Source organism: Streptomyces sp. NBC_00631 (genome assembly GCF_045206895.1).
Lineage (GTDB): Bacteria > Actinomycetota > Actinomycetes > Streptomycetales > Streptomycetaceae > Streptomyces.
The window spans coordinates 113,159-225,606 of sequence record NZ_CP107734.1 but is presented as its reverse complement, the minus strand read 5'-3'; the positions used below and the strand labels follow the sequence as shown (position 1 = coordinate 225,606).

Below are 112,448 nucleotides of genomic sequence, written 5' to 3'. Positions count from 1 at the left end.
CGATGACGACCTTGCCGCGGACGTGTCGGGCCGCCTGGAGCTCGACGGCCGCGCGGACATCTTCGACTGGGTAGGTCGCTGCGATGGGTACAGACAGACGGCCGGCCGCGACAAGGCGCGCGATGTTCTCGAGCGCGTCGGGCGCGGCGTTGGCGCCGTTGGCGGCGGGAACGCCGTCGACCTGGCCCGCAATTGTGCAGATGCGGTCGTCCGGAACTTCCAGCTCGCGAGCGACGTGCACCGTGTCCGTCCCGTGCAGGTCCAGCGCAGCGGTGACAGAGCCCGCACCGAGGTTCCGGACCCTGTCGGCCAGGCCCTCTCCGTAGGCGACCGGTTCTGCGCCGAGGCTGCGCAGATACTCCGCCGATGACGGCGAGCCGGTCCCGATGACGCGCGCACCCGCGATCCGCGCCAGCTGGACTGCGAACACGCCGACCCCGCCGCCCGCGCCGCCGACCAGCACCGTGTCGTCCGGGCCGAGGCCAAGGACGTCGAGAGCGGCGGACGCGGTGCTGCCCGCGATCGAGAGCGTGGCGGCCGTGCGGTCGTCGACGCCATCCGGAGTGTGGTGGGCGATGCCGCTCGCGATGTTCCCGTTCGCGTCGAGGACAACGTAGTCGGCGACCGCCCGGGACAGGGCCGCCCCGAACACGCGGTCGCCGACCGTGTAGCCGCTCGCGCCGGCGCCGACCTGGTCGACGACTCCGGCGTAGTCGGTCCCGAACCCGCAGGGCAGGCTCAGGCCGAACCGCGCCGCGGTCTCGGCGTCGGAGGTCATGAACCAGTCCATCGGGTTAAGGCCGGCTGCCGACACGCGGACGCGGAGCTGCCCATCGCCCGCCTGAGGTTCAGGCACCTCCTTGAGGGCCATGACCTCCGGGCCGCCGAACGAATCGAGCAGGACAGCCCTGCTCGCACCGTCTCGGAGTGCGTCACCGTGTTGCTGCATGTCTTGCTCGCTTCCTCGTGATTCCTGGAGTCACCTAAAACGGACTATGCTCCGCTTATGGAATCCAGCATAACCGGAGCGTGATCCGTTTGACGAGTTCAAAGCCGCGGGCGACGCGGGCCGACGCCGCCCGCAACCGCGAACAGCTGCTTGAAGTCGCCACGCGCGTGCTCGCCTCGCCTGACGCCGAGACGTCCATGCGTGCTATCGCCCGCGAGGCCAGCGTCGGCATCGCAACGCTCTACCGTCACTTCCCGACCCGCGAGTCCCTCGTGGAGGCCGTCTACCGCGACCAGGTCATCCGCCTGACGAGCGGCGCGCGGGACTTGCTCGCCGACGTGGCCCCGGCCGTTGCGATGCGACGCTGGATGGACCTCTTCGGCAACTGGATCGCGACGAAGAACGGCATGCTCGACACCCTCCCGACCCTGATCGAGTCCGGCGCGGTCGGCCACGCCCAAACCAGGGACGGGCTTCTGAACGCGATATCAACGATCCTCGACGCAGGCCGCACTGCGGGGGATCTCCGGCCCGACGTCACCGCCGAAGAGGTTGCAGCCTGCCTGATCGGGATCTTCACCGTCGCGCACCAGTCTGGCCACGCGGTCACAACCGATCGGCTCCTGGACATCCTCCTCGACGGCCTTAGACCTCAGAAGCAAACGTGAGGACCAGCCGAGAGAAGCGGATCACGTCGAGGGATGGCGGCAGAGGCTTCTCCGTCGTGTGCCGAGACGACGCACGGTTCATTGAGCGGTGTGCATCGTGAAGTCGCAGGTCACGGGTCTGGTGTGAAGGGCGGGTTGGTACTCGTGCCGGTCGGCGGCCGATGACCATGGCCCAGATCATCGGACAGGTCCGCTCCGGCGGGATGCCGGGTTCGGCTGCGCCCACGACCGGCGCCTACGATCCGTCAGCAGGTCGGCACTGCGTGAGAGCGCGGGAGGGTGCGGGGTATGCAGGAGCGGCAGTGGATCGCCGCCCGTCGGAGCGAACTGGATGCTCTCGCGGAGGAGTTGGCCAAGCAGCTCCAGGAGGTCCAGGCCGAGCGGGATGAACTGGCGATCGCGGAGCGGGTGTTGAACCGCCTGGCTGAGCAGGTCCGGGCCGATGCCGGGGCTGTCGCTCCGGTATCCGTGAAGGTGGCCGGGCGGGCAGTCCTGCTCATCCCGCACCGCAGCGACGCGGCCGACGAGGGCACGCTTCCCGGCGACTACCGCAAGATCCTGGCGATCGTGCGGGAGGCCGACGGCCCGGTGCAGGTCAGGGCGGTCGGCGAGCGGCCGAGAAAGCGGCGACCTGCGCCGGCTTCCTGCAGCGGGCCACCACCTGGTTCGCCGCCCACGGCATCGTCGTCGAACGCGTACTGACCGACAACGCCTGTGTCTACACCAAGAACACCTGGCGCGACACCTGCCACCAGTTGGGCATCGGCCCCCGCTGGACCCGGCCCTGGCGGCCGCAGACCAACGGCAAGGTCGAACGCTTCCACCGCACCCTGCTCGAGGAATGGGCCTACCACCGGCCCTACACCTCGGACGCCGAACGCCAAGCAGCGTTTGACGACTGGCTGGACTGGTACAACTACCACCGACCCCACGCCGGAATCAGCGGCAAAACCCCAGCCAGCCGCGTCACCAACGTGCCAGAACAGCACACCTAGTCCCAGGGCTCGACCAAGTTGTTGCGATAGGCGTAGCCGACGGCCTGGGCACGGTCGGCTGCGCCGATCTTGGTGAAGATGCGGTTGATGTGCGTCTTCACTGTGGCCGGGCTGACGACGAGCCGGGCACAGATCTCCGCGTTGGACAGGCCCCGGGCGATGAGGGTGAGTACCTGGGTCTCGCGCGGGGTCAGAACGTCGGAAGGTGCGGGAGTTTGCGGCGTGCGGGCCTGTTGTCGCTGCGCGGCGGGCGGTGCGACCTCGCTGGTCTGCACGGCCGCGACCAGGCGGGCCTGTACCTCAGGATCGAGCCAGATACGGCCTTCGTGGACGCTGCGGATGGCGTCCTCGATCGCGTCGTCGTCGGCGTCCTTGGTGAGATAGCCCCGCGCTCCCGCCTGCAGTGCCGGGAAGACAGAGTCGTCGTCGGCGTAGGTGGTCAGCACGAGTACCTTGCAGCCGGGTACCTGCTCACGCAGTGTCGCAGTGGCCGCGACACCGCTGAGGACCGGCATGTTCAGGTCCATCAGTACTACGTCCGGGGCCTGTTGTCCGGCGAGCAGCACCGCTTCCGCACCGTCACGGGCTGCGCCGACCACCTCGATGCCGTCCAGCATGTCGATCAGCAGGACCAGGCCCTTGCGTACGATCTGCTGATCGTCCGCGACCAGTACTTTGATCTTCTCGCCGTCAGATGCCGTTTCGCCGGGCGCCGTCACGCGGGTATCTCCATCCGTACTTCCCATCCGTGCGCTGTCGGCCCCGCGTGCAGGGTGCCGCCGACCCCGGTCACGCGTTCGCGCATGCCGGTCAGCCCCAGGCCGGAGCCTTCGACCAGTGCCGCCCGGACCGGTCCCGGCCCGGTCCGGCGGTCTTCGACGGTCAGGATCGTGGCACTGGGCTCATAGACGAGCGTCACCGTGGCCTGCGCGTCACGTGCGTAGCGGACCGTATTGGTCAACGCCTCCTGCACACCGCGGTACAGGGCTTCACCAACGTCGGGCTGCAGCTCCCGGTGCGGCCCCATCACGGACAGCGTCACGTCGAGCTCCAGGTCCACCCGATAGCGTTCGACCAGTTCGGGCAGCCGCTCGAGAGAGGGCACACGCTCGCCGCGCAGCGCCCGCACAGCCCGGCGCGCATCGGCCACACCCTCCTTGACCAGCCCACCGGCCCGGTCCAGCAGCCCCCGCAGATCCCCGCTCGCCTGGTCGCGCCGGGCCATCCGCCGGGCGGCCTGTATCTGCACGGCCAGTCCGGACAGGGTATGGGCGAGCACGTCGTGGAGATCCTGGGCGATACGGGTGCGTTCGGCCAGCGCCGCCGCCTCGGTCTCCGCCTCCTGGGCGTCCTCGAGCTGGGCCAGCAGCACGGTGACGGCCACCTCGTTGATGATCGACTGCCGCACCACGATGCCCACGACGGCGAGGAGGACGCCGAACAGGACCTGATGCAGGAAGTTGTCGGTACCGCCGTCCAACCCGGCGGCCGCCGCGCCGGTCAGACAGCCCATGACGACGACCGTGAGCACGGTGGCCGCCCGTCGCTCCAGGATGAGGAAGGCCATCAGGACCACGACGGACGGTGGCAGGGTGGACATCGAGCCGGGCTGCAGGATGCCCAGAGCAAACCCGAAGCCGCCCACCAGCACGCAGAACACCAGGCAGCGGGCAGGGCGACCGGTGAGGGGCCACAGGTTCGACGCGGCCGCGGCCATGGGCAGCAGACAGCCGACGAGCACCAGGGTGACTGCCAGGTGCCTGCCTCTGACGCCGGGGGAGGGGGAAGCGTGCAGGGACTGGACGGCGATGGCGGCCGTGACCCCCCACAACACGGGCTGCATACGCCGGCCCCTGCCTTCGCGTCGCTCCCGGGCACTGGCAAGAGCCAGGGCCAGCCGTGGACTGACCTGGCCCGTCGGCTGAAGTGTGTCTGTCACTTCTGAAGAATAGATGCACGCTGCGCCGCTGATCGCAAAGCCCGGCCCGGGCCCGTGAACGCGGAACCGGGCCAGGGGCGGAGTGTGTTGCGAGCGGCGGTCTGCTGAGTGCCACGCTTCAGGCCACGGCGGGGGCGGCAAGGGGGGAGGTAAGCCGGTAGGCCCGGACGCGCACCACCACCAGGCGGCACACCACCTGAGTGACGGCCATCAGCAGCAGCGCTGCGGTCCAGGCGGCGGTGCCGGTGATCAGGTTGTCGCGGCTGAACCGCGCAATGGTGTGCGCGCCGCTGTGCTCGGCCCAGTACACGAAGGCCGAGCGCGCGCCCATGCCCAGCACCCACAGAAGGGCGGCCAGCCACCCGGCTTTGGAGTACGCGGCGCCGTCCTCGGTCAGGCTGACGCGGGTGGCCAGTCCACTGGCCAGTCCGAGCACTATGCCCATCGTGACGCCGAAGAGGTCCAGCTGGACGTCGTGGCCCTCGGTCGGGAAGGAATGAAGGTAGTGCGCGGCCGCGGCGCTGACGGACACCAGCGGCAGCAGGAGCGTGCGGGGCGTCAGACGGCCGCCGCGCATCTGCGGAATCACCAGAAGGATCAGGGCGGCGGAGATGAGGTAGTCAGTCGTCGTCATGGGGAAGAGCTTGTCGCCTGCGGCGCCGCACGGCCTCGGCCCGTGGGTTGACTCCTGGTTTGATACCTGGCATCAACCCACGGGTTGACGCACGAGACCGCCCGGGTTACGTCAGCCCGTGGCCGAGCGGGGCAGAGCTCGCGGGCCGGGTCGCCCGCCCGCGGCACCGGCACCGGCACGGGAGCCGTCCCCGCGGCCGTACCGTCCCCTCGATCACCCGTACGGAGGCGCGCAGTTCGGCCTCTGGACCACGAATAGGCGGCCAGGCCCGGTGGAGGCGAGGTGGGCGGCGTCGTAGGGGTTGCGGACTGCCACCGCGACCACCGGCCGGCCCGTCACTGCCGGCCGGTCCGCCAGGGCGCGCTGCGCACTCGCCGCGGTGACGTTGCACGTCGTCAGCACCACCGCGTCCGCCTCCCCGGCCGCCGCCACCGCCCGGGCCGCCGGGCTGTTCGGGACCGTGTCAGGCGAGTTCGCCTGCGGCATCGACGGGCCGGAAGGCGTCTTTGTACTGCCAGGTGACTCTGTTGCTCAATCCCCTGCGAGGGATGCGGTGTTGACGGCATGATCGCTTCCGCGGCTGGTAGCCCGTCGAGTGGCCGCGGGGTGGAATCGATGTCTCTGCAGTCCAAGGGCCTGCCCGCGGTGCGCCGGAGCAGACCGTGGCCGTGGCGCGTGCGGCGTTCCCGAAGGGCAGTCTGCCGATCCGGGTGCGTGATCGACTCGCGGAGGTGTTCGCCGACGAGCCGTTCGTCGATGCCTTCGGCGTGCGCGGAGCCCCGGGGATGTCGCCCGCGCTGTTGTCGCTGGTCACGGTTCTGCAGTTCACGGAGAATCTGACGGACCGGCAGGCCGCGGCGATGACGGTGCGGGCCATCGACTGGAAGTACGCGATCGGGGCGGAGCTGACGGATACCGGCTTCGACCACACGGTGCTGACCAGGTTCCGCACCCGTCTGGTCGACCACGGCTTGGAGCGGGCGGTGTTCGACCGGCTGGTCGCCCACTGTCGCGACGCCGGCCTGATCGGGGCAGGTGGCAAGCAGCGCACCGACGCCACCCACGTCATCAGCGCCGTGCGGGACCTCAACCGCCTGGATCCGCGGCATCGAAGCCGTGGCCGTCCTGCGCCAGGTCCTGGTGCAGACCTACTACCGACGCACCGACACGCGGGGACGGGAGGTGATCATCAAGCGGGACGCCGACAGCGAGGGCGTCCCGCCCGGCAGATGCCGCCTGGCCTCGCCCTACGACACCGACGCCCGCTGGGCGGCCAAGGGCGAGGACCTGTTCTGGTGCGGATACAAGATCCATCTGACGGAGAGCTGCGACACTTCCCTCGAAGCCGAAGCCGAAGCCGAAGCCGAAGCCGAAGCCGAAGCCGAAGCCGAAGCCGAACGGCACGGCCGCTGGATGCCGAACCTGATCACGGACGTGGCCACCACCGACGCCACCGTGCCGGACGTGAAGGCCACCACCGGTATCCAGCAGCGCCTCGCCGAGCACGGCATCGGCCCCGGCGAGCACTACCGGGACTCCGGCTACCCCTCGGCCGACCTGGTCACCGCCGCCATGGCCGAAGGCATCACCATGGTCACCCCGCTGCTCGCGGACCACTCCCGGCAAGCCAAGGGAGCGGACGGCTTCGACAAGAGCGCCTTCCGCATCGACTGGACAACCCGTCAGGTCCGCTGTCCCCAAGGACACCGCAGCGCCGGCTGGCACCCGGTCAAGCAGCACGGACGTGACGCCATCGTGATCGAATTCGCCAAGGCCGACTGCCGCGCCTGCCCGGCCCGCACCCGCTGCACCGCCGCCGCACGCGGCAACCGCATGCTCACCCTGCGGCCGAAAGAGATCCACGAGAGAGTCGCCGCGGCACGCAAGGAGCAGGATACCGAAGCATGGCGGGCCAAGTACGCCCTGCGCGCCGGGATCGAGGGCACCGTCAACCAGGCCCTGGACATCACCGGGATCCGCCGGGCCCGCTGCCGCGGCCCGGCCAAGGTCAGCCTCCAACACGCCTTCTCCGCCACCGCGATCAACATCATCCGGCTCGACGCCCACTGGACCGACACCCCCGCACGCCCCCGCGCCAGCCGCCTCGAACGCCTGCCCTACCGGCTCACCGCCTGACCGGCCACCAGGAATTGGGCCGCCGACGGAATGCGGTGACGTGCGTTGTTGTCGTGATGAGATTGATCGTTTCCCGGCGCATTGGTGGGTCTTTCCCGGTACAGCGCCCGTCGGCCGTGGCGGGGCGGGGTCTGTCGCTGGTGGCGGGTACGGGCACCGATGAGTAACGGTTTCGGGGGTGGACCCGCACGAGGTCTCGGGAGTGCGCTATCACCGGGTCATGGCTACTGCTACGCCCCCTTCATGGGCGCACTGCGGAAATGGTGCAAGCGCAAGCGATCTCTTCCAGGGGTGCCGCGGGGTCACGGTGACCGGCTCGGGCCGGTGTCTGACTCACGCCGATACCGCGGAGCAGACCGCGTATCTGACGTCCATTTCTCCGGGCGCCAATCTGGACTTACGGGGAACTACCATCACAGAAGTGGTCCTCGCCCAGATCCTTACCCGGGTGACCGACCCTGTCACCGGGGAACCGAGAATAGGCGACGCCACGTTCGACTCGGCCACCTTCACTGGAACCGCGTGGTTCGGCTCGGCCATGTTCACCGGGATTGCCGGATTCAACTCGGTCACCTTCAACCGGGAGGCCAAATTTGGCAGGGCCACTTTCACCAGGGACGCCCGGTTCGAGTCGGCTATTTTCGGCGGGACCGCGTGGTTCGGTTCGGTCACCTTCACCGGAGATGCCAGGTTCGGGAGGGCCACCTTCGGCAAGGACGCGTGGTTCAACTCGGCCACCTTCACAGGGGACGCCCTGTTCGGCTTAGCCACCTTCAGCGGCCCCACCGGTTTCGTCTCGGCCAATTTCAGCGGGACCGCCGCGTTCGACTCCGCCAAATTCACCCAGGACGCCGGGTTCCGTAAGGCTACCTTCGGTGGGGCCGCCGGGTTCGACTCGGCCACCTTCGGCGGGAATGCCGTCTTCGAAGAGGTGGCGTTCGAGCATGCGCCGTATCTGGGACCGTTGGTGTGCGGGAACACGCTGGATCTGACCAACGCATCGTTCAGATCGCCGGTGTCCGTCGACGTGGCCGCGAGGCGGGTGGTGTGCCGGCGCACCCGGTGGGAGCAGGCGGCGAAGGTCTGGCTGCGATATGCCGACGTCGATCTGAACAATGCGGTGTTCGAGTATCCGCTGGCTGTGGCCGGCTGGCCGCGGCCCTTCAGCCCGGACTCGAGTGCGACGGTCGATGAGAGTGCCCTGGCCGGCGTACCGGAGCAGGCCAGGGTGGTGTCGCTGCGGGGCGTGGACGCCGCCCATCTGGTCCTCACCGATCTCGACCTGACCGGCTGCCTGTTCGCCGGCACGATTCACCTGGACCAGCTGCGCCTGGAGGGCGACTGCTCCTTCGCACCGGCCCCGACCGGCGTCCATTGGCGGGGCCGGCTGTGGCCGGCGCGCCACACGCGCCGCAGCACCCTGGCCGAGGAGCAGCACTGGCGCGCCACCAGGCTCGGTACCGCCCCGGGGTGGCTCACGGCCCCGACCGGAACCGACGTGGTCCAGCCAGCGGCGCTGGCGGCGGTCTACCGGGCGCTGCGCAAGGCGTACGAGGACTCCAGCAACGAACCCGGGGCCGCGGACTTCTACTACGGCGAGATGGAGATGCGCCGAGCCAACCCCCGCACCGCCCCCGCCGAGCGTGGGCTGCTGACCGCGTACTGGGCACTGTCCGGCTACGGCCTGCGCGCCGCCCGCGCCCTGGGATGGCTGCTGGCTGCCGTCACCCTCACCATGCTGGTGATGATGCTGTGGGGACTACCCAAGACCGACACGCCCTCCCGCAGCACCGGCACCGTCACCGGCCAGCACATCGCCCTGACCACCGACAATCCTGACCCGGTCAACCCCACGGGCCCGGTCGGCGTGCGGCTGACCACCCGGCGGTTCGAGAAGAGCCTGCGGGTCGTCGTCAACAGCGTCATCTTCCGCTCCTCCGGCCAGGACCTCACCACCACCGGCACCTACACCGAAATGACCTCCCGCCTTACCGAACCGGTCCTCCTCGGCTTGGCCGCCCTCGCCGTCCGCAGCCGCATCAAACGCTGACCACCCCAACCTCGACAGACCCAGCACCCGCCACCGGCCGCTGACGGCCACCGCGGGACCGAAGCAATACCGGCTCCCACTCACAGCACGGCGTCCCGGACACCGCATCCCCGGCCCATACATTTCGTCACCGCCTCCGGCCGCATTCCGTCGGTGCCCCGAATTGAGCAACAGAGTCGAAGCCGAGGCGGGGTGCGTCGTATCCGGCGTCCGCCACGATGAGGATGTCGGGGTCGCCTGTCTGCCACTGTCCCGCTCTGATCAGTCGCTGCAGCAGATCGCGCAGTTGCCGGGCGGTGATGGAGGCGGTGTCATCGCCGGGCTTCAGACGCAGTGCGTCCAGCGGTACGGTCCATGAGCTGCGGCCCGGCTCGAGCGCGCAGATGATCGAGTAGGGCCAGCCGGGGACGGGGATGTGCTGGTCCTTGCCCCGTCCGTAGGTGTGACGGAGGATCCGTTCCGGTGAGGTGTGGGCGTCGGGCCGCAGCCAGCAGGTGACATCGACGGCCAGGACCAGCCGGCCGTCGGCAGCCCGCGGCAGTGGCACTTCGGTCAGTGCCCGTCGCAGCCGGCCGGCATCGATGCGTCCACGGGCCACCGCGGCGTAGAGCCCTCCGTGGCCGCGGCGGTGTTCACCCACCAGCGACAATTCGGCCAGCGCCCTCACCGGCCCGTCGGCGCACAGAACAGCATCAGCCAGCTCGAACAACGCGTCCGAACGAGCGGTCAGACAGGCGTAGAACTCGCCCCGGAAGCATGACAGTTGCGCCAACGGCTCTCGCCGGGCCTCGTGATGCAGCAGACTCATCCTCACGGCCTTCGTGCTGAACGTGAGTGTTCCTTGGTCGGAGCACATGTTCAGACGAAGGCCGCCTCCGTGTACGGCAGTTACCGAACCGGGTGATCAAGTTCGACGGACCATTCGACGCCGGACGTTAAAGATCAAGTTAGTGCTGGTCGACGAGCTCCACAACATCTCACTCACCAGCCGCCACGTCGCCGAAGTCGCCGACACCCTCAAGTATTTCCGAGCACCTGGCCGCCACCTTCGTTTATGCCGGCATCGACATCGCCGAATTGGGCCTGCTGTCCGGGACACGCGGCGCCCAGATCGCCGGCCGCTTCACGCTGATCCCCTCCCGCTCCTTCCCCTACAACAGTGAATGGAAGGGCCTGGTTGCCACCATGGAGTACACCTTGCGGCTGCACGACCACGGCTCTGGCACACTCACGGGCCTGGACCGCTTCCTGCACGATCACACCGGCGGCATGATCGGATCCCTCTCTCACGCCATCCGCGGAGCCGCGGGCGATGCGATCCTCACCGGCACCGAGAAGATCACCAGAAAGAGCCTCCAGACCATTCCGCTCGACCACACCGCCCACACCACGGCGTCGATGGCCACGAAGACCGCTACTTCCCGATGAACAGCGAGCTACCCCCCGGGTTTGCGTCACTGCCGGTGCGGCTCCGCCCTTGCCTCGGAGAATCCGCCAACTCCTACATCCGACGCCTGGCTCGCGCGAACCATCTCAAGCCCAGCTTTCTGCACTGCTATCTCTGCGGCCCACCGCAGTGGTTTGGCAAGCCGCTCCTCGAAAACCTCGCTACGGCCGCAGGTCACTCGCCCGAAGCACTCGAACGTGCCCTCGCTGACGCCAACGCCTTGGGCGGCACGAACAGACCACGCCGGCGTCTCTCCAGGAAGAATCCCTTCGCTCGGCATCAGGGCCTGGCCCACCGCATGCCCAAGAGGCCCTCAAAGGCACACAAATACGTACGCTCGCAAAGCGCTACAGCCTCCGCTCCTGGGACATCCGCTTCGCCCTGGAGACCCCACGCCTGACCACCACAGAGACGGGTCCGCTGACCGACCCCGTCACAGGCGAACTCGCCGACCTGGTCGAGAGCATGATCAGCAGAAAGCTCAACGGAAGGCAGATCTGGACAGAACTCATGGACCACCACGACTACTTGGTCACATACGACAGCATCCGCCACTACATGCGATACGCACGATCCCGAACAGCGTCATGGGGCTGCACCCTCCAGTTGGATCTGACCGCGGTTGCGTGATGAGTACGGCAGGGCGTAGACACGCCTTCGGTAGCGAGAACGCATCGGTCTGGTTGTCTTGTCCGGGTCTATCCGGCCAGCACGCCTGAGCTGAGCGGGGGCTGGGTGCACCCACTTACCTGCGCGGCGGCGCCGTGCTGCCCCGGATGACGAGCTGAGTGGACACGACCACGTCACGCTCGGTCTCCTCGCCGCGCAGGATGCTCAGGAGCATGCGTCCGGCGAGCTCCCCCTGCTCCCGGACGGGCTGGCGCACGGTGGTGAGGTCGGTCAGTTCGGCCAGCGGGTGGTCGTCGATGCCGATGACGGAGAGGTCGTCGGGGATGCGCAGGCCGGCGCGGCGCAGAGTGCGGATGGCGCCGAGGGCGACTTCGTCGGAGTGGGCGTAGACGGCGGTGGGCGGCTCGGGCTGGCTGAGGAGCTTGGCCATGGCGTCGGCCCCCTCGGCGCCGCCCCAGTTGACGGTGACGACGAGGCGTTCGTCGAGCGGGATGCCCGCGTCGCGCAGGGCGGCGTAGTAGGCGTGGGAGCGGCCGGAGGGCTGGACCTCCTCGGGCTGGTCGGGGTCGACGGCGGCGATCATGGCGATGCGGCGATGGCCGAGGAAGAGCAGGTGGTCCATGGCCTGACGGCCGGCGGTCTCGTCGTCGATGGACACGTTCGGGTAGGGGGCGTGCTGGCCGCCTGCGGCGATGATGGTGACGCCCATGAGTTCCAGGCGGCGCTGTTCCTCCTCGCCGACCGGGAAGGCCAGGACGACGACGGCATCGACCTTGCGCCGGGCGGGGAGGCGATGGAAGAAGTCGTGCCGGTCCTCGACGCCGTCCACGTGGTAGAGCAGCACGTCGAGGTCGGCGCCGCGCAGGACCGCCTCCAGCCCTTCCAGCAGGGTCGCGAAGAACCAGCGGGAGATGTGCGGCACGACCACCGCGACGCGGCCGGTGGCGCCGCCCGCCAGGCGGGACGCCTCGGGAGAGACCACGTAGGACAGTTCCTCGGCGACCGCGAGAACGCGGCGTCGGGTGGCTTCGGAGACCCCGCTCTCGTTGTTGAGCGCACGTGAGGCGGTGGCCATCGAGACGCCTGCCGCTCGGGCCACGTCCGCCATGTTGATCTTCTGGGAGCTCTGCGCCATGCCGGAAGGCTAACCCACATTCGGAAACGCTTCCATATTCCCTGGAAGGCTTTCCGGGACTGCGACTACAGCTCGACGTCGCCATAGATATCCATCTGATCATGTCGGCATGTCAGCCGCATGTTGCGGTTTCGTTACTTGACAGTCTCGCTGGACACCCTCAGCCTTTCGGCAACGGAAACGCTTCCGAAACGAGCCGCCACCTCCCCGCAGCCAGACCAGGAAGCGCCCGAGACCTCGTCTGCCGACCGTCAACGGCAGCCGCATGGATGCGAGGAGGCATCATGCTCAAGCACCCCACCCCCTCCCCGGCCAGAACAGGCACCTTCGCCGTCGGCAGGCGACTGCGCGCCCCGCTCGCGGCCGTCGCCGCCGGTTCCGCGTTGATCACGCTGGCGGCTTGCAGCGCACCCGGCTCCGGCTCGGACGCCGGCTCGTCGGCCAACGCGACACCGACCGCCGTCAGCACCGCCGTCGGCGACACCCCGGCGACCCTGACCCTGTTCTCCGCGGCCGGCCTCCAGACCTACGAGCAGGGCCTGGCCGACGCCTTCCAGGCCAAGTACCCGAAGATCAAGGTGAAGCTGCGGGTGGAGGCTGACAACAACTACAACACCGTGCTGCCCCGGCTGCTCGCCTCCGACTCGACGCCGGACATCGTGCAGCCCTACGACCTCCTCGGCGGCGTCAAGGACAACCTGCTCACCAACCTCGACGCCTACGACAAGGCGTACGGCTGGAGCGACAAGGTCCCGGCCTCCGCGCTGGCGCCCGGTCGGGTGCTGAGCGGCGTGATCGGCCAGGGGCATCTGTACGAGGCCGGCGGCTCGGCCGGTCCGCTGGTGGGTGTCTTCTACAACAAGGCACTGGCCGCCAAGGTCGGCATGAAGACCCCGCCCACATCGATCGCCGGCCTCGAAGCCGTGCTGGCCAAGGCGAAGAAGCAGGGGATCACCCCGATCGTCGCCTCCAACCAGGACGGCCTGATCGGTCACCTGTACAACCTGCTGCTCGGCGACTACATGGGTGCCGACAAGCTCAGCGCCATCGTGTACCACCAGACCGGCGCCACCCTGGACACCCCGGCCGCGGTCCAGGCCACCGAGACGCTGCAGAAGTGGATCAAGGCAGGGTACTTCGCCTCGGACGTCAACGCACTCAACCAGGAGGCGTCCTACGGGAAGTTCACCGGCGGCAAGGGCCTGCTCTTCTTCCAGGGAAGCTGGATCACCCAGACCCTCGACACGAACTTCAAGGGCAAGTACGGGGTGTTCCCGATGCCGCCCGCCGAAGAGGGCGGCCCCTACGCCGGGATGACCAGCAACACCCTCGCCTTCTCGATCGCCGCCCGGTCCCAGCACAAGGACGCCGCCGCGCTGTTCCTCAATTTCCTCACCACCCCCGAGGCGGCGGACGTCGCGGTCAAGAACGGGTACGCCGCCCTGACGTCCCACGCGAAGAGCGTCGTCAAGCCGTCCCTGTCCGGCACCCTGACCGACCAGATCCAGACCGGCTACGCGGCCATCGCCGCCGACAACGGCTTCGACAGCTGGCTGCAGAACTCCGCCCCCGCCGTGGGCACCAAGCTCACCCAGCAGCTCCAGCTGCTGGTCTCCGGCAAGGTCGAACCCGCCGCGATGGTCAAGACGCTGCAGACCACCTACGCCGACGCCCTCAAGAGCAGCTGAACACCATGCGCCTGACGACCCCCGCTGCCACCGGCCGGAAGGAGTCCACCACCGCCACCCGCAGCCGCGCCCGCCGCGCGCTGCGGGCCCGGCGGTGGGCCGGCTGGCTGTTCGCCCTCCCCGCCCTGGCCTTCTACGGCGTCTTCAACTTCCGCCCCGTGCTGATGTCGATCCAGTACTCCTTCTACGACTGGGACGGCATCGGCGCCTCCACCTGGGTGGGCCTGAAGAACTACACCGCGGTATTCACCGACCAGGAGCAGCTCTCCTCCCTGCTCCACGCCTTCTACCTGATCGTGTTCTTCACCGTCCTGCCGCTCGCCCTGGCCCTGATCACCGCCTCGGTACTGCGCGAGCTCCAGGGCCGCTTCACCGGCGCCCTGGCCCGCACACTGCTGTTCCTGCCGCAGATCATCCCCGGCGCGGCAGCGGGCGTGGCCTGGACGTGGATGTACTCCGACAACGGCGTGGTCAACCAGTTCCTGCGCGCCGTCGGCCTCGGCTCCCTGGCCCGCCCCTGGCTGGGCGACTTCACCTGGGCTCTGACCGCGGTCGGCTTCATCGGCACCTGGCTGTCCACCGGCCTGTGCACGATGCTCCTGCTGGCCGGCATCGGAAAGATCGACGGCAGCCTCTACGAGGCCGCCCGCATCGACGGCGCGGGTCCCCTGCGCCAGTTCCGCGCGGTGACACTCCCCGGGCTGCGCAACGAGATCGGTGTCTGCGTCACCATCACCATCATCGCCGCCCTCGCGAGCTTCGACGTGGTCTACCTCTCCACCCAGGGCGGCCCCGGCACCCAGACGATGGTCCCCGGCGTCGCCGTCTACAACCTGGCCTTCAACGACAACCGCCTCGGCGCCGCCTCCGCCCTCGCCGTCGTCCTCACCCTGATCGTGATCGCCGTCATCGCCCCGCTCCAGCGCCTGTTCCGGGAGAAGTAGCCATGCCCGCAAGGACACTTCGCCGACGCGCCCCCGGGCTGATCCTGATCGCGGCCGCAGCCCTCTATTCGGTCGTACCGCTGCTGAGCATGGTCAGCGCCGCCCTCGCCCCGCAGGGCTCCTTCCCCAGCGGTCTGAGCTGGCCCACGCATCCGCACTGGCACAACTTCGTCGACGCCTGGAACGTCGCCAACATCACCACCCTGCTCAAGTCCAGCACGCTGATCGTGCTCGGCGTCGTCCCGGTGGCGGTCCTGATCTCGACGATGGCCGCGTACGCGATCGCCGTACTGGAGATCCCGCTGGGCCGCGTCTTCTACACGGTGCTGGTGCTGACACTGACCCTGCCGTACGAGATCGTCATCGTGCCGCTGTACGAACAGAGCAAGGCGATGGGACTGCTGGGCAGCCAGTGGGCGCTGATCCTGCCACTGATCGGTCTGAACATGCCCTTCGCGGTCTTCTGGATGCGTGCCCACTTCGCCAACGTTCCAAAGGAGTTGAACGAGGCTGCGGGCATGGACGGCGCCGGCCCCTGGCGGTCCCTGGTCCACATCCACCTGCCGCTGGCCCGCCCGGCGATCGCTTCCCTGGCCCTGCTGATGTTCCTGTCCACCTGGAACCAGTTCCTGCTCGCCCTGGTGCTCATCGACGACCCCAACAAGCGCACCATGGCCGGCGCCCTGCAGGCGTTCACCACCAAATACAGCACCGACCAGGTCCTGCTGAACGCCGGCGCCCTGCTGATCATGGCCCCCACGATCATCGTGTTCCTGTTCCTGCAACGCCACTTCGTCAAGGCGCTGCTCCAGGGCTCGGTCAAGGGCTGACCCCCACCACCCACGCATTCCATCCCCACCGCCCCCACTGGCAGTCAGGACCGAGCAACGTGAGCAAGCCGAACGACTCCTGGTGGCGCTCCGCCGTCATCTACCAGGTCTACATACGCAGCTTCGCCGACGAGAACGGCGACGGAATCGGAGACATCGCCGGCCTCCGCTCCCGCCTGCAGTACCTGGCCTACCTCGGTGTCGACGCCATCTGGATCAACCCCTGGTATCCGTCCCCACTGGCGGACGGCGGCTACGACGTCTCCGACTACCGCAACATCCACCCCGCCCACGGCACTCTGGACGAGGCGAAGGCGCTCATCACCGAGGCCCACGAGCTGGGCCTGCGGGTGATCCTGGACATCGTCCCCAACCACACGTCCGACCAACACGTCTGGTTCCAGGAGGCGTTGGCGGCAGGCCCCGGCTCCCCGGAACGGGACCGCTACATCTTCCGCGAGGGCAGGGGAGAAGACGGCGCGCTCCCGCCCAACGACTGGCACGCGGCCTTCGGCGGCCCCACCTGGACCCGCACCGACGACGGCCAGTGGTACCTCCACCTCTTCGCCCCCGAACAGCCCGACCTCAACTGGGACAACCCCGAGGTCCACGCCGAGTTCGAGTCGATCCTGCGCTTCTGGTTCGACCTGGGCGTCGACGGCTTCCGCGTCGACGTCGCCCACGGCATGGTCAAGGACCCGGCGCTGCCGGACCTCGGCCTGTCCGAGTTCTCCGTCCTGGCACGCGAGGGTCAGGAGAACCACCCCCACTGGGACCGCGACGGCATCCACGACATCTTCCGCGCATGGCGGGCCATCGCGGACGGCTACCCCGACCGGCGCGTCTTCGTCGCCGAGGCCCACGTCCGCCCCGGCCGCCTCGCCGACTACCTCCGCCCGGACGAACTGCACACGGCTTTCAACTTCGACTTCCTCAAGTGCGCCCTGGAGGCCGACAAGCTGCGCGAGGTCATCGACCGCACCATCACCGACCTCGCCACCGTCGGCGCCCCCGCCACCTGGGTCCTGTCCAACCACGACGAAACCCGCCACGTCACCCGCTACGGCCGCGCCTACACCGGCGTCACCACCCCGATGCGCGACCAGGGCCACCCCTCCGACCGCGCCCTCGGCACCCGCCGCGCCCGCGCCGCCGCCTTGCTCATGCTCGCACTCCCCGGCGGCGCCTACATCTACCAGGGCGAGGAACTGGGCCTGTACGAGGTCGAAGACCTCCCGGAGTCTGCCCTCCAAGACCCCACCTGGGAGCGGTCCGGCCACACCCTCCGCGGCCGCGACGGCTGCCGCGTCCCCCTCCCCTGGACCGGCGACACCCCACCCTTCGGCTTCAGCGCGAACGGGACCACCCCGTGGCTCCCACAGCCCGAGGACTGGAGGTCCTACACCGCCGAAGCAGGCCAGGCCGACCCCACCTCGATACTCCAGCTCTACCGCTCAGCCCTACGCCTGCGCCGCACAAACCCAGGTCTGGGCACTGAGGAGTTCCACTGGCTGGACAGCTCCGACGGCACGCTCCTCTTCGAACGCGGCAACGGCCTGCTCTGTGCGATCAACCTCTCCGGCCACCCGATTCCGCTGCCCGACACCTGCGATGCCCTCCTTGCATCAAGACCACTAGACAAGGACGGCCTGCTGCCACCAGACACCACGATCTGGCTGCAGCGGCGGCACTGACGGACCCCGCAGAGACACTTCCGCCGAAGTCGCCTGCGTCTCGGTCCGCCTGAATCCACCAGGGCCTGTCCGGTGTTCCTCCCCGCCGACCGGACAGGCCCTGGTCCAGAAGATCTCTTATGAGGAGACTCAATCGTCTCTGTTGCCAGCCAGCGCACACCGCAAGAGTCACCGCTGCCAGGGATATCCCGACCACGAGAGTCGAGGCGCTCCTGCCGTATTCGCCGAGACCTTTCGCGTACTCAAGCCCGGCAGCCGGATCGGCGCCTACGACCTCATCGCCGACGACATGCTCACCCTCCGAACTGCGGGGCGAACCCGGCGACCACGTCGGCTACATCGCCAGCACGCTCTCGTTCGCCGGACAGTTCTTCCGCCGTCGCGGCGTCGGCGAACCGCTTGACGGTTCGCCAGCTCATCCCGAGCTGACGCTGGACCAAGCGCGCAGACCGTGTCCTGCCCTCAGCAGGGCGTGGACGCCAGCGTGCCGGTCCCGGGTCCGGACGGCGAACCGGTGCCCTCGTGGCCAGGGCGAAATGGACAGGTCCTCGGCCGGGACAGCCTCGGGTTCGGGTTGAGGTGCTGCTGGCGTCAGGACCCGCAGGCGGCGGCGGTGCTGGGCAACGGCCCGCTCAGCGGCCTCGCTCATGTTGTGCCAGAGATGCCACCTGTCCGCGACCTGGACCGACTGCGGCGCTCCGGCGCAGCGCCTTCCGCGAAGAACGGCGCGCGGTCCCGGCAGACGAACTCGATGCCGGGCCGCTGGGCGAGCCATGCGGCCAGGCTGGACGCCTCCCGGTCTGGGAGCAGATCGATCGGACGGTGCGTTTCGACGTCCACCAGGACAGTGCCGTAGTGGCGGCCCTTGCGGGTGGCGTACTCGTCGGCGCCGACCACCCGCGGCGCCGGTACCTCCGGCTCGGGCAGAGCGTTGACCAGACGCAAGACCGTGCTCCGGCTCAGGGCACGCCGAGGACGGCAGCCAGCCGAGCAACCGGCCCGGCCGGCCAGGGCAAGCCCGACTGCGGCCAGGGCCGAACGCAGCCCCTCGCTGCGCTGGCCATACCTGCGAGTCAGGCCAGCAATCTGCTTCACGAAGGTACGGCGTCGGCACATGGTGTTCCGGCACCGGAACCGCCGTACCCGGAGCTGGAGTACGACTTTTCGTCCGGCGCTCGGTACGTCAGCGGGAAACCGCAGGTAGGAGCTGTGAACCCGGGGCGACCACGCCCCGCATGCCGGGCAGACGGCCCCGGCTGCGGTGCAATGTGCGTCAACGCGCACCATCTCGGTATTCACGTCCACCGACAGCACCGCGATGTCCGCGATCGACGGGAACAACAGCTCCTCCAGCCGGACGACTTCTTCCACGGCCCCGAACTGTCAGCCCAGCCTTCGTGACCACGGTTCATTTTCGGGCGACTTCCAGTGCCGCCCGGAGACGCCCAGTGGTCACTCACAGTCGCCGCTGCACGGAAGCTGAGCCAGAACCCGAGTTCCGAGGGCGGGTGTGCGTGACTTCGGGAGGCGCCCCGCCCGGGCTGTGGTCGATGTTCATGAGAACGGGAGCCACCTCCGGGTCTTCCGCCGTCTGATGGAGATCTGTCGTCGGCTGGGCGCGACGCGTCGATGTGAACGCGCCTCGTAGGGTGGTGTGATGTTCGATCGTTTTCAGATCAGGGAGCTGCCACCGGGATCCCGGTTCGCTGCCCAGTTGCGGTTCTGGGTCAACGGCGAGGATGTGGTCGAGGAGGCGGTTGGCGAAGGCGGCCGCGGACCGTACGCGGTTGATGCGCTGCCGGCCGGCCGGCCCAGCCCTCTCCGGGCGACCGGCGATGCACGCCGCCTGGTGCTGGGAGAACCGGACTGTACCGGTGGCTGCTGCGGCTTCCTGACCGTGGTCGTGCAGCGGTTCGGGGAGATCGTGCAGTGGTCGGACTGGGAGGTGCCGTCGCCGACACACACCCCCGTGTTCTGCCCTCCGCCGGAGCTCCACTTCGACGCGATTCAGTATGACGCCGAAGTGACTCGTGCTGAGGCGAACCACTGGTCGCAGGTGCGCCCGTAGCCAGGCAGGGTGCACCCACCTGGCGGCGGCCTCCTATCGGCCCCCCGTCCATGGCCAACGAGGCGACCCCTGGCAGGCCGAGCACGGCTCCGCAGGTCGAAACACTCATGATCCGCCGGGCAGGGCCCTAGCCCGTTCGAGTGAACGCCAAATCGGTGCCTGACCGCGTGCAGTTGTCGACTGGCCATCCCCGTTGCGCGTGCGCGGCAATGCTGTGGATGCGCACGCCCGCCCCGCGTCTGGAGACTCCGATGAACGATCAGTCGGTCCCCGTCGACGGTGCCGTCCGGCATCAGTCGGAGCCCGCGGTCGCTGACGCGGTCCGCGCGTACGTGGCCCAGACCCGCGAGCGGGCCGACCAGTTCGCCGGCGTGCTGGAGGACATCGCCGAGAACGGGCTTCCCGCGGTCGAGGACTGCACCCCTTGGGAAGACCTCATGAGTCCCGCCTCGCTCGGCCCGCCGCGCAGCGGCCGGCCGTCGCCTGATGACGTCGGAACACGGGCCCCCGTGCCCGGATCGCGTTCTCCGTCATCTCCGTCAACCCCGGCGTCGGCGAGCCGATCCCCGGCGACACCGCCGGCCCGCAGCTGCGCCAGTACACCGACGACGTCGAAGCTCTCCGCGTCCTGAACTACGTCACAGGCCTGCGCGCCGTGGTCGTCGTCGCCTGCAGTGATTCCTAATGCCGTTCGTCAAGCCACGGGGCACGCGCGAAGTAGCGGGCCGGGGGTGTCAGAGGTGCCCGGTACGGTCCGTTCATCAGATTGGGGAGGACTCATGGCGACCAAGTGGAGCTTGACGATCGACTGCGCGTACCCGGCCAAGCTGGCCGCGTTCTGGGCGCTGGCATTGGGCTATGCGGAGAAGCCCGCGCCCGCAGGGTTCGGGAGCTGGGAGGACTGGCTCTCGCACCATGGCGTTCCGGAGGATGAGTGGGATGACGGGGCGTATCTCTCGGATCCGGACGGCGTAGGCCCCACTTTGTCCTTCTTGAAGGTGCCGGAGCCGAAGTTGGTGAAGAACCGGTTGCACCTCGACGTGCAGGTCGGTGGTGGCCGTGAAACGCCGTGGGAGGTGCGCTGGCCGCGTGTGGTCGAGGCAGTCGAGCGGTTGATTGCTGCGGGTGCGACTGTGGTCCGCGAGGATGAGTTGCAGGGCAGGCCGGATCACGTGGTGATGGCAGATCCGGAAGGTAACGAGTTCTGCCTGGTCTGACGGAACCCGCCAGATCGACTGGCCGACGCGCAACGAGTCGCGTCCTTTCCTACGCGGCAGCCCTTGCCGACGGAGCTGGCTCGTAGCACCGGCCGTCGTGCAGGAGGGCCCATAGGACGTTGACCCGGCGTCGAGCGAGAGCCAGGACGGCCTGGGTATGGCGCTTGCCCTCGGCGCGTTTGCGGTCGTAGAAGCGACGGGATTCTTCGCAGTGGCGGATGCTGAAGAGCGCGGAGGTGTAGAGGACGCGTTGGAGTCGGCGGTTGTATCGCTGTGGGCGCCGGAGGTTGCCTCTGATTTCGAGGAGCTCGGGCTCGTCGTTGGCGACGCGCCGGGACAGCAGCCGACGGCCGCTCTCGTCGATCGCGACGCAGTGGTGATGGGTCTTGCCTGCGTCGATGCCGGCCCAGATCGCGGCCATGTGGTGCCTCCGTGCGGTGGGTACTGGTGCCTCCCGACGGACGACCTCGCTGTCGATTTCTACGGAGCGATCATTCGCAATTCCTAATTGGCAACCGAGTCGTCGTGGGGCGTCGGGCGGCCAATCAATGGAAGCCACAAGCGGCAGAAGTTTGAAAGCCGCACGACGCCCCTGGGTGGGAGAACCATACGAAGGGCTCACCCTGTCCCGCAGACAACGTAGGGAAGTCCGACCGCTTTGCCCGTCTCCTTGGAGAAAGTTCTTCCTATGAGCTCGTAACACGATCAAGCGACCCAACCCCGGTAGTCGTGGTGGAGCGTGGGAGCGTGGCTCTGGATCGTGGGCGATGACCTGCATGGGGAAGAGGGGCTGAATGAGCGTGGTGTGGGCGGCGACGTCGCCAGAATCGGGACTTTTCCATCCGGTTGAGAGATGTTCAGAGGTGGAGGATCTGTCAGACCGCTTCAACGAACTGCGTTCCCGTGGTCACGGATATGTCGAGGTTCGGGCGCCGAACAGGGAGTTCCCGGTGCTGAGCATGGCCTTCCGAGATGGTCACGCGGTCGTCCATCTGATGAGTAGCACTGAGCGGATGTCTCTGCTGGTCGGAGACGGCACCGTGCCCTCGGGTGCCGAGGTCGAAGTCCCGATCATGGATGACCTCGCCGCGTTCACGGGCGACTTTGTTCTGGACATCGATCGGGCGTGGGACGTGGTGCACAGCTTCACCCAGACGCGGGCGGCCGACCCTCTGGGGGAGTGGTGTGAGTTGTAGCTAGTTGTTGCGGGTCAGGACGTTGGTGACGGCGCATAGTGGTGGGCAAGGTTGGTGGCGAGGTCGCGGAGGTGAGCCCTGGCTTCGGTGGGGCCGTGCACAGTGATGGTGCTCCCGAACGGCAGTAGTGCTCGTACGTCCTCCAGACGCAGGAAGCGGATTGTTACCTTGTGGCCGGTGGCGGATTCTTCATGGTCGTCGCGGACGAGTCGTTGGCCAAAGATCCGTTGCGCTCGCTCGATCTGGGTCTGGTCGATGGTGGCGCTGACCTCTATCGCGTGGTTGTGTTCCCACTGATCAATGAGCTCTGCGGCGACGGTGGCCAGGGTCTGGTTCTCGCGGATCCGTCGTGGCTGGTCGACTTCTTTCCACGTCGTGATCCGTTCGAGTCGGTACATCCGTGGCACTCGGGCACAGTCGGCGACGAGATACCAGATGCCGGCCTTGGCGAGCAGTCCGTAGGGATCCACGACCAGGTCGCGTGGGCATGACTCGCGTGGGCTGTCGTACTCGATCCGTAGTCGGCGACCTCGCCGCACTGGGCCGATCAGCGAAGCCGGAGTCGTGCCGGAAGCTCGTGCCTGGAGCCAGGGACGGCTGTCGACGTGCACCACGTCGGTGAGCGGCAGGAGCTCATGAATTCGACGTGGCTGTGTAGCGCCGATCTTGGAGAGCGCGCGCTGGCTTTCGACCGATGCGTTGAGCTCCGCACGTTGCTTCTCATCCAGCCCGGTGAGCGAGAGATGATCACGCTCGCCCGGTGTGAGTCGCGTGAGGTCGAGCCCGGACCCGGGCAGCATGGTCACGCCTCCGAGGCGGCCCCGGTGTGCGGTCACCGGCAGACCGGCGTCGCGGAGCCAGTTCAGGTCCCGGGTGATGGTTCGAAGGGAAACGCCGAGCGCCGAGGCAAGTTCCTGTGTGGTCACGGCATCCCTCGATTCGAGGAGCAGCATCAGGGAGAAGAAGCGGTCTGGGGTCACACACCAAGTTTTTCAGGAATTGCGACATGATGCGGCGCATATCCCCGTCAGGGTGGTGGATGCGTACCTACGGCCTGCGAGAAGGAACTTCCATGACCACATCCGTCGTGTCCATCGTCTATGTGAACGACGCTCCCGCCGCGGCGCGTTTCTACGGCGACCTCCTCGACATGAGGCCGTCGTTCGAGACTCCGGGATACATCACCTTCGACCTCGGGCCAGGCGCTGACCTCGCTCTGTGGTCTGACCAGTTCGAGGATCTGTCAGCGGACGTCCCACGTACCAGTGAGGTGTGCCTGGCCATCGACGGTGGGCCCGACGAGCTCAACGCGATCTTCAAGCAGTGGCAGTCCAAGGGCGTCACGATCCTGCAGGAGCCAAATGATGCGGGGTTCGGGCTGACCTTCCTCGCAGCCGATCCTGACGGGAACCGTATCCGCGTGGCACCGCGGGACTGAAAGGCCACAACGCGGCAGGCGCGCGGGATAGGTGTCGCGCCTGCCGTCGTCTGACTTCGAGAGGACGACGAGTGCCCCACGCGAATGCGCCCCTGAGCGTCGAGGGCCGTAGACGGCGCGTCATAGTCAAGAGTTGTGGGTGAGCTGAATTCAGCGCTTGCTCTGCTACATCTCGTGGAAGTCGACGATTCTCGCCGGGCGCGTGCTGCGCTCGCACGGTGGCTAGCGGGCGCGGTCGAGGCGCGCTTGCCGCGGCGACAGGGGTCAGCTGGCTGGATCCCGCACCGGGATGAGGCTGATCACGGGGATCTCCCGCGTGGTGGCAGCCTGGTAGAGGTCACCCTGGGGGCTCCCCTCGGCGAACCGCCGGAACAGCTCCTCGCGCCGCGCGCCCGTCTCGACCACCGCCGTGACCTCGCAGATCTCGGTGCCGACCTCGACGGTTGCGCCGGGGGCGGCGGCCAGGTTGTGGTACCAGTCCGGGTGCCGCGGCGCGCCCGCGTTGGCCGCGACGACGACATAGCTGTCGCCGTCGGACATGTAGGCCAGCGGCGTGGTGTGGTGCATCCCGCTGCGTGCCCCGAGGGTGCTCAGCAGAAGCAGCGGCATGTGGGTGAAGTAGCCGCCGACTCTCCCGGCGTTGGCGCGGAACTCGTTGATCACTCGATGCTGGGGGGAATGGGCTCCTGGTGCTCGCATCATGTCCGTACTCCTCTCATGTCCCGTGTTCCTTCTCGGCTACCCGCCTGCGCCGGCGGCGTGGCGGGCCACGACCTCGGCGTAGCGGGCCAGCGTGTCCCCCGGGCTGGGGCCGTCGAGGGCGGCGTGGATGGCCGCCGCGGCGGGGCCGTGCCGGTGGAGCTGGGAGTGGGTCAGCACGACGCGGCTGGCGCCCGACTGGTCCGGGTCAGCGGAGAACGCGAACTCGGTGAGGCTGGCGTGCTCGTCGTCTGGGGTAGGACGCCAGTCGGCACCCATGCGCCAGGTCATCACGAGCCTGTGGGGCGGCTCGAACGTGACGACTGTGCCGTGCACAACCTCCGTCCCGTCGGCGCCGCGCTCGTAGTAGCGGCCGCCGACCCGCGGCTCTATCGCGATCAGCTCCGGCTCCTTGAAGAACGAGTGGCCCGGCGGCAGCCACTCGCCGGGCCGCTCGACGAGGATCGCGAACGCCTCCTCCATCCCTGCCGCAACCATGACGGTCTTGGATACATCGCCACAGTTCGCCCCGGCTGACTTCTGCTCGCTCACGCTGCTCCTTTGTAGGGCCAGTCGGCAACTATATGGTGGTGTACCACCACTATATAGTGGGCGCTCCAGCCGATACAATCAGTCGGATATGCGGCTCCCTGACGATCTCTCCGCCTATGGCGACGAGCGGCTCCGTACCGTGCTCCGTGTCGACCTCGGCCTGCTGGCTGTCGCCGACCGGCTGCGCCAGCATTGGGCCGCCCGCGCCAGCGCCGTAGGGCTGTCCAACGCCCAGGTGAAGGTACTGCTCCTGCTGGCCCCCGGCGAGACGGTGTCGATGCGCGGCCTCGCGGTCCGGCTCGACTACGACGCGTCCAACCTCAGCACGCTCGTCGACCGCCTGGAGCGGCGCGGCGCGGTCGAGCGGCGCGCCGACCCGCGTGACCGCCGGATCAAGGCCCTCGCGCTCACCGCGGAGGGCGAGCGGCTGCGGGAGACCTTCTGGCGCGGCCTCGTCGAGGATCCCGGGCCGCTCAGCCCACTTGGCGAGGACCAGTTGCGCGCGCTCGCCTCGCTGCTCGACGTCCTCAACACGGCCGATGCCTCAGCTCCTGCCGCCCCCTGACGGCGTCAGCCGGCCCGGTCCAGGAGTCCGCCGTCATAAGCGGGCCTATTCACTGTCTGGACGTCAGCTCGAGATCGGCCGGTATGGATGGTGGCCCTTGATGAACCGAGCCAAGAAACCCCCTTTGCTAGGGGAAGCCATCAATGCCGAGTGCACGTCCGCAGGCACGTTGTCGTAGCGGTACACCCCTCCGCTGTGGAAGGCGACCTCGAGCACACGCTCCGCCTGGCTGTAGCCCACCGATCGGAGGTTGGTCGAGCGAACCGGCTCATGCAACAAGGTGCCTCCAGCGGCCTACGTGACGGGCGTTGCACGATTCCTTGGTGGTGGCGGAGGCGGACGGGTTCCTGCGTACCTGTCGGGCGGGTACGGACCGGACGTACGCGTATGTGCTGGTGGATCATTTGCGGTGGCTGCGGTTCGCGGGCCTGGACGCAGGGTCGGTGTCGCTTGAGGATCTGCGACACTACATGGCGGCTCTGGGGGCGGATTTCCGGGGCCGTTCGGGTTGCCGTGGCGGGAGGGGAAACGCCGGTACGGGCACAGCGCGTTGAAGAGCGCGGCGGCCTGCCTGAGAGTGCGGAACGTGAGCTCTTGTCCGTTTCGTGGTTGAGGTGGGGAAGGATCCCTGGTCGTGGGTGTGGGATGGTCCTCAGGCGTCGGGGCGGGCGAACAGGCCGGGTTCGGGTTCGATGAGGATGCCCCGGCTGACCAGGCGTTTCAGTTTGGAGCGGATGCCTTCGGTGTTCTTCGGGAGGCTCGGCAGGTCGAGGGCTTGGCAGAGGTCGCGGGCGCGCATCGGTCGGCCCGCGTCGGTCAGGGTGGTGAGGATTTGCTGGTAGGCGGGATGGTCCGGAATGCCGGGGCGGTCCGGCCCGGTGGCGGGTGAGGGCAGCGGGAGAGTGAGGAGGGTCTTGCGGGTGATGCGCAGGTTCTCGCTCTCCGCGTCGAGTTCGCCGAGCTGCCGGGTGAGTTCTTCGACGCGGGCCCGGAACTGCCCGGCCTGGTCGGCCAGTTCACGCTCGCGGGTCTCGATGTGTTCCAGGATGGCTTTGACCTGTGGATTCTCGCTCATGTGGTCCTCCAGGAGGCGATGGTGGCTCCGGTGAGGCGGCGGCTCATGACGGAGGTCATCGCCCACAGGACGCGGGAGCGGGAGGAGGCGGGCCGGTGTTCGTAGTCGCGCACGAGACGGCGGTAGAACATCGATCCGATCCCGTTCGTCTGCTCCACGATCCACCGCTTGGCCTGCGGTACGAAGCCCTTGTCGTCCGGGTTGCGCTCGACGATCTCCACGTCGATGCCCACGTGTCTGCCGTGGTCGACGACCTTCTTCTTGAAGCCCTGGTCGACCAGGGCCTTCTTCACCGTGTCGCACTGCTCGGTGACACCGTCCAGCAGGGCGATGCCGGCGGTGTTCTCGTGCGCGGAGGCGGGCAGGACGATGCAGTCGATGACGAGGCCCACCACGTCCACGGCCAGGCATCTCTTCCTGCCCGGCACCTTCTTCGCGGCGTCCCGGCCCGTCGTCGTGGCCGGGACTCCGACAGCCACGTGGATGCTCTGCGTGTCCAGGACCACCGGGCTCGGGTCGGCTAATCGCTTCCGCTTCTCCCGCAACGGCCAGCGCAGCAGGTCGTGAACGTCCTGGTCGGTGCCCTCGTCGCGCCAGAGGTAGAAGTAGTACTTCACCGCTCCGGGCGGGGGGCATGTCATGGGGCAGGAACTCCCACGATCTCCCGCATCGCGTACTTCCCCTGATGCCCGCTGACCGACGGATGCCGGGCCTTCCATGCCGTGATCACGGGTTCGACGAGCTCCCACTGCTCATCGGTGAGATCGCTCGGGTACGGCTTGTCCCATGCTCATGCCACAACCCCAGCGAACCCCGAACCCCTGACCGGCAGCAATACCCCAACGTCACACCATCGAGCGACGACAAGACCGACGGAACGCCACATCCCACACTCTCAAACAGCCCTACAGAACCCAACGGTCGCGGAACCTCTTGGAATAGATCATCTACTGAACCGCTCCGGGATCGGTGGAGCCTTTGATGTGTCCCGCAGACCCGTACCAGCAAGAAGCTCGAGGTCCCGGTCAAACGCCGGCTGCCGGGTGCCCCGCCGAGCAGGTCGTCACCCCCGCCGCCGTCGACGCTCCCGAACTCGTCGACTACTACGTCCGGCTGGGAGCCGAGCGCCGCAAAGCCTTCCGCCACCGGCCGCGCTGACGGCGCTCCGGCGGACCGGCCCTACCCGGCATCCGCCACAAGCGGCAGGGCGGCGAAGGTGTGGCTCTGCCAGAGGCGGCGGGAGGCCTCCTCCGGGTAGCGGGTGACCGTCAGGTCCGTGTCGATGAGCTGCGTGAGGCGGGTTTCGGCGTCATACGCAGGCCAGCCCGGGTCTCCTGTGGTGGCGAAGGTGGTCCAGATGGAGCGGAAGCGGGAGGAGAGGGCTTCGCTCTCTGGCGTGGGCTCCCCGATCAGCATCTGGCCGAGGCCGCCGTAGGTGCCGAAGACCAGGGGGACGTCCAGGCAGTGGCAGGCGCCCAGGGCACCGCCGGCCGCCGGGGCGGACCAGGTGAGCTCGTACAGGTGGGCGCGTCCGCCGCCTGCCGCGTGGGCCTGGGCGAGGTGCAGCGAGGGCATGCGGAAGAGCCAGTCGGAGTGGACGAGCTCGAACAGGCCCTCCGCCGGGACACCCGGGTAGGCGGCGCGGTACGCCTGTACGGCATCGGGCACCGGTCCCAGGGCGTTCAGTGCGAGGGCCGCGAGGTCGTCGTTGATCTGGCCGAGCGATCCGTCGAGGGCACGGAAGAGGCGGGACTCGTCCCGAGTGTGCCCGACGATCAGGTCCACGTCGCGTGCGGCACCCTCGGCGAGGGCCTGCCAGGGTGCGACGGGCAGGACGTCGCCGTCGACGACGTGCGAGTACGCCGTCGGAGTGTGCGCCAACGCGCCCCAGCGGCCGGCGTACTGGGGCAGCCGGGCGCTCACCGCGGCCACCGTGGCAGCCATCTTGTACGGGTCCACTGTGGACAGGTCGGTCACCGTCGGGCGCAGCCCGAGCTCGCCCGCCAGCTCGCCGGCGATGTCGGCGGCCAGCTCCGTGGACATGAACATGGCGGGCACACTCTGGGCGATGGCGCGGCCGAACAGGCCCCGGGCGCGCGGCATGGCCATCAGCGCGGCGACGGATCCGGCGCCGGCTGACTCGCCGAAGAGGGTGACTTGGCCGGGGTCGCCGCCGAAGGCGGTGATGTTCTCCCGCACCCACTCCAGGGCGGCGACCTGATCGAGTACACCGCGGTTGGCCGGCGCGCCGTCCAGGTAGGCGAAGCCCTCCATGCCGACGCGGTAGTTGAAGGTCACGACGACCACCTCGCCGTCGCGGGCGAGGCGGCTGCCCTCGTAGGCGGGGTCGTCGGCGGAGCCGAACCTGCAGGCGCCGCCGTAGATCCACACCATCACCGGGCGGCGCGCGGCCGGGTCGGTGTCCGGCGACCAGACGTTGACCGTCAGCCAGTCGTCACCGGCCGACGCACCGGCGGGAGCGTCGGTCGGCGGCAGCATCGGTTCCTGCGGGGGCGGCGGCCCGAACGCGAACGCCTCCCGTACCCCGTCCCAGCCCTCGACCGGCCGCGGCGCGGCGAAGCGCAACTCGCCCACCGGCGGCTGTGCGAACGGAATGCCGCGGAAGACCGCGAGCCCTTCCTCACGGCGCCCGCGTACCGTGCCTGTCGCCGTGCGGGTCTCCGGAAATTCAGCTGTGTTCATCCATGGCTCCTAGGTTCTGTTTCTCGGATCTGGCGAGTGCTCAGCCCGGCGCGGGGGCCGCCGCTATTGCCGCTGCCGGGTCTGCGCAGGCGTCCGGCGCGCCGGCCTCCGTCACGCCACGGCGGCGTTGGTGCCGCACACTCCGGACACTGCCTCTTGTTCCGCGCGGCCTCACACGCGGTGGCCGCACTACCCCTTTCCCGCCCGCACCGGATCGCCCCCGGTACGGGCAAAAGGAGACGGGATGTGTGCGGTCTCTTACGGGGTCACAGGTAGATGGTCTGCGTCTGCTGGTAGGCCGCCAGGCCCTCCGGGCCGAGCTCGCGGCCGAGACCGCTGGCCTTGACGCCGCCGAACGGCGCCGCGGGGTCGGGAATGTAGCGGTTGACGCCGATGGTGCCGGTGCGGACCCGGTGGGCGACGGCGGCGCCGCGCTCGGGATCCGTGGTCCAGACGGTGCCGCCGAGGCCGAAGTCGGAATCGTTGGCGATGCGGACGGCGTGGTCGACATCGTCGTAGGGGATGAGGGAGAGGACAGGGCCGAAGATCTCCTCCTGGGCAATGACGGAGCTGTTGTCGACGTCGGCGAAGACGGTCGGCTGGACGAACCAGCCCTTGTCCAGGCCGTCGGGGCGGCCACCGCCGGTCGTGAGGCGGGCGCCTTCGCCCCGGCCCTTGGCGATGTACGTCTCGACGCGCTCGCGCTGGCGGGCGGTGACCATCGGCCCGATCTGGGTTGCGGAGTCGCGTGCGTCGCCCACGGTCAGAGAGCCGGCCAGGGCCGTGAAGGCGTCGACCACCTCCGCATAGCGGCTGCGTGGTGCGAGCACGCGGGTGCCGAGGAAACAGGTCTGGCCGTTGTTGAGGAGGGTGGAGCCGAACAGCCCCTCGCCGATCTCGGCCAGGTCCAGCTCCGCGTCGTCCAGGACGATGGCAGCGGATTTGCCGCCGAGTTCCAGGGTGACCGGGCGCAGCAGTCGCCCGCAGGTCTCGGCGATGGTCCGCCCGGCGGGGGTGGATCCGGTGAAGGCGACCTTGTCCACCGCGGGGTGCGAGACCAGGTAGGCACCGACCTCCCGGCCGGCTGGAACGATGTTGATGACACCGGCCGGTACGCCGGCCTCCTCCACCGCCTCTGCCAGCAGGTAGGCGTCCAGCACCGTCTCGGGCGACGGCTTGATGACGAGGGCGCAGCCTGCCGCCATCGCGGGCGCGATCTTGAACATGGCCAGCGCCTGCGGGAAGTTCCACGGCACGATGGCCGCGACGACGCCGAGTGGCACCTTGCGGACCTCGATCGGACCGCCGAAGAGCCCGTCCCTGGTCTCCTCGAAGGCGGCCTCGCGGGCGAGCCCGGCGTAGTAGCGCAGGACGGCGCTGGGGTATCCGGTCTCCAGCTGCCGGGCAACCGCCACCGGCATGCCGTTCTGGGCGCTCACTCGCTCGACGAAACCGTCGGCCCGGCGGTCGATGGCGTCGGCCAGCCGGTCCATTACCTCGGCACGCCGTCGTGGCTCCCAGGCTGCCCAACCCGAAGGGGCGTCGAAGGCCCCGCGCGCGGCGGCGACTGCGGCGTCCATGTCGGCCTCGGCGCCCTCTGGCACCTGGCCGAGGAGCTGTTCCGTGCTGGCGTCGATCGGGGTGATCACTCGGTCAGTGCTGGGCCGGACCCATGCGCCGCCGATGTAGAAGGTGTCATAACGCAGGTCCATCTCGGGGCTCCTTGGATGTTCGACATGTCTGTTGCTGCGCGGACGGTGACCGCGAGCCAGCCAAGGTGATATCCGGGTCGAGGGAGACGTGTCTGTCAGGCGAAGGTCAGGACAGCCTTGAGAGCGGTGCCCTTCTCCAGGGGCGCTGTCTGGTCCACCTTCACCAGGTTGCGCTCGGTGGCGAGTGCGTACGTGGCGAAGGATGATTGCCCGAAGACACCGTGCACATCGCCCGCCTCCCGGTGCGGTGGGGTGCTGCCGTCGCCGCGTGAGCCCGCGAAGTTGTACGCGAAGAACTGGTCGCAGTACGCGGGGCGCCCCTGCACACACGTACGGCAGCCGCCACAGGAGTTGAAGGTGAGCACCACATGGTCATCAGGGACGACAAAGGTGACGCCGTCGCCGACGGACGCCACGACTCCTGGGCCCTCGTGCCCGAGCACGGCTGGCAGCGGCACCGGGTACCACTGGTCGCGGACGACCAGGTCGGTGTGACAGACCCCGGCGCCGACCATCCGTACGACGACCTCGCCCGGCCGGGGGTCGGCCAGTTCCAGGGGGCTGAGAGTGAAGGGGGCGCCCTTGGCTTCGGTCGTGGCAGCGGTGATCAGCATGTTTCGGTTCCTTTGCCGACGGGTGTCTGGTGAAAAGGTAGAAGCGGATACTCCGCGCGAAGTGTTCAACTCCTGGACACATTTTCGGGGCATTCGCCCCTGCATACCGGGGCAGGACCCCTCGCCCCGCCAGCGGTCGGGACGTCCTCGATTCGGCTGTGCATCTGCGTCGCCAGGGCCCCTGGGTCTCTGACCGGCCCTACTTCTTCCTGAGGACGATGTCGAAGCCTGCCGACGTCCACGACCCTTCCAACCGACGGCTGTCCGGAGTCGGTGTTCCCGCCCGGTGGCGGTCGAAGGGGCGGATGAGGGACTTCTTCACGCCGAACACCGAGTCGCTGTCCAGACCCGGATCGCCCGCGACGAAGATGTGCGTGATGAGCGGGTGGAAGCCGGGTGCCGTCACCTTGAAGTGGAGGTGCGAGGCCCGCATCGGTGAGCGGCCGGCGTGCTGGAGGAGCAGGCCGACGGGGCCGTCGTCGGGGATCGGGTACGGCGTGGGGGTGAGCGCCCAGAACCGGTAGCCGCCCTCGGCGTCGGCGAACAGGTGCGCGCGCCCGGCGAGGGCACCGTCGTCGTACTGGACGTCGTACATGCCGTCGTCGTCGGCTTCCCACACCTCGATGCGGGCCCCAGGGACCGGGTTGCCGTCCGTGTCCGTGACCGTGCCGTCGACCCACGACGGCTCGCCCTTCGCGCCGCCCGCGATGTCCCCGCCGAGTTCGATCTCGGGGGAGTCCTGGACGAAGAAGGGGCCGAGGACCGTGGACTCCGTCGATTCGGCGAGGCCCGGTTCGTTCACCGCGACGGTGAGCATGGAGATGCCGAGGACATCGGAGAGAAGGACGAACTCCTGTCGGGTGTCGGTCGTGATGTGACCGGACGCGGTCAGGAACTCGATTGCCGCGCCCCATTCGGCTTCGGTGAGCCGGGTCTCGCGCACGAAGGCGTGGGCGTGCCGCACGAGCGCCTGCATGACGTCGCGGAACCGTTCGTCCTTCGCGGTGTCGAAGCTCGCGACGACCTGGTCGGTGAGTTCTTGTTCCGTCGTCTCAGGCATCTCAGTCATCAAAGTCGCTCTTTCGTACCAAGGGGGGTGACCGGCACAGGCATCGGGGTGTCGCCCCGGTACGCCCGGCCCAGCAGATCCCGCGTCTCGGCGCGGGTGACCTGGCGCGGGTTGGAGTCCGGCACTTGGGCCATGACCAGGTCGGCGGCCCGCTCGAGTTCCTCCTCGGCCAGCCCCAGCTCGCGCAGCGAGGACGGGGGGTCGAGCTGCGAGTAAAGGGCGAGCAACGCGCCGAAGGGGTCGCTGTGTTCGTCGAGCGCCGCTCCGAGGTAGCGGGCCGCTTCGGGCGCCGCGGGGAGGTTGAGGCCGATGACGTGCGGCAGGACCACCGAGTGGAGGGCGGCGTGTTCGAGGTCGTAGGCGCCGCCGAGGACGTGACACACCTTGTGGTGCAGCCCGGAACCGGCTCCCGCGAAAGCAACCGCGCCGAGGTAGGTGCCGAAGAGGATCTCTCGGCGGGCCGCGACATCCTGGCCGTCGGCGACGATGCGGGGCAGTGCGGATGCCAGAGAGCGGACGCCCTCGACGGCCAGCGCGGAGCTGATCGGATTGTGCCGGGGCGCCCACCACGCGTCGACGCAGTGGGCGAGGGCGTTGAGGCCGGACGTCACCGACAGCCTCGTCGGCAGCGACAGCATGAGTGTGGCGTCGTAGACGACGACCCGGGGGAGCACCTTCGGGTCTACGCCGGTGCGCTTGTGGCCGTCCTCGGTGAGGCCCCAGACCGGGGTGGCCTCGGAACCCGCGTATGTCGTGGGGACGGCGAGGATCGGCAGCCCGGTGGTGAGCGCCGCCGCCTTGGCGGTGCCCGTTGTCGACCCGCCGCCGACGCTCAGCAGCAGGTCGGCCGTGTGCTGGTGGGCTGCGGTCCGCACGGCCCGCGCCACCTCGGCCGGCACGTGCGGCCGGACGCCGCCGAAGACCGCCACGACCGGGATGTCCTTGCAGATGTCCTCGGCCAGGGCCCGCTCCCCGTCGGCCGCGATCACCAGGACCCGGCTCGCGCAGAGCCCCGCGACCGCGGCCGTCACGTCCTTGCGAGCCGTGCCCGAGCCGAAGACGACCCGCTGGCCCCAGGACTCGTAGACAACCGGCGAAGGAGCGAGGGTCATGCCTTCACCGCCCGCGCCCGGGGCACGGCGCCCGCTGCGAACGCCCCGACGAGCGCGGGGACGGCGAAGGCGTAGAAGGCCCACTTGACGTCGGCGCCCGAGGTGAGGACGAACGCGCCCAGGGACGGGCCGGCGATCGCACCGAAGCGGCCGATGGACAGGGCCCAGGCGAGGCCGTTGCCGCGCACGGCGTCCGGATACCTCGTCACGATGAACGCGTTGCCGAGGATCTGCGAACCGATGAACCCGAACCCGCTGATGAACATGAGCACGAACATGACGGGCGTCGGCGGACGGGTGCTCATCGCGATCAGGCTCACCGTGCCGACCAGGAACGCGACGACCACCACACGCTTGGCGCCGAGCGCGTCCGCGACCCGGCCGCCGACGATGGCCCCGACACCGACGCCCAGCCACATCGCCGCCGTCTGCAGCAGCGCCGAGCCGAGGGAGAAGCCGGCGGCCTGCATGATGCTGGGCAGCCAGGTACTGATGCCGAAGACGAGCAGGAGTCCGCAGAACGACATGGCCCAGAAGAGCAGGGTCGACACCGCGAGGCCCCCCGTGAGCAGCGATCCGAGGCCGAGCATACGGCCCGGGTCCGACGTCGGCGCGGCATCCGACGGGGCGAGGCCGAGCTGCTCCTCCACCGCTCTCGCCTCTACCGTGCGGCCTGTGCGGTTGAGGTGGAACGGGCTCTCCGGGAGCCGGAGCACGAGCGGTATGGCCAGGAACACGGGGAGCACGCCGATCACGTACAGCCAGCGGTACGAGACGTCGGGGAGCAGGGCGGTGCCGAGCAGCGGGGAGAGCAGGGCGCCGGCCGCGTAGCCGCTCATGACCAAGGTGACGTTGCGGCTGCGGCGGCCCGGCTCGCTGAGGTCGGCGACGTAGGCGTTGATCGTCGGCAGTACGACGCCGAGGCCGAGGCCGACGACAAGGCGTCCGGCGCCGAACGAGGGGACGCCACCGGCGAACGTGCAGACTGCCATCCCGAGTGAGAACACGGTGGCGCCGGCGAGCAGGAGTCGGCGTGGGCCGGTGCGGTGGAGCAGGGCTCCGGCGAGGGCGGCGCCAACCAGCATCCCGATGCCGACGAGGGAGCCGATGGTGCCGGCTTCGGCCTTGTCGATGCCGAGCGAGGGGTCACCGAGGATCGCGGGGACGCTGACGCCGTACACGGCGAGGTCGTATCCCTCGAGGAACGTGACGACCCAGGCGGCGATCAGAATGAACATGCTCACCGACCCTCTGCGGACCTGCGGGCGGACGGCGGCGGGTGCGGTCATGGCCGGATCCCTTCTCCAGCTGTGGCAGGAGCCTGTACCGGCTCGACTGCTGAGGAAAGTGTGGTCAGGAGCGCCGAGACGTCGAAGAGGACGCCCACGGTGCCGAAGATGTAGAAGTCGGGCCGCCACAGCACGGCTGCGCGGCCGGTCTCGTCGAACCAGCGCCCGTAGACGCCGCCGACATCGGTGATCCCCTCCGTGGTGAGGCGGCGGTCGGTGAGGTGGTGGACGGCCACGCCGAGACGGGCGGCCGCTTCCGTGGTCGAGGCGTCGAGCGAGGCGCCGTCCCGGCCGTCGACGAGGAGCACGAATCCGCGTCCGAGGACCTGGTCGAAGAGCCCTTCGGCGCCGCGCGACTCCACCCGGCCCTGCGGCATCAGGTGCCCGGCCTGCGCGGACTCGTCGCGCAGGCCGGGGCCGAGGCCCGGGAAGCGCATCTTCTCGGGGCGCCCGTCCGCCTCGCGCAGTGCGATCAGGCGTGCGTCCCGCTCGGCGGCGGCCACCGGATCGCGCATGGTCTGTACCCGGCCGAGCTCGATGCCCTTGGCGATGATGGCCCGCACATGCGGTTCGCGTTCGCTCTGGTAGGTGTCGAGGAGGGCGTCGTCGGCGCCGCGCAGTACGGCGTCGAGTTTGAAGGCGATGTTCTGGGCGTCGCGAATGCCCGAGCACATGCCCTGTCCGAGGAACGGCGGCATCTGATGGGCTGCGTCCCCGGCGAGCAGGACCCGGCCGCTTCGCCAGCGCTCCGCGACGAGCGAGCGGAACGTGTACGTGGCGACGCGGACGAGTTCGGCCTGCGAGCGGTCGACGTAGTCGGCGACCCGTGCCCACACCCGGTCGGGCTCTCGTTCGACGGGGAAGGAGTCCGCCGAGTCGAGCATGAAGCTGAACCGGTGGTGCCGGGGGCCCAGCGAGATGATCGACACGGGCTGCTTCGGGTCGCACACCTGACGGGCCTTGGGAATGTCCGTGGGGCCGCTCAGGCGGAAGTCGCAGACCATCCACGGCTCGGAGAACCCGTAGTCCTCCTGCCCGGTGCCGAGCCAGGTGCGGGTGAAGCTGTTGCCGCCGTCGCAGGCGACGACGTACCGGGCCGAGACAGCCGTGTCGCTTCCCTCGACCTGGATCTCCACGCCGTGGTGCGTGTTCCGCAGGCCGTTGACCCGGGCGTCCATGCGGATCTCGACGTTATCGAGACCGCGGACCAGGCTGTCGAGGGTGTCCTCCAGGTAGGGCTGGTACATCATGTACCACTCCGCCCAGCCCTGGCCGCCGACAGCGGCGAAGTCGTGCTCGATGAGGAGCTCGCCTGCGCCGTTGCGCCACTCGTAGTTCCGCTGGACGTGCAGGGTGGGCAGCAGATCGAGGGATATGCCGAGGCGGTCGAAGGTCCGCATCGTCTCGTCGTCGAAGATGGCGGCGCGCGGAAGGTTGTAGAGGGTCGGGTAGCGCTCCAGCACGACCACGTCGTGGCCTGCCTGACCGAGCAGCGCCGCGGTGGCCATGCCGACGGGCCCGTACCCGATGACGGCGACGTCGTACACGTGCGTTCCCTTTCGCTCAGACACCCGCGAGCGCGGGCGTGGTGGTGAGGCCGAGGAGCTTCTCGGCGTTCTGGTGGCCGATCTTGAGCCGGTCGGCGTCGCTGATCGGCGCGTTCCGCAGGAACGTCGTCGCCGTCTCGATGTCCTCGAAGGGGTAGTCGGTGCCGAAGAGGATGTGGTCGGCGCCCATCGACAGCAGGGCGGTGAGCAGCGGGGCGGGGGAGCAGACACCGCTGGTCGTGATGTAGAGGTTGTGCCGGATGTACTCCGAGGGGCGCCCGCGCTTGAGCTCGATGCCGTGGTGCGCGTGGAACTCCCAGCGGGAGTCCATGCGCCACATCACGTACGGCAGCCCTTCTCCCATGTGGCCGAGGAGCAGCTTGGCGTTCGGGAAGTCGTCGAAGACCCCGCCGAAGACGAGCCGCAGGGCGTGGGTGGCGGTGTCGATTCCCCAGCTCCACATCGGGCCGACGAGTTCGGGGTGACCGGAGAGCACGTGCGCGGTGTCGACGCCGTTGGCCGGGTGCAGATAGAGCGGTACGTCGAGGTGCTCGGCGCGCTCCCAGACGACGCGCAGGGCGGGGTCGTCCAGGTACCTGCCGTGGGTGTGCGCGTTGACGAGTGCGCCGCGCAGGCCGAGCTGGGTGACCGCGCGTTCCAGTTCGTCGGCGGCGGCCTTGGGGTCCTGCAGGGGCAGGGCTGCGAAGCCGGAGAAGCGGTCGGGGTGCTCGGCGATGACGCCGGTGAGGAAGTCGTTGACGGTGATCGCCTGGCGTACTGCGGCCTGCGGGTCCTTCTCCGCCTGGAGGCCGGGGGAGTTGAGTGAGAGCACCTGCATGTCCAGGCCGGCGGCGTCCATGCCGTGGAGGCGTTCCTCGGTGAGGTCGAGGAGCCGCCGGGAGGCCTCGGCCCACGCATGGGGCTGGGCGATGGAGGCGGTGGAGGTGCCGTGGCCCACCAGGTCGGGGGTCACGAAGTGTTCTTCGAGGCCGATCAGCTTCATTGGGGAGTTCTCCTCGGGGGATGTAGTACGCGGGTCTCGTACACGGGCTTCGTTCTGCGTTCGAGGTCCGGTACGCAGGCGGGGTACGGCGGCGCCCGGCTCGGTGTGAGGGGCTGGGGCGGATGAGATGCGCGGGTGTGTGCGCCGAAGCAGGAGTGGCTTCGGGCGGCTGCGAAACGGGCCGCCGGTGTGCCGGGAGCAGTCGGGGAAGCGCGACCCCGTCACCGCTCCCGCAGTTCACCAGAACGTAATGCATTCCGCAATAGTGAATGTAAGATCTGTTGTATCGGCCGCCTCGATAGGCTGGCTGCGTTCATGCACCGGCAGGGAAGAAGGCTGTGCTGTGACCACGACTGACCCCAGGGAGAACGGGGAACGGCAGGGCATCCAGTCCGTCGAGATGGCGATGAGGGTCCTGCTGGCGCTGGAGGGCGGCGGCGGTGCGCTGAGTCTTTCGGCGATCGCGCAGGCGAGCGGTATGCAGCCCAGCAAGGTGCACCGCTACCTCGTCAGCCTCGGCCGCATCGGTCTGACCTCGCAGGATCCCGCCTCGGGTCTCTACGACTTCGGGGCCGCGATGCGCCGTATGGGCGCCGAGTCACTGCGCCGCACCAACGAGGTGGCGGTGGTGAGCGGCCACGCGGTACAGCTCCGCGACCGCACGGGCCACTCCGTGAACCTCGCGGTGTGGGGGGACCGCGGCCCGATCGTGGTGAGCTGGGCGTACGGCACCCGCCCGCTGCCCCTGACGGTGCGCGTCGGCGCCACCCTTCCCCTGCTCACGTCGTCCGTGGGACAAGTCTTCCTGGCCCACCTGCCCGAGAGCCTCACGGAGGAGGTGCTGGGCGAAGAGCTTCGCGGCAAGGAGGGGGAGTGGACGAGCGAGCGCCTCGCCGCCACCCGGGCGCAGATCCGCGACGACGGACACGTCGTGACGCACAGTGGCGTCATCCCGGGCATCATCTCGGTCGCCGCGCCCGTGTTCGCGGCAGGCGACCCCCTGCCGCTCGCCGTCTCCGTCGTCCTGCCCGAGAGCCTGGGCACACCGGACCACCTCGCCGAGGTGACCCAGGAGCTGTGCGACACCGTGGCCGCTGCCTCGCACGAGCTGGGACACCTGGCGTAGAGCCCCGCGGCCTGTCCGGCGGATCATGCCGAAGACACGGGGCATTCAACCCCCAGCGACGCGGCCATCGCGCTCTTTGAGCGGCCCGCGTACGAGTGGACGTAGATCGACAGCTCCGCGACGACCAGGTCCCTCGGTCCCGGACGCCGCGCTACCCATGGAGAATCAGGAGAAACCGCCATGGAGAATCTCATGACGCTCAAACCGCCCAGGACGAGGAAAACCGTCATCACTGCCGGATCAGCGGGCGGGTTTCTCTCAAGTCAGGGAGCACCGGCGCAGCACATGCCGGCGGTAGCGCACGCCGGGCAGCAGCCCGCACCTCCCAGCGGGCATCGGACAGGTCACTCGGATACGCACGACGGTCGGCCATGTCCTGGATGTACCGCCGGCCGGGGGCGTGCGCCCAGGCGTGTGTCGTGCCTGGCGGAAGCACGGAACAGATGCGGGCGTCCTGGAATGAGACAGGCACAAGCCAACTCGTGCCCCAGAGGACACACCGTCCGCCTCAGGAAGCAACACCACCCTGGCGGCCCCACCTGCACCAGTTCATCGGCGGGTGCAATAACGGAGCTATCGCCGCACTGGGGATGAAAACGACCCTCTGGCCTGGCCTTTTATGCTGAGCTCCTGATGGTTGGTCAGCTTGTGGAGCGGCTGTCAGGGAAAGGGAGCGCGAGGGGTGCGCATCGGGGTGTAGGGCGTCAGGACGCCGGCCTGGGCTTTTTTCGTTGATGCCGGTTCTCTCGTTCAGGACTTGTGACGCCCGGGGCGCGGGGCGCCTCCGCTCGGTGAGGTGTCGGTGTCGGAATCGCAAGGCGATCCGGCTCAGGAACGGTGACCATGCGGCGCTGCGTCGGCCTCCGCGCATCGGAGTCCCAGCTGTATGCAGGCCAGCAGGGCCACCTCGATGTCCAGACGGTTCTCGATGAGCGGGTGGCCGAGGATCTCCTCGGCCTTGCGTACGCGGTAGTGGACGGTGTTCTTGTGGACGTGCAGGCGTGCGGCGGCGTCGGTGAAGCTGCCTTGCGCGTCGAGGAAGACCTGCACCGTCTCGCGCAGGCGGACCGTGGCCTCGTCGCCGCGCATGAGACCGCCGAGCACGCGCTCGGCCCATGCCCTCACATCGGGGAGGTGGTCGACGAGCAGGCCGGCGAGAGCGACCTGGGAATGGAGGACGAGCGCGGGCTCCGGGCCGGCCCCGGTGGCGGCGACGGCGCGGGCACGCTGCGCGTCCCGGAACGTCTGCCGGAATCCCTCGAGCCCGGGGGATGGTTCGCCGATGGCGATGTGGAGCTCGGGGTGTTCACGGAGTTCGTCTTCGAGCCGCCCGACGTCGAGGCCCGGCCTGCCGGTGGAGGAGAACCATGCCCAGCGCGTCTGCTCGTCAGCGGAGATCGTCAGAGGGGCCTTGCCGGTGGCCGCGGCCAGCATCGCCGTCCCCGCGCCGAGCCGGGAGGCGACCTGGTCGGCCGGTCCGGGGCCGGACCGGATGATCGCTGCCAGGTGCCAGCCGCGCAGAGACGTCGACAGCATCTTCTCGGCCGAGGCGAGGTCGAGTCCGTCGGTGTCGAGCACGGCGCGGACCTGGGCGGCGCGGGTCGCGTCGGAACGGGCGTCCCAGCGTCTGCGTTCACTCTCGTAGATGTCGATGACACCCTCGATGACCTGGTCGATGTAGCTGTTCGTCAGGAGCGCGATCCGGCTCGCCGCCGCCAGCGCCTCGTCCGTGGGCAGATCGAGGCGCCGCAGAGCGGTCACGGCCCACTGCACGAACATGTGCTCGCCGAGGCGGTAGGCCCGTAGCAGCCCCTCCAGGGACAGGTCGTGCTGGGCGAAGCGGCGGGCGTACTCAGCCGCGGCCGGAGGCACCGTGATGTCGCCGAGGGAGATGTTCAGCGCCAGCATGTCGACGATGGCCGTCAGGTTCGAGGAGGTGCTGGCGACCATCAGCCGCCGAACGGCGTCGTCGTGGCGGAACTCGGGAATGACGTCGACGAACATCGAGGTCATCTCAGTGGTGAGCTTGTCCAGATCAGCCTGGATGCCCTTGGCGGTATCCCGCACGATCTCGTCGACATGGACGCTCATACCGGGACGGTACCCAGGGTCCTGTCCGAAAAGTACCCGGCGGCGCGGCGGATCCCGCCGGACCGCACACCGCACGTGAGCCGGGTCTGCTCATGTGCCCGTGACTTCCGGTCGCCCGTCTCCGTCTTGTGACGGCGGCACAAAGCATCGGCCCCGGGCTGGGACGCAAGCCCATGGCCGGCCGAGTGCGACTCCCCTACCTTTTTCCTCACTACCTTCGTCTCGGCGCGCTCAATGGTGAGGAAACGTGCTGCACATCGCAGAATTGCCGGATGTTCGGGCGGCCCGGAATCCCACGGGCCCCTGTATCGAAGACGACCATCAGCGACTGAACAATCAGGAATTCCTGGAGCGGGTCCGGAGCACTGCGGCTGCCCTGCGTTTTCATGGAATAAGCGCCGGCGATGTCGTGGCGGTGATTCTGCCGAATCGCCTGGAACTCGTCGTCATCATGTTCGCGGCATGGCGGCTGGGCGCCGCGGTCACGCCGGTCAATCCCGGGCTCACCGACGCGGAGGCACGCCATCAGATCGAGGACTCCGGCGCGAAGGCGGTGATCGCCGGCGATGCCCACACCCTGGGGACACTGGACCTGACCGCCGTAGCGGAGGCATCGAGCACGGCTGAGGACGCCATCGCCCTCGCATCGGGCGCCCTCGCTCTGATCATCTACACGAGCGGCACCACGGGACGCCCGAAGGGGGTGATGCTCGACCACGCCAACATCGCCGCCATGTGCCGGATGCTCGTCGAGGGTCTCCATCTGGACGAGACCGACCACAGCCTGCTGGTCCTGCCACTGTTCCACGTCAACGGGATCGTGGTGAGCGTGCTGTCGCCGCTGCTGGCGGGCGGGCGGGCGACGGTCGCGGGCCGGTTCAGCGCGTCGACCTTCTTCGCTTCGGTCGAACGCGCCCGGCCGACCTACTTCTCGGCGGTGCCGGCGATCTACGCCATGCTGGTGGCCCTACCCGACGAGATGCGGCCGGACACCTCGTCGCTGCGCCGGGCGATCTGCGGGGCCGCGCCGATGCCCGCCGAACTGATCACCCGGTTCGAGAACCGGTTCGGCGTGCCGGTCGTCGAGGGCTACGGCCTGTCCGAGGGCACCTGCGCCTCGACGCTGAACCCTCCCGGCGGACCCCGCAAACCCGGCACGGTGGGCCTCCCTTTGCCCGGTCAGACCGTCGCCGTGATGGACAGTGAGGGCAACCCGCTCGCCGACGGGTCGGCGGGCGAAGTGGTGGTGCGGGGCCCGAACGTCATGCGGGGCTACCTCGGACTGCCGGACGAGACGGCCAGGACCGTCATCGACGGCTGGCTGCACACCGGCGACGTCGGGCGCTTCGACGCCGACGGATATCTCGTCCTGGTCGACCGCATCAAGGACATGATCATCCGGGGCGGGGAGAACATATACCCCAAGGAGATCGAGAACGTCCTGCACACCCATCCGGCCGTGCTGGAGGCCGCAGTGATCGGCGCCCCCGATCCGGTCCTCGGAGAGGTCCCGGTCGCGCATGTCGTGCCGCTGCCGGGCGCGGTGGTCACCGCGGACGAGCTCATCGAGCACTGCTGTGGCTCGCTGTCCCGGATCAAGGTGCCGGTGACGGTGTTCGTTACCGACGCCCTGCCGAGGAATCCGGTGGGGAAGATCGACAAACGGCGCCTTCGCTCGTTCGCCGCTTCATGAGATTCGCTCATTCGCCGCTTCATATGAGCTGACGCGAATCATTCACCCGAACTGTTTCAGTGTGCGGTTCGGTGCGCTCGAAAACCGTCGCAGAGAAAGGCCGGAACAATGGGGTTCAAAACAGGTGACTTTCCGCCCGTCGAGCAGGAGGAATTCCTGGAGAAGCCGCTTCAGGAACGCCTGAGAACTCTGGCCCTGCACTGGGTGGAGTACGGCTTCGGTTCGCCGAAGATGATTCCGGCGACCTATGTGGTCAAGGTCCTCTTCCTCCACGTCCTCGCCGGGACCGCCCTGGCGACCTGGACCTCGGGCGTCGGCCCGTTCTGGGATGTCACGCACTGGTGGAACGAGCCGGTGGTGTACCAGAAGCTGGTGCTGTGGACTGTCTTCCTCGAAACGCTCGGGGTAGCGGGGTCGTGGGGCCCGATCGCCGGCAAGTTCAAGCCGATGACCGGCGGAATCCTGTTCTGGGCCCGGCCCGGCACCATCCGGCTGAGGCCGTGGAAGCGGGTGCCGTTCACGGGCGGGGACCGTCGCACGGCAGGCGACGTACTGCTCTACCTGGCCTTCCTGCTGTCCCTGCTGCCGGCGGTCGTGCTCCCCGGCGTGCCGACCGAGTCCCTCACGCAGGCGCTGCCGGACAACACCTCCGGGCTGGTGCGTCCGGCCCTGCTCATCGCGCCGATAGTCCTGTACGCGCTCAACGGGCTGCGGGACAAGACGATCTTCCTGGCCGCCCGCGGCGAGCAGTACCTCCCAGCATTGGTGTTCTTCGCCGTGCTGCCGTTCACCGACATGATCCTCGCTGCGAAGCTGCTGATCTGTATGGTCTGGATCGGCGCCGGGGTGTCGAAGTTCGGGCTCCACTTCACCAATGTCGTCTCACCGATGGTCTCCAACAGCCCCTGCATTCCGTCGAAGCGGATCAAGCGGCTGCACTACCGGGACTTCCCGCGTGACATCCGCCCGTCGAAGGTCGCGACCTTCATGGCGCACGTCGGCGGCTCGACCGTCGAGATCGTCACCCCGCTGGTGCTGCTGTTCTCCACGAACCGCTGGCTCACGCTCGTCGGCGTGGCGCTGATGGTCGTCTTCCACCTCTTCATCACCTCGACGTTCCCGCTGGCCGTGCCCCTGGAGTGGAATCTCCTGTTCGCCTACCTCTCGATCTTCCTGTTCCTCGGCTTCCCCGCCTGGGACGGGTACGGCGTCGGCGACATGTCCTCGCCCTTGCTGGCCGCCGGGATCGCGGCCGGACTGGCCTTCTTCCCGGTCCTCGGCAACCTGCGCCCGGACCTGGTGTCCTTCCTGCCCTCGATGCGGCAGTACGCGGGCAACTGGGCCTCCGCTCTGTGGGCCTTCGCGCCGGGCGCGGAGGAGAAGCTGAACTCGCTGCCGCACCGCCCGACGCAGAACCAGGTCGACCAGCTCCAGGCGATGGGCTACCCGGCCGCGGTCGCCGAGATCACCATGCAGCAGACGATCGCCTGGCGGTCGATGCACAGCCAGGGCCGCGGCCTGTTCTCGGTGCTGCTGAAGAACCTTCCCGACCTCGACGAACGCACCGTGCGGGAGGCGGAGTTCGCCTGCAACTCGCTGATCGGGTTCAACTTCGGCGACGGCCACCTGCACAACATCGATCTGATCAACGCCGTGCAGGCGCGGGTCGGTTTCACCCCGGGGGAGTGGATCGTCGTCTGGGTGGAGTCGCAGCCCATCCACCGCGGGACCCAGCACTACCAGGTGATCGACGCCGCGCTCGGCGTGATCGAGCGGGGGACGTGGAGGGTCGCCGACGCGGTCAAGGAGCAGCCCTGGCTGCCGAACGGCCCGATCCCGCTCGATGTCACCTGGACCCGCGAAGACGCGACGCACGCAACACATGAGACGCATGACGAGGCACACGAGACAGTGGAGAGCAGGACGCCATGAGCACAGCGGTAGTGGTCGGTGCCGGACCCAACGGCCTCGCCGCCGCCGTCGCCCTCGCCAGGGCGGGCGTACAGGTCACGGTGGTGGAGGCGGCCGAGGACATTGGCGGCGGCACGCGCTCCGGCGAGGCGATCCTTCCCGGACTCCTGCACGACCACTGCTCCGCTGTCCACCCGATGGCCGTCGGCTCGCCGTTCCTGCGGGAACTCGGCCTGGACCGCTACGGGTTGACGTGGGCGCTGCCGGAGATCGACTGCGTCCACCCACTCGACGGCGGCGCCGCCGGGGTGCTGCACCGCTCTGTCGCCGAGACCGCCACGGGTCTCGGCGCCGACGGCCGACGCTGGCGGCGGCTGTTCGAGGGTCCGTCATCGTCGTACGACATCCTGAGCGACGACATCCTCGGCCCACTGCTGCGCATCCCACGCCACCCCGCACGCCTCGCCCGCTTCGGCATCCCCGCGCTGGCCCCCGCGTCGCTGCTGGCGAAGACCTTCGCGACCGAGGAGGCCAGGGCCCTGTGGGGCGGCGTGGCCGCACACGCCTTCCACCCTCTCGACCGGCCGCTCAGCGCGAGCATCGGGCTCGGCATCCTCACCGCCGGACACCGGCACGGCTGGGCCGTCGCGGAAGGAGGGTCGCGCCGCATCACCGATGCCATGGCGGCGCTGCTGCTGGACCTCGGCGGAAAGATCGAGACCGGCGTCCGGGTACGGTCGGTCTCGGACCTGCCCCCCACGGGCGTGACCGTCTGGGACGTGGCGCCCACGGCTCTGGCGGTCATCCTGGGCGACCTGCTGCCGCCGCGCGTCGCCCGGGCCTACCGTCGATTCCGGTACGGCCCGGGGGCGTTCAAGGTCGATTTCGCGGTCGAGGGTGGGGTCCCCTGGACCGCCGAAGCGGCGCGGCGGGCAGGCACCGTCCACGTCGGCGGCACGTTCGCCGAGATCGCCGCCACCGAGCGCGAGATCCACGCCGGACGGATGCCCGAGCGGCCGTTCGTCCTGGTCGGCCAGCAGTATCTGGCCGACCCGTCACGGTCGGTCGGCGACGTGCACCCGGTGTGGACGTACGCCCACGTCCCGAACGGCTACACCGGCGACGCGACCGAGGCGATCACCATCCAGATCGAGCGGTTCGCCCCGGGATTCAGGGACCGGATCGTCGGCACCGCCCCTCGCACGACGCCCGGATTCGCCGCGTACAACCCGAACTACGTCGGCGGCAACATCATGACCGGCGCCAAGGACATCCCTCAGGTCATCGCCGGACCACGACTCACCCTCCAGCCCTATGACACCGGCCTGCCCGGCCACTACCTGTGCTCGGCGGCCACCCCGCCCGGCCCCGGCGCCCACGGCATGTGCGGTGCCCACGCCGCTGCCCGAGCCCTGCGCCACCTACGCGGATGACGTGCCGCACCACATACCGACCCCATCCACAAGAAGCCCCGAGGTCTTCAGCAAGGCGTTCGTCTGCGACGGCCTGGACCGGGCGTCCTCCGTCCCGGGCCTCAACGGCATCGGCGACACCCTGCCGGTGGACACCCTCACCCAGCACGAGCCCGGCTCCAAGCTCACCCCGCTGCTGCCGTCCCGGCGCGACCAGCCGGTCATGGAGTGGGCCGGCGTCAACGACGACTGGCCGCCGCGTCCGCCACATGGCGCCGGTGGTCGCGCACGGGCGGATGTGCCGACGCCCCGTAGCCGCGCCGGTCGTAGGCGATGACGCGGTGGCCGGCCGCCGCGAGGTCGTCGACGGTCCGGCCCCAGGTCGCGGCCTGGGCGCCGGTGCCGTGGATCAGCAGGAGCGGTTCGCCGGAGCCTCGCTCCTCACAGGCGAGGTCGACTCCCTCGTAGGAGAGGAACATCGGATCCCGCCGCTCAGGCGAAGGTCAGGACGGGCTTGAGGGTGGTGCCTTTCTCGGAGTCCTCGACCGCCTGGTTGATGTCCTCGAAGGCGTACGTCCTGATCAGCTTGTCGAAGGGGAAACGGCCCTGCTGGTAGAGGCCGACGAGCTTGGGGATGAAGTGGCGCGGCACGCTGTCGCCCTCGACGATGCCGCGCACGCTGCGGCCGAAGAGCAGCGAGGACATGTCGAGCGTGGCCTCGGTGCCGAGCGCGGCGGCGCCGATCAGTCCGCAGGTGCCGCCCTGGTTCAGGGCGTCGACGGCCTGCCGCAGGACGGCCGGGACCGCGGTGGTCTCGATGGTGAAGTCGACGCCTAGGCCCCCGGTGAGGTCCCGCAGAGCGGCCACCGTGTCGCCCGCGGCACCGTTGATGACATGCGTGGCGCCGAGCTCCTTCGCCAGCTCCAGGCGCTGTTCGTTCAGGTCGACGGCGACGACGGTGGTGCAGCCGGCGACGACCGCGGCCATGACGGCGCTGATGCCGACCGAGCCCGCTCCGAAGACGGCGATACTGCTGCCCGCCGGGGGTTTGAGGGCGTTGAGGACGCCGCCCGCGCCGGTCTGGATGCCGCAGCCCAGCGGGCCGAGCAGTTCCAGGGGCGCGGCCGGGTCCACCTTGACCACGTTGCGCTCGGTGGCGAGGGCGTAGGTGGCGAAGGCCGACTGGCCGAAGAAGACGCCGTGCACGTCGCCCGACTCGCGGTGCAGGGGTGTGCTGCCGTCGGTGCGCGTGCCCGCGAAGTTGTACGCGAAGAACTGGTCGCAGTACGCGGGCCGGCCCTGGGCGCACATACGGCAGCCGCCGCAGGAGTTGAAGGTCAGCACGACATGGTCGCCGGGAGCCACGTACGTGACGCCGTCACCGACGGCCTCCACGACGCCTGCGCCCTCGTGACCGAGCACGGCCGGAAGCGGTACGGGGTACCACTGGTCGCGGACGATCAGATCGGTGTGGCACACCCCGGAGCTCACGATCCGGACGACGACCTCACCGGGCCGCGGGTCGTCCAGTTCGAGCGGGGCGAGGGTGAAGGGGGCGCCCTTGGTCTCGGTCAGTGCGGCTGTGATGCGCATGGTGCGGCTTCTTTGCCGGTGTTTGTCCCAACGGCAAAGTAGGGGCGGGCGCGCACGCCGGACTGTTCAAGTACTGGACACTTCCGGGGTGCCGTGTCGGAGCCCACCTGTCCCACCGGTCCCACCTGTCTCATACGGTGATCCGCAGTGCCCGCATGCGGCTGTAGAGCGTCGTCCGGCTGATGCCGAGCCGCTGAGCGGCCCGCAGCTTGTTCCCGTGGTGCTCGCGCAACGCGGCCGCGATGGCGTCGTGCTCGGCCCGCTCCAGCGGTGTCATCCTCCGTAGCCGGGGGCTGACCTGGTAGCCCGCCGGCAGGTCACGGGGGGTGACGTCCCCCGCCGAGCGGTGTGCCAGCACCGTACGGACGACGGTGTGGAGTTCTCGCAGGTTGCCGGGCCACGAGTGGCCGGCCAGGGCCGCGCGGCGGATGAGTTTGGGATTGCTCAGCTCGGCCAGAGTCTCCCGGAGCGCTGGGTCTGCCGCCACGAGCACGGCCTTGAGCTGGTTGATGCCCATGGACCGGGACTTGACGGCGGAGGTCTTCGCCATCTTGAACAGCCGGATCGTCTCGACGGGGCCGTCGGTCGTCTTGGCGGGGGCTGTGGCCCGGCCGGAGAGACGGCTCGGGCCGCAGCCCCCGCATCGATCGCGCCTGACTTGCCGTGCCTGCGGCGGGCCGCTTTGTCGGGCTGGTTGACCTCGGTGACGGTGATGCCCTCATGGTGCAGATAGCGGGTGAGGGCGGCTCCGTAGGAGCCGGTGCATTCCACTCCGGCCCGCTGCAACTGGCCGAAAGCACGTACCCAGGAGAGAAGTTGGCGATAGCCCTCCCGGGTCGTGGGAAAGCCTCGCGTGTCCAGTAGGACTCCGGTGCTGGTGATAACCGCAGGAGCAATGCTCAGGACCTGTGGATCGGCCTCGGGAGGGGTGCTTCGCGAGACGCGGAGGGCGTACCTTCCCGAGTGATCGTTTGATGGTCACCGAGTAGACCCGCGTTGCACCGCGGGTTGGGAAGGCACGTCCGTGCTCAGCGTAGTCAACAACGACGGCACCACCGAGACCAGATCCCTGATGGACGACATCGTCCGCGAGGGTGCCCGGCGGATGCTCGCCGCGGCCCTGGAGGCCGAAGTCAACCAGTACATAGCCGAGTTGGCCGGTGAGCGGGACGTTGCCGGCCGCCGTCTGGTGGTCCGCAACGGCCATCACGGCGAACGGATGGTGACCACCGCCGCCGGGCCTGTCGCGGTGAAGGCGCCCCGTGTGAACGACAAGCGCGTCGACGTGGCCACCGGTGAGCGCAAGCGGTTCTCGTCGAAGATCCTCGCGCCGTGGTGCCTCAAGTCTCCGAAGATCAGCGAGGTCCTGCCCCTGCTCTATCTCCACGGACTGTCCTCCGGGGATTTCGTGCCCGCGATGGAGCAGTTCCTGGGTTCCTGGGCCGGCCTCTCGCCGGCGACGGTGACCCGGCTGACGAAGCAGTGGACCGACGACCACACCGCCTTCCAGGCCCGCGGCCTGTCGGATTCCGACTACGTCTACGTGTGGGCCGACGGCGTCCATTCCAAGGTCCGCCTCGGCCAGGCTCACTCCTGCGTCCTGGTTCTCATGGGCGTGCGCCCCGACGGCCGCAAGGAACTCATCGCGCTGGCCGAGGGGCTGCGTGAATCGACCGAGTCGTGGGCGGATCTGCTGCGTGACTGCCGGCGACGCGGCATGCGCGATCCCGAACTCGTGGTCGGTGACGGCGCGATGGGCCTGTGGAGGGCCCTCGCAGAGGTGTTTCCACAGGCCAGACACCAAAGGTGCTGGGTTCACAAGGTCCGCAATGTCATGAACGCGCTACCGAAGTCGGCTCAGCCCGGCGCGAAGAAGGCCCTGCAGGAGATCTACAACGCCGAGGACCGCGACCACGCCGAGAAGGCGATCAAGGACTTCGAGCACGCCTACGGAGCGAAGTGGCCGAAAGCGGCCAAGAAGGTCACCGCCGAGGCCGACGAGCTCCTCGCGTTCTACGACTTCCCCGCCGAGCACTGGGTGCACCTGCGCACGGCAAATCCCATCGAGGGCACCTTCAGCACCGTGAAGCTGAGGACCAAGGTCACCCGCGGGGCCGGGCCCGACCGCGGCCCTGGCGATGGTGTTCAAGGTCGTCGAGTCCGCCCAGGCCCGCTGGCGCGCGATCACCGGCGCCCACCTCGTCGCCCTCGTCCGCGCGGGCGCAAGGTTCGAGAACGGAGTCCTGGTCGAACGCGAGGTGGCGGCATGACGCGACGCCCGGCACTGGTCGCCGTCAGTGGCCCGCCCCTGGCGGCCACGACGACGCCGACACACGCCCTGGTTGATGCGCTCGGCCGGCCGGACGTGTTGCCGTGACGAGATCAAGAACGGGCACGGGCGGTCACCGGAAGCGGTAGGCGCGCTTGGACCGGCGACTCATCTCAGTATTCTGGAACGCCACGCATTCCCAACGTCCGTCGCGGCGACGCAGCGTGAAGGTCTGGAACTTGTCCACATCGACCCGGCCGCCTTTGCCGATGCCGCCGACCGTGGTCACCACCGCCGTGGAGTCGTCCGGCATTCGCACATCGATCGGCTTGACTGTCATGCGCGTGCCCTTCTGCCACCGGGTGAACACCTCGCGGTGTGTCTGCGCGATGGCGGCGCGCCCGAACATGACATCTCCCATGAAGATCACGTATGAGGCGTCCTCGGCGAACTGCGCGGCATAGCCCGTGGCGTCACCCGCGTCCCAAGCCTGCCGGACCCGCTCAAGGAACCCCTCGACCGTGTCCTCGCTCTTGACCGTCATCATCGTCTCCCTTGGTCGGGCGCCCTACAGACACCTCAATCAGTTTCCACTGAAACTATTCCAACTGAAACGATATTGCAAGACGCTCCTCATCACGGACCGAACAACCAGGCCAAAGAGGCCCGATCACCACACCCGAGCGGGCCGCGCCGCGGACTCAACAGCGACGTTGGCATAGACAATCCCGAGCAGCCGACGCAGCTCAGCCTTGTCCTCCGCCGCCAGACCCGCAGTCAGCCGCCGCTCCGAGGCACCCGCCAGCCCGATCAGCTTCTCCAGCTCCACCCGGCCCTCCTCCCGCAGGCACACCAGCTTCACCCGCGCGTCACTCGGCGACTCGCGCCGCTCCACCAGGCCCCTCTCGATGAGCAGCGACAGCAGCCCGACCAAGCGGCTGGCCGGGATACCGAGTGAGGAGGCAAGCTGCTGCTGCGAATGTTCCCCGCCGTCACGCAACCCGCGCAGCACGGCGAAATGCCGCGGATGCAAGTCCTCCTCGGCCAGGGCCGACTCAAATGCGAGAGCCGCCGCGTTCCCCACCGAAGCGATCACGAAGCCGAGCGGCTCGTCCGCCCCGGCTTCCCACGTAGCAGGTCCCTTTCTCACCCGAGCAACGTAACAGCAGCTGACCGTTCCCATCGACACAGTCCTCCGCAGCCCTGCAGCGGGAAACGACCCCTGCCGCCAACCGCCTCCGAAGCCATGTGCTGAAGGCCAGTCACCCACAGGTCTTGACTATTGCTCTAACCGCGCCCCCCCAGCCGCGTGGACATCTTTGTGCGTGTCGACTCCGAGCAGAACCTGCTCTTGCTGATCAGCCGTGTGGTGACGCGGATGGGCTTGCTGAGCCATGCTGGGCACGGTCGCTTGTCTCCTGATCGCCTCGGGAATGCCGGTGGCCGACGCCGGAACGATGTGGCGGTCAGGACTGTGACGGTGCCTGTTGCGAAGGCCCCTATCGGGACACGCCACCGTTTCGGTGACAACATGCACGGCCTCAGACAGCAGTCGGCAGATCAAACGCAAGGCACCAGGGCCAGTCGTAGCGCGGGCCAGACCACCACCCAAGGCGGCACCCCAACATCCTCACAGTCGTAGCGGGTCGCGACGGCGCGAAAGCTCTTCAGGCGGTTGATCGTCCGCTCGACTTCGTTGCGGCGCTTGTACTGCCCCTTGTCGAACCCGGCCGGCCGGCCGCCGCGGCTGCCACGGCGCCGACGGTTGGCCCTCTGGTCCTTCGGTTCGGGAATGGTGTGCTTGATATGGCGTCTGCGCAGGTAGCGGCGGTTCCTGCGGGAGGAGTACGCCTAATAGGCACTGTGGATTGGCAGTTGCCGGTCCTGGCAGGGGCCGGGCGAGACGTCTGGACTGTATGCAGCGCCTGGGAGTGCTTCGACAAGAGGGACGCATGCACGGCCTCTGCCGATTCGAGCTCGGCCGCCATACCGTGCCGTGGTTCGAGCCGTTCCCAGGAACACCTCCCGATCAGCCAGAGCCGTGGAGCTCTTCACGAGAGCGAGGACCCTGGATACCGCTGGGGCCACGGACGGCTGATGGGGTGGTGCGCCTTCGAGCGCTTCTATTAGGTCGCCGGGTGGTCCTGCCACGGCTCGACATGGACGGACAGGGAAGGCCCGAAAGGAGTGCGCGTTGCACGTGACCTGCGGAATCGACTGGGCTGAGGACCATCACGACGTCGCCGTGGTCGACCAGGACGCCCGCCTGCTCGGCAAGCTCAGGATCGGTGACGACGCAGCGGGCTTCCAGGACCTGCTCCGGTTGCTCGCCGACCACGGTGACAGCCCGGACGATCTCATCCCGATCGCGATCGAGACATCTCGCGGACTCCTCGTGGCGTGTCTGCGGGCCTCTGGCGGCCGGGTGTACGCGATCAACCCGATGGCTGTCGCACGCTACCGCGACCGGCACGTCGTCTCCGGCAAGAAGTCCGACCATCAGGACGCCGTTGTCCTGGCGAACATCCTGCGGACCGACGCCGAACTGCATCGGCCATTGCCGCACGACTCTGACCTGGCCAGGGCGATTGCCGTCCTTGCCAGGGCCCAGCAGGACGCGGTCTGGGACCGCACCCGGGCCCACAACCGGCTCCGATCGCACCTGCGTGAGTACTACCCGGGGATCCTCGAAGCGTTCGCCGACAAGCGGGAACGGCTGCTGGCGCGTGAAGCCCGCGCGATCCTGGCGATCGCGCCCACTCCGGCCGAGGCCGCCCGGCTCACCCGAAGCAGACTCAGGGCCGCCGTCACGCGGGCCGGCCGTCAGCGTCGGATCGAAGCCGAGACCGACCGGCTCCTCGAAGTGCTCCGTCGCCCCCGGCTTCGCCAGCCGTCGTTGGTCGAGAAGGCGATGGGGCATCAGGCACGCGCACTGCTGGCCCAGCTCGAGACGGCCTGCCGGGCCTGTGACGAGCTGGCGCACGACACCGAAGAACTCTTTCTGCAGCATCCCGACGCGGAGATCATCACGAGTTTCCCCGGACTTGCCGTGCTCACCGGTGCCCGGATACTGGCGGAGATCGGAGACGACCGCACCCGGTTCGCCACGGCCCGAGACCTGAAGGCCTACGCAGGAAGCGCCCCCGTGACGAGGGAATCCGGCAAGAGCCGTCGTGTCAGCCACCGCCGGATCAAGAACAGCCGCCTGGCCGCGGCCGGCCGGCACTGGGCGTTCGCCGCACTCACCGCTTCACTCGGAGCCCACTCTCACTACAACCGTCGACGGGAAGTCGGCGACCGCTACCACGCGGCCCTCCGCAACCTTTTCAACCGCCTGATCGGCCAGCTCCATCACTGCCTGACCACACGCCAGAAATTCAACGAGGCGGTCGCCTTTGCCCCACCGGCACTGCCATCGCTCGCAACAGCTGCTTGACCCCATAGCTGCATGGGGTGTCTTGTCCGCGCTCAGGTGTCCCGGCCGGGTGCGCGGGCGCCCCTCGCCCCTGCGGGCCACTCGGATGCGTTCGAGTACGGCGATCATCTGCGGTGCGTCGCCCCACTGGCCGGGAGTGACCAGCAGCGCGAGAGGCCTGCGACCACCTTCACTGGCGAGGTGGATCTTGCTCGTCAGGCCGCCCCGGGACCTTCCGAGTCCCTCGTCGGGGCGGTGCTGCCGGGGCGTGGCTCTTTTTTCGGTATGCGGGGTGTCTTCCTGCGGGCGCCGGCGGCGTGTTGGTGGGCACGGCAGGACATAGAGTCGACGCCCACCATGCTCCAGTCGATCCGGCCCTCGGCGTCGGCCTGGACGGCCTGGAGGATCCGGTCCCAGGTCCCGTCCGCAGACCAGCGTCTGTGCCGTTCATAGACGGTCTTCCACCTGCCGAACCTTCCCGGTAGATCCCGCCACGGGATCCCGGTCCGCTCACGGAAGAGGATCCCGTTGATCACCCTGCGGTGACTGGCCCACCGCCCACCACGCCGTCCGCGGACTGGTAGATGCGGCTCCAGGCAGCGCCATTCCTCGTTCGTCAGATCGCCACGGCCCACGAGCAACTACACGGCTCCGCAAGCCGAAACACTCATGATCCGCCGGACAGGCCTTAGGAGGTCACCGGGTGATTTCTAGTCGAGTGCGGTCAGTGCGGTGCGGAGTTCGCCGAGTGCGTGGCGGGCGAGTTCGGTGAGTGTCTGCCGGTTGGCCGGGTGGGTCCATTGGTCGAAGGCGTCGTAGTAGGCGTGGATGGCGAGTTCGGCGGCGAGGCTCGCGGTGGGTGCCGGTACGCCGCGTTCGTGGAGCGCGTCCGTCAAGGCTTCGGCGAGCCGGCCGCGTTTGAGGGCGGCGCGCTCCTGCAGTTCGCTGTTGGCGGCGATGAGCGAGCGGAGTCTGGCGCTGAACTCGCGGCGGTCGTCCGTGAAGGTTGCCGTGATGGCGTCGAGGGCCGCGCCGACCGCCTGCAGGGGTGTGGCCGGGCCGGGCGCCTTGTCGATCGTGTCGGCGAGGAGCCGGGCGTGTGTGTCCTGGCCGGCGAAGAGGACTTCCCGTTTGTCGGGGAAGTGCCGGAAGAAGGTGGTCTTGGTCAGACCGGCCCGGTCGGCGATCTGGTTGACGGTGGTGGCTTCGTAGCCCTGTTCGGTGAACAGGTCGAGTGCGGCGCGCACCAGCCGTTCCCGCGCGTTCGGTTCCCATCGGGCCATGGGCACAGCCTAAGTGAGGTGACTTGGTGCCGTCACGCCGGTTAGAGTGACGGCACCAAGTCACATCACTTCGTTCCGTCCGGGCGGAGTGCTCCGTCCCAGGAGGGCTACTCATGCGTGTATTCGTCACCGGTGCCGGCGGCCACATCGGATCGGCCGTGGTGCCCGAACTGATCGAGGCCGGACACGAGGTCGTCGGTCTGGCGCGGTCCGACGCCTCGGCCCTGGCCGTGAAGGCCATGGGCGCCGAGGTGCGTCGCGGCGACAGTGCCGACCTGGACGGTCTGCGTCCGGCCGCAGCCGAGGCTGACGCCGTCATCCATCTCGCGTTCGACCATGACGCCGTGGCCGCCGGGAACTTCGCCGCCGCCGCGGCCGCCGACCTGGCCGTGGTGGGCGCCTTCGGTGAGGCGCTGGCCGGCACGGGAAAGACCCTCGTCGGCGTCGGCCTGACCCGCACCGGCGACGCGAAGCGGGATGCAGTGATCGACGCCAACCCCCGCTCCGCCGTCGCCCGTGCGATCGCTCAGTTCACCGAGCGGGGCGTGCGGACCGTACTGGTCGCGGTCCCACCGGTCACCCACAGCACACGCGACCGGCACGGCTTCATCCCCACGCTGATCAGGATCGCCCGCGACACGGGCGTGTCCGCCTACATCGGCGACGGCGGCAACCGCTGGGCCGCCGGCCACACCCTGGATGTTGGCCGCCTCTTCCGGCTGGGGCTGGAAAAGGCCCCGGCCGGATCCCAGCTGTACGCAGCCACCGAGGAAGGCGTCACGGTGCGGGAGATCGCCGAGACCATCGGCCGCCACCTGAACGTCCCGGCCGTGAGCATCCCCGCCGGGCAGGCCGCGGACCACTTCAGGGGCTTCCCGTTCATCACCCTCGACATCACGATGTCCAACGCGGACACCAGGCAGTTGCTGGACTGGGAACCGGCCCACCCCGGCCTGATCGCCGACCTCGAAGACGGCCACTACTTCACCGCGGGCTGACCCCGGCCCGCGCCACCGGCCCAGTCGGCGGTTCGTCCACCGCCTGGGCAGGCAAGGGGCTCCGCTGCCCGGCCACATGACCGGCCGGACAGCTCCCCGCGCCGCGCCCGTCGGTGTCTTCGTCTCCGCCCGGCTCCTGCGCGTGCGTGTGCGGTCGCGGTCGGGGCTGCACGATCACTCCCGCGTGGGGCGGTCGCATGACCGCGCCGGTCAGGCACCGCAGCAAGGCCGGTTCAGGCACCGCAGCAGTCAGTGGGAGGCGAGGCAGCAGCCGCCGCGAGACGGTGCAGGGACGGAGCACCCAACGAATATGCGGTAAACGAATTAGGAATGAGTATGAGTTGCTAGGCTTGGCTTTATGGGTATGGGTCTTGAGGAGCGGGTGAGGTCGGCGGTGGCGGCGCTCCTGTATGCGAGCGGTGAATCGCAGTCCGTCCTGGGTGCTGTCCTGGGAGTGAGCCAGGCGCAGGTGAGCCGTCGTCAGCGCGGTAGCGCGGCCTGGACCCTGGCGGATTGCGAGGCGGTCGCCGCGCACTACGGCATCGACGTCTTCGACCTGATGGCGGGGCCGACCCGGGCCACCGAGGCGCTGCCCGCGCGCCGCCGCCGCGCCCTGGGTCACCGGGCCGGCCCTCAGCGTGCTTCGGCTGTCGAGGAAGGCGTGTGATGACGGACTTCGGTGCGATCGACGCGCTGCTCGCCGGCGCCAGGAAGGAGGTCCCGCTGCCACCGGCCGGGGAACGCCGCATCCTGCGCGAGGAGCTGAACCTTTCGCGTTCCCAGCTCGCTGAGGTGCTGGGGGTGAGCCCGTCCACGGTCGGGGGCTGGGAGTCGGGGCGGGACCCGAGCGGCGAGACGAGGGTGAAGTACGCGTACTTCCTCGACGGCGCCCAGGCCAAACTGGCCGCCGAGTCGGTCGGACAAGACCCCGCCGGCGAACCCGGGGGCGAGGTTGCAGCGGATGCCGGGCAGGGCGGGGGCCAGGACGACGGTGACGTCGACGTGCTCGCCACGCCCGAACCGTGCGTGCTGTGCGGGCAGCCCGCCCGCTATCGGGTCGAAGGATTTGCCCAGCACCTGGACCCCGCCGAGTGCGGCACGTCCGGCCCCGTGCACAAGAGCCGGCCCGAGGCGGCACCGGACGAGCCCACGGCGCGGACGGCCCCCCGCCATGGGGAACCCTCCGGCAGGCAGCCGCAGCCGGGACGCGGGGTCAGGGTCGCGCCCGTCGGCCGCCGCCTGAAGTCCGCCGACACGCCGGACCTGATCGGCGCCGCGGTCGCGGCCGCGCTTGCCGAGCACGGCGGGGACGCGGAAGAGGCGACCAGGGCGCTGGTGAAGCGGGCGATCCCGGACGCGATGACGCTGCTGGACCAGAGCCGCAAGGGCGGCCGCTACGAGGTGGTCGCGCACCCGTGGCTGCCCGACGTCCTGCGCAAGCAGTCCTCCCGCGGCGCGGACCAGATCTGGGAGGCCCGCCCAAAGTGGACCCGGCCCGAACTCCCTGCCGGCGAGCACGAGGTCACCGCCCTCGACGTCAACGGCGCCTACTTGTCCGCGCTCAAGACGCACCTGCCGCTCGGCCAGCTGGAGCACTCCGCCGGCAACCAGCACGATCCGCGCCGCGCCGGCGTCCACCTGATCACCCCGCCCGGCTGGGACCACGACGCGCTGCTGCCCAACCCGATCGGCCGGCGTGACGAGCCGGGCCCGCTGTGGGTGACCGAGTCGACCCTGCGCCTGCTGCTGCGGATCTCGGGACCGAAGTACGGGCTGTGCGACCCTCCGGAGATCCACGAGTCGTGGACGTCGGGCGCCACGGAGGGGCTGCTGGAGAAGTTCCGCGTCGCGCTGAAGGACGCCCGGGACCGGGCGATCGCCGAGGACGACGAGGTGACGGGGGAGTACGTCAAGGCGATGTACTCGAAGTTCGTCTCCACGCTCGGGGAGTCGAACTACAACCGCGAGTTGTACCGGACCGACTGGATGCACCTGATCCGCTCGCAGGCGTTCGCGAACCTGTGGTGGCGGGCCCACCGGGCCTATGACGAGGGCCTCATGGTCGTCCGTGTCATGGGTACCGACGAACTCCACGTCATCGGCGACTGGCGCGCCGTCTTCCCCGAGGGCCGCGGCCTGACCGAGATGAAGCCCAAGGACCTCTACACCGTCGGCACTCCCGACCTGCACGACGAGGCGGCCAACTGACCCAGGGCGCCGGACCTCGCCGGCCAGGGGGGATGACCGCAGCGACGCCGGTCCGCCATGACCACTGCTGGGGCGAGACGCCGGCCGGCACGACGTGACGAAGACCCGGTCAGACGAAGACCCGGTCAAGGGATCTCGGCCTGTTGCGGCAGCCGGGCGCCACGGGCCCGCGCCGCCGCAGGGACGCGACGGCGCCGGCCGCCGCGCGGTGTTCGACCTCTGCCTGGTCGGCGCATCGGTGGCGGCCTGCGCGAGTCACAGCTCGGCTCTGCGTGGCCGCCGCCGGGCTGTAGGGCCGGGATCAGGGCGTGCGAGCAGTGCGGGGAGCGGCCTGAACTGCCGTGTACGACGGTGGAGTCGTGGCTGCTGTGCCGGGGCGTGTGCCCCCGTCGAACGCCTGCGTGCCGCCCGGCGCACGGCCCGTGAAGCCTGCTGCGTCCGTCGTCCGGCACGGGTCACTGCGCCGTTCACGCCGTGCCACGCCGGCCTCGTGGCCGCCGGGCATCGGCGGAGGACACCCGGCGCCCGCCAGGCTCTGTCCTGCCTGCTTGCGCGCTGCCCTTGCCGCGTGGGAGCGGGCCGGGGCGAACAGCTCGGCGAAGACGGCTGCAGTCGCTGTTCCACGGACTGGCGTCGACAGCAATCTGTGGGAGATGAGGAGTATTCACTGCGCCACTGGCGGCACGCTGCTCTGCGTTGACGGAATCTGAGACGGCCGTATTTCCGTGCCTGAATTCGTGTAGTATTGGCTCTGGTTGAAACGGAAGTCTGCAAGGGTCGGTCAATTACCTGAGAGGCGAGGAGTCGAGGGTGCCGGAGAGAAATCTTGAGTTCGGCACATTCGGGGCACGCGGCATCAAGGGACACGAAGCCGTTGCCCGCCGGCTCGATGCGCTCGCCGGGTTTGTCGCCACCCCGATCACCCAGCGGCGGGGCCTTTTCGCGCGGCTGCACTATCTGACCCGGACCGACCGCGCCCGCGAAACAGCCCGTGAGGCAGGCCTCACCGTCACCGACCGGACGCTCCAGGCCTGGCTGGGCGGCAAGCAGGCTCCGTCGAAGAAGAACCTGCAGAGCATCGAGACCGCGTACCGGACGGTGCGCCGCCGCAACGTGGCCCGATACCTGCTCGCCCGCCTGAACCGTGAAGGCCGCGGTACCCGAGTCGAGTTCCACCCGGTGAACCAGTCCCAGGTCTCACGCCCCCACCAGCGCGCCTTGTCATACCGCACGCTCAACGTCCGCCACTGGGACCGGATCGTCGAGGCATGGGCCGCAGAGGACGACGACGCCCTGGACGAGGCCTGGGTGAACGACGCGACGGTGGACCTCGGGTCCGAGTGGGGCCAGTACGAGTACGTCACCAACGTCGGGTTTGCCGCCTGACGGATCTGGTGATCTCTCTGTCCGGCGCCCGGCCGCGAAGCTTCGTCTTCAGTCGCCTCGGTCGCTTGCGACGTTCACGGCGATTACTTGCCAGGCCAATTCACTCAGCACGTGAAGAAGGCCGGTGTTCGAGTTCCGCCGGCAACTCGTCCGTGGCCCCGTCATTCTTCGGAGCAATGAGTTTGGGAATGCTTCGTCCAGCAGTTCTCGGAGCGGGGCGAAAATGTTGCCGGCGGCCCTGCGGGTGAGTTGCGGGTTCCTCGGCCACGCTCACGGTCGTGCGGTCGTACAGGGTGCGGGCGTGCCGAGACGCGAGCCTGCGGCCGGGCAGCGGTGACTCGAACGGAACGAACCCTGACTGGGCGGGAATCGGCCCGCCGGCGCGCGGTGTACCGAAGACCCCGCACCACCCCGCACCGTTCAGGCGTGCCCACCCGCACGGCGGCGCTGCCCCGCCACATGCGCGGGCACTCCTTGCGCGCCCTGCGCACGCAGGGCAGGCATGTCGGCGGATGAGTCGTTACCAGGTGGTGAGGCCGGCCTGCTCAATCCGTCCGGGAATCGTCGAGCAGCCACAGTCGGCCGCGGTCGTCCTCGTCGGTCGGCTCACCGCACACCTGACACAGCAGCTCGGCCATGGCGCGGCACGGTCGGCCGGGCCCGTGCCCGCGCGGAGGCCCGCCGGCCCGGCCCCTTGCCGGTCAGGGCGGCGCAGCCGCAGGACGCCGCGGTCGCCGCGATCCGGGGCGACCGCGGCGGCGTAGCCGATCCCGGTGAGCAGTCGGCTGGCAGACGGCGGGCGGGGCATCGATCCACTCGCTCGGCCAGGACGCAACGAACGGCAGGGGTATGTGCGGCAGCTGTTGTGCGTGAACGCCGGCGGCAGCGTGCGGCCCCAGTCGTCACGGCGTGCGGTCTGCCTGCTGTCCGGCCTCGCTCGGCTGCTCGCAGACAGTGCAGATCACGAGGCGGTCACCTGCCGCGGCTCGGTGGCTCGGCGGGCGGGGCCGGCAACGTTCAGCGCGCCGGCGAGCCCCTCGCGGTTTTGGAACGTGAGGGCGTGGCCGGCGCGGTCGACGGCATTTACGAGGGCATACCAGCCGTGCGAGCGGACCAGCCGGTGTGCGCCAGGGGCGGTCGTCGGCAGCCGGGCGATCTCCTCTCGCAGCAGCTTGCCGGTCTTGGCGAGCCGTTCGGGCGTCGGCTGCGCGCGTGCCGCGTCGAACGCGGCCCCGATTGGCACGGGGAGTCGGATCGTGGGTCTGCGGCTCGGCGAACGGGCTCGCGGTCGTCGTGCGCTCGATTGACCTTGGGTTTCAGCTCTTCGCTGTCCTGGGTGGTGCCGGCCGAGACGCCGACGGGGAGGGGCAGTCCGTTCGCATCCGACCGCCGTGAACGGTGTTCTGGTCTTCCGGCGCGAGAATCAGGGCTGCGCGTACGGGGGGATTCCCCTGGTGAGATCGAGAGCAACGGCCGGCGATCAACCGGGGGGACGGCCTGCTCGATGCGCCAGAACGCATACGTGGCAGTCGGGGCCGTGCAGCCTCGCATCAGGGATCGCAGCACGTCGGCCTCACAGCCCGCCGCACGGGGCGAAGCCGTGCTCGGTCAGCCGCCCAACCATCAGCAGGCTTCGCAACGACCACCACGCGCGGATCACGTCGAGGCCGGCGCCGGTGCCGTAGCCGGCGAGGACGTCGTCGAGGTGCTCCTGGTGTCCGAGCGTGAAGGCGGCCAGGTCGTGCAGGGCATCCCCCCGGCCCGCCTCGGACCAGTCGATGATGCCGGTGACCTAGGGCCTGTTGTGAAAATGCTGGTCACAGTCATTCGTTGATGGCTGCGATCAGCACTGCCGCTTCGTAGCGGACGGCGAGTTTTTCGATTGGCGCGTCCCTGGACGCGGACCGCACCGCGGCCACGATCGTGGCCGCCACCCAGGGCGGAGCGGTGATCCTGATGCCCACCGGCCGGATCGCCCACCTCGAAGCCGCACTCGACACCGTGATGGCCTTTCTCCGGACTACCGCCCCACAGGGGCGGCCCCGGCGGCGATGTCCCGGGCGGTTCGGGCCGCCCTGTCCGCGGTGGCGTCCAACGCCTGACCGGAGACGCCGAACAGCCCCTGCCGCAGGAAGACGGCAATGCCGTGGGCTGCGGAGGCGACGCGCAGCAGCAGGTCGTAGGCGGTCTCATCGTCCGGCGTGAGACGGGTCGCGGCGGGCAGGAGGGTGCCGAGCAGCTCCTCGCCGGCGGCGGCGAGGCCCGGGTGCTCGGTCTTGTCCAGGCCGGCGGAGAAGGTGACGTCGAACAGGGCTCGGTCGTCCGCCGCGAAGCGGACGTAGGCCGCGGCGAACGCCGCCAACTGCTCGACCGGGTCCGCGGAGCCGGCCATGGCCAGGGCGAAGCGCTCGCGCTGCTCGCGGTAGCCGCGTTCGGCCAGGACAGCGAGCAGGGCGTCGCGGTCGGCGAAGTGCTTGTACGGCGCGGCGACACTGACCCCGGCTCGGCGGCTGGCCTCGGCCAGCGTGAAGCCGTGGGGCCCGCGCTCGGCGACCAGCGCGAGCGCCGCCTCCTCCAGGGCCCGCCGCAGGTCGCCATGGTGCTGGCCGGTGCGCCGCTTGACAGGGTGGGTCACACCCGTAAGGTTAACAGCATTCACCAGGTAAACGGTATTAACCTCGGAGGTGCTCGCCTTGCCGACCCCTACAGCCCGCTTTCATCACGTCAGCCTGTCCGTGGCCGACCTCGACGCCCTGGAGCGCTGGTACGGCGCCGCACTCGGCCTCGACCAGGTCGAGGAGCGCGTCGACCTGCCCGAGGCGGGGGTGCGCACCGCCGTCCTGTCGGACGGGCACGGCCTGCGTATCGAGCTGATCGAGCGCGAGGGCTCCCGGCAGGTGTCCCGTCCCGATCCCCTGTCCGCCGCGGGCGAGCGAACCTACGGCCACCTCGCCCTGCAAGTTGTGGACCTTGACGCGGTGTTCGCCCGTCTGACCGGCACCTTGGAGGCCGGAGCGGTGTCCGAACCCGGGCAGGGTGCCTCCGCCGGCATGCGCTTCGCCTACGTCCACGACCCGGAGGGCAACCTTCTCGAACTCATCGAGATCCGCGGCGGCTGAGCCGGGCCGGACCCGAAGGTTGCGGCCCGCCCCTGTTGTGAAAGTGCTGGTCACAGCCATTCGTTGATGGCTGCGATCAGCACTGTCGCCTCGTAGCGGACGGAGAGCTTGTCGTACCTCGTGGCGACGGCGCGGTGGCGCTTGAGGCGGTTGATCCCGCACTCGACCGCGTGCCGCTGCTTGTAGTCGTCCTTATCAAACTTCGGCGGCCGACCGCCGCGTGAGCCGCGTTGTTCCCGATTGCGGACCCTGTCTGCCGGGATGGGGATCGTTGCCCTGATCCCGCGCCTGCGCAGGTAGGAACGGTTGCTGCGGGAGTCGTACGCCTTATCGGCTCTCACACGGTCCGGTCGCTTGCGCGGCCTGCCGAGGCCGAGCCGGGGCACCCGGATCGCTTCCAGGACAGCCTCGAACTGCGGCGAATCACCGCGCTGCCCGGCCGTGATCAACACCGCCAGGGGCTTCTGCCCCTGCTCGACCGCGAGGTGAATCTTGCTCGTCAGCCCGCCGCGCGAGCGTCCGAGTCCGTGGTCCGCAGGCTCGACGAAGACCCCGCCGGGCGGCTCCTTCTGGAGATCCCCCTTTTCACCGCTCCGGCCGCGTGCTGGTGGGCCCGGCAGACGGTGGAATCCACGTTCACATCCCAGGTGATCAGGCCCTTGGCATCGGCCTCGGCCTGGAGCCGGGTCAAGATGCCGGCCCAGGTTCCGTCCCGCTGTCAGCGTCGGAAGAGGTCATATACCCGGTCCCACGGTCCATAGCGCTCGGGCACGTCCCGCCAGGGAGCACCGGTGCGGGTCCGCCACCGTATGCCGTCTATCAGCTGCCGCCGTGTCCACACCTGCGGCCGACCCGGCTTGATACCCCGCGGCAGCAGCGGCTCAACCCGGGCCCACTGGCCGTTCGTCAGATCCCCACGTCCCACAGCACGTGATCATCAACCAACAAGATCCACTTTCGCAACAGGCCCTAGTCGCGTCGGCGACGACGTGCGCGATCTGCAGGTCGCCGTGTGTGAACGCCGCGGTCCACGGCCGCAGCGCGGCCTCGGCGACCTGGCGGTTGCGGGTGAGCAGGCCGGCGGGCAGGAGGCCGTGCGTCACGAGCAGCGCGCACTCCTCGTCGAGTTCCGCCGCCAGCGCGCCGATGCTCCGGCCCGGCCCTCCCCGGCGCGGCCCGGCCGGGGAGGCTGGGGTGCGTCGTGCAGCTCCCGGATGGCGGCGCCCGCCGCGGCCCATGCCGCCGGCGACCCGGCCGACGGCCCGCCCGGGCGCCCGAGCGTCGTTTCCGGGATGGGTCGGGACCGGCGCGAGGGCCATCGCCTCCACCTCGACGTCGAGGCGCGCATCGGCGTCCACCTTCAAGAACACGTCACCGACGCGCACAGTCGCGCGTTCGGAACGGGCGACGACGTCGACCTCATCCTTGGCGTCATGGGTGACCAGTTTCCCGGGGGTGATCGCCGGGGTCGCCAGGTTTGTCGCGTGCGACGAAGCGGCCGGCCGCGCCCTGCTCCCCGGCGGCCTCGTGCCCGGCACCGGCCTCCGACCGGTCGAGCCCACCACCTTTTGGGAGTCCCAGGAGGTTCCGCCGGCCAGGGATCCGCACTCCTGCGAGGCCGGATACACGCGAGTGCCGGGGTGGCGCTGGGAGGGGCTCCACTGCTCCGGGGCCGCCGTCATGCACCACTGGCACAGCGGCAGTTGCCGCTCCCGTGCCGATGCGGATTGCGCCTGTGCTGCCTGAGGGGCCCCGTCCCGTCGCCGGCAGACCGTCACATCTCCATGTCCACCGGGGAAATCGACGCGACGTCTCAACGGCGCTGACCGAATCGCCTCCCCTGACGTGCCTTTGCTCGATTACCGAAGGCGGACCGTCGAGCTTTCTCAGAGAGAAGTACCGGCACGCAGGGCAGATGATCTCGGAGTGTGGCGATTGCTGAGCGCGCCCACGAAGGGTAATGTGGTTGAAGGCAGATTGGTTTGACGCTGGCACTTGACGCCAACGAGAGTCGAGAGAATCTTCGAGATCAGCAGGAGCATCTCATGGAATTTCCCCTCGGCAAGCTTTTGGAGCTCAGCGTAGACAAGACTCAATCCCCTGACGGGCAGGACCGGATAGTCGTGACCAGGGATGGTGACTTTCAGTTCTTCCCTTCTGCCGGCCTGATCACCGTGCATCAAGGTGATGAGTTGGACCTGGACGACGAGGATGTCTTCGTGCCATTCGGTGAGGGCGACGTTGAACTTACCCTGAAAGCGGTGAATCAGCCCGGGCATCCGATTTCCCTGGGGTCAGTGTTCATCAGGCGCGACGAAGTCAATGTCGGGGAATTGGCGAAGAAATTCGAGGGCGGCGGCGCTCTGTATGAGCTGAAATACAAAGTCCTGCCCTGAGGCCGTCGTACCTGGCGAGGTCCCTGCCGTCGTAGCCTTCGGCAGTGGACGACAGCCCCGTGCCGGGCTCTGCCGGCACCAGGGGCCGCCGGCCCATGCGGGCAGCCCGCGCCAAAGACACCGGGGTGGGCCAGCTGGTGTGCGGGCGCGGGAATGCTTGACCGTCCCGAATCCCGGCGACGAGCTCCCGATCAACTGACCAGGCGAGAAGGCCCGCTCGCCCCGGGGTGATGCCGATCGAGCTCCTCCAGCACGCCGCTGCGGAGGAGTTCGTACTCCTCACGGAGCCGACGCCACCCGGTCACGGGCCGGGGGATGACGATGGCGCCGGTGACGATCTCCTCCGGCCGGAACTGCTCTCGGGTGAGGTCGATCTCGACTCCCAGCCCTACGCGATTCCACCAGTGGTAGTCCCTGCGCCGGCCGTTGACCTGGACCTCACCGCGGATCAGTTCGCCGCCGAGCAGGTATGACGTGACGCTTGTCCTGGGGAATGACGTGATCGTCGACAGTCCCAGAGTGGGGAGGAGCAATCGTCAGGACCTGTGGAGGGTGTGGGGCACCTTGCGCCAGGGAGAGGCTTCGTCACTTCGCAGACCGTGGCCGCCTCAGGCGAAGTCTGCTGTGGTGATGCCGTCGGGATGTCCGGACGGCCATTCCACCAACTCGATCCGGTAACCGTCCGGGTCCGTGAGCCACGATGTCTTCGGGCCGTGAGGGCCGCCCGGGTACTGGACAGGTCCTGGTTTCAGGCCGGCTTCGGTCAGCGTTTCCAGGGTGGTGGTGAGTCTCTCCACCTGGATCGCGAGGTGGTCGAAACCGCTGCCCACGTCGACCGGTCCGCCGCCGGGGCGGTGGACCAGTTCGAGCGAGGCCGCCGGTTCGTCGGGGAATTTCAGGATCACGAGGCGAGCTGCGTCGCCGGCCTCGACCCTGCCCAGTTCGGCGTAGCCCAGGGCGGTGTAGAAACCGAGCGAGCCCTTCAGGTCGGTGACGCGGCAGGAGACGAAGAGCGTCTTCACGCGGCCTCCTCGGGCCGATGCACCAGGTAGCGCAGATGCGTGACGTCTCGGCCTTCGAGCCGTCGGACGAGGTCGAGCTCGATGTGCTCACCGCCCAGGTGGTCGAACAGCCGTCGGCCGTCCCCGAGGAGGACCGGAACCAGGTGGATCTCCATCTCGTCCAGCTGCCCGGCTCGCAGAAGTGCCTGAGCCGCCGCCCCATGGACCATGACCGGCCGGTCCCCTGCTGCTGCGCGAGCCTGACGGGCGCAGTCCTCGGCATCGGTGACGAAACGCGCGTGGCCGGGTGGCACGTCCCCGTCATCCGCCTGGTGGGTGAGGACGAAGATCGGCACGCCGTCGTGGTGATCGCCCTGCCAGCGTCCGGCGAGTTCGAAGGTCCGACGGCCGGAGATCACAGAGCCGGTCGCCGACGCTTCGCGGTAGACCTGGCCGCTGGGACCGTCGGAGTCCCGGTGGCTGAGCCAGTTGAAGAGCCGTCCGCCGTCGCGTCCGAGTTCCTGCCCCGGCCGGTCGTCCGGGCCGGCGATACAGCCGTCGAGCGACATCGACATGTACAGCCGAATCGGATTGTTCATCCCGGCCTGCCTCTCTCCTCCATGACCACGGGATCCGGCGTTTCCCGATCCGCCGACGGGGGCGGGCTTGTCACAAGGAGGACGTCGGGCAGCCGGCAAACTCATCGGTCGGACGCGCCGGCCTGCTGCCGGGCTGAGGGGGCAGGAGTCATGACCCGTGGATCGCATGGGGTCGTTCCGGCCGCGTGGCTCTCGGTGCGTTCGGCGAGGTGGCCGCGTTCGAAGCGGGCTCCGGCGCGGACGAGTGCGACGAAGTGGGGTGCGTTCACGGCCCGCCACCGCTGCTGGGCGGACTCGACGAGTTTGAAGACCATGGCCAGGGCGGCGGCCGCGCTGCCAGCACCCCGGGTGACCTTTGGTCCGCAGCCCGACAGTGGCAAACGGCCCGGGACCAGGACGCGCGGCAGCTCGGTGTGGGCCCCTGCCCGTGCCCGCTCTGATGGGACGGATGTGTGCAGATAAGCGGCTGAAGCAGTGTCTGTTTCGTAGGGTTCGGCATGCCCGGAGTGATCCGGGGGAAATACGCCGGGTGCCGTCTGTGCCCCGTGAACTTGCCTCGCAGGTGAGCCATGCCCTGCGTCAGGCCGGGTTCCCTGTGGTCGGTGACGCGGCGGCCGGGAGGTCGGCCGGCCTTCATGTGGGTGAAGCCCCGCAGGGAGTGCTGGTCCGCTGGCTTGTGTCCGACGTGTTCACCGCACTGGCCTCTGACCAGCGTGGAACGTCCAGGGACAGCATGCGGGCAATCGTGCAGATTGCCGTGTCGGGCCTGCTCGTGCAGAAGGGGCACACCGTCGTGGAGGCCTCCGACGGCAACGGACTGCTGGTCCTGGCCAACGCGACACAGCCCCATAGACCCGCCCCCCAGGCAGGGGCCGGCGCGCAGCCGCCCGTCCAGACGTAGGCGAAACCGGCCGCCCAGCCCAAGGCCAGGATCAGGGGCGCACGCTGAGATATCGCACCGGCCGCCCCCGCGGAGAGGAGCCCGGCCTGCGCGTAGCCGGTCGGGCTCACCCGCGAAGGCCAGGACCCTGAAACGACACCTGTGACCTCCGCTTTGCGAGCCTACGCCTGCCCGGGGCGCGTGCACGCGTAACGCACGGACCGCCCCCAGCTCTCCAGCGCCGGAGCCATGCACCACTGACACAGCGGGTTCCCGCCCCCGCCGTACCGATGGGTCCGGCGCCGGCTTCTCTGCACTTCACCTGAATGGGGGCGAGGGGATTCGGAGTGGCATGGTGGGCGTGCTGCTAGGAGGCTTCCGGGTGGAGTCCCTATTCGGCTAGAGATCTTTAACGGTGCGGGTTACGGCATTTGAATGGCATTGAGGGCTTCAGCGAGTGAGCGCGTGAGTCGGAGAGCGGAGCGTTCTGCCCCGACGGCGCGCGGGGAGGCGGTTGGCCCTGGCATCGAGTGGCGGCTCTGGACGCTGGTATGTCAGTGGCGCCGGATATGTTGCTGGGCATGACAAGTTGGATCAACTGCGGCGTCATAGTGTGGCTGGAAGAAGACTGGTGCGGGGACGACGAAAGCGTCCTGGTCTACTTCAAGGGGACCGGCCTGGCCGCCATGGCCGAAGGACTGTCCGCGCACCACCGGCCGCCGTTCGCCTACGGCAACGACACGGCACCCGGTGACTGGGGCGTGATCGTTCACCACATGTTCAACGCATCCCGCGGCGACTTCGACGAGATCGACTACCGCGAACTGTGCCCCCAGGGCGCTGAGCTGATGGTGTTCGTTCCCAACCCGTCCATTGCCCAGGCCCACCGGCCCAAGGCGTACCACTGCAAGGACGGCCAGACATCGTCCTGCATCGACTACGAAGGCCCCGACTACGTCGGAGAATACTGGCCCAACAAGATGGCCTCCCTCATCACGGCGGCCGGACTGGACCACGAGGACGAGACCTACGAGGAGCAGCTGACCCAGCTGATCTGTGACCACCTGGGGCTGCCCGCACTGGATCGCGACACCATCACGGTGGACCGCGACCTGGTGGCTTCCTACTTCTAGGAGATCTTTACCGTTACGGAGGTTGGAGGTCGAGCGCGGTTTTGGCGATGAGTCCCTCGATGAGGCGGGGGCGGTACTGCATCCGCTTCAGCGGATTCCACTTCAGGGCCGCTGCGAGCTCTTCGGGCTGTTGACCGAATGGGTTCGTGGTGCGGGTCGCGAGCCGGTGGCGGAGGGTGTCCTCGTTGATCACCAGGCACACGATGACGTCGAAAAGATCGCGGACGTCTGCCTCGTTCTCCGCCGACCCGCACAAGAACGCGATTCGGAAACGAGACTCCTCGACGAGTGTCTCAACGCGCTCGCGGACGATCGCCCACCCGTATCGATCGAGCCAGCCCCCGGGAACCGGATACGGAGGATCCATCACGACCTCGCCCTTAGCTCGGTCGATCCAGCGACTGAAGCCGTCCTCGTCGGCGTCGAGCGCGACGTAGCCACGCTCTCGCAACACCCCGCAGACCGTGGACTTACCAGCCCCTGAATTGCCCGTCACCCACACCACTGTCACGCCGCCAGCGTAGACATGACCACCCCGGCCAGCGACGCAATCGCCGCGATCCGGCAAGGCGTGGCTTCGGCCGAGCGACTGCTTCCGGCACAGCCGGGGGACGACCAAAGCTCAAGCTCAGCTACCGTGCCGCGTGCGTCAAGCACCCTATCGCGACCGGTCACTCGGCCCGAACTGCGCCCAAGCCGAAAACGGACATCAACTCACGTACCGCCCTCTTACAACGGCCAACACAAAGAAGCGCCGGGAACCGCACCTATAGATAGTCCGGCTCGCCGTTGGCGACGAGCTGCGTCAGGGATTGCTCCAGCAGTGCCAGGAAGTGCTGCAGATCATCAGCCACCCTGTCGAGTTCAGGTTCGTCCAGTGATGCTGAGCGTGTCCGGTAGACAGCCCCGCTGGCGCCGGTGACGTAACACAGTCCGCCACCGGTCGAGCCGATGACCAGGCCACGAGCTTCCTCGCCCGTGCCATCGCCGACAGCGCCGTACTCCTTGAGCCGCAGAAGGACGTCAGGTACCGGGTCGACGAAGTAGCCGTTGCCGACGTCCGCCCAGGCGATGTCGGCGATGCTGTCGTAGAGGGTGACCAGGTCGGCGGAGGCGAGATCCAGTTCGGCCAGAGCGCGGGCCGCCGCCTGGTCGTCGGGGGCGGCCGGCCGGACCTGATTGGTGCCCGGGGGATACCCGTGCCGGCGCTCGAACTCGGCTGTCACGGTCTGCAGGGGGTCCGAGACCCTGCTGATCCACGCGGCCAGCCAGGCAGGTGACAGTGAAGGTCCACTCATGAAGCCGGATCATGGCACGCGCCCGGGAACGTCAAGGCGACGGCTGCCAGCTGTTGCTTCCCAGGATCAACACAGGGACTTGAGTTGTCGGTGGGTGATGAGACAGCAGGCGAGTTTAAGGAATGCTTCGTGGATGTCGGCTCTGCGTTCCCAGCGGATGCGCAGGCGGCGGAAGCCATGCAGCCACGCAAAACTCCGCTCCACCACCCAGCGGTAGGTGCCCAGTCCGGTGCCGTGCCGGGTGCCGTGTCTGGCGATGGCCGGCACGATGCCGCGGGCGCGGACCTGGTCGCGGTAGATGTCGTGGTCGTAGCCGCGGTCGGCGAAGAGCGAGTCAGGCTTGTGGCAGGGACGGCCGATCCGGCCGCGGACCGGTGGGATCGCGTCGAGCAGGGGAAGCAGCTGGGTGACGTCGTTGCGGTTGCCGCCTGTCAGCAGGACTGCGAGCGGGGTGCCGTGGCCGTCGGTGATCAGATGGTGTTTCGAGCCGGGCCGGCCTCGGTCGACCGGCGACGGGCCCGTGTGCTGCCCCCCTTTAGCTCCCTGACGTGGGAGGAGTCGACCACGCAGCGAGACCAGTCCAGCCGCGAGGCCGCGTTCAACTCGGCCAGCAGGATCTCGTGCAGCCGCTGCCAGACGCCGGCCTCGTTCCAGTCCCGCAACCGGCGCCAGCACGTCATGCCCGAGCCGAACCCCAACTCTTGCGGCAGGTACTCCCACTGGATCCCGGTGTGTGCAGCACGTACAGGATCCCGCACTGCACCTCGCGGTCCGGCAATGCCTTGCGGCCGGGATACCGAAACCTACGTGCACGCTGCGGCAGTAAGGGCTCCAGACGTTCCCACAGCTCATCCGACACGATCCACGGCGACGTTCCCACATCGGACCGAACGCTCAACTCCCGTCCCGGACACGGCCATCAGGACCGATCCACCTCTTTGTGTTAGCCGTTTAAGTCGATCACAGGACAGCCCCTTGCCATTGACGGCGGCTCAAAATCCGCACAAGGACAGACACCATCCTGACGGTTCAGTTCTACCCGGTTCAGTGTGCGTAGTCCGGGAATTCCTCGACAGCCCATCGGCGAAAGTGAAGAATCCAGAGTCCGCCGTGCCTGCGCAGAATGTCGACCACCCGGTGAATCTGTTCCTTGTTTCGTGTCGGCACGTACAACACACACTCGCCCCGTCGCAGTGCAGCGCCGTGTACGTCCAACGCCTTCCCCTCGTACGCGCCTCGCTGTAGGAAGCGCGTAAGGCGTGCGACGATACCGTGCCGAGCGCCTTGGGAATCCAAGAGGCGCGCCCCCTCCGGTCCGGACAGAAGGTGTACCCGCGAGAGATTGAACCCCGCGGTCTCCAATTCCCGGCAAGCGGCATATGAGTGTTCCTCGTCGCTGAACACGGCCACCACGCGCTGCATCGGGTAAAGATAGAAGCGCTCTTCATTCTTCCGTGGTTGCCCCATGTCGAGACCCCTTTCCATGCGATGATATTGGCTGTAACTTAAGCTGCGGACTGACCTGCAACCGGCCGTATTGAGCGCTGTGCTGCTAGCCTGATGATGGCTTGTCCGGTTTCGTGGATCGTCCTGGAAGGCGACACCGCTCCGAAACCCTCACGGTCTCATGCTGTCCGGTTCGTCCGGTTGTGCAAGCCGGGTGAGTGCCGCCGCGACCAGGGCCTGCACGCCGGCGTCCAGGGTGGGCTGGAGAACCGGGGCGAAGAGGGGGCTGTGGTTGACCGGGATGTCCTGGGCCACCGTGCCGCGCTGTTGGGCGGAGTGATACGTGTCCGGATCGACGCAGCCGAGGGCCCAGTAGGTGTACGGGATGCCGAAGGCGTCCGGGAGGCGGCTGAAGTCCTCGCTGGCGCTGTGCAGTTCGCTGGTGCCCGCGCGTTCCCCAAAGGCTGCAGTGAAAGCGGCGGCGACCTCATGGGTCACCGCGCTGTCGTTGACGGTCGACGGAAAGTGGGTACCCTCCTCCATCCGTGGCCCGCGGGTCGCCCCGGAGGCGTCGCACTCGGCCCTGACGATGCGCCGTATCGCGGCGAGAACGGCCTGGCGGCTGGCTTCGTCGTAGGTGCGCACGTTGACCAGCAATTCGGCCGAGTCCGGGATCACGTTGCCACTCGTGCCCGCTTGGAGGGCGCCCACCGTAAGTACTGCCGGCTGGGCGGCGGCCAGTTCGCGCGAGACGATCGTCTGGAGGCGGACGACGATCATCGAGGCCATCACCACGGGGTCGATCGCGGCCTGCGGTGCCGATCCGTGGGCGCCCCTGCCATAGATTGTGATCTTGATGTTGTCCGCTGCGGAGAGGAAGGATCCGGCGCGCGTGCCGACCTGCCCAGCAGGATAGGGCAGCACGTGCTGGGCGAATGCGACGTCCGGGTGGGGGATGCGGTCGGTGAGCCCGTCGGCGAGCATCCGGTCGGCGCCGTCCCCAGGCTCTTCGGCAGGCTGGAACAAGGCCAGCAACGTGCCGTTCCACGACCCCGGTGCAGCCGCCATCAGACGGGCCGCCCCCAGCAGACAGGTCACATGCATGTCGTGACCGCACGCGTGCGCCACGGGAACCTGTCGGCCGACGGCATCTGTGGCGGTGACCGTGCTGGCGTACGGCAGACCGGTCTCCTCACGGACCGGCAGCGCGTCCATTTCGGCGCGCAGCAGAATCGTCGGTCCGTCGCCGTTGGCCAGCACGCCGGCCACGCCAGTGCCCCCGATACCCTCGTGCACCTGGTAGCCGCAGTTCTTCAGGTGCTCCGCCACCCGCGTCGCGGTTCGGTGCTCTTGGTGGCCCAGTTCTGCATGGGCGTGCAGGTCCTTATAAACGGCTTCCAGTTCGGACCGGATGTCTCCGAGCCCGGCCAGGACCGCATCGGCGGTTTCCTTGAGGGCCATGGCCGTGTCTCCTCTTCCTCAGCAGGTGACTACGCGGGTGTTTCCTCCAGGTGGCCGGGTTCCCCTTCAAGTTAGGAACCCGATCCCGTGGCATCCCCGTCCTCCAGTCGAGGCTGCCCGGCAGTCCCCAGTCCCAGGTGAGCGCGGCCAGCCGGACGGACACGCCGCCGACGACTCCGGCCAGAATGCCGACGGTAGGCGCGCCGAGCCGGCTGCAGACCACCAGGACCCCGCTCCCCAGCACCGCGAACGGTCGCGCACAAGGGAGCGCCACCGAAGATGGACGGGATGCGGTTCAGCAGCAGGTCCCGAAGGGCACCGCTGCCGACCGCGGTGATCGTGCCCAGCAGCACGGCCGGCAGCCAACCCAGACTGGCTTTGTTCACGACTGCGACGTGTACAGAGCCACCAGACCGACAGCGAGGGTCTTCTGCCCCCCCCGGGCGACTGCCCAGACGCTCAGCGCAGAGGCATCCAGGAGGTTGAAAGCCCAACCAAAGGTCTGGCGGCTCAGATCGGCGACGAATGCCAGCATGATGCCGACGGTGGCAACGGCGAGATAGGTGTAGTCGGTCAGGGCTACGTGGTGCCGCGCTGCAGCACAGTGTCTCGGAGGACCCCGCCGCCCAGACCGGAGACGATGTCGATGGCCAGAAACCCGAACAGCCAGTCCGACTGCAGCCCAGAATTTGACCACCTGGGCCTCCGGCGCGGCAGCGGCGATCTGCTCGGCGGCCGAGGTGCCAGGGGGCACGACGAGTGAGCCGAAGGTGGTGAAATCCACCGGATTGGAGATGTCGAAGTACCGACGCCACGGGCCATGCTCCCGGCACCGACGATGGTGACGATCATGTGTGGCTCCGTACCTTGCGGGGTGGCCCGGGAGGGCCCGGTGTGGCTTATTAGGCATTTTCACGTGCCATTCCACTGTCACACCCATGGACGGCCTTGCCGCCGACCGGCGTGCTTCCGGATGATGCCGTTGCCGGGCCCGGCAGAGGATGCGAGAGGGGACAATGGCTCCTGCGTGGCGGAGCAAGCGCTATCAGCAGTTGGTCTCTGCCGCTCGCTCGATGCACAGGGTGAAGCGTGGCTGTTGCCGGCGCCCCCAGGCGTCATGGAGCGGTGCGGCGGGAAGGACGCTCCGTCTTGCGGCGGCGAAGGACGACTGCCAGGTCTACTGCGGCGAACACGGCGAGCGCGGCGCACAGAGCCGCGAGGCCCGCAAGTTGTGAGGGGGTGGGGGTGCTACCTGTATCAGAGCGCGTCGCCCACACGGCGAACAGCACCGCCGCGGCCACGAAGAGCGGCATGAAGCAGACGGACAGCCACAGCCGCATACCGAGGGCACTGCGGGCTGTGACAGGTTCAGTGCCGGTTCGCTGGTAGCGGCGGCCGATGACGCTGGAGCGTGATCGCCGCACTGGCCTGCGCGTGTCCGAGGGTGCGCCCTTGTGGTTCGGTCGGTCTGCGTGGGGCATGACTCGCTCCTCGTATGGGAAGCCGGTGGCGGCCGGGTTCCGTCGGGTTGTCCACGCGGTGGGGCGACCACCGGAGCAGACTGCTCCGGTTCTGAGGGAGACTGAGCGGGTTCTGAAACGCGTGAAGCCAACATCACGCATAGTCCCAATCCTTCCGTAGCTATATCAAAGCGCAAATCAGAGTGTTTCTGATGGAAATGTTACGAATATGGCTGATTCTGGTATGGCGGGCGGGGAGCGATCGACGTGATCCAGAAGCTGGTGCTGCTCGGTGCGACCGGTAACCTCGCCGGCCGGTACCTGCTGCCTGCCCTGGCCGCACTGCGTGTCGCAAACCGACTCCCCGACGACTTCGAGGTCGTCGGAGCGGCTCGGCAGGGCCTGGACGACGAGACCTTCCAGTACACCGCCGCCGTGCGGCTCGAAGCGGCACGCCGCAGATGTGCCCGCCGCAGCGCGCGCCCCTCGTACGTTCCCTGCGCTACCGGCGAACCGAGATGACCGACCCTACGAGCGTCGGCACACTGGTCCCGCGTCCGGCAGCCGGTGGCGGTGTACCTGGCGCTCCCACCCGGCTTGTACCCGGCCGCGGTGAGCGCACTCGGGGACGCAGGGCTGCCGCAGGGAAGCCAGATCGTCCTGGAGAAGTCTTTCAGAGAGGTTCTCTACAGCGCGGTGGCGCTCAACCAGCTTCTCGCCTGGGTGGCCGTGGACCGCTGGGGAACAGGCGGTGTTCCGGGTTGACCGCGGGGGAACACCATTAGGGGGCTGACCGGGTGGATGCACGGCGCGTGAGAGCAACTCGACGAGGTCGGGCGAGCAGGGCCGGCCAGTGCCCGGATCGCCAGTCACTCGCTGATCTGGTGACACGAACGCCCACGGCCGCACGGATGAACGAGGAAGCCGGCCGGATCGAGTTGCTCGAAGTCAGCTGTCTGATGATGCTCATCCGGACGGTTGTCAGCACGGACCTGCCCGGGCACAGCAGCCTCACGCATGAGGTACGCGAACTGGCTGACGCTCTGACCGACCTTGCGACCGGACTCGGTGACCTCCACGGCCGACAGCGGGCGGTGGACCGCGCCTTTTGCCGTCGCTGCCGGGCCGCCGTCGCCGGCGGCCCGGCAGCACGCTTGAGGCCGTGGTTGCCGGCGTGCGCTTCGTCTGCTTCGACGTCATGGTGTTCGCAGGTGTCGCCCCTCAGGATGCCCAGGCCACGGTCGAGCAAGGTGCTGGTGAGCCGCGGGCGGCCGCGCCGCCGAGGGACGTCCACCTCCTCAGTCTGCCCCGGCGTTTACTGGACCAGCACCGGCACCAACGCTGACAAGCGGCGAGCGGGTCATGAGGCGCCCAGTCGTTCTCCGTCACGACGGCGACCGTGTCCTGATCACTCTCTGCCTCCTGCGGCCACGCGCACATGTTCCGGCTTGAGCCGCGCCCTTGGTGCGGGCTGCGCAACCGTCCTGTTAGGCGCAGGCCCACAGCCCTCGGTGTAGCGGGCGGTCAGCGGACCCCTCTGTCAGTCGCGCCATGCGTTCGGCGAGCGCCTCGGCCTGCGCATGGCGGGTCTCCGCCTGCCAGATCAGGTGGCCTTCCAGCGGGGCGATGCGGACGGCGCGATGTCCCGTGGGCTGTGCATCCGCGTGCTGCCTCCGCCTCAGTCCTTGTCACCGTCGTCCAGGCCGTCTGCCCGCGCGGAGGCTGAGCCGTGGCGGGCGCCCGCGTACCACCCCTTGTCCGCGGCCTGTTCGAGGGCGGCGATGTCGGGGTGGTGCAGGTCGAAGGCGGGGGACTCGGAGCGGACTTTGGGCAGGGTGAGGAAGTTGTGCCGTGGCGGCGGGCAGGAGGTGGCCCATTCCAGCGAACGGCCGTAGCCCCAGGGGTCGTCCGCCTCAACCTTCTCGCCGTACTTGGCGGTCTTCCAGACGTTGTACAGGAAGGGCAGGGTGGACAGGCCCAGCAGGAACGCGCCGATGGTGGAGACGGTGTTGAGGGTGGTGAAGCCGTCGGCGGCGAGGTAGTCGGCGTAGCGGCGCGGCATGCCTTCGGCGCCGAGCCAGTGCTGGACCAGGAAGGTGGTGTGGAAGCCGACGAACAGCGTCCAGAAGTGGATCTTCCCGAGGCGTTCGTCGAGCATTTTCCCGGTGAACTTGGGCCACCAGAAGTAGAAGCCGGAGAACATCGCGAAGACGACGGTGCCGAAGACCACGTAGTGGAAGTGGGCGACGACGAAGTAGCTGTCGGTGACGTGGAAGTCCATGGGTGGGGAAGCCAGGAGCACTCCGGTCAGGCCGCCGAACAGGAAGGTCACCAGGAAGCCGCACGCCCACAGCATGGGCGTTTCGAAGCTGAGCGAGCCGTGCCACATGGTGCCGATCCAGTTGAAGAACTTCACCCCGGTGGGCACCGCGATCAGGAACGACATGAAGGAGAAGAAGGGCAGCAGCACCGCTCCGGTGGCGAACATGTGGTGGGCCCACACCGTCACCGACAGCCCGGAGATCGCGATGGTCGCCCCGATCAGACCGACGTAGCCGAACATCGGCTTGCGGGAGAAGACCGGAATGACCTCACTGATGATGCCGAAGAATGGCACAGCGATGATGTACACCTCTGGATGGCCGAAGAACCAGAAGAGGTGTTGCCACAGCAGTGCTCCGCCGTTGGCGGCGTCGAAGACGTGGGCGCCGAACTTGCGGTCCGCCTCCAGGGCGAGCAGTGCGGCGGCCAGCACCGGGAACACCATGATCACCAGAACGCTGGTCAGCAGCACGTTCCAGCAGAAGATCGGCATGCGGAACATCGTCAGGCCGGGTGCACGCATGCAGATGATGGTGGTGATGAAGTTGACCGCGCCCAGGATCGTGCCGAACCCGGACAGCGCGAGCCCCATGATCCACATGTCGCCGCCCACGCCAGGGGAGTGCTGGGCGTCGTTGAGCGGCGCATAGGCGAACCAGCCGAAGCTCGCGGCGCCCTGCGGGGTGAGGAAGCCGCCCACGGCGATGAGCGAGCCGAGCAGGTAGAGCCAGTACGCGAGCATGTTCAGCCTGGGGAAGGCGACATCGGGGGCGCCGATCTGCAGCGGCATGATCCAGTTCGTGAAGCCGGCGAACAGCGGCGTCGCGAACATCAGCAGCATGATCGCGCCGTGCATGGTGAACGCCTGATTGAACTGCTCCGTCGACAGGATCTGCAGCCCCGGCCGGGCCAGTTCACTGCGCATCACCAGCGCCAGAACCCCGCCGAGCAGGAAGAAGGCGAATGACGTGGTCATGTACAGGGAGCCGATTTTCTTGTGGTCGGTGCTGGTCAGCCAGTCGACCACCGCCGATCCCCGTCGCGTCGCCGGCCTGGGTGCTCCTATCGGCTCGGCCTGCACCGCCATATCTGCCATCCTCTCGCCTTACGGAAACCTGGGTGGTGCCCGCGTGTTGCCCCCATTGCTACGGCTATGCGCCTCCACTGGAGAATTCGCTTGTTTGCCATATTCCCGCCAGTTATGCGTCGTCACAAGTGACGGTGAGTCAACCGTTGCTCTGACGGGGTGAATGAACAACAGGGTGATTTCGACAGTGCCGGAACGCGGACCGCTCGATGTGTAGGCCCAAGTCTGATCCGCTGTCTGGTGGTGGGCGAGACTTCCCGATGGTCTTACCGAAGGGCAGGCGGCGGACGTTGAGGGCGTGCTGGCCGGCATAGGCCGGGACAGTGGGCACGTACGCGACTGGTCGCATCCTCAACGAGATGGCTGTGGCCTATGGTTTCGAGGCACTGCGGGAGCCGGTGGACGAACGAGTCACCGTCCGCGTCGCACTCCTTGACGGTCCGGACGGGAACACTACTGGACGGCCGTGCCCTTCCATCATGGGCGTGCGCAGCCAGCACGCCCCGGCATGCTGGACATTGCTCCCCGGTAGTGCGGTGATGTCCGTTCGCTCCGCAGCGACGTGCCACTCGCGGCGACCGGCGGCGCGCCAGTCCTCGGACGGCGGCCTGGCTGTACTGAAATCAGACGCGGGTGGCGGTCACGGGTATGGTGCGCCGAGGCGGGCTTGCCGAACAGTCGTTCCTCGAAATGGTCCATCCCGTACAGCAGCAGTCCCAGCGCGGGCAGCAGAGGAACAGCAATGGCGATCATCTCACCGCTCCCTCCCCGGCTGACGGCGTCCGACGGGTGCCCATCAGGAGCGACATCACCGGCCGGCCGGTGTGAATATTGGCGACCATCTCGGACGCGTGTCCGTGACGGGTGGCCCCCGGCCGAGGTCCGCACGGCGTTGATTGCCACGCGCAGGGCTCGCGTCGCCGCGCCATGGAACCCGCTGCTGGGGAGCGTCACCTGGCGGCGAGTTCCTCCAGTGGCACGTCGGGGTCGGCCAGTCTGGCCGGGTCGATCCGGGCGCCGGAGGGGACCAGAGCTGGATCGTCTCCTTGACGTCCCAGATGTCGACGTTCATGCCGGCCAGCACGCGGCCTTGGGCAGTCCAGAAGGCGATGAACTGCCTGGTCGTCAGATTGCCGCGGACGACCACGTCGTCGTAACCGTCAGGCTCGGTGTAGCCTGCGTACTCCATGCCCAGGTCGTACTGGTCGGTGAAGAAGTACGGGACTCGGTCGTAGGAGGCGGTCTGGCCCAGCATGGACCGGGCCGCTGTCTCGGGCTGGTGGAGGGTGTTGGCCCAGTGTTCCACCCGGATGTGCTTGCCGAGCATCGGGTGGAAGGCCTTGGCGACATCGCCCGCCGCGTGGATGTCGGGGTCGGATGTCTGCAGGGACGCGTCGACCGTGATGCCGTTGTCGACGTGCAGACCCGCGGCGGCGGCCAGGCGGGTGTTGGGGACAGCCCCGATGCCGACCACGACCGGCGTCCGCGTCGACGCGGGTGCCGTCGGCCAGGCGGACGCCGACGGCCCTCCCGTTGTCGCCGACGATCTCGGCCACCTGTGCGGTCAGGCGCGGGTCCACGCCGTGTTCGCGGTGGAGGTCCGCGAAGACGGGAGCGATCTGTCGGCCCATCACGCGCAACAGTGGCAGTTCGCCCGCCTCCAGAACGGTCACGTCCACGCCAGCCTCCCGGGCGGCGGCTGCCACTTCCAGACCGATCCAGCCGCCGCCGACGAAGACGATGCGGGAGGCGGACTGGAAGGTCCGCTGGATGCGTTCGCAGTCGCCGACGCGGCGCAGGTAGAGCACGCCGTCGAGGTCCGCGCCGGGCACGGGCAGGCGGCGCGGGGAGACGCCGGTGGCCAGGAGCAGTTTGTCGTAGCCGATCCTCTCGCCGCCGGAGAGGGTGACCGTGCGCCGGTCGCGGTCGAGTTCGGTGACCGTGGTGTCCACTCGCAGGTCGATGGCCTGGTCGGCGTACCACTGCTCCGGGTGGACGAAGATCGTCTCACGGTCCTGCGGATCCGGCCGTCGAAGCCGTGCCCGCGCAGTGCTTCGGCGGCCTTGGCACCGGCCAGGCTCGCTCCCACGATCATGAACGTCGCTGATGCCATCACGCATGCTCCCTGCTGTCGCCGGTGGGGTTGGGCCGAGTGCCGGCGGAGGCGTTGAGGCGGGCCGTGAGTTTCCCGGCCAGCTCGTCCCAGCTGGCGTCGAACTTCTCCACGCCCTGGTCCTCCAGCACCTGGACGACATCTGCGTAGTCAACGCCGAACCCGGCGAGTTCGTCCAGCACCTGGTGTGCCTCACCGTAGGTGTCACGGATGTGGCTGGCCGGCAGCACGCCGTGGTCCGCGACCGCGTCGAGGGTGGCCTCCGGCATGGTGTTGACCACGTCGGGGGCGACCAGGTCGACGACGTACCGGGTGTCCTCGTAGGCCGGGTCCTTCACACCGGTGGACACCCACAGCAGCCGCTGCGGCCGGGCACCGGCTCGCTCCAGCCGCTTCCAGCGGTCCGTCGCAAGGGCCTGCTGGTAGTGCTCGTAGGCGATCCGGGCGTTGGCGAGGGCGGCGCGTCCGCGCAGGGCGGCGGCCTTCTCGCCGCCCAGCCGGTCGAGCCGCCGGTCGATCTCGGTGTCCACCCGGGAGACGAAGAACGACGCCACCGATGCGATGCCGGACAGGTCGTGTCCGGCGTCCCGGGCGCGTTCCATGCCCGTGAGGAACGCCTGCGTCACCGCGTCGTAGCGGTCCAGGGAGAACAGCAGCGTGACATTGATGCTGATACCTTCGGCCAGGCAGGCGCTGATCGCCTGCAGGCCCTGCTTGGCTGCGGGGATCTTCACGAACAGGTTCGGCCGGTCCACCAGCCACCACAGTGCCCGCGCCTCGGCGACCGTGCGCGCGGTGTCGTGGGCCAGGCGGGGGTCGACCTCGATCGAGACTCGCCCGTCCACACCTGCGCTTGCGTCGTACGCGGGGCGCAACACGTCGCAGGCCCAGCGCACGTCGAACGTGGTCAGCGCGCGCAGCGCCTCCTCCACCCCGGTCCGGCGCAGCGCGAGGTCGGCGAGCTGGTCGTCGTAGCAGTCACTGTTCTCGATGGCCCTGGCGAAGATCGTCGGGTTGGTGGTCACCCCCACGACGTGCCGGTCCGCGACCAGCCTGGCCAGGCTGCCGTCGATGAGCCGCTGCCGGCTCAGGTCGTCCAGCCAGATCGATACCCCGGACGCGGACAGCTGAGCGAGCGTGTCGGTCACCGTGTGTCTCCTAACGGCCCAGGCGTCTTGAGCCGCGAAGGACTCCCTCGGGTCAAGACTCACTCAGCACGCGCGGTACCGCAGGTCGACCGAGGGCGCCATGCTGCGCGCTCGTGGGGCGCATAGCCCGCTTGGACACTGCCCAAACACACCTTCGACGATGACGTGCCAGGGTGCACCGTGAGCGCTGTGACTGCATGATCAGAATGTCAAAGGTACGGCAGCGCACGCATGCGAGACCTGCTGCGGGGTCTATGGCCGGGCCCGGGGTCTGGACGGCCGAGGCGAGCAGACGTCATAGGAGGTGATGACAGGTGAGTGACCAACAGCAGCCACCGAGAGGAGCGCAGAAGGTCGGCGGCCTGGCCGGCGACGACATCGGATACGACGGCGAGGAGTGGGCAGCCGTCCGGCCCCGGCGCATCACCCCCGAGCAGTGGCACCAGTTCGAGGGCTACATGCTGGAGATCTTCACCGCGCTGGGGATGCCCGGCGGCTCCCCCTCGACCGCCGACACCCCGCGCCGCTTCCTGCGCGCACTTTTTGAGGCCACCAGCGGATACGAGGGCGACGAGAAGCTGGTCACCGCGTTCCCCACCGAGTGCCGCGGCGGCCCGGACTGCCGCATCAGCCAGGTGGTGGAGGGGCCGATCCCGTTCTTCGCCCTCTGCGAGCACCACAGCCTGCCGTTCTTCGGCACCGCCTACGTCGGCTACGTCGCCCACGAACACATCCTCGGCCTGTCCAAACTGACCCGGCTGCTACGGCTGTTCGCCCGCCGCTTCTCGGTGCAGGAGCGCATCGGCCAGCAGCTCGCCGACGCGCTGGTACGCATCCTTGAGCCGCACGGCGTCGCCGTGCACCTGGAGGCGGTGCACCTGTGCACCCAGATGCGCGGCGTCCGCGAGATCGAGTCCAGCACCCGCACCACCTACTGGCGCGGCACCTACGACACCGAGGACCAGCTGAGAATGGAGTTCTTCGACCTGTGCGGCCCCAGGAGCACCGGTCGTGGCCGGGCCTGATACTGCCCCCACGGCTCCGGTGCCCCGAGCCGAGCCGCTGACGCGGCTGTACGAGGAGGCCGGACTGCAGCGCTGGAGCCTGCCGCCGGCGCTGGCCGCGCTCTACGACGGCGACCTCGGCTTTTCCAAACCGTGCCTGTACGCCAACTTCGTCGCCTCGCTCGACGGAGTGGTGGCGCTCGGACCGGAATACCCCTCATCCGGTTCAACGGTCAGTGGGCGTGAGCCCGCCGACCGGTTCGTGATGGGGCTGCTGCGGGCGTGCGCCGACGCTGTCCTCATCGGAGCGGGCACGCTGCGCGCCTCACCCCGGCACCGGTGGACGCCCGAGCACGTCTACCCGGCCGCAGCCACAGACTTCGCCCTCCTCCGCCAGCAGCGGCGCTGTGCCATCGAGCCGGAACTGGTCGTCGTCACCGCGAGCGGCAACCTGCCGGCCGAGCACCCCGCCCTGCGGACGGGCGCGCTCATCGCCACCACCACCCAAGGTGCCGACCGCCTCACCCGACACCTCCCGCCGACCTGCACCATCCTTCCCCTCGGCGACGGCCCGGCACTGCGCATCCCGCAGGTACTCGACACCCTCCGCGCCCGCGGACACACCACGGTCCTCTCCGAGGCAGGCCCGCACCTGATCGGGCAACTCGTCGGTGCCGGCACCCTGAACGAGTTGTTCCTAACTCTCTCACCGGTACTGGCTGGCCGCGCGAGCACCACCCGTCACGGGCTGATCGCTGGGCTCGAACTCCTCCCGAAGCGGCATGAACCAGCAGACCTGATCAGTGCCCGGCGTCGGGCGTCCTACCTGTTCCTGCGCTACCGACTGCCCCATCGGCCTCCCGCGACCGACGACGGCGACCACCAGGGGTCGACTCATTGAATTCCCGCTCCTGCACAACCGATGGTCCCGGTGCGGGGTTGCCGGCCGCCCCATCAGTGCCAAGAGCGCCGCCCCCAGCCTGTTCGTCGGACCAACCCGGTCCTGACCCGTGACTGCGAGGGCCCGTGGGACACCAACCCCACGGGAGCGTGAAAATCCCCCACCTCGGCGACTTCCACGTCCCTCCCCGCGCCCTGGCGATCACGGCCCTCGCGGTGCCCGTCGGCGCCGCCGCGGCGCTGGTGGCCGTAGGACTGCTCAAGCTCATCGCGCTCATCACCAACCTGAGCTTCCTCGGACGGCTCGGCTTCGGCGCGGCAGTGCCGGGCGACACCGCCCACCGGTGGCTGCTGCTGGTCATGCCGGTCGTCGGCGGCCTGCTGATCGGGCTGATGGCCCGGTACGGCGCGGAAAAGATACGCGGCCACGGCATGCCGGAGGCGATCGAGTCGATCCTGGTCGGCGGCAGCCGCGTGCAGCCGCGGGTCGCGGTGCTCAAGCCCACGTCGGCTGCCATCTCCATAGGAACCGGCGGCCCGTTCGGCGCCGAGGGCCCGATCATCACGACGGGCGGAGCGGTCGGCTCCCTCCTCGCCCCACTGCTGCGCGTCACCACCGACGAACGCAAGGCGCTGCTCGTCGCCGGCTCCGCGGCCGGCATGGCCGCCACCTTCAACGTGCCCCTGGCCTGCATCCTGCTGGCCGTCGAACTCCTCCTGTTCGAATGGCGACCCCGTTCCTACCTGCCGGTCGCCGTCGCCGCCGTCACCGCCACACTCGTCCGCAGCCCGCTCCCGGGCACCGACCCGTTGTTCGGCGGCGCCCACGTCCCCGCCCACATCGCCCCCACCGCCATGCGCTGTCCATCGTCGCCGGCCTGCTCGCGCTGGCCGCCACCGCGCTCGTCTACCTCTCCGAAGACCTCTTCACCAAGCTGCCCATCGACTGGATGTGGTGGCCCGCCATCGGGGGAGCGATCATCGGCGTCCGCGGCCTGATCGAACCCCGCGCCCTCGGCGTCGGCTACTACGTCATCGGCCAGCTCCTCACCGGCCGGGCCACCGTGGGCCTCATCCTCGGCATCCTCGTCCTCAAGACCCTCATCTGGGGCCTCTCCCTCGGCTCGGGCACCTCCGGCGGCGTCCTCGCCCCCATGTTCATGGTCGGCGGCGCCCTCGGAGCCGCCGAGAGCCTGGTCTTCCCCCACGTCAGCCCGGCTTCTGGGCCGTGGTCTCGCTCGCCGGAGTCCTGGGCGGCGTCATGCGCTCCCCGCTCACCGGCATCGTGTTCTGCCTCGAACTCACCCACGAGGTCAACGCCTTGGTACCCATGGTGATCACCGCCTCCGCGGCGTATCTGCTGTCCGTCACCCTCCTCAAGAGGTCGGTGCTGACCGAGAAGCTCGCCCGGCGTGGCCCGCACCTAACCCGCGAGTAACTCCGTCGACCCGCTCGAAGTCCACCTCGTCCGACAACTGGAGACACCGATAGCGGTCAGCTTCCACGCGGACGACACCGCGGGCGCGGCCACCGCCGTGCTGCGCACCGCGCATGAGGTAGCGGACCCGGAACGCCTGCTGGCCCAGCGTCTCCACCCCGTCCTCGACGAGCACGACCACCTCGTCGGCGTGGTCACCCGCGCTCAACTGCTCCACGCCGCCCCCTCCGACCCCACGCCGCTGGTCCAACTGGCTGCGCCCGCGGTCACCGCGCACCCAGACGAGACCCTGCGGACCCTGGCCAACCGCATGGCCCAGCACGGCGTCACCCGCCTGCTCACTGTCGGCCGCGACCTGCAGCCCACGGTCGAGGGCATCGTCAGCCTCCGCGACCTCCTGCAGGCCCGCCTCATCGACCTCCACGAAGAACACCACGCCGAGCGCATACTGACCCTGCGAGCACGACGCACCGCCGCCGCGACACCGGGATGACGCACGCCGGTCGCACCGACGCGTGCACCGGGCAGCCGGCTCTTCTGGTGGCGGGGCCGGCTCCGCGCCTGCCACCCGGGGCTGCTCCTCGTCATCGATTCGGCACGATGTACGCCCGTTTGGTCGTCGACCCAACCGTCTGCTGGCACATGTAAGTCCGGGGTGTCCCCGCCGTACGGTCGGGTCCAGGGGCGGCATCGCGACGGGGTCTGAAGCGGTACGTAGCCGGACGGCGGTCTCTGCCGCCGTTCCGCCCCTGGTCCGCCAGGGGCGCTTCAACAGGTGGATAGGGCCGCGCACCCTGCGGGACGGTTCGCCCGTGGATCACCTCGCCGGGCGGATGCGGGGCGTCGCGTTCGCGCGAGCCGCCAGCACGAGGCTCCGGCGGAAAGCGCTCACAAGCCGGCCGCGGCGCCAAAGTACGCAGCCCTCAGGGCCCGGGAGCGATCCGCATAGCCCGTGATACGGGTGACCAGGCCGTCCACGACGTCGAAAACCTGGTACACCGTGCCGCCTGAAACAGCCGTGTGCGTCGCGCCGCGAATCTGCAGTCCGAGAACCACGGCCCCCGGGTAGGTGAAGGTCTCGTCGACCGTCATCCGCTGCGCGCGGGCGTACAGGCGCGCGCAGCGTCCGAGGACACGAGAACGGCCACGGCAACTCCCAGCACTCCTGCCGGGATGCCCCCAGCACACGTTCGGGTGCAGGACCTCGGCCAGGACCTGCCAGTTTGCAGTGTTCAGCGCTCCGCGCAAGTGAGCAGCGACGACGCTGAGGCCGGGCCCGTGCCTGGGTGACATGTGTTCTCTCCCGACTCACGGAATCACTTAACAAACTAAACTATGCGATAGTGCAATGATTTTCTGGCTGTCTGGATCCGGCTCCTCCGTGCAGCTATTTCGTAGAGGCGCTCGTCTGCCGGTCTCCGATCAGCCTCGGATCGAGTCGCGGTCCGACGAGCCCGGCCGTCGTCGACGAACTCGATGCGGCAGAGGCCGACAGCAGCGGGTAGCCGAGGAGACCGCTCACTACCTCGCCGAGCGGCAGCCGGTCATGGATCAACCCGCGCTGGTCGGCCTCGACGATGCCGAGGCCGCCTACGGTGACCACTACATCAAGGAAACGAGCCGGCGCCGGAAGCGCCCATCGGACGCCCTCTGTCACCCTGATCCCGCGGGATCAGGACCGTCGCCTGGCGCGGTTGCGGATCCCACCAGCAGAGAGACGCTGAAGAAAAGGATCGACACCTCCAAACGGGGACCCACCCAGGAGGCTTCATGTACAGCAAAGCCACCGTCGCAGGGCACCCCATCCACCCCATGCTGATCGGCTTCCCCGTCTCCTCCTACACGGGAACCCTCGTGGGCTTCGCCATGTACGCGGCTACCGGGGACCAGTTCTGGCTCAACCTGGCGATCGCACTGAACGTCGTGGGCGTCGGCAGCGCGCTGCTCGCCGCGGTCCCCGGCCTCGTCGACTGGGCCTTCGGCATCCCGCGCGGCTCTGCCGCCAAGACCGTCGGTCTGGCCCACGCCAGCCTCAATGTCACCGCGCTCGTGCTGTTCGCGGTCAGCCTGGGGACGTACGTCACGCACTGGAACGGCCCGGCCACCGGGACCACCCTCGGGCTCGCGCTCACCTCGGCCGGTGTCGCCTGCACCATCGCCGCCGGCTTCCTCGGCTGGATGCTGGTTCAGGACTACCACATCGGCATCCGTCTCACCCCGACGCAGGAACGGGACGAACTCGCGGTGCAGAACGTGCATCGGATCGGTGCTCACAGGAGTCACGCAGTCTGAGTTCCAGCGCGGCTCTGCAGCCGTGGACACGGAACGTGAAATGCCACCGGATCGGCTTCCGAGGGCAGGGGATCTCCGTGGGCGATCAACACGGATGACCGAGTATAGGTGTCGCCGTCACTTGAGGAGATGGGTGCTGCTTCGCTGTGTTCAATGATGGCGCCAGCAGGACGCGACGGCCAAGATCAGGTAACCACACTGGAACGCGCAGGCGACCTGGCCCAGCACGTGGCCAAGCTGGCCCGTATGCGGTATCCGGAGCGGGCCGTACCGCGGGATCTGCGCCGCACGGTTCTGGACATGGGCCAGCTCGCGCGGGCGCAGGAAGCCGAAGTGATCCTCACCCATCACGTCAAGGCTGCACTCCAGTTGGAGCAGGACGACGACCGCATGGATGGACCTTCCGGTCGGCTGAGATCACGTTCTCGGCGAGCTGCAGGTCGGTGTCCAGGAGCGCGGTGGTGGCCAGGCCGTCACTGATCGCATGCAGCTCCTCGTGATACGTCGCCCGCATCGCGTCCTCACCCTCCAGTCGTGTGTTCACCGGCCTCCGCTCCGCCGCCAGACTCGCACACTGGCGGGCAACGGACGTCCCAGCATCGCTGTGACCAGCACTTGTCTGACATTCCGAGGCCCTGCCACGCCGCTAATCAGGATGGCGCGCGAGCTTACCGGTGCTGCCGTTCCCGTGACAGCCCGGCGATGACAGCGCCCCGGTGCAGCACGTCGCGGAGCATGGCAGGGGTCAGGGTCCGGGTGGACATGTTGCGCTGGCTGGGGTGGTATCCGCCGACCAGATGCACCTGCCGTTCATCGGCTGCGTGGGTGAGGAGGGCTTCGACACCATGTCCGAAGGCAGGGCGGGGGCGGGGCAGCTGCCAGCCTGCGCTCGTGAGCACGGGGAGCAGTGCCTGCCAGGCGAAGCCGCCGAGTACCACGATGACCCGCAGGGTCGGTCGCAAGAGTTCCAGTTCGCGGGCCAGCCACGGGCGGCAGGTGTCGCGCTCGGTGGTGGTGGGCCGGTTGTCGGGCGGTGCGCAGTGCACCGGGACCGTTATCCGCACCCCGTACAGTTCCAGCCCGTCGCCCCGGTGGGTGGCGGTCGGCTGGGAGGCCAGCCCGATGTCGTAGAGGGCGGCGTACAGCGCGTCGCCTGACGGGTCGCCGGTGAAGATGCGCCCGGTGCGGTTGCCGCCGTGTGCGGCCGGTGCCAGACCGACGATCGCCAGCGGTGCGTCCGGCGGGCCGAATCCGGGTACGGGACGCGCCCAGTACTCCCAGTCCCGAAACGCCCTGCGCTTGACGCGCGCGGCCTCCTCCCGCCAGGCCACCAGCCGGGGGCACGCCCGGCAGGTGGCCACCGCCGCGTCCAGTTCGCTCGGGGAGCTCACCCTGGGAGCCGTCCGAGCGGGAAAGTCGTGTGATTCGGGCAGGGGACGTTTGCTGGGCACATCGTGCTCCTCGTCAATACGCCGTACCGGACGCCGTCGCTCTGCACCGGGGCGGCGGTCGTGGTGGGTGACCCGCCAGGATCCCGATGGGTTCGCATGAGCTGGCCCGATAAAATAGGTGAGTCGGAACCATCCGCTTCGCAGCAGGGCACGGAGCTGTCCACCCAATCAAGGCCGGAGCGGCCGACCGATCTGGAAGGGCACCATTATGGCCAAACAGATCACCTATCGCAGAGTCTACGAGGAGACCGCGCCGAAGGACGGCAAGCGCGTGCTGGTCGACCGGGTCTGGCCCCGGGGCATGCGCAAGGAGGACGCACACCTGGACGAGTGGCTGCGTGATGTCGCCCCGTCCAGCGAACTGCGTAAGTGGTACGGACATGAGCCCAGCCGCTTCACCGAGTTCCGCCACCGCTACCTGGCGGAGTTGCGCGACGCCGGGCACCGCGAGGCGGCCGAACATCTGCGTGACCTTGCTGCGCACGACAAGGTCATGCTGCTGACCGCCACCAAGGACGTGGACCACAGCCAGGCCGCTGTCCTCGCCGAGTGGCTGGCCAAGTAAGACCCGGTGACCAACACGGGAGAAACCGGGAGTGGCGGTCACCGTCGTTTGCGCGAACTCATCCTTGCCCAGGCCGCGATCGGTTTTGCCCGGCGGCTCCGCCGCAGCGTGCCGGCATCGTGTGCCGCCCGCAGACGTGAAGAGGGAAGGCAATGCGAACGAACATCATCCGGCGCGAGAGCATGATGGTGAGCTACGACGTGGTCAACGGCTGGAGCGTTGTCGAGGTCGACGGTGAGGTGGACACCCACACCGCCCCTATGATCCGGGAAGGAGTGATCAAGCTCCTCGACGAGGGCCACCGCCACTTCGTCCTGGACCTGAGCTTCGTCCCCTTCATGGACTCGATGGGGCTGGGCGTGATCGTAGCGATCACCAAACGCATCCGTGAACATGAAGGCTCGCTGCGTATCGCGTCCGTCTCCGGCCGGACACTCAGGCTCTTCGACCTCAGCGGCATGCGCGAGAGCTACGAGATCTACCCCTCAACAACGGAAGCGACACAGTCCACACCTTCACCTGGCAGCCTGAAACACTGGCCCCACCAGTCAACCTGAGGAACGCTCACGGGAACGGCCTGCTTCCCTCTCCCGTAGCGTTTGCCGAGCCTCGTCCGGCTTGAAGCATCGCACCCTGGTTTGAGGCATCGCGCCGGCGAGGGATGGCGAGAGGTTCGGCAACCGCGGTGGGCTCACGGGTGCGGCTCGGGTTCGGCACATCGTCGGGTCGGGTCGCCGGTGAAGATCCGCTCGGTGCCGTTGCCCGCCGCGTGCGGCTGGTGCCAGACCGGCGATCATCGGCGGTGCCCCCCGCCGGGCCGCAACCGGGCACCGGCCGTGCCCCAGCAAGGTGCTGGCCGAAGGCAGAGGTAACTCGGCGCCAGCCCTGCCTACAGCGGATCACGTTGCCTCGTTGCCGGCCGAAGCACCGGGTTACTCTCCGGCCGTGCCGATGATGCGGTAGCCCGGATCGCTGATGACCAAGGACCGGTCGCGGAGGTGGGCCTGGCCGGTCAGGCGAAGGAGTTGTCCGGCGGCAAGGTCCGGGTGGGCGTCGTGGAATTCCAGGGTGAGGCTGCCAGTGCTGTCGGTGAGGGTGCCGAGCAGGACACGGTGGTCGCCGCGTTCCTCGTCCGTGATGCTGTGCAGCCGCCCGTCCACCGTGACCAAGTGGCCGGGTTCCACGGCGGCGATGGTGGTGGCGTCGGGCTCGGGGCGAGGGGCGTTGTGCTCGGTCAGCGGCTCCGGCGGCTGGCCGACGACCCGGTCCCGGAGGTGTTCGTAGCCACGTGTCAGGCGTTCCTCCGGCGGGCGGGGGAACCGCTGCCGGATGCGGGCCTGCACGTCGTAGGGCACGATCGTGGCCACGGTGTGGGGGATGCGGTTGATGACATGGGCGAGGTGGTCGGCGGTGCGGTCGTGCAGCAGCCGCCCGAGCAGCGGCGCGTAGCTGCGCCGCGGCAGCAGTACGGTGACCTCGGTGTTCTCGCGGCCCTCGCCGGCTTCCAGGATGAACTGCGCGGCGGCGTGGACCAGGCGGCGGTCGGGGCAGTCCACGATTTTCAGCGGCACGGCGATGCCCAGGTCGTCCCAGCGGGTGCGCAGGTGCTGGGCGTGGGCGGCGTCCAGCATGAAGTGGACCGCCTCGGCCTCGCTCAGGCGCAGGGTGTGCGCGTAGCGCAGGGCTTCCAGCATGGCCAGGTCCACGTTGTTCACCAGGACGTACACGTGGTGGTAGGAGTACGTGGCCTGTTCAACGGGGGTGCCGCGCACTTCGTTGAGGATGGCCGCCTCTTGCCGGTATTCGCGGTTGACGCGGATCAGTACCGCGACCAGCAGGGGAAAGACGACCACGACCAGCCAGGCGCCCTCGGTGAACTTGGCGACGGCGAAGATCAGCACGACGAGTGTGGACAGCACGCCCGCGGAGCAGTTGACGGCCAGCCGTCGGCGCCATCCCGGTTCGCGGTGGGAGAGGTGATGCTTGGTCATGCCGTAGCCGGCCATGGCGAACCCGGTGAACACACCGATGGCGTAGAAGGGCACCAGGGCGTTGACGGTGCCGCCGGTAGCAGCCAGCAGAGCCACCGCCAGCACGGTGAGTGAAACGATGCCGTTGGAGAACACCAGCCGGTGTCCGCGCTTGGTCAGCTGGCGGGGCAGGAAGCGGTCCTCGGCGACGAAGCTGGCCAGGAACGGGAATCCGTTGAAGCTGGTGTTGGCACCCGTGTAGAGGATCAGTGCCGTGGCGGCCTGTACCAGCGCGTACAGCACGTGGCCCGCCGTGCCGTGTCCGAACACCGCCTGGGTTTCCTGGGAGAGCACGGACGGGTATCCGGCCAGGTAGGGGGTGGCATGGGTGAAATGCGCCAGCAGCGAGACGCCGGCGACCAGGAAGCCGAGTGTGCAGGCCATGACGGTCAGGACGGTGCGGGCGTTGCGGCCTTGAGGTTTGCGGAGCGCGGAGACGGTGTTGGAGATGGCCTCCACCCCGGTCAGTGAGGACCCGCCGTTGGCGAAGGAGCGCAGAAGCACCAGTACCGTCGCGCCCTCCACCAGACCCGAACCGTGGTGGACAGCGACGGTGCCGGGCAGGTGGGCCGGGTCGTAGACCGGCAGGCCGACGGCGAAGTGTTTGATGACGCCGGTGATGATCACGAGGCCGACGAGGACGGAGAACAGGTAGGTGGGCAGTGCGAAGGGGCCTCCGGCCTCCCTCAGCCCGCGCAGGTTCGCCAGACACAGGATGACGACCACCCCGATGGTGATCTCCAGGCTGTAGGGGCCGAACTCCGGGAGTGCCGAGACCACCGCGACCGTACCCGCCGATGCCTGGACGGCTACGGTCACCACGTAGTCGATCAGCAGCGCGGCCGCGGCGATCTGGGCGATCTTCGGTCCGAAGTTGTCCCGTGTCACGGCGTACGAGCCGCCGGCGCGGGTGTAGACGGTCACCACCTGCCGGTAGGAGGCGGTCACCAGCACCAGGATGACCAGGACCGCCCCGGTGATCGGCAGCACGAGAGTGAACGCCGCCGCCCCCGCGTAGGGCAGCAGCGCGAGCAGCATCTCCTCCGGACCATAGGCGGAAGAGGAGATCGCGTCGGGTGAGAGCACGCCAAGCGCGACCTTCTTGGACAGCCGCTCGTTCCGCAACTGCTCCGTGATCAGCGGTCGGCCCAGGAACACCCGCTTGAGCGCGTAGCCCACCGACTCCGGCAGTCCCGGTCGCACCGATTCACGAGCCTCAGCCACGCCTGCCCTCCCTGTCCGGCTCAGAAGCTCCGGCTACGACCGCAGCGGGGTGCCCTGCCTCGCCCGCCTGGGCCGTGACCTTCATCCAGGCTGAAGGACGCCCTGCCACATTCGTTGCCGCTACCGGCCTGGCGCCGGCCTTTGTGCTGCCACCGGCCCGCGTGCTGGAAGACACGATGATCACCCGCATCAGCGCGGGTACCTCCGTCAGCCGGAACGGCACCCCCGTGCCGTTCCGAGGGAGTACGGGATCGCGACCGGTCTGCGACGACTCTCCGCGAGAGAGCTGACGGCGCGATGTCGCCTGGTACATCTGCCGGATCCTGATGTCGGTCTCGTACCTGGGTAGAGCAGACCGCAGACGGCGAGGTGGGCGACAAGGGCCGGGGCTGGTCGGCCAGGGGGTCGCAGAACTGCCGCGCCAATGCTGCCTTGCGGGTAATGCTCCTCCACGACCGTTGAATCATCCGGTGGCCTCTACAGGACCGGTGTTCGCCCTGTCGATCGTGGGCCTGCGGGCGCCGGGTGTATATCCGCTTATCCCGGTTCCTCGCGAACCTGGATACTGAACTTCGATGCGAGGGGGGTGGCTTCAGCGAGTTCATCCCACACGGATTCCTTGAGGTCGCCGTCGATACACAGGCTGAACGTTGTGTGACCTGCACCGCCGGGACGCAAGACCCAGACGAGGCTGATGCCCTCGGCCAATCATCCGAGCGCTCGCCATGCCTCCTGCGCCTCCTCGCCAGACTGAGCACTGATCTGTACGTACGCTTCATGAGTTCATGCTCGTCGTGTGAACGCGCAGCGGCGGCGTCCTCACAGCGAAATGCGAGTAGATCACTCAGACGCTGTACGGCCAGGCCGGTATTCGGAAGCAATCGGCCGTCACCTGGCTGCAACGGACGAACAGCCCCGCGACGCCGGACTCGAAGTAGCGGTTCGTGACATGGCGCTTCGGCATGTGGCACCTCGTGATGGAGCCCTGGCGGACGGAGTGTCGGGTGCCAGCGGCTGGCGGCATGAAGCGGTCCGGTGCGGCTCTGCATCATCAGATACCTGGATGACCAGGGCGAAGTCCTCATCGAGGACGAGGCGTACGGCGGTGACGAACGCGCAGGTCACAGGGTCTAGGGTTCGGGAGGACCCGCCCGAAGCGACGGGACCGGGCACCGGCCGGGGGCCATCACACTCCCCGCCCGGCGCCCGGAGCGTATGGGGATCGACTATTGCCCGGTCTCATCCGCGCGGCGATGGCCACACGACGCAGAAGGGGAACAGGGGCCGCCAGCATGCGAGCCCCTTCAACGCTACCTGTCGTCACGTGCAGCAATCCGGGCTTGAGCAGGTCAGCGGAAGGGGGCGGCTGGTCAGCGACGGAGCGGTTGCTGGCGGGCCAGGAAGACGGCCAACTGTCTGCGGGCCACGAACAAAGCCGTATCCAGTCGGCGGGCGGCATCGGCACTGTTACCGGACGCCACCTCCCGTCGCAGCGTCTCGCATCGTTCGACCAGCTCCCGTAGTAGCGAAGGATGCGCCCTGATCACGGTGGCCGCCTCCTGCCCCCGCCCGTGTGGACCATCCCCCTTCACCCATGCGGTGACAGCCGCCGGAACCCGCTGCATCCCGACAGCCAGGCGCCTGGCTGGCGCCGTTGCCTTCCCCGCCCGGCGCCTGAGCGTACGGGCCGTACGGTGTTTGGGGGCGTGATGAGAGAGTCGTGAAGTGGGTGCGGACAGCCGGGTCCCAGATGGCGGGGCGCTGGGAGAGCGGCCGTGGGCGATCGCCGCCACGGTCGGCGGGGCGGCGTCCGCCCGGAGCGTTCACTGGCTGAGCATCACGTCGGGTGGGGGCGGAAGAGCTTCGTATGCCTTGAGTACCTGCAGGGCCACTGTGGACGGGTGGCCGCCGGCCACCCACCGATAGCGGGCCACCAGTATCAGGTCGTCGATGCTGTCGCGTACGTACCCATCCACGCTGCTGGGAACGTCGGCGCGTTCACGCAGCACCACCTCGCCCGGCTCGTCGTCCTGCGCGATCTGGCGGTAATCCCCGGTGTCGGGACAACCCGAGAATTCATACACCCAGTGCCCCATGCCTGACCTCCTGAGCGATCAACAATCAACCCTGCCTGATCAGCGCGCAAGAATCTCGCCCGTTCACGGTCCGCAGGACGGCCGAACGGGCGCTGCCTCCGTACGGCGCAAACCTGCTGTCGTCGGCGGTGCTGACGACCACGCTCGACCTGGTGGACCCATGCACACATCCGCCGCCTGCTGATCACCCATGGGCAAGTCGGAAAGGCGCACCGCTGCGAGGAGACCGTCGTCGTGGGAATGCCAGCTGTAACCGAGTGCGAGGTCGAGAACTGCGCCTACAACCGTGACCGCGCCTGCCATGCTCTGGCCATCACCGTCGGCGACACGGCCGACGTAGTTGTCCGGCACGTCCAGCACCTGTGCGACGAGCACGCGCACCTGCTGCCGCACATCGAAACACTGCGCACCACCGCCGACACGGTGGGTCAAACCACGCCAGACGCGCTCGGCGCCGCGCTCGCTGATCTCCAGAGGTTCCTGGCCGATCACCTCATAGTCCACGCTGAAATCGAAGAACGAGTGCTCTACCCGGCGGTCGCCCGAGTACTGGGTGCCACCGAAGCAACCGCAACGATGTCCAAGGACCACGTGGAGATCGGTCGGCTGGCACGCGAGCTAGGGACACCGAGCGAGACAGCGGACGGCCTCAGCGAAGAACGGCACCTACGACGCGTCCTCTACGACCTGCCCACTGGTCAAGGTGCACTTCGCGAAAGAAGGGGAGATCTACCTGCCGCTACTTGAGAAGCGGCTTCCCGCACAGGCAGCGGAAGAGCTGCTCGCCGAGTTGACGCAATCCCGCCAGCAAGGCCCCGAGCCGGCCGACCCGGACCCCCACAGCCCGGACCCCAGTAGCTGAGTGCCGCAGAAGGCAGGAGGCGGCGCCGTTCGTAGTCCAGCATCTGCCGCGCCACGTTCCGGCTGGGCTCGGCGGCGTCAGTGACGCTCCCAGGAGTCGTCTTCGCAGAGCGCAGCGGCTGTTCGAGCAGTGCCGAGAGACCGACGAAGAAGGCGGCGTCGTCCTCGACCTGACGGTCGATGGACGGAGTCTGCTGCGCGTGCCCGTTCTCGTCCCGGCGGCCAGGCTCCCAACCGGCTCCCGCCAGACATCGGCGATAAAATGTCCGAGTCGGGCACGCGGTGTATTGCAGCAGCAGTCGACCGGTTCCGTGGTCAGGCTGACCGATCGGCTTATAGGTGCCGACATGGCAACCACTGGACCGGCCAAGCCCATGGCGCCACAGCCACGGATTTTGATCGTCGGTGGCGGGCACGGCGGCATGCACGTCGCGTTGAGACTCCGGCGGCTGCTGGTGTGCCCGGTTCCACGTCCGTACTCATCGTGCTTCATCAGCGGGGTACGGTCTCTCGCATCGCATGCAGGGCGAGCGTGGAGTGGGCGTACGCGCCACCGGCGCGCATCTCGGCCGCGACCCAGATGGCCTCCATGATCTCTTCCGGGCTGTTGCCCTTGCGCTGCGCGAGACGAGTGTGCCCCTGAATGCAGTATGGGCACTGTGTGACGTGGGCGACGGCCACGGCGATCAGTTGCTTGGTCTTCTCCGGCAGCGCTCCCTCGGCGAACACGGCATGGCTGAAGTTCTCGAACGCCTCGTTGACGGCCGGGGCGAGTTGGGCGCGGCGGGCGCCGATCTCCGGTGTGGCCGGATGGTAGACGGACTCGGTCATGGGTGCCTCCAGTTACACGACGATGCGCAGGGGTTGTTCGAGTAGTGCCTTGAGGTCGGCGAGGAAGGCGGCGCCGGTGGCGCCGTCCAGGACCCGGTGGTCGATGGACAGGGTCAGCGCTATCACGGTGCCTGCGGTGACTTCGCTGTCGCGGACGACGGGTTCGGGGTGGGCAGCGCCGACGGCGAGGATCGCGGCCTGCGGCGGGTTGATGAGGGCGGTGAAGTGGTCGATGCCGTAGGGGCCGAGGTTGCTGACGGTGAAGGTGCCGCCCGTCAGTTCGTCGAGAGTGAGGTGTCCGGAGCGGGCTTTGCCAGCGAGGGCGCGTGCTTCGCGGGCGATGTCCGTGAGGGTCTTGCGGTCGGCGTCGTGGATGACGGGGACGGTCAGGCCGTCGTCGAGGGCGACGGCGATCCCGATGTGGATACGGCGGTGGCGCAGGATGCGGGTGTCGTCCCAGGAGGCGTTCATCTCCGGGTGGTCCCGCAGCGCGGTGGCGCATGCCTTGATGATCAGGTCGTTGACGCTGACGCGCGGGCCCTGATCGCCGAGGCGCGTGTTGAGGTCGGCGCGGAAGGCGAGCAGCGGCTCGGCATCGACGGTGACGGTGAGGTAGAAGTGCGGGGCTTGCTGGGCGCTTTGGGCCAGCCGCTCAGCCGTGAGCCGCCGCACTGTGCTGAGTGGGATTTCCTCGACGTCGTCCCCCGCGGCGGTGTCGATGCTCTGCTCGCCGGCCAGGCGGTTGGCCAGTTGAGCACCGCGTGCGAACTTTTGCGGGGTGAGGCCACGCGCCGGCCTGAGCGGGGCCTCCTCAGTGCCCTCCACAGCCGCCGGTTGCACGGACGGCTGTTCGTGAGGACCCGCAGGGGCAGGTGGTGGTGCCCCCGGGGTGGTTTGCTCGCCTCGGTTGATGGCCGCGTCGATGTCGGCGCGCACGATCCGGCCGCCGGGTCCGCTGCCGGTGAGGGTGGTGATGTCGATGCCGTGCTCGCGGGCCAGGCGGCGGGCCAGCGGGGAGGTCGGGACCCTGGTGGGCACGGCTGGAACTGGCGCTTGCGGGGCTGTGGCTTGGAGGGCGGCCGCGTGCTGGGACGGTTGTGGAGGCGGGGCCGGCGGTGCTGAGGTGTCGGCTGGTTGCGGCTGCGCGGATGCGGCGGCTGGTTCTGGCGGGGGTGTGGTGGTGGGTTCGCCGATGACCGCGACCGGGGTGCCGATGGGCACGGTGGTGCCTTCGGCTACGAGGGTGCGAGTGAGCGGGCCTTCGTCGTATGCCTCCAGCTCCATGACGGCCTTGTCGGTTTCGATCTCGGCGATGACGTCGCCCTTGTGGATCTGCTCGCCCTCGTGCTTGAGCCAGTGGCTGAGGGTGCCTTCCTCCATGGTGTCGGAGAGCCGGGGCATGAGGATCTCGGGCATGAACGGGTCTCCTAACCGTGTTCGGACGGCAGGGGCTTGAGCGGGAAGCCGGTGGCCTCCAGGACGTCGCGTACCGTGCGGGTCAGGGCGGCGGCATCCGGCAGGGCGGCCCGTTCCAAGGGCTTGGCATACGGCAGGGGGACTTCGGCGGCGGCCACCCGGCGTACGGGGGCGTCGAGGTGGTCGAAGGCGCCCTCCTGGATGGTGGCGGCGATCTCGGCGCCGATGCCGTAGCTGAGCCAGTCGTCCTCCAGCACGATGGCCCGCCCGGTCCTGCGGACCGAGGAGCACACGGTGGCCCGGTCCAGCGGGCGCAGGCTGCGCAGGTCGACCACCTCGGCGGAGATGCCCCCTTCTTCCAGGCGGCGGGCGACGTCCAGGGCGATGACGGCCGCGCGGGAGTAGGCGACGATGGTCACATCGCGGCCAGGCTTGGTGACGGCGGCGGTGCCGATCGGCAGGGTGTGGTCGCCGTCGGGCACCTCGCCCATGGTGTTGTACAGCGCCAGGTTCTCCAGGAAGATCACCGGATCGTCGTCGCGGACGGCGGAGGCGAGCAGGCCCTTGGCGTCGGCGGGCGTGGAGGGGGCGAGGACCTTCAGGCCGGGGACGTGGGCGTAAAACACCTCCAGGTTCTGGGAGTGGGTGGCGGCCAGCTGCTGTCCGCCGCCGCCCGGGGTGCGGATCACCATCGGCACCGAGACCTGGCCGCCGAACATGGCGTGCATCTTCGCCGCGTGGTTGATGATCTGGTCGATGGCGAGCAGGCTGAAGTTGATGGTCATGATCTCCACGACCGGGCGCAGGCCGAGCATGGCGGCGCCGACCGCGGCACCGGTGAAGCCTTCCTCGCAGATCGGCGTGTCGCGGATGCGGCGGGGGCCGAACTCGCCGAGCAGCCCTGCGGTGATCTTGTAGGAGCCCTCGAAGACGCCGATCTCCTCGCCGAGGAGCAGCACGTCGTCGTCCCGCAGCAGTTCGGCGCGCAGTGCGTCGTGCAGGGCCTGGCGGTAGGTGACCGTCTGGGGCACCGCTCATCCCTCCCCTTGCCCGCGGGCATCGTCCGGGCCGCAGGGCAGCGGGTCGCCGGGCAGACCCCGGAAGGTGTTGGCCACGGCGGTGGCGTACTGGTGGTCGAAGAGGGTGTCGACGGACGGGGACGGGCTGGCGTCGGCGAAGTCGACCGCGGCGGTGACCTGCGCATCGGCCTCCTCATCGATGCGGGCCCCATCCTGAGGGGTGAGCAGGCCCTCGTCGATCAGGCGGGTGCGGAAGGCGGGAACGGGGTCCTTCTCCCGCAGCTGCTGGGTCTCCTCCGCGGTGCGGTAGCGCGCCGGGTCGACGACGGAGTGGCCGCGCAGCCGGTAGCTGACCGTCTCCAGCAGCCGGGGGCGGTGCTCGGTGCGCGCCTGCTCCAGCGCAGTGCGGGCGGCGTCGCGGACCGCAAGGACGTCGCCGCCGTCGACCCGGCTTCCGGGGATGCGGTAGGCGCAGCCGCGGCGGTACAGCTCCGGCTCGCCGGCCGCCGCCGCGACCGGAGTGCCCATCCCGAGCTGGTTGTTGACGATGACGTAGACGATGGGCAGATGCCATACCGCGGCGAGGTTGAGGGACTCGTGGAACGCGCCGATGTTGGTGGTGCCGTCCCCCAGCAGGCACATCACCGCCTCACTGTCCGGCCCCGGCTCGCCACGGTAGGAGATCGCCAGGGCGGCGCCGGTGGCCGGGGGCAGCTGGCCGCCGACGATGCCGTAGCCGCCCAGCAGGCGCAGCTTCGTGTCGAACAGGTGCATGGAGCCGCCGCGCCCGCCGGACAGCCCGGTGGTGCGGCCGAACAGCTCGGCCATAACCCGTCCCGGGTCGGCGCCGCGCGCGAGGGCGTAGCCGTGCTCGCGGTAGGTGGTGAACAGGTAGTCGGTGGGGTGCAGCGCGGCCATCAGCCCGACGCACGTGGCCTCTTCGCCGAGGTTGAGGTGGCAGTAGCCGCCGATCTTCGCCCGCGTGTACATTTCGGCGGCCCGCAGTTCGAAGGAGTGGATCAGGGCCATCTGCCGGTAGTAGCCGCGCAGCGTTTCGGCCTCATCGGCGGTGAAGGGGGCGGCGGGTGCGGGGCGGGCTGTGCCCGCGGTGTCGGCGGCGGGGCTGTGAGCTGGTGTCGTTCCGGTCATCGTGGTGGGGGTCCCTTTGCGTCGGTGCGGCCGGTTCTCTCAGCTGCCGGGCGGTGCCTCCTGTGCGGTGAATCGGTCGGCGGCGTGGCACTTGGGGCAGCGGGCGGGCGGATGCTCGCCGCGGACGGTCTCGCCGCACACCTGGCAGGCCCACTCGGTGGTCAGCAGCGCCACCACGTCGGACCGGCTGACGATGCCGACCAGGCGGCCTCCGGACAGCACGGGGACCCGCCGGATACGCCGCTCCACCAGCAGATGGCGGACGTCGTCGACGTCGGTGTCCTCGGTGACGCTGACCACGGCCTGGGTCATCACCTGCCCGGCGGTGCCTCCGGACCGGGCCAGCAGGTCGTACTCGCTGACCAGGCCCACCACCGTGCCTGCGGCGTCGAGCACGGGGACGGCGCTGATCCGGCGGCCGTGGAGCACGGCTGCGACCGCGGAAACCGCCGTGTCCTCGGTGACCGTGACGACCGGCGCCGTCATGATCTCCTTGACCTTCATCGCGACCCTCTCGGTTGGGGGTGAGGAGGAGGCGCCTCATCGTGGCCCGGCCAGGGGTTGCGGGGCGGGCGGTCGGCCCAGGCATACTCAGCGGCCGAGGGGGCGCGGTCCGCGTCGCTCGCCCGCACCTACCATTGGGGACGGGCAGGCGGCGGCCGGTCCTGCGGGTGCCTGGCTGGAAGGGCACCGAGTTCCGTCCCTCGAGCGGGTGCTCGCCCCTGCGGTGTGCGCGGCACGCGGGGTGGACACGGAGGGTTCCCTCCCTTGCCGCATGCGATGGCGGACCAGTCCTCCCGGACCTGATGGCGGCGCTCAGCCGGCGTTCCCTCAGGGCGCATGGTCCATGCCCAGGACGGTGAGGGCCTCGCGGACCATCTGGTGGGTGAAACCCCATTCGTTGTCGTACCAGCTCATGACCTTCACCAGCGTGCCGTCCACCACTCGGGTCAGGCCCGTGTCGATGACCGAGGCCCTGGGGTCGCCGATGATGTCGGTGGAGACCAGCGGCTCGTCGCTGACGCCCAGGATGCCGCGATAGCGGTCGCCGGCGGCTTCTTCGCGGAAGAGGCCGTTGACCTCGTCGGCGCTGGTGGGCCGGGTGGTGACCATTGTGATGTCCGCGATCGAGCCGACCGGCACGGGAACCCGGATCGCCACCCCGTCGAAGCGCCCGGCCAGCTCGGGGAGAGCCCGCGTGGTGGCCAGTGCGGCCCCCGTGGTCGCGGGAACCATGTTGACGCCTGCGGCGCGGCCGCGCCGGACGTCCTTGCTCGGACCGTCGACGAGCCGCTGGCCGGCGGTGTAGGCGTGAACGGTGGACATGATTGCCCGCTCGATGCCGATCCGCCGGTCAAGCACCTCGACCACCGGGGTGATGCAGTTTGTGGTGCAGCTCGCGCACGAGATGACCTGGACGCTGTCCGAAGCCTGGTTGACGCCGTGCACCACGGTAGCCACCGTCTCGGTCCGGGCGGGCGCCGAGAGGATGACGAAGCGTGCTCCTGCCTGAAGATGGCGTCGCAGCTCCTCCTCGCGGCGGAACATCCCGGTGCACTCGAAGACGAGGTCGACGCCGAGGTCCCGCCATGGAAGCATGGCCGGATCGCGTGCGCCGTAGACCGGTACCCGGCGTCCGTCGATGACCAGCGCGTCACCGTCGGCCGTGACGGGCCTGCCGTAGCGGCCGTAGACGCTGTCGTGGGCCAGCAGGTAGGCCAGATCCTCCACCCCGATGAGGTCGTTGACCGCGGCGACCTCGATGCCCTCCACGTCCTGCAGGATCTTCAGTGCGGCCCGTCCGATGCGCCCGAGCCCGTTGATGGCGACTTTCGGCATCCCGGAGGCCCCTTCCGTGCTCATCGAGGACCCTCTGTCCCTCTTATCATCGGATGGGTTCTCCAAGCAGGCGAATTCGCACCGTCCGGCACATGCATTCCGGCAGGTGGCAGTGGGGGTGTTCGCACCGCCGGCGCGCTGGGCCCGCAGGATGGCGTGATGCGCCCGTTGGGGGCAGGCTGGTGGGGAACGGGGGGCTTCCGCCCGTGCGGCGCGGGAGCCGAGCCGCCGGCGAAGAGAGGCGCCAGGGTGAGCACGCAAGCACGCGACACCGGTTCCGGCACGCGGTCGCCCGGGCGGGCACCGATCCGTGCGCGAACGCTGCGCCGGGATCGCTGGTGGGCCTACCCTGCGGCCACCTTCGTCGTGCTGGCCCTACGCGACCTACGCGGCACTGGCGAACCGCGACTACTACGCCGATCCCTACCTCTCACCGTTCGACTCGCCGTGCCTGTCCACCCACTGCGGAGTGGTGCCCGGCTCGCACGGGGCGCCGCATGTGGGCTGGTTCGGCAGCTGGTGGATCGTCACTCCAGCGGTGATCGTCCTGATCTTTCCGCTGGGAGTCCGGCTGACCTGCTACTACTCCCGCAAGGCGTACTACCGCTCCTGGTGGGTGGCCCCGCCCGCGTGCGCGGTGCCCGAGCCGCACCGCCGCTACAGCGGCGAGACCTGTTTCCCGCTGCTTCTGCAGAACATCCACCGGTACTTCTTCTACGCCGCCCTCGTCTTCAACGTCATCCTCACCTGGGACGCGGTCATCGCTTTCGACTTCCGCGGGCAGCTGGGCATGGGACTGGGGAGCCTGGTTCTGGTCGTCAACGCCGTCCTGCTGTGGCTACACCCTTTCCTGCCACTCATGCCGGCATGTGGTGGGCGGGCGGCTGAACCACTTCGGCAGACATCCGCTGCGCTACCGGGCCTGGACCTGGGTGTCGCGGCTCAACGCCTACCACGGCAACTTCGCCTGGGTGTCGCTGATCTGGGTGGGCCTCGCCGACCTCTACGTGCGGCTGGTGGCCGGAGGCACCATCCACGACCCCGGCTTCTTCTAAAGGCCACCGGAAGGCTGCTGACCATGGCGCACGACCTGCTGCTGCGCATCTGGCGCGGCGACGCCAGCGGCGGGGACCTGTTGGACTACACCGTGCCGGTTGAGGACGGCGAAGTGGTCCTGGACACCGTCCTGCGCACGCAGGCCACCCTGGCCGAGGACCTGGCGGTGCGCTGGAACTGCAAGGCGGGAAAGTGCGGCTCGTGCAGCGCCGAGATCGACGGCCGGCCGAAACTGATGTGCATGGCGCGGCTGTCCACCCTGCCGCGCGATGCCGTCACCCTCACGCCGCTGCGGACCTTCCCCATGGTCCGTGACCTGGTCACGGATGTCTCCTTCAACTACGCCAAGGCGCAGCGTGTCCCGTCCTTCACCCCGCCGCCGGGCCTGCGCCCCGGCGCGTATCGGATGCGGCAGCAGGAGGTTGAGCGACCGCAGGAGTTCCGCAAGTGCATCGAATGCTGGATGTGTCAGGACGTCTGCCACGTCATCCGCGACCACGAGGACAACAAACCGGCCTTCGCCGGACCGCGGTTCTTCATCCGCCACGCCGAACTCGACATGCACCCCCTTGACAGCCTCGACCGGCGGCAGATGCTGCGCGAGCGGCACGGGCTGGGGCTGTGCAACATCACCACGTGCTGCACCGAGGTCTGCCCCGCGGTCATCAAGATCACCGACAACGCGATCATCCCGATGAAGGAACGCGTCGTCGACCACCGCTACGACCCACTCGGCCGCCTGATCCGCAGCTGGCGCCGCGGCCCGGGACGGGACACCGAACCACCCCCACCCGCCTCGCCCGACGCCGGATGAGCGGCCGCGCCCTGGCAGGCCCCCCCCCGGCGAACCGGAGCACAGGGAGGACAACGATGCGCGTCGACTACCGCAGGGCGTTCCCCGACGGCGTCGAGGCGAGGCTGGGCCTGGAGCAGGCCGTGCACAACAGCGCGCTGGAGCCAGCGCTGCTGGAACTGGTGCGGATCCGGGCCTCCCAGATCAACGGCTGCGCCTACTGCCTGGCCATGCACCACCGCGACGCCCGCCGGCGCGGGGAGCACCTGACACGGTTGGACGTGGTAGCCGCCTGGCGCGAGGCAACAGAGCTGTTCACACCCCGTGAGCGGGCGGCTCTGGCCTGGTGCGAGGCGCTCACCGAACTGCCCCGCACGGGCGCACCGGACGACGAATACATGGCCGTGGCCTTCGCCTTCACTCCCGGGGAGATCGCGGCGCTCACCTTCGCCATCGTCGCGATCAACAGCTGGAACCGGCTCGCCGTGGGTTTGCGCACCCCGGCCACCAGCCTGAACGGCCTCGACCTGCCCGCACCTCCGCCCGTCCCCGCCGACCCCGCGTAAGGAGCCCTCGCCGTGCCGATCGACACGTTTGCCGCCCAAAAGACACTCAGCGCCGCCGGATCCTCCTTCACGGTCTTCCGGCTCGACGCGCTGCCCGACACAGCCCGTCTCCCGTACAGCCTGAAGGTGCTGCTGGAGAACCTGCTGCGCAACGAGGACGGCCGTACGGTGACCGCCGATCAGATCACCGCGCTGGCCGGATGGGACCCGGCCGCCGAGCCTGCAACGGAGATCCAGTTCACCCCGGCACGGGTGTTGATGCAGGACTTCACCGGCGTGCCGTGCATCGTGGACCTGGTGGCGATGCGCGAGGCGATGGCCGCCCTGGGGGGCGACGCGTCCAGGATCGAACCGTCGCGGCCCGTGGAGCTGGTCATCGATCACTCCGTGATCGCCGACTACTACGGCGTCCCGGAGGCGTTCGACCGCAACGTCGAGCGGGAGTTCGAGCGCAACGCCGAGCGGTATCAGTTCCTGCGCTGGGGGCAGAACGCCTTCGCCGGCCTGCGGGTCGTTCCGCCGGGCACCGGCATCTGCCACCAGGTCAACCTCGAACACCTCGCCCGGGTGGTGTTCGACCAGGACGGCACCGCGTTCCCGGACACACTGGTCGGCACCGACTCCCACACTCCGATGGTCAACGGGCTGGGCGTGCTCGGCTGGGGCGTCGGCGGCATCGAAGCCGAAGCGGCCATGCTCGGCCTGCCACTGAGCATGCTCATCCCGCAGGTCATCGGCGTGCGGCTGACCGGCGCGCTGCCCGAGGGCAGCACCGCCACCGACCTGGTCCTGACCATCGCCGAGAAACTGCGGGCGCACGGCGTGGTCGGCACCTTCGTCGAGTTCTACGGCCCCGGCGTGGCCAACGTACCGCTCGCCAACCGGGCCACCATCGGCAACATGAGCCCGGAGTACGGAGCCACCTGCGCGATCTTCCCCATCGATGCGGAGACCTTGTCGTACCTGCGTCTGACCGGCCGCAACACCGAGCGGGTGGCGCTGGTGGAGGCATACGCCAAGGAGCAGGGCCTGTGGCACGACCCCGGCCACGAACCCGCCTACTCCCAGACCCTGGAGGTGGACCTGACGGCGGTGGTGTCCTCGATCGCCGGGCCCAAGCGCCCCCAGGACCGCATCGCCCTGGCGGACGCGCCGCGCGCCTTCAGCGCCGTGCTGGGCGGCTATGTCCGCTGGGACCCCGCGCCGGTCGGACTGGACGCGAGCAGCGCGGAATCCTTCCCCGCCTCCGACCCTGTCGCGGTGACCGGCAACCGCCCCGGTGACGCACCCGCCCACTTCGAGACCGCCCCAGCCTCCGACAGCCCGCCCCTGAACACCACCCCCGTGACGCTGGATGACGGCACACGCGTCGAGATCGGCCACGGCTCGGTGGTCATCGCCGCGATCACTTCCTGCACCAACACCTCCAACCCGCAGGTCATGGTCGGCGCCGCCCTGCTCGCCAAGAAGGCCGTCCAACGCGGGCTGAGGCCAAAGCCCTGGGTGAAAACCTCCCTCGCACCCGGCTCGAAGGTGGTCATGGACTACTTCGCGTGCGCCGGCCTCATCCCCTACCTGGACAAGCTCGGCTTCGACCTCGTCGGCTACGGCTGCACCACCTGCATCGGAAACTCCGGCCCGCTGATCGACGAGGTTGCACGGGCCGTGGACGAACACGACCTGGCGGTGGCCGCGGTGCTCTCCGGCAACCGCAACTTCGAAGGTCGCATCCACCCCCAGACCAAGCTCAACTACCTCGCCTCCCCGCCCCTGGTGGTCGCCTACGCGCTGGCCGGATCGATGACCGTCGACCTCACACGGGACCCGCTCGGCACCGGCAGCGATGGCAAGCCGGTGTTCCTGCGCGACATCTGGCCCAGCCAGCAGGAAGTCCAGGACGTCATCGCCGCCTGCCTGCGCCCGGAGATGTTCACCCGGGACTACGCGGACGTCTTCGCCGGCGGCGACCAATGGCAGGCCCTGCCCACCCCGGAAGGCGAGCTGTTCGCCTGGGACCCCGACTCCACCTACGTGCGCCGACCCCCGTACTTCGACGGCATGAGCCGCACACCGCAGCCGCTCGCGGACATCGAGGGCGCCCGCGTGCTGGCCCTGCTCGGTGACTCGGTCACCACCGATCACATCTCACCCGCAGGCGCCATCAAGCGCGACTCCCCGGCCGGGCGCTACCTCATCGAACAAGGCGTCGCACCGACGGAGTTCAACTCCTACGGCTCCCGGCGCGGCAACCACGAGGTGATGATCCGCGGCACGTTCGCCAACATCCGGCTGCGCAACCTGCTCGCCCCCGGAACCGAGGGCGGCGTCACCCGCCACCTGCCCGACGGGGAACAGACCACCATCTTCGACGCCGCCATGCGCTACGCCGACGAGCGCGTACCGCTGCTCGTGATCGCCGGGAAGGAGTACGGCTCGGGCTCCTCGCGCGACTGGGCCGCCAAGGGCACCGCCCTGCTGGGCGTCAAGGCTGTGCTCGCCGAGTCGTACGAGCGTATCCACCGCTCCAACCTCATCGACCTGGGTGTCCTGCCCCTGCAGTTCCAGCCGGGGGAGACCGGTGAATCCCTCGGTCTGACCGGCGAGGAGACCTATAACATCCGCAGCCTGGCAGGCAGCGAGGCTGAGGGGCTGCCGCGCGAGGTCAGCGTGACTGCTGGCGGCCCCGCTGGCTCTGTTCGATTCACCGCTCGGGTACGCATCGACACCCCCACCGAGGCCGACTACTACCGCCACGGCGGCATCTTGCCCTACGCCCTGCGCACCCTCCTGCCCACCTGAGCGTCTCCCGTCGGGCCCAGTGCCCGCGCCAAGTCCCGCACGCCAGAAGACAGGGTGCGCGGCTTACTGTGACGGGCCGTCCGAAGGTGTGCGCAGGGCGAGCAGAGCGACATCGTCGTCAAACACCTGACGGCTCCGGCTGATCAGAGCGTCGCACAGTTCTTCCAGCGGGGCCGTTGCCAAGCGGGCGGCCTGCTCAGCCAGGTCGTCCAGCCCGGTGTCGATGTCCTGATCGCGGCGCTCGACCAGCCCGTCGGTGAACAGCAGCAGAGTACTGCCGGGCGAGAGGGGGTGTTCGTGGCTGAACCGGGCGACAGACGCCTCGATGCCCACCGGGATTCCGTGACGGGCGGGTGCCAGGTAGCGGGTGCTGCCGTCCGCGCCGACCAGCAGCGGCGGCAGATGCCCGGCGTTGCTCCAGCCGAACGTGTACGGCCCGCCCTCTGCCCGGCCGCGCTCGATGCGGCCGAACACCAGGGTGGCCGTGGGCGGCTCGTCGAACATCGTCAGGGCCCGGTCGAGCCGGGACACGACCAGGCCGGGCGGTTCGCCTCGGTCGAGGGCGATCGCCCGCAGCATGTTGCGAATCTGTCCCATCAGCGGGGCGGCCTCCACATTGTGGCCGGTCACGTCCCCCACCACCACACAGGTGGCACCGTCCGGCAGGACCATGGCGTCGTACCAGTCCCCGCCCAGCCTGGGCAGCTCGGAGGCGGGCTCATAACGGGCGGCGACCTCGAGCGGCGCCAGGTCGGGAAGAACGGGCAGCATACGGCGCTGGAAGTGCTCGGCGGCGTGTTTGAGGTGCTCGTACAGGCGGGCGTTTTCGAGGCTCACGCCCGCGGCACTGGCCAACGCCGTCAGCAGGCCCTCGTCGTCGTCATCGAAGGGCGTACCGTCCCTCTTGTCGGCGACGTAGAGGTCACCGTAGACCGTGCCACGCACCAGGAGTGGAACGCCCAGCAGAGTTCGCATGACCGGGTGCCCGGGCGGAAAGCCGGCCGATCGAGGGTGCGCGGCCACATCGGCCACCCGCAACGGCTCCCTGTCGTCCACCATGGTGTGCAGTAGGCCATGGCCTTGCGGCATGCCCATGGCAGCACACGGCCGCGGGTCGTCGATGCCCACGGTGATCAGGTCGATGACCTTGCCGCTCTCATCGAGCACGCCCAGTGCCCCGTAGCTCGCGGCGACGAGGTCGGTGGCTGCTTCCACAATGTGGTGCAGCACGGTGCGGGTATCCATGTCGGCGCTGACCGCCCCGATGGCGTCCAGCAGGTGCCGCAGCCGGTGCCGGTCCAGAGCGCGCTGCGGCGGGCGCGTGACCACGCCATCCCTGGCCTGGCCCCGCCTCCACCGCTGCCACGGATTGTGCGCCATGGTGCTTCCTCCCGGCGCCGGGCGCCGTCATCCTGTCGCCCTGCCTTGTCACATTACGCGCTCACCTGGTCGGAAGCAGGGCGCGTGGTGCGCCGCCTGCTCCCGTCCCAGAAGGCCGCTGCGTCCGGCGCTCCCGTGCCGCGCCGACCATACGTGGAGCACACGGTCAGGGCACGATGACGACGGGGCAGTGCGTGTGGCGTGCCATCCACACGGGCACCGACCCGACGAGGTGGTGCAGCCGGTGCTCCGGAGCACCGAGCACCAGTGCGTCGGCCTGGTGCTCATCCGCCAGCCGGGCCAGCTCACGGGCCGCATCCCCGATGCAGGCGGTGACATGGACATCCAGCCCGGCCGGTGTGGACGCGGGGAGCGTGTCGGCGAGCTCCGCGCGCAGCCAGGCCAGCGCATCGGCTTCCCCCTCCATCACAGGGACGACGGCCGTCTCGTCGTACGCCATGGGGGCAGGAGTGATGTACGCAACAAGCAGCGGCCGTCCGGTCCGGCGGGCCAGCCCGGTCGCCCACGCCAGCGCGCGGCGGCTGGCCGTCGATCCGTCGTAGCCCGCCACCACCGGATGCGCCGGAGCAGCGGGTGCCGGGGGGGCCTGCTCAGCCTCATCGCTCACGGCTGCGTTCGCACACTCGATGGCGGCACACCGGGCATGATACCGATCGCACCGGATTAGTCGCAGGGTGGCCGGGGAGCCGCCACGTGCTCATTCGCGGCGATCCGTACCGCGCCTGGCTGCGCATCGGGCCATCGCCGACGGAAGCCGGTTGGGAAGGTGCCGTGTCCGCGGAGTCGCCGACCATGAATCGCGGGCGGCGACGGGCGTGAAATCCGGGCCAAGCAGGCAACGGTGCCGCTGCCACGTGACCGAGGGCAGCAGTGACGACGCGTGAGAGCGCACGGCAGGAGACCTTGTCCCCGTGCTGCCCGCCCGGGCCGGGCGACGGACTACTGCGCCAGCAGACTGATACCCAGCACTATAAGGACGATGACCTTGGCGGTCTCGAAGGCCACGTAGTACACGTGCCCGCGCGAGCGGGGCAGGTCCTCCCCGGCAAGAACCCGGTCCGACCTGCGGTTAAGCCGGGGGCGGACCACCCCCAATTGTATGGCGAGCAGCACTGCCACGACGGCGGTGAGCACCACGACGGCCGCCGGAGGTCCGCCGACGGCCACCATCGCAATGACGACGGCGGCCAGGACGGCCTCAACGAGGTTCAGCGCGCGGAAGACCATGCGGCCGATGCCCAGTCCGATGGGGATGGTCACCCCGGGGGCGCGAAACTTCAGGGGCGCCTCCAGGAAGGAGATCGCCAGCACCATTCCGAGCCAGAGGAAGGTGACCGCGCCCGCGGTCGCGGTCGACGTGGTGTTCATCGATGCGTTGCCTCTCTGCCGTGGCGAAGGACGGCTGTCGGGTGTGGCGAATCAGGCCAGCGGCCAGGACGCCAGCCGGCCCGCGAACTCCGGTGGCGAGGCCACGACGATGAGCGAGGCCGGCTCCGTGCCGGGGTTGGCCAGGCTGACGCGTTCGCCGGTGGCGATGTGGGCGGCGGCAGTACCGGCCGTCAGTGTCCGGGTTTGGCCGTTGTGGTGCAGTTCGACGGATCCGGCCAGGGGGATCAGCACGATCTGCGAGGCGCCGTGGTCGTGTTCGGGCATGACGGCGCCCGCGGGCAGTTCGACATGGAGGACGGCGACCTGGTCGGAGGTTTCCGCGCTGGTCAGGAGTGCCGCGGTCGGACCGCCGGGCACGGGCGCGCGGCGGCGGGGGCAGGTGGCGATCTCGGTGACGTGCATGATGTTCCTTCCTCGGATGCGGTCCATGCGGCGTGGGGAGCAGAGCGGGCTGAGCGGTCACGGCACGTTCCCGGCAGGCCAGGCGGGTGCCGGATTCGGCGAACGGCCCCAGTGCCGTGGGGCTTCCGGTGCCCTCAATCCCCCTGAGGCGGAAGAGCGGCGATCAGCGGATGATCACGCTCGACCAATCCCAGCTTGGCCGCCCCGCCAGGAGATCCGAGCGCGTCGAAGAACTCGGCGTTCGCCCGGGTGTACTCGCGCCACTCGGCCGGTACGTCCTCCTCGTAGAAGATCGCCTCGACCGGGCAGACCGGCTCGCACGCTCCGCAGTCCACACATTCGTCCGGGTGGATGTACAGCGACCGTTGCCCCTCGTAGATGCAGTCGACCGGGCATTCCTCGACGCACGCCTTGTCCTTCACGTCCACACAGGGCTGCGCGATCACGTAGGTCATCGGCGCACCTCCCTCCCATCGGCAGAGGTTTACAGCACCGAGTTTCTACGAATAATACATGTAAGAATTGAGCGCGTCCGTCGGGGTAAGACGGGAGAAGGGACAGAGCCATGACGCTGACGTCCGAGGTCTTCATCCAGGTCACCGAGACCGCCCCGCCCACCAGGGCGCGGAGCGTGATCCGCACCGGTCAACAGCGGCTGCTCGCCGCGCTGCGGCCGAAGGTCGCGCTGCTGACCGAACTGGAACTGGGCGCCGACGCCCGGGAGGCCGCCCTGGCGACCCTGACCGACTTCTGCACCGGCCCGGTGCGCCGCCACCTGAACGCCACCGACCAGGCCTTGTATGCCCCTGCGGCAGACTCCCCGGAAACCCGCCTGCTCATCCAGGCCCTGCGTACCGCCGCGACCGCCCTCGACCAGGACATCGACGCGCTCACCCGCACCGACGACGCGCACCGAGCGAAGGCCATCGCCCGGAGCATCGAGGCGCGCCTGACCACCCACTTCACGGTGGAGCAGACCGTGCTCCTGCCCGCCCTCGCCGCCCTGACCGACGGCGAATTCGCCACCCTTGCCGCGGACTTCACGAACCTCCTCGGCGGCGCAGCCGCCCTGGACGTCACCGGCACCCCCCACGAGCGGCGCCGCCTGCACGTCCTGGCCCGCTACTCCCGCCTGGCCCGCGGTGAAGCCTTCACCCTCATCGACGATCACGACCCTGAAATCCTGCGCCATGAGTTCGAAGCCATCCACCCCGGCGCGTTCACCTGGGACTCCCTCCGAACCGGCCCCCGGCAGTGGCAGATCCGCATCGGACGGGTCGCCCCTGATGACTGACCCGCCCACCACCACGAACGGCCCCGACAGCCAGCCGTCCGGCGGCCCTCGGGGCACCCCCGCGCCGCGTCCGCTGTGCGACACGCGGGCCCTTACGGTCCTCGCGGTCGCGCCGGCCGGGGAACTGTGGAGGCTGTCCGTGCCCGGACGCGAACTAGATGCCGGCATCACCCGCCTGCTGCCCGGGCAACGCGTGAACACCCACACCGAAGCGGACCCGGACGTCCTCCTGCTGATCCTCGCCGGGGACGGCACCCTCCCCACCCCGCACGGACCGCGACATCTGACTGCGGGAACGCTGCTGTGGCTGCCGCATGGGTCCACGACCGACCTCACAGCAGGCGAAAACGGCCTGTCCTGCCTGACGGTCCGCCGATGCCCTCCCGATGCACCGAGCCGCCGCACGCAGCACAGCGCCCCACGGCAACGGCCCGGCACGTCCCCAGCCCCGCCGGGCGACACGACACAGCCGGACTGGCCCAAGTGGCTCTGCTGACCGGGAACTTGTCCACTCCACTGACGGCCGGATGGGGCAGACCAACCGCCGGGCCGTCGGCAAAGCGGCGGGGCAGGTTGCGGCTGCCGCGACGACGCGGCAATCAGCGGTGATCAGCTCGACGGAGTCCTGAATCCCGGCAAGCCAGTGCCGCGACTGCGCGATGGCTGACACCACGGGGATATTCATCGACGCCGCCGACCGCGCAGCATTTTTACGATGCTACATGTAATAATCAAGGTGGGTTGTACGCGAGCATTCCCGCCCCAGGGGCAAGAGAGAGGACGACACATGCCACCCGCCGCAGAGGTGTTCATCCAGGCAACCGACACCGACCCTGGCCCCCGGGCACAGGCCGTCGTACAGGAGGCCCACCGGCAACTCCGGCTGGCCGCGCTCGCCGAGCCCCATGAGGAGCACACCCTCGCGTTCGCCGGACAGATGCACCGCCTCCTGACGGCCACCGAGCAGACGCTGTACGCCGCCGTGTCCGGCGCGGCCGAAACCCGGCTGCTGGTCCGGGCACGTCGCGCTGCAGCCGTCACGATCGGCCGGCATGGCGACTCACTGACCGCCGCAGCCGACCGCGCTGGACACGCCGGGGCGGCCCGAACCCTCGCAGGCATGCTCACCGTCCATCTCGAAACGGAGGCTGCCGTGCTGCTGCCCGCCTTGGAGGAGCTGCCGGGAGTCGACCTGTCCGCCCTCGTCGGCGACTTCACCACCGTCCTTGAGGGCGGCCGACTGGAGGATCCGGTGGTCGTCGACGTTCGCGAGATCCCGCACGGCCAGCGTCACCCGCGTATCTTCACCCGCTTTGCCGGCCTCGCGAGCGGAGAGTCCTTCGTCCTGGTCAACAACCACGACCCCAAGCCGCTGCGCCGCGAGTTCGAGGCCACCCACCCTGGCCGTTTCACCTGGGAGTACGTCCAGTCCGGGCCCGAGCAGTGGCAGATCCGCATCACACGGGTGGACAGCGATGACTGAGACACAGACCGCCGTGCAGCCAGGAGAGGCGGCCGTGGCACGCATGCTGTGCGACGTCCGGGTCCTCACCGGCACATCCCCCGAGCCCGCCGGCGTCCTGTGGAAACTGGCCGAGTCCGGCCGCCAGCTCGACGCCAACCTGATCCGGCTGGCCACCGGGGAGCGTATCGGCACCCACGCCGAACCCGACCTGGACGTCCTGGTCCTCGTCGTCACCGGTGACGGCGTGATGGACACCCCAGAAGGAGCTCTGCCGCTGGCCGAAGGGGCGCTGCTGTGGCTGCCGCACGGCTCGACACGCGGCATCACCGCAGGCTCCCACGGCCTGGCCTACGTGACGGTGCACCGCCGCCGCTCCGGTATGCAGATCCGCCGCCGCTCCGAGCTCACCCCGGTAGCGGCAGCCCGACAGCCCGTGACACCAGCACGGCCCGCGAGAGAGTGAGCGATGCACCTCATCGACCAGGCGATCGAGGAACTCCAGGACTACCGGGGAGAGGAAGCCGTGAGCATGGCCTGGCTCGCCGACCGGCTGCTGTACTTCGTCGCCCTGCACCCGGAGTTCGAGATCCCCATCGACCGCCTCGCGACCTGGCTGGCCCGGCTCGACGACCCCGAAGACGAATGGCGGGGACAGGCGAAAGCACACGACGGGTTTTCCCTCGTTTCTACGGCGCACACTGGGTAAAATTGGTGAAATGAGT

General features: G+C 68.9%; 105 protein-coding genes and 22 pseudogenes (2 of these 127 running past the window's edge). 53 read left to right on the top strand and 74 right to left on the bottom strand.

Annotated features, from left to right (window positions below; translation table 11 throughout):
• Window positions 1–949, bottom strand: partial view of an NADP-dependent oxidoreductase gene (locus OHB00_RS01195; RefSeq protein WP_406430329.1) — the 5' portion only. The gene continues 20 nt to the left of window position 1, outside the view; the window shows 949 of its 969 coding nt (coding positions 1–949); it begins with the start codon at window positions 947–949; its stop codon lies off the left edge, out of view.
• Between the two features lie 80 nt (window positions 950–1,029).
• Between OHB00_RS01195 and OHB00_RS01190 the strand changes: the two genes are divergently transcribed.
• The 3 genes and pseudogenes from OHB00_RS01190 to OHB00_RS01180 all read left to right on the top strand — a co-directional run.
• Window positions 1,030–1,617: a TetR/AcrR family transcriptional regulator gene (locus OHB00_RS01190; protein ID WP_406430327.1), complete on the top strand. Its 588-nt coding sequence runs from the start codon at window positions 1,030–1,032 to the stop codon at window positions 1,615–1,617.
• A gap of 288 nt (window positions 1,618–1,905) precedes the next feature.
• A complete protein-coding gene (locus OHB00_RS01185; protein WP_406430325.1) occupies window positions 1,906–2,319 on the top strand; it encodes a hypothetical protein in 414 nt (137 codons plus the stop codon).
• Window positions 2,235–2,612, top strand: a pseudogene (locus tag OHB00_RS01180) (integrase core domain-containing protein); the annotation flags it as partial. The gene OHB00_RS01185 and the pseudogene OHB00_RS01180, both read left to right, overlap by 85 nt.
• On the opposite strand, the gene OHB00_RS01175 reads toward OHB00_RS01180, so the two are convergent.
• The 4 genes from OHB00_RS01175 to OHB00_RS01160 all read right to left on the bottom strand — a co-directional run bounded on the left by OHB00_RS01175 (window position 2,609) and on the right by OHB00_RS01160 (window position 5,671).
• Window positions 2,609–3,331, bottom strand: a complete 723-nt coding sequence (locus OHB00_RS01175; RefSeq protein WP_406430323.1) for a response regulator — start codon at window positions 3,329–3,331, stop codon at window positions 2,609–2,611. The pseudogene OHB00_RS01180 and the gene OHB00_RS01175 sit on opposite strands and share 4 nt — an antisense overlap.
• Entirely contained in the window at window positions 3,328–4,455 is a 1,128-nt protein-coding gene (locus OHB00_RS01170) for a sensor histidine kinase (protein WP_406430321.1), read from the bottom strand. The genes OHB00_RS01175 and OHB00_RS01170 overlap by 4 nt, the downstream gene beginning before the upstream one ends.
• Window positions 4,456–4,669: 214 nt before the next feature.
• Complete coding sequence (locus OHB00_RS01165; protein ID WP_406430319.1) at window positions 4,670–5,185, bottom strand: hypothetical protein; 516 nt, start codon at window positions 5,183–5,185, stop codon at window positions 4,670–4,672.
• 213 nt (window positions 5,186–5,398) lie between these two features.
• Entirely contained in the window at window positions 5,399–5,671 is a 273-nt protein-coding gene (locus tag OHB00_RS01160) for a hypothetical protein (RefSeq protein WP_406430317.1), read from the bottom strand.
• Window positions 5,672–5,970: 299 nt separating this feature from the next.
• On the opposite strand from OHB00_RS01160, the pseudogene OHB00_RS01155 reads away from it, so the two are divergent.
• From OHB00_RS01155 to OHB00_RS01145, 3 genes and pseudogenes are all read left to right on the top strand, one after another.
• A pseudogene (locus tag OHB00_RS01155) lies at window positions 5,971–6,168 on the top strand (transposase); the annotation flags it as partial.
• Between the two features lie 133 nt (window positions 6,169–6,301).
• The gene (locus tag OHB00_RS01150) at window positions 6,302–7,321 is read left to right on the top strand and encodes a transposase (protein WP_406430315.1); all 1,020 of its coding nucleotides are present in this window, start codon (window positions 6,302–6,304) and stop codon (window positions 7,319–7,321) included.
• Window positions 7,322–7,628: 307 nt separating this feature from the next.
• Window positions 7,629–9,371: a pentapeptide repeat-containing protein gene (locus OHB00_RS01145; protein ID WP_406430313.1), complete on the top strand. Its 1,743-nt coding sequence runs from the start codon at window positions 7,629–7,631 to the stop codon at window positions 9,369–9,371.
• Between the two features lie 178 nt (window positions 9,372–9,549).
• Here OHB00_RS01145 and OHB00_RS01140 read toward each other — a convergent pair.
• Window positions 9,550–10,179 (bottom strand): annotated as a pseudogene (locus tag OHB00_RS01140) (transposase); the annotation flags it as partial.
• Between the two features lie 139 nt (window positions 10,180–10,318).
• On the opposite strand from OHB00_RS01140, the pseudogene OHB00_RS01135 reads away from it, so the two are divergent.
• Window positions 10,319–10,799 (top strand): annotated as a pseudogene (locus tag OHB00_RS01135) (ATP/GTP-binding protein); the annotation flags it as partial.
• A gap of 764 nt (window positions 10,800–11,563) precedes the next feature.
• Here the strand turns inward: OHB00_RS01135 and OHB00_RS01130 are convergent.
• Window positions 11,564–12,583, bottom strand: a complete 1,020-nt coding sequence (locus OHB00_RS01130; RefSeq protein ID WP_406430311.1) for a LacI family DNA-binding transcriptional regulator — start codon at window positions 12,581–12,583, stop codon at window positions 11,564–11,566.
• A gap of 284 nt (window positions 12,584–12,867) precedes the next feature.
• Here OHB00_RS01130 and OHB00_RS01125 point away from each other — a divergent pair, with 284 nt between their 5' ends.
• The 4 genes from OHB00_RS01125 to OHB00_RS01110 are packed head-to-tail and all read left to right on the top strand — an operon-like array spanning window position 12,868 to window position 17,739.
• Entirely contained in the window at window positions 12,868–14,271 is a 1,404-nt protein-coding gene (locus tag OHB00_RS01125) for an ABC transporter substrate-binding protein (protein ID WP_406430309.1), read from the top strand.
• Window positions 14,272–14,276: 5 nt separating this feature from the next.
• Window positions 14,277–15,215: a carbohydrate ABC transporter permease gene (locus tag OHB00_RS01120; RefSeq protein ID WP_406430307.1), complete on the top strand. Its 939-nt coding sequence runs from the start codon at window positions 14,277–14,279 to the stop codon at window positions 15,213–15,215.
• A 2-nt stretch (window positions 15,216–15,217) separates the two neighbouring features.
• Window positions 15,218–16,045: a carbohydrate ABC transporter permease gene (locus OHB00_RS01115; RefSeq protein WP_406430305.1), complete on the top strand. Its 828-nt coding sequence runs from the start codon at window positions 15,218–15,220 to the stop codon at window positions 16,043–16,045.
• A 59-nt stretch (window positions 16,046–16,104) separates the two neighbouring features.
• A complete protein-coding gene (locus OHB00_RS01110) occupies window positions 16,105–17,739 on the top strand; it encodes a glycoside hydrolase family 13 protein (protein WP_406430303.1) in 1,635 nt (544 codons plus the stop codon).
• A 293-nt stretch (window positions 17,740–18,032) separates the two neighbouring features.
• Here OHB00_RS01110 and OHB00_RS01105 read toward each other — a convergent pair whose 3' ends face one another.
• Both OHB00_RS01105 and OHB00_RS01100 read right to left on the bottom strand, forming a co-directional pair.
• A complete protein-coding gene (locus OHB00_RS01105) occupies window positions 18,033–18,158 on the bottom strand; it encodes a hypothetical protein (protein ID WP_406430301.1) in 126 nt (41 codons plus the stop codon).
• 226 nt (window positions 18,159–18,384) lie between these two features.
• Window positions 18,385–19,110 (bottom strand): ISL3 family transposase, encoded by a 726-nt coding sequence (locus OHB00_RS01100; RefSeq protein WP_406430299.1) that lies wholly within the window; start codon window positions 19,108–19,110, stop codon window positions 18,385–18,387.
• 286 nt (window positions 19,111–19,396) lie between these two features.
• On the opposite strand from OHB00_RS01100, the gene OHB00_RS01095 reads away from it, so the two are divergent.
• The 3 genes and pseudogenes from OHB00_RS01095 (at window position 19,397) to OHB00_RS01085 (ending at window position 21,024) form a co-directional block, all read left to right on the top strand.
• Window positions 19,397–19,807 (top strand): hypothetical protein, encoded by a 411-nt coding sequence (locus OHB00_RS01095; RefSeq protein WP_406430297.1) that lies wholly within the window; start codon window positions 19,397–19,399, stop codon window positions 19,805–19,807.
• Window positions 19,808–20,058: 251 nt separating this feature from the next.
• Window positions 20,059–20,294, top strand: a pseudogene (locus OHB00_RS01090) (hypothetical protein).
• 292 nt (window positions 20,295–20,586) lie between these two features.
• Entirely contained in the window at window positions 20,587–21,024 is a 438-nt protein-coding gene (locus tag OHB00_RS01085) for a VOC family protein (protein WP_406430295.1), read from the top strand.
• 49 nt (window positions 21,025–21,073) lie between these two features.
• Here OHB00_RS01085 and OHB00_RS01080 read toward each other — a convergent pair.
• Both OHB00_RS01080 and OHB00_RS01075 read right to left on the bottom strand, forming a co-directional pair.
• Window positions 21,074–21,322: pseudogene (locus tag OHB00_RS01080) on the bottom strand (IS110 family transposase); the annotation flags it as partial.
• Between the two features lie 45 nt (window positions 21,323–21,367).
• A pseudogene (locus OHB00_RS01075) lies at window positions 21,368–21,445 on the bottom strand (hypothetical protein); the annotation flags it as partial.
• 373 nt (window positions 21,446–21,818) lie between these two features.
• On the opposite strand from OHB00_RS01075, the gene OHB00_RS01070 reads away from it, so the two are divergent.
• Complete coding sequence (locus OHB00_RS01070; RefSeq protein WP_406430293.1) at window positions 21,819–22,220, top strand: hypothetical protein; 402 nt, start codon at window positions 21,819–21,821, stop codon at window positions 22,218–22,220.
• Between the two features lie 14 nt (window positions 22,221–22,234).
• Here OHB00_RS01070 and OHB00_RS01065 read toward each other — a convergent pair whose 3' ends face one another.
• On the bottom strand, window positions 22,235–23,200 hold the full coding sequence (locus tag OHB00_RS01065; protein WP_406430291.1) for a helix-turn-helix transcriptional regulator: 966 nt from the start codon (window positions 23,198–23,200) through the stop codon (window positions 22,235–22,237).
• Between the two features lie 92 nt (window positions 23,201–23,292).
• Between OHB00_RS01065 and OHB00_RS01060 the strand changes: the two genes are divergently transcribed.
• The gene (locus OHB00_RS01060; protein WP_406430289.1) at window positions 23,293–23,658 is read left to right on the top strand and encodes a VOC family protein; all 366 of its coding nucleotides are present in this window, start codon (window positions 23,293–23,295) and stop codon (window positions 23,656–23,658) included.
• A gap of 264 nt (window positions 23,659–23,922) precedes the next feature.
• On the opposite strand, the gene OHB00_RS01055 is transcribed toward OHB00_RS01060, so the two are convergent.
• Window positions 23,923–24,360, bottom strand: coding sequence for a nitroreductase family deazaflavin-dependent oxidoreductase (locus OHB00_RS01055; RefSeq protein ID WP_406430287.1), 438 nt, complete (start codon window positions 24,358–24,360; stop codon window positions 23,923–23,925).
• A 36-nt stretch (window positions 24,361–24,396) separates the two neighbouring features.
• Complete coding sequence (locus OHB00_RS01050; protein WP_406430285.1) at window positions 24,397–24,909, bottom strand: SRPBCC domain-containing protein; 513 nt, start codon at window positions 24,907–24,909, stop codon at window positions 24,397–24,399.
• 88 nt (window positions 24,910–24,997) lie between these two features.
• Between OHB00_RS01050 and OHB00_RS01045 the strand changes: the two genes are divergently transcribed.
• The gene (locus tag OHB00_RS01045) at window positions 24,998–25,474 is read left to right on the top strand and encodes a MarR family winged helix-turn-helix transcriptional regulator (RefSeq protein ID WP_406430283.1); all 477 of its coding nucleotides are present in this window, start codon (window positions 24,998–25,000) and stop codon (window positions 25,472–25,474) included.
• 63 nt (window positions 25,475–25,537) lie between these two features.
• Here the strand turns inward: OHB00_RS01045 and OHB00_RS01040 are convergent, their stop codons facing one another.
• The 3 genes from OHB00_RS01040 to OHB00_RS01030 all read right to left on the bottom strand — a co-directional run bounded on the left by OHB00_RS01040 (window position 25,538) and on the right by OHB00_RS01030 (window position 27,190).
• Window positions 25,538–25,750: a KTSC domain-containing protein gene (locus OHB00_RS01040; RefSeq protein ID WP_406445555.1), complete on the bottom strand. Its 213-nt coding sequence runs from the start codon at window positions 25,748–25,750 to the stop codon at window positions 25,538–25,540.
• Window positions 25,751–26,126: 376 nt separating this feature from the next.
• Window positions 26,127–26,549, bottom strand: a complete 423-nt coding sequence (locus tag OHB00_RS01035) for a hypothetical protein (RefSeq protein ID WP_406430281.1) — start codon at window positions 26,547–26,549, stop codon at window positions 26,127–26,129.
• On the bottom strand, window positions 26,546–27,190 hold the full coding sequence (locus tag OHB00_RS01030) for a transposase (protein WP_406430279.1): 645 nt from the start codon (window positions 27,188–27,190) through the stop codon (window positions 26,546–26,548). Before OHB00_RS01030 ends, OHB00_RS01035 begins: the two co-directional genes overlap by 4 nt.
• A 340-nt stretch (window positions 27,191–27,530) precedes the next feature.
• On the opposite strand from OHB00_RS01030, the gene OHB00_RS01025 reads away from it, so the two are divergent.
• Window positions 27,531–27,707 (top strand): hypothetical protein, encoded by a 177-nt coding sequence (locus OHB00_RS01025; RefSeq protein WP_406446352.1) that lies wholly within the window; start codon window positions 27,531–27,533, stop codon window positions 27,705–27,707.
• Window positions 27,708–27,728: 21 nt separating this feature from the next.
• On the opposite strand, the gene OHB00_RS01020 is transcribed toward OHB00_RS01025, so the two are convergent.
• The 8 genes from OHB00_RS01020 to OHB00_RS00985 form a co-directional block, all read right to left on the bottom strand.
• Window positions 27,729–29,252: a carboxylesterase/lipase family protein gene (locus OHB00_RS01020; RefSeq protein ID WP_406430277.1), complete on the bottom strand. Its 1,524-nt coding sequence runs from the start codon at window positions 29,250–29,252 to the stop codon at window positions 27,729–27,731.
• A 266-nt stretch (window positions 29,253–29,518) separates the two neighbouring features.
• Entirely contained in the window at window positions 29,519–30,964 is a 1,446-nt protein-coding gene (locus tag OHB00_RS01015; RefSeq protein WP_406430275.1) for an aldehyde dehydrogenase, read from the bottom strand.
• A gap of 95 nt (window positions 30,965–31,059) precedes the next feature.
• A complete protein-coding gene (locus OHB00_RS01010) occupies window positions 31,060–31,578 on the bottom strand; it encodes an alcohol dehydrogenase catalytic domain-containing protein (protein WP_406430273.1) in 519 nt (172 codons plus the stop codon).
• A 199-nt stretch (window positions 31,579–31,777) separates the two neighbouring features.
• Window positions 31,778–32,647, bottom strand: coding sequence for a dioxygenase (locus OHB00_RS01005; protein ID WP_406430271.1), 870 nt, complete (start codon window positions 32,645–32,647; stop codon window positions 31,778–31,780).
• Window positions 32,647–33,759 (bottom strand): maleylacetate reductase, encoded by a 1,113-nt coding sequence (locus tag OHB00_RS01000; protein ID WP_406430269.1) that lies wholly within the window; start codon window positions 33,757–33,759, stop codon window positions 32,647–32,649. The genes OHB00_RS01005 and OHB00_RS01000 overlap by 1 nt, the downstream gene beginning before the upstream one ends.
• Window positions 33,756–35,048, bottom strand: a complete 1,293-nt coding sequence (locus OHB00_RS00995) for an MFS transporter (protein WP_406430267.1) — start codon at window positions 35,046–35,048, stop codon at window positions 33,756–33,758. Before OHB00_RS00995 ends, OHB00_RS01000 begins: the two co-directional genes overlap by 4 nt.
• Window positions 35,045–36,595, bottom strand: coding sequence for a bifunctional 3-(3-hydroxy-phenyl)propionate/3-hydroxycinnamic acid hydroxylase (locus tag OHB00_RS00990; protein ID WP_406430265.1), 1,551 nt, complete (start codon window positions 36,593–36,595; stop codon window positions 35,045–35,047). Before OHB00_RS00990 ends, OHB00_RS00995 begins: the two co-directional genes overlap by 4 nt.
• Window positions 36,596–36,611: 16 nt before the next feature.
• A complete protein-coding gene (locus OHB00_RS00985) occupies window positions 36,612–37,598 on the bottom strand; it encodes an amidohydrolase family protein (protein ID WP_406430263.1) in 987 nt (328 codons plus the stop codon).
• 343 nt (window positions 37,599–37,941) lie between these two features.
• Between OHB00_RS00985 and OHB00_RS00980 the strand changes: the two genes are divergently transcribed.
• A complete protein-coding gene (locus OHB00_RS00980; RefSeq protein ID WP_406430261.1) occupies window positions 37,942–38,724 on the top strand; it encodes an IclR family transcriptional regulator in 783 nt (260 codons plus the stop codon).
• A gap of 828 nt (window positions 38,725–39,552) precedes the next feature.
• Here OHB00_RS00980 and OHB00_RS00975 read toward each other — a convergent pair.
• Window positions 39,553–40,815 carry a helix-turn-helix domain-containing protein gene (locus tag OHB00_RS00975; RefSeq protein ID WP_406430259.1) on the bottom strand — a complete coding sequence of 421 codons (1,263 nt, stop codon included), beginning with the start codon at window positions 40,813–40,815 and terminating at the stop codon, window positions 39,553–39,555.
• Between the two features lie 247 nt (window positions 40,816–41,062).
• Here OHB00_RS00975 and OHB00_RS00970 point away from each other — a divergent pair, with 247 nt between their 5' ends.
• The 3 genes from OHB00_RS00970 (at window position 41,063) to OHB00_RS00960 (ending at window position 45,852) form a co-directional block, all read left to right on the top strand.
• On the top strand, window positions 41,063–42,508 hold the full coding sequence (locus OHB00_RS00970; RefSeq protein WP_406430257.1) for a class I adenylate-forming enzyme family protein: 1,446 nt from the start codon (window positions 41,063–41,065) through the stop codon (window positions 42,506–42,508).
• Window positions 42,509–42,616: 108 nt separating this feature from the next.
• The gene (locus OHB00_RS00965; RefSeq protein WP_406430255.1) at window positions 42,617–44,440 is read left to right on the top strand and encodes a DUF3556 domain-containing protein; all 1,824 of its coding nucleotides are present in this window, start codon (window positions 42,617–42,619) and stop codon (window positions 44,438–44,440) included.
• Window positions 44,437–45,852 (top strand): phytoene desaturase family protein, encoded by a 1,416-nt coding sequence (locus tag OHB00_RS00960; RefSeq protein WP_406430253.1) that lies wholly within the window; start codon window positions 44,437–44,439, stop codon window positions 45,850–45,852. Before OHB00_RS00965 ends, OHB00_RS00960 begins: the two co-directional genes overlap by 4 nt.
• 218 nt (window positions 45,853–46,070) lie before the next feature.
• Here OHB00_RS00960 and OHB00_RS00955 read toward each other — a convergent pair whose 3' ends face one another.
• The 4 genes from OHB00_RS00955 to OHB00_RS00940 form a co-directional block, all read right to left on the bottom strand.
• Complete coding sequence (locus tag OHB00_RS00955; protein ID WP_406430251.1) at window positions 46,071–46,310, bottom strand: alpha/beta fold hydrolase; 240 nt, start codon at window positions 46,308–46,310, stop codon at window positions 46,071–46,073.
• A 13-nt stretch (window positions 46,311–46,323) separates the two neighbouring features.
• A complete protein-coding gene (locus tag OHB00_RS00950; RefSeq protein ID WP_406430249.1) occupies window positions 46,324–47,424 on the bottom strand; it encodes an NAD(P)-dependent alcohol dehydrogenase in 1,101 nt (366 codons plus the stop codon).
• Window positions 47,425–47,554: 130 nt separating this feature from the next.
• The gene (locus tag OHB00_RS00945) at window positions 47,555–47,974 is read right to left on the bottom strand and encodes a helix-turn-helix domain-containing protein (protein ID WP_406430247.1); all 420 of its coding nucleotides are present in this window, start codon (window positions 47,972–47,974) and stop codon (window positions 47,555–47,557) included.
• Window positions 47,869–48,285 carry a transposase gene (locus tag OHB00_RS00940; protein ID WP_406445553.1) on the bottom strand — a complete coding sequence of 139 codons (417 nt, stop codon included), beginning with the start codon at window positions 48,283–48,285 and terminating at the stop codon, window positions 47,869–47,871. The genes OHB00_RS00945 and OHB00_RS00940 overlap by 106 nt, the downstream gene beginning before the upstream one ends.
• A gap of 163 nt (window positions 48,286–48,448) precedes the next feature.
• Here OHB00_RS00940 and OHB00_RS00935 point away from each other — a divergent pair.
• Window positions 48,449–49,694 (top strand): annotated as a pseudogene (locus OHB00_RS00935) (IS256 family transposase).
• A 132-nt stretch (window positions 49,695–49,826) separates the two neighbouring features.
• On the opposite strand, the gene OHB00_RS00930 reads toward OHB00_RS00935, so the two are convergent.
• From OHB00_RS00930 to OHB00_RS00920, 3 genes and pseudogenes are all read right to left on the bottom strand, one after another.
• Window positions 49,827–50,237, bottom strand: a complete 411-nt coding sequence (locus OHB00_RS00930; RefSeq protein WP_406430245.1) for an SgcJ/EcaC family oxidoreductase — start codon at window positions 50,235–50,237, stop codon at window positions 49,827–49,829.
• A 126-nt stretch (window positions 50,238–50,363) separates the two neighbouring features.
• Window positions 50,364–50,843: a MarR family winged helix-turn-helix transcriptional regulator gene (locus OHB00_RS00925; protein ID WP_406430243.1), complete on the bottom strand. Its 480-nt coding sequence runs from the start codon at window positions 50,841–50,843 to the stop codon at window positions 50,364–50,366.
• Window positions 50,844–51,328: 485 nt separating this feature from the next.
• Window positions 51,329–51,544: pseudogene (locus tag OHB00_RS00920) on the bottom strand (IS5/IS1182 family transposase); the annotation flags it as partial.
• A 343-nt stretch (window positions 51,545–51,887) separates the two neighbouring features.
• Here OHB00_RS00920 and OHB00_RS00915 point away from each other — a divergent pair.
• Window positions 51,888–53,129 (top strand): IS110 family transposase, encoded by a 1,242-nt coding sequence (locus OHB00_RS00915; protein WP_406430241.1) that lies wholly within the window; start codon window positions 51,888–51,890, stop codon window positions 53,127–53,129.
• A 21-nt stretch (window positions 53,130–53,150) separates the two neighbouring features.
• Here OHB00_RS00915 and OHB00_RS00910 read toward each other — a convergent pair.
• Together OHB00_RS00910 and OHB00_RS00905 are read right to left on the bottom strand one after the other, a co-directional pair.
• A pseudogene (locus OHB00_RS00910) lies at window positions 53,151–53,743 on the bottom strand (IS5 family transposase); the annotation flags it as partial.
• Window positions 53,744–53,818: 75 nt separating this feature from the next.
• Complete coding sequence (locus OHB00_RS00905) at window positions 53,819–54,391, bottom strand: TetR/AcrR family transcriptional regulator (protein WP_406430239.1); 573 nt, start codon at window positions 54,389–54,391, stop codon at window positions 53,819–53,821.
• Between the two features lie 113 nt (window positions 54,392–54,504).
• Here OHB00_RS00905 and OHB00_RS00900 point away from each other — a divergent pair, with 113 nt between their 5' ends.
• The 4 genes from OHB00_RS00900 (at window position 54,505) to OHB00_RS00885 (ending at window position 58,983) form a co-directional block, all read left to right on the top strand.
• The gene (locus OHB00_RS00900; RefSeq protein WP_406430237.1) at window positions 54,505–55,389 is read left to right on the top strand and encodes an SDR family oxidoreductase; all 885 of its coding nucleotides are present in this window, start codon (window positions 54,505–54,507) and stop codon (window positions 55,387–55,389) included.
• Between the two features lie 358 nt (window positions 55,390–55,747).
• Entirely contained in the window at window positions 55,748–56,056 is a 309-nt protein-coding gene (locus OHB00_RS00895) for a helix-turn-helix domain-containing protein (RefSeq protein WP_406430235.1), read from the top strand.
• Entirely contained in the window at window positions 56,056–57,597 is a 1,542-nt protein-coding gene (locus OHB00_RS00890; RefSeq protein WP_406430233.1) for a helix-turn-helix transcriptional regulator, read from the top strand. The genes OHB00_RS00895 and OHB00_RS00890 overlap by 1 nt, the downstream gene beginning before the upstream one ends.
• Window positions 57,598–58,407: 810 nt before the next feature.
• A complete protein-coding gene (locus OHB00_RS00885; RefSeq protein WP_406430231.1) occupies window positions 58,408–58,983 on the top strand; it encodes a transcriptional regulator in 576 nt (191 codons plus the stop codon).
• 961 nt (window positions 58,984–59,944) lie between these two features.
• On the opposite strand, the gene OHB00_RS00880 is transcribed toward OHB00_RS00885, so the two are convergent.
• The 5 genes and pseudogenes from OHB00_RS00880 to OHB00_RS00860 form a co-directional block, all read right to left on the bottom strand.
• Window positions 59,945–60,226: a hypothetical protein gene (locus OHB00_RS00880; protein WP_406446350.1), complete on the bottom strand. Its 282-nt coding sequence runs from the start codon at window positions 60,224–60,226 to the stop codon at window positions 59,945–59,947.
• Window positions 60,227–60,255: 29 nt separating this feature from the next.
• Window positions 60,256–60,369 (bottom strand): annotated as a pseudogene (locus OHB00_RS00875) (IS5/IS1182 family transposase); the annotation flags it as partial.
• 162 nt (window positions 60,370–60,531) lie between these two features.
• Window positions 60,532–60,775 (bottom strand): annotated as a pseudogene (locus OHB00_RS00870) (aminoglycoside phosphotransferase family protein); the annotation flags it as partial.
• A gap of 31 nt (window positions 60,776–60,806) precedes the next feature.
• Entirely contained in the window at window positions 60,807–60,947 is a 141-nt protein-coding gene (locus tag OHB00_RS00865) for a hypothetical protein (RefSeq protein WP_406430229.1), read from the bottom strand.
• Window positions 60,948–61,003: 56 nt separating this feature from the next.
• On the bottom strand, window positions 61,004–61,618 hold the full coding sequence (locus tag OHB00_RS00860) for a TetR/AcrR family transcriptional regulator (protein ID WP_406430227.1): 615 nt from the start codon (window positions 61,616–61,618) through the stop codon (window positions 61,004–61,006).
• Between the two features lie 58 nt (window positions 61,619–61,676).
• Here OHB00_RS00860 and OHB00_RS00855 point away from each other — a divergent pair, with 58 nt between their 5' ends.
• Window positions 61,677–62,102, top strand: a complete 426-nt coding sequence (locus tag OHB00_RS00855) for a VOC family protein (RefSeq protein ID WP_387540106.1) — start codon at window positions 61,677–61,679, stop codon at window positions 62,100–62,102.
• A gap of 50 nt (window positions 62,103–62,152) precedes the next feature.
• Here OHB00_RS00855 and OHB00_RS00850 read toward each other — a convergent pair.
• A pseudogene (locus tag OHB00_RS00850) lies at window positions 62,153–63,027 on the bottom strand (IS5 family transposase).
• A gap of 52 nt (window positions 63,028–63,079) precedes the next feature.
• A pseudogene (locus tag OHB00_RS00845) lies at window positions 63,080–63,421 on the bottom strand (phosphotransferase); the annotation flags it as partial.
• Window positions 63,422–64,147: 726 nt separating this feature from the next.
• On the opposite strand from OHB00_RS00845, the gene OHB00_RS00840 reads away from it, so the two are divergent.
• On the top strand, window positions 64,148–64,498 hold the full coding sequence (locus OHB00_RS00840) for a hypothetical protein (protein ID WP_406430225.1): 351 nt from the start codon (window positions 64,148–64,150) through the stop codon (window positions 64,496–64,498).
• A gap of 191 nt (window positions 64,499–64,689) precedes the next feature.
• Here the strand turns inward: OHB00_RS00840 and OHB00_RS00835 are convergent, their stop codons facing one another.
• From OHB00_RS00835 to OHB00_RS00820, 4 genes and pseudogenes are all read right to left on the bottom strand, one after another.
• The gene (locus OHB00_RS00835; RefSeq protein ID WP_406430223.1) at window positions 64,690–65,031 is read right to left on the bottom strand and encodes a hypothetical protein; all 342 of its coding nucleotides are present in this window, start codon (window positions 65,029–65,031) and stop codon (window positions 64,690–64,692) included.
• Window positions 65,032–65,106: 75 nt separating this feature from the next.
• Window positions 65,107–65,520 carry a VOC family protein gene (locus OHB00_RS00830; RefSeq protein WP_406430221.1) on the bottom strand — a complete coding sequence of 138 codons (414 nt, stop codon included), beginning with the start codon at window positions 65,518–65,520 and terminating at the stop codon, window positions 65,107–65,109.
• A complete protein-coding gene (locus OHB00_RS00825) occupies window positions 65,517–66,098 on the bottom strand; it encodes a dihydrofolate reductase family protein (RefSeq protein ID WP_406430219.1) in 582 nt (193 codons plus the stop codon). The genes OHB00_RS00830 and OHB00_RS00825 overlap by 4 nt, the downstream gene beginning before the upstream one ends.
• Before the next feature lie 101 nt (window positions 66,099–66,199).
• Window positions 66,200–66,485 (bottom strand): annotated as a pseudogene (locus tag OHB00_RS00820) (hypothetical protein); the annotation flags it as partial.
• A 358-nt stretch (window positions 66,486–66,843) separates the two neighbouring features.
• Between OHB00_RS00820 and OHB00_RS00815 the strand changes: the two are divergent.
• Window positions 66,844–66,999, top strand: a complete 156-nt coding sequence (locus OHB00_RS00815) for a hypothetical protein (protein WP_406430217.1) — start codon at window positions 66,844–66,846, stop codon at window positions 66,997–66,999.
• A 560-nt stretch (window positions 67,000–67,559) separates the two neighbouring features.
• Window positions 67,560–68,111: a hypothetical protein gene (locus tag OHB00_RS00810; RefSeq protein WP_406430215.1), complete on the top strand. Its 552-nt coding sequence runs from the start codon at window positions 67,560–67,562 to the stop codon at window positions 68,109–68,111.
• A 13-nt stretch (window positions 68,112–68,124) separates the two neighbouring features.
• On the opposite strand, the gene OHB00_RS00805 is transcribed toward OHB00_RS00810, so the two are convergent.
• The 7 genes and pseudogenes from OHB00_RS00805 to OHB00_RS00775 all read right to left on the bottom strand — a co-directional run bounded on the left by OHB00_RS00805 (window position 68,125) and on the right by OHB00_RS00775 (window position 73,797).
• Window positions 68,125–68,622 carry an AAA family ATPase gene (locus OHB00_RS00805; RefSeq protein ID WP_406430213.1) on the bottom strand — a complete coding sequence of 166 codons (498 nt, stop codon included), beginning with the start codon at window positions 68,620–68,622 and terminating at the stop codon, window positions 68,125–68,127.
• 256 nt (window positions 68,623–68,878) lie between these two features.
• Window positions 68,879–69,409 (bottom strand): SMI1/KNR4 family protein, encoded by a 531-nt coding sequence (locus OHB00_RS00800; RefSeq protein WP_406430211.1) that lies wholly within the window; start codon window positions 69,407–69,409, stop codon window positions 68,879–68,881.
• 66 nt (window positions 69,410–69,475) lie between these two features.
• Window positions 69,476–70,289: pseudogene (locus tag OHB00_RS00795) on the bottom strand (IS5 family transposase).
• Between the two features lie 737 nt (window positions 70,290–71,026).
• Window positions 71,027–72,316 carry an amidohydrolase gene (locus OHB00_RS00790; RefSeq protein WP_406430209.1) on the bottom strand — a complete coding sequence of 430 codons (1,290 nt, stop codon included), beginning with the start codon at window positions 72,314–72,316 and terminating at the stop codon, window positions 71,027–71,029.
• Window positions 72,317–72,387: 71 nt separating this feature from the next.
• A complete protein-coding gene (locus OHB00_RS00785; RefSeq protein ID WP_406445552.1) occupies window positions 72,388–72,669 on the bottom strand; it encodes a TRIC cation channel family protein in 282 nt (93 codons plus the stop codon).
• 29 nt (window positions 72,670–72,698) lie between these two features.
• Window positions 72,699–73,100: a hypothetical protein gene (locus tag OHB00_RS00780; protein WP_406430207.1), complete on the bottom strand. Its 402-nt coding sequence runs from the start codon at window positions 73,098–73,100 to the stop codon at window positions 72,699–72,701.
• Between the two features lie 331 nt (window positions 73,101–73,431).
• Entirely contained in the window at window positions 73,432–73,797 is a 366-nt protein-coding gene (locus tag OHB00_RS00775) for a DUF6343 family protein (protein WP_406430205.1), read from the bottom strand.
• 246 nt (window positions 73,798–74,043) lie between these two features.
• On the opposite strand from OHB00_RS00775, the pseudogene OHB00_RS00770 reads away from it, so the two are divergent.
• Window positions 74,044–74,541, top strand: a pseudogene (locus tag OHB00_RS00770) (hypothetical protein).
• 104 nt (window positions 74,542–74,645) lie between these two features.
• Here the strand turns inward: OHB00_RS00770 and OHB00_RS00765 are convergent.
• From OHB00_RS00765 to tal, 4 genes and pseudogenes are all read right to left on the bottom strand, one after another.
• Window positions 74,646–74,855, bottom strand: a complete 210-nt coding sequence (locus tag OHB00_RS00765) for a hypothetical protein (protein WP_406430203.1) — start codon at window positions 74,853–74,855, stop codon at window positions 74,646–74,648.
• Between the two features lie 599 nt (window positions 74,856–75,454).
• Window positions 75,455–77,185 (bottom strand): cytochrome c oxidase subunit I, encoded by a 1,731-nt coding sequence (gene ctaD / locus OHB00_RS00760; protein WP_406445551.1) that lies wholly within the window; start codon window positions 77,183–77,185, stop codon window positions 75,455–75,457.
• A 950-nt stretch (window positions 77,186–78,135) separates the two neighbouring features.
• Window positions 78,136–79,298, bottom strand: a pseudogene (locus OHB00_RS00755) (NAD(P)/FAD-dependent oxidoreductase).
• Window positions 79,298–80,446: a transaldolase gene (gene tal, locus OHB00_RS00750; protein WP_406430201.1), complete on the bottom strand. Its 1,149-nt coding sequence runs from the start codon at window positions 80,444–80,446 to the stop codon at window positions 79,298–79,300. Before tal ends, OHB00_RS00755 begins: the two are co-directional and overlap by 1 nt.
• 314 nt (window positions 80,447–80,760) lie before the next feature.
• On the opposite strand from tal, the gene folE reads away from it, so the two are divergent.
• From folE to OHB00_RS00725, 5 genes and pseudogenes are all read left to right on the top strand, one after another.
• Entirely contained in the window at window positions 80,761–81,471 is a 711-nt protein-coding gene (folE, locus tag OHB00_RS00745) for a GTP cyclohydrolase I (protein ID WP_406430199.1), read from the top strand.
• Window positions 81,458–82,351 carry a dihydrofolate reductase family protein gene (locus OHB00_RS00740; RefSeq protein ID WP_406430197.1) on the top strand — a complete coding sequence of 298 codons (894 nt, stop codon included), beginning with the start codon at window positions 81,458–81,460 and terminating at the stop codon, window positions 82,349–82,351. Before folE ends, OHB00_RS00740 begins: the two co-directional genes overlap by 14 nt.
• A 149-nt stretch (window positions 82,352–82,500) precedes the next feature.
• A complete protein-coding gene (locus OHB00_RS00735) occupies window positions 82,501–83,349 on the top strand; it encodes a chloride channel protein (RefSeq protein ID WP_406430195.1) in 849 nt (282 codons plus the stop codon).
• Window positions 83,238–83,788 (top strand): annotated as a pseudogene (locus tag OHB00_RS00730) (chloride channel protein). The gene OHB00_RS00735 and the pseudogene OHB00_RS00730 overlap by 112 nt, the downstream one beginning before the upstream one ends.
• Window positions 83,789–83,825: 37 nt before the next feature.
• Window positions 83,826–84,281, top strand: a complete 456-nt coding sequence (locus OHB00_RS00725) for a CBS domain-containing protein (RefSeq protein WP_406445549.1) — start codon at window positions 83,826–83,828, stop codon at window positions 84,279–84,281.
• 395 nt (window positions 84,282–84,676) lie between these two features.
• On the opposite strand, the gene OHB00_RS00720 is transcribed toward OHB00_RS00725, so the two are convergent.
• Window positions 84,677–85,081 carry a nuclear transport factor 2 family protein gene (locus tag OHB00_RS00720; RefSeq protein ID WP_406430193.1) on the bottom strand — a complete coding sequence of 135 codons (405 nt, stop codon included), beginning with the start codon at window positions 85,079–85,081 and terminating at the stop codon, window positions 84,677–84,679.
• 94 nt (window positions 85,082–85,175) lie between these two features.
• A complete protein-coding gene (locus OHB00_RS00715) occupies window positions 85,176–85,391 on the bottom strand; it encodes a hypothetical protein (RefSeq protein ID WP_406430191.1) in 216 nt (71 codons plus the stop codon).
• A 167-nt stretch (window positions 85,392–85,558) separates the two neighbouring features.
• On the opposite strand from OHB00_RS00715, the gene OHB00_RS00710 reads away from it, so the two are divergent.
• Both OHB00_RS00710 and OHB00_RS00705 read left to right on the top strand, forming a co-directional pair.
• Window positions 85,559–86,080 carry a DUF2231 domain-containing protein gene (locus OHB00_RS00710; protein WP_406430189.1) on the top strand — a complete coding sequence of 174 codons (522 nt, stop codon included), beginning with the start codon at window positions 85,559–85,561 and terminating at the stop codon, window positions 86,078–86,080.
• 126 nt (window positions 86,081–86,206) lie between these two features.
• Window positions 86,207–86,476, top strand: a pseudogene (locus tag OHB00_RS00705) (phosphate transport system regulatory protein PhoU); the annotation flags it as partial.
• Here OHB00_RS00705 and OHB00_RS00700 read toward each other — a convergent pair.
• The gene (locus OHB00_RS00700; RefSeq protein WP_406446348.1) at window positions 86,433–86,624 is read right to left on the bottom strand and encodes a hypothetical protein; all 192 of its coding nucleotides are present in this window, start codon (window positions 86,622–86,624) and stop codon (window positions 86,433–86,435) included. The pseudogene OHB00_RS00705 and the gene OHB00_RS00700 sit on opposite strands and share 44 nt — an antisense overlap.
• 124 nt (window positions 86,625–86,748) lie before the next feature.
• On the bottom strand, window positions 86,749–87,531 hold the full coding sequence (locus OHB00_RS00695; protein ID WP_406430187.1) for a uracil-DNA glycosylase: 783 nt from the start codon (window positions 87,529–87,531) through the stop codon (window positions 86,749–86,751).
• A gap of 208 nt (window positions 87,532–87,739) precedes the next feature.
• Between OHB00_RS00695 and OHB00_RS00690 the strand changes: the two genes are divergently transcribed.
• Together OHB00_RS00690 and OHB00_RS00685 are read left to right on the top strand one after the other, a co-directional pair.
• Window positions 87,740–88,096: a DUF488 domain-containing protein gene (locus OHB00_RS00690; protein ID WP_406430185.1), complete on the top strand. Its 357-nt coding sequence runs from the start codon at window positions 87,740–87,742 to the stop codon at window positions 88,094–88,096.
• 152 nt (window positions 88,097–88,248) lie between these two features.
• A complete protein-coding gene (locus OHB00_RS00685; protein WP_406430183.1) occupies window positions 88,249–88,653 on the top strand; it encodes an STAS domain-containing protein in 405 nt (134 codons plus the stop codon).
• 375 nt (window positions 88,654–89,028) lie between these two features.
• Here the strand turns inward: OHB00_RS00685 and OHB00_RS00680 are convergent, their stop codons facing one another.
• Entirely contained in the window at window positions 89,029–91,350 is a 2,322-nt protein-coding gene (locus OHB00_RS00680) for an APC family permease (RefSeq protein ID WP_406430181.1), read from the bottom strand.
• Between the two features lie 1,823 nt (window positions 91,351–93,173).
• A complete protein-coding gene (locus tag OHB00_RS00675) occupies window positions 93,174–93,446 on the bottom strand; it encodes a hypothetical protein (RefSeq protein ID WP_406430179.1) in 273 nt (90 codons plus the stop codon).
• A gap of 240 nt (window positions 93,447–93,686) precedes the next feature.
• On the opposite strand from OHB00_RS00675, the gene OHB00_RS00670 reads away from it, so the two are divergent.
• The gene (locus OHB00_RS00670) at window positions 93,687–94,193 is read left to right on the top strand and encodes a hemerythrin domain-containing protein (RefSeq protein ID WP_406445547.1); all 507 of its coding nucleotides are present in this window, start codon (window positions 93,687–93,689) and stop codon (window positions 94,191–94,193) included.
• Between the two features lie 606 nt (window positions 94,194–94,799).
• Here the strand turns inward: OHB00_RS00670 and OHB00_RS00665 are convergent.
• The 6 genes from OHB00_RS00665 to gap all read right to left on the bottom strand — a co-directional run bounded on the left by OHB00_RS00665 (window position 94,800) and on the right by gap (window position 100,561).
• The gene (locus tag OHB00_RS00665) at window positions 94,800–95,138 is read right to left on the bottom strand and encodes a carboxymuconolactone decarboxylase family protein (protein WP_406430177.1); all 339 of its coding nucleotides are present in this window, start codon (window positions 95,136–95,138) and stop codon (window positions 94,800–94,802) included.
• 12 nt (window positions 95,139–95,150) lie between these two features.
• The gene (locus OHB00_RS00660) at window positions 95,151–96,554 is read right to left on the bottom strand and encodes a dihydrolipoamide acetyltransferase family protein (protein ID WP_406430175.1); all 1,404 of its coding nucleotides are present in this window, start codon (window positions 96,552–96,554) and stop codon (window positions 95,151–95,153) included.
• An 11-nt stretch (window positions 96,555–96,565) separates the two neighbouring features.
• Entirely contained in the window at window positions 96,566–97,585 is a 1,020-nt protein-coding gene (locus OHB00_RS00655; protein WP_406430173.1) for an alpha-ketoacid dehydrogenase subunit beta, read from the bottom strand.
• A gap of 3 nt (window positions 97,586–97,588) precedes the next feature.
• Window positions 97,589–98,722 (bottom strand): pyruvate dehydrogenase (acetyl-transferring) E1 component subunit alpha, encoded by a 1,134-nt coding sequence (pdhA, locus tag OHB00_RS00650; RefSeq protein WP_406430171.1) that lies wholly within the window; start codon window positions 98,720–98,722, stop codon window positions 97,589–97,591.
• 39 nt (window positions 98,723–98,761) lie between these two features.
• Window positions 98,762–99,208 (bottom strand): CBS domain-containing protein, encoded by a 447-nt coding sequence (locus OHB00_RS00645; RefSeq protein WP_406430169.1) that lies wholly within the window; start codon window positions 99,206–99,208, stop codon window positions 98,762–98,764.
• Between the two features lie 345 nt (window positions 99,209–99,553).
• Window positions 99,554–100,561, bottom strand: a complete 1,008-nt coding sequence (gene gap / locus OHB00_RS00640) for a type I glyceraldehyde-3-phosphate dehydrogenase (protein WP_406430167.1) — start codon at window positions 100,559–100,561, stop codon at window positions 99,554–99,556.
• Window positions 100,562–100,720: 159 nt separating this feature from the next.
• On the opposite strand from gap, the pseudogene OHB00_RS00635 reads away from it, so the two are divergent.
• The 4 genes and pseudogenes from OHB00_RS00635 to OHB00_RS00620 all read left to right on the top strand — a co-directional run bounded on the left by OHB00_RS00635 (window position 100,721) and on the right by OHB00_RS00620 (window position 105,775).
• A pseudogene (locus OHB00_RS00635) lies at window positions 100,721–101,616 on the top strand (hypothetical protein).
• A 23-nt stretch (window positions 101,617–101,639) separates the two neighbouring features.
• The gene (locus tag OHB00_RS00630; RefSeq protein ID WP_406430165.1) at window positions 101,640–102,431 is read left to right on the top strand and encodes a succinate dehydrogenase/fumarate reductase iron-sulfur subunit; all 792 of its coding nucleotides are present in this window, start codon (window positions 101,640–101,642) and stop codon (window positions 102,429–102,431) included.
• Between the two features lie 56 nt (window positions 102,432–102,487).
• Window positions 102,488–102,976, top strand: a complete 489-nt coding sequence (locus tag OHB00_RS00625; protein ID WP_406430163.1) for a carboxymuconolactone decarboxylase family protein — start codon at window positions 102,488–102,490, stop codon at window positions 102,974–102,976.
• Between the two features lie 12 nt (window positions 102,977–102,988).
• Window positions 102,989–105,775: an aconitate hydratase gene (locus tag OHB00_RS00620; RefSeq protein WP_406430161.1), complete on the top strand. Its 2,787-nt coding sequence runs from the start codon at window positions 102,989–102,991 to the stop codon at window positions 105,773–105,775.
• A gap of 63 nt (window positions 105,776–105,838) precedes the next feature.
• On the opposite strand, the gene OHB00_RS00615 is transcribed toward OHB00_RS00620, so the two are convergent.
• The 5 genes from OHB00_RS00615 to fdxA form a co-directional block, all read right to left on the bottom strand.
• The gene (locus OHB00_RS00615; RefSeq protein ID WP_406430159.1) at window positions 105,839–107,155 is read right to left on the bottom strand and encodes a PP2C family protein-serine/threonine phosphatase; all 1,317 of its coding nucleotides are present in this window, start codon (window positions 107,153–107,155) and stop codon (window positions 105,839–105,841) included.
• Window positions 107,156–107,321: 166 nt separating this feature from the next.
• Window positions 107,322–107,783, bottom strand: a complete 462-nt coding sequence (locus tag OHB00_RS00610) for a universal stress protein (RefSeq protein ID WP_406430157.1) — start codon at window positions 107,781–107,783, stop codon at window positions 107,322–107,324.
• 332 nt (window positions 107,784–108,115) lie between these two features.
• Window positions 108,116–108,544 (bottom strand): hypothetical protein, encoded by a 429-nt coding sequence (locus OHB00_RS00605; protein WP_406430155.1) that lies wholly within the window; start codon window positions 108,542–108,544, stop codon window positions 108,116–108,118.
• A gap of 51 nt (window positions 108,545–108,595) precedes the next feature.
• Window positions 108,596–108,967 (bottom strand): cupin domain-containing protein, encoded by a 372-nt coding sequence (locus tag OHB00_RS00600; protein ID WP_406430153.1) that lies wholly within the window; start codon window positions 108,965–108,967, stop codon window positions 108,596–108,598.
• 134 nt (window positions 108,968–109,101) lie between these two features.
• Window positions 109,102–109,422 (bottom strand): ferredoxin, encoded by a 321-nt coding sequence (fdxA, locus tag OHB00_RS00595; protein WP_406430151.1) that lies wholly within the window; start codon window positions 109,420–109,422, stop codon window positions 109,102–109,104.
• Between the two features lie 110 nt (window positions 109,423–109,532).
• Here fdxA and OHB00_RS00590 point away from each other — a divergent pair, with 110 nt between their 5' ends.
• From OHB00_RS00590 to OHB00_RS00565, 6 genes and pseudogenes are all read left to right on the top strand, one after another.
• Complete coding sequence (locus OHB00_RS00590) at window positions 109,533–110,261, top strand: DUF2249 domain-containing protein (RefSeq protein ID WP_406430149.1); 729 nt, start codon at window positions 109,533–109,535, stop codon at window positions 110,259–110,261.
• Window positions 110,254–110,757 carry a hypothetical protein gene (locus OHB00_RS00585; RefSeq protein WP_406430147.1) on the top strand — a complete coding sequence of 168 codons (504 nt, stop codon included), beginning with the start codon at window positions 110,254–110,256 and terminating at the stop codon, window positions 110,755–110,757. Before OHB00_RS00590 ends, OHB00_RS00585 begins: the two co-directional genes overlap by 8 nt.
• Window positions 110,758–111,048: 291 nt before the next feature.
• Window positions 111,049–111,744, top strand: coding sequence for a DUF2249 domain-containing protein (locus tag OHB00_RS00580; RefSeq protein WP_406430145.1), 696 nt, complete (start codon window positions 111,049–111,051; stop codon window positions 111,742–111,744).
• Window positions 111,737–112,189 (top strand): hypothetical protein, encoded by a 453-nt coding sequence (locus tag OHB00_RS00575; protein WP_406430143.1) that lies wholly within the window; start codon window positions 111,737–111,739, stop codon window positions 112,187–112,189. Before OHB00_RS00580 ends, OHB00_RS00575 begins: the two co-directional genes overlap by 8 nt.
• A gap of 3 nt (window positions 112,190–112,192) precedes the next feature.
• A pseudogene (locus OHB00_RS00570) lies at window positions 112,193–112,369 on the top strand (DUF6104 family protein); the annotation flags it as partial.
• Window positions 112,370–112,442: 73 nt separating this feature from the next.
• Window positions 112,443–112,448, top strand: the 5' end (the start) of a protein-coding gene (locus OHB00_RS00565) for a helix-turn-helix transcriptional regulator (RefSeq protein ID WP_406430141.1). Its footprint extends 699 nt past the window's final position; the window shows 6 of its 705 coding nt (coding positions 1–6); the start codon lies at window positions 112,443–112,445; the stop codon falls past the right edge of the window.

Coding starts and splice junctions, on each gene's coding strand:
- OHB00_RS00995 (WP_406430267.1), bottom strand. CDS start 35,048: ATGACCGCACCCGCCGCCGTCCGCCCGCAGGTCCGCAGAGGGTCGGTG.
- OHB00_RS01070 (WP_406430293.1), top strand. CDS start 21,819: ATGAGCGTGGTGTGGGCGGCGACGTCGCCAGAATCGGGACTTTTCCAT.
- OHB00_RS00645 (WP_406430169.1), bottom strand. CDS start 99,208: ATGACGGCGCCGGTCGTCACGGTCACCGAGGACACGGCGGTTTCCGCG.
- OHB00_RS01105 (WP_406430301.1), bottom strand. CDS start 18,158: ATGAGCTGGCGAACCGTCAAGCGGTTCGCCGACGCCGCGACGGCGGAA.
- OHB00_RS01085 (WP_406430295.1), top strand. CDS start 20,587: ATGGCGACCAAGTGGAGCTTGACGATCGACTGCGCGTACCCGGCCAAG.
- OHB00_RS01185 (WP_406430325.1), top strand. CDS start 1,906: ATGCAGGAGCGGCAGTGGATCGCCGCCCGTCGGAGCGAACTGGATGCT.
- OHB00_RS00580 (WP_406430145.1), top strand. CDS start 111,049: ATGCCACCCGCCGCAGAGGTGTTCATCCAGGCAACCGACACCGACCCT.
- OHB00_RS00955 (WP_406430251.1), bottom strand. CDS start 46,310: ATGTTCCTCTCCTACGAGGGAGTCGACCTCGCCTGTGAGGAGCGAGGC.
- OHB00_RS00900 (WP_406430237.1), top strand. CDS start 54,505: ATGCGTGTATTCGTCACCGGTGCCGGCGGCCACATCGGATCGGCCGTG.
- OHB00_RS00630 (WP_406430165.1), top strand. CDS start 101,640: ATGGCGCACGACCTGCTGCTGCGCATCTGGCGCGGCGACGCCAGCGGC.
- OHB00_RS00660 (WP_406430175.1), bottom strand. CDS start 96,554: ATGCCCGAGATCCTCATGCCCCGGCTCTCCGACACCATGGAGGAAGGC.
- OHB00_RS00665 (WP_406430177.1), bottom strand. CDS start 95,138: ATGACCGAGTCCGTCTACCATCCGGCCACACCGGAGATCGGCGCCCGC.
- OHB00_RS00985 (WP_406430263.1), bottom strand. CDS start 37,598: ATGAAGCTGATCGGCCTCGAAGAACACTTCGTGACCCCCGACCTGGTG.
- OHB00_RS00670 (WP_406445547.1), top strand. CDS start 93,687: ATGCCAGCTGTAACCGAGTGCGAGGTCGAGAACTGCGCCTACAACCGT.
- OHB00_RS00585 (WP_406430147.1), top strand. CDS start 110,254: ATGACTGACCCGCCCACCACCACGAACGGCCCCGACAGCCAGCCGTCC.
- OHB00_RS00605 (WP_406430155.1), bottom strand. CDS start 108,544: ATGAACACCACGTCGACCGCGACCGCGGGCGCGGTCACCTTCCTCTGG.
- OHB00_RS00960 (WP_406430253.1), top strand. CDS start 44,437: ATGAGCACAGCGGTAGTGGTCGGTGCCGGACCCAACGGCCTCGCCGCC.
- OHB00_RS00895 (WP_406430235.1), top strand. CDS start 55,748: ATGGGTATGGGTCTTGAGGAGCGGGTGAGGTCGGCGGTGGCGGCGCTC.
- OHB00_RS00625 (WP_406430163.1), top strand. CDS start 102,488: ATGCGCGTCGACTACCGCAGGGCGTTCCCCGACGGCGTCGAGGCGAGG.
- OHB00_RS00825 (WP_406430219.1), bottom strand. CDS start 66,098: ATGAACAATCCGATTCGGCTGTACATGTCGATGTCGCTCGACGGCTGT.
- OHB00_RS01115 (WP_406430305.1), top strand. CDS start 15,218: ATGCCCGCAAGGACACTTCGCCGACGCGCCCCCGGGCTGATCCTGATC.
- OHB00_RS01160 (WP_406430317.1), bottom strand. CDS start 5,671: ATGCCGCAGGCGAACTCGCCTGACACGGTCCCGAACAGCCCGGCGGCC.
- OHB00_RS00690 (WP_406430185.1), top strand. CDS start 87,740: ATGGCCAAACAGATCACCTATCGCAGAGTCTACGAGGAGACCGCGCCG.
- pdhA (WP_406430171.1), bottom strand. CDS start 98,722: ATGACCGGAACGACACCAGCTCACAGCCCCGCCGCCGACACCGCGGGC.
- OHB00_RS00575 (WP_406430143.1), top strand. CDS start 111,737: ATGACTGAGACACAGACCGCCGTGCAGCCAGGAGAGGCGGCCGTGGCA.
- OHB00_RS00790 (WP_406430209.1), bottom strand. CDS start 72,316: ATGGCCCTCAAGGAAACCGCCGATGCGGTCCTGGCCGGGCTCGGAGAC.
- OHB00_RS00810 (WP_406430215.1), top strand. CDS start 67,560: ATGACAAGTTGGATCAACTGCGGCGTCATAGTGTGGCTGGAAGAAGAC.
- OHB00_RS00965 (WP_406430255.1), top strand. CDS start 42,617: ATGGGGTTCAAAACAGGTGACTTTCCGCCCGTCGAGCAGGAGGAATTC.
- OHB00_RS00600 (WP_406430153.1), bottom strand. CDS start 108,967: ATGCACGTCACCGAGATCGCCACCTGCCCCCGCCGCCGCGCGCCCGTG.
- OHB00_RS01015 (WP_406430275.1), bottom strand. CDS start 30,964: ATGGACCTGCGTTATGACACCTTCTACATCGGCGGCGCATGGGTCCGG.
- OHB00_RS00675 (WP_406430179.1), bottom strand. CDS start 93,446: ATGGGGCACTGGGTGTATGAATTCTCGGGTTGTCCCGACACCGGGGAT.
- OHB00_RS01030 (WP_406430279.1), bottom strand. CDS start 27,190: ATGACATGCCCCCCGCCCGGAGCGGTGAAGTACTACTTCTACCTCTGG.
- OHB00_RS00615 (WP_406430159.1), bottom strand. CDS start 107,155: ATGGCGCACAATCCGTGGCAGCGGTGGAGGCGGGGCCAGGCCAGGGAT.
- OHB00_RS01060 (WP_406430289.1), top strand. CDS start 23,293: ATGACCACATCCGTCGTGTCCATCGTCTATGTGAACGACGCTCCCGCC.
- OHB00_RS01125 (WP_406430309.1), top strand. CDS start 12,868: ATGCTCAAGCACCCCACCCCCTCCCCGGCCAGAACAGGCACCTTCGCC.
- ctaD (WP_406445551.1), bottom strand. CDS start 77,185: ATGGCGGTGCAGGCCGAGCCGATAGGAGCACCCAGGCCGGCGACGCGA.
- gap (WP_406430167.1), bottom strand. CDS start 100,561: ATGCCGAAAGTCGCCATCAACGGGCTCGGGCGCATCGGACGGGCCGCA.
- OHB00_RS01045 (WP_406430283.1), top strand. CDS start 24,998: ATGCGGCTCCCTGACGATCTCTCCGCCTATGGCGACGAGCGGCTCCGT.
- OHB00_RS00840 (WP_406430225.1), top strand. CDS start 64,148: ATGGAATTTCCCCTCGGCAAGCTTTTGGAGCTCAGCGTAGACAAGACT.
- OHB00_RS00720 (WP_406430193.1), bottom strand. CDS start 85,081: ATGTCACCCAGGCACGGGCCCGGCCTCAGCGTCGTCGCTGCTCACTTG.
- OHB00_RS01055 (WP_406430287.1), bottom strand. CDS start 24,360: ATGATGCGAGCACCAGGAGCCCATTCCCCCCAGCATCGAGTGATCAAC.
- OHB00_RS00975 (WP_406430259.1), bottom strand. CDS start 40,815: ATGAGCGTCCATGTCGACGAGATCGTGCGGGATACCGCCAAGGGCATC.
- OHB00_RS01005 (WP_406430271.1), bottom strand. CDS start 32,647: ATGACTGAGATGCCTGAGACGACGGAACAAGAACTCACCGACCAGGTC.
- OHB00_RS01035 (WP_406430281.1), bottom strand. CDS start 26,549: ATGAGCGAGAATCCACAGGTCAAAGCCATCCTGGAACACATCGAGACC.
- OHB00_RS01095 (WP_406430297.1), top strand. CDS start 19,397: ATGTTCGATCGTTTTCAGATCAGGGAGCTGCCACCGGGATCCCGGTTC.
- OHB00_RS00800 (WP_406430211.1), bottom strand. CDS start 69,409: ATGAGTGGACCTTCACTGTCACCTGCCTGGCTGGCCGCGTGGATCAGC.
- OHB00_RS00905 (WP_406430239.1), bottom strand. CDS start 54,391: ATGGCCCGATGGGAACCGAACGCGCGGGAACGGCTGGTGCGCGCCGCA.
- OHB00_RS01120 (WP_406430307.1), top strand. CDS start 14,277: ATGCGCCTGACGACCCCCGCTGCCACCGGCCGGAAGGAGTCCACCACC.
- OHB00_RS01020 (WP_406430277.1), bottom strand. CDS start 29,252: ATGAACACAGCTGAATTTCCGGAGACCCGCACGGCGACAGGCACGGTA.
- OHB00_RS00950 (WP_406430249.1), bottom strand. CDS start 47,424: ATGCGCATCACAGCCGCACTGACCGAGACCAAGGGCGCCCCCTTCACC.
- OHB00_RS01165 (WP_406430319.1), bottom strand. CDS start 5,185: ATGACGACGACTGACTACCTCATCTCCGCCGCCCTGATCCTTCTGGTG.
- OHB00_RS00710 (WP_406430189.1), top strand. CDS start 85,559: ATGTACAGCAAAGCCACCGTCGCAGGGCACCCCATCCACCCCATGCTG.
- OHB00_RS00775 (WP_406430205.1), bottom strand. CDS start 73,797: ATGCCCCACGCAGACCGACCGAACCACAAGGGCGCACCCTCGGACACG.
- OHB00_RS01025 (WP_406446352.1), top strand. CDS start 27,531: ATGTGTCCCGCAGACCCGTACCAGCAAGAAGCTCGAGGTCCCGGTCAA.
- OHB00_RS00945 (WP_406430247.1), bottom strand. CDS start 47,974: ATGGCGAAGACCTCCGCCGTCAAGTCCCGGTCCATGGGCATCAACCAG.
- OHB00_RS01170 (WP_406430321.1), bottom strand. CDS start 4,455: ATGCAGCCCGTGTTGTGGGGGGTCACGGCCGCCATCGCCGTCCAGTCC.
- fdxA (WP_406430151.1), bottom strand. CDS start 109,422: ATGACCTACGTGATCGCGCAGCCCTGTGTGGACGTGAAGGACAAGGCG.
- OHB00_RS00590 (WP_406430149.1), top strand. CDS start 109,533: ATGACGCTGACGTCCGAGGTCTTCATCCAGGTCACCGAGACCGCCCCG.
- OHB00_RS00890 (WP_406430233.1), top strand. CDS start 56,056: ATGACGGACTTCGGTGCGATCGACGCGCTGCTCGCCGGCGCCAGGAAG.
- OHB00_RS01010 (WP_406430273.1), bottom strand. CDS start 31,578: ATGCTGATCACCGCTGCCACGACCGAAGCCAAGGGCGCCCCCTTCACT.
- OHB00_RS00930 (WP_406430245.1), bottom strand. CDS start 50,237: ATGACGGTCAAGAGCGAGGACACGGTCGAGGGGTTCCTTGAGCGGGTC.
- OHB00_RS01000 (WP_406430269.1), bottom strand. CDS start 33,759: ATGACCCTCGCTCCTTCGCCGGTTGTCTACGAGTCCTGGGGCCAGCGG.
- OHB00_RS01130 (WP_406430311.1), bottom strand. CDS start 12,583: ATGGCGCAGAGCTCCCAGAAGATCAACATGGCGGACGTGGCCCGAGCG.
- OHB00_RS00685 (WP_406430183.1), top strand. CDS start 88,249: ATGCGAACGAACATCATCCGGCGCGAGAGCATGATGGTGAGCTACGAC.